Here is a 113295-nt window from a genome sequence, read left to right as displayed (position 1 = left end):
CGCGCCCTTGAGGCCGATCTCAACACCATCAAGGGTGCCATTGCGGGACACTCCGACAAGCTGCAGGAGGATCGCGCGCAGCTTTCGAAGGCTCTCGACGCCGACCTGCAGACGGTCAGCGGCGCTATCGCCGACCATCAGAACAGGCTCGTTCAGGACCGTTCGGTGCTGTCGAAGTCGCTGGAAGACGACCTCGCCAAGCTGGCGGAGAGCCGCTCCAGCATCGACGGGCTGGTCGCCGGCCAGGTCGAAAAGCTCGCCGAGGGCCGCGACATCCTCAAGCGGGCGCTGGAAGCCGACCTCAACACCATCCAGAGCGCGATCGTCGATCATTCGCAGAAGATCACCGACCAGCGCGCCGAGCTTTCGCGCACCCTTGACGCCGATATGGCCAATGCCAGCGGCCTCATGCAGACCCATGCCGACCAGCTGTCGCAAAACCGTTCGACGCTGTCCAAGGCGCTCGAAGACGACCTCGCCAAGCTCGCCGAGAGCCGTGCCTCGATCGATGGTCTGGTATCCGGCCAGGTCGAGAAGCTCGCCGAAGGCCGTGACATCCTCACGCGCGCTCTTGAAGCCGACCTTGCCAAGCTGGCCGAGGGCCGTGCCTCGATCGATGGCCTGGTGTCCGGCCAGGTCGAGAAGCTCGCCGAAGGCCGCGATATCCTCAAGCGAGCTCTTGAAGCGGACCTTCAGAGATTGAGGGAAAGCCGCTCGGAGATCGACGACGTCATCGCCGGTCATGTTGGCAAGCTGTCCGAAGGCCGCGACATGCTGGCCAGGGCCCTGGAGGACGATCTCGTCAAGCTCGCCGATGCGCGCAAGGACGTCGACCGTTCGGTTTCCGGGCATATCGACCAGATCGCCGCCAGGAGCGGCGACATCTCGGCGGCGATTGCCGCCGACGTCGAGAAGATCGAGCAGGCCTTCAGCCGGCAGACCGGCGTCATCGAGGAGCGCGCCGGCACCATGGAACGCGCGCTGTCGACCGGTGTCGATAATGTGCGCGGCGTGCTGGAGAAGACCGCGGTCTTCGTGGCCGGAGCGCTGCGCGACAAGGTCATGGAAATCACCAGCACCCTGCATGAGCAGGCCGGTGCTGCCTTCAGCGACGCCGATCGCAAGATCGCCGATCGCGCCGAGCAGACGTCCGCCGCGCTGCTTTCCAGAGCCGAGGATATCGCGCAGGCCTTCGAGGCAGCGGACCGCCGCCTGCACGAACGCGCCCAGGATACGTCCAACATGCTGATGGCGCGCGCCGACGATGCGTCGAACTCGCTCATGGCCCGCGCCGAGGAAACCGCAGACAAGCTGGCCAGCCGCGCCGGCGAGATCGCCAACACCTTCGACGCCGCCGACCAGAAGCTGGTTGCCCGCGCCGTCGAAACGGCGCAGTCGCTTGCCGCGCGCGCAGGCGACATCCTGCGCAACTTCGAGGGCGCCGACGAGCGGCTCGCGATGCGTATCAGCGAATCCGCCGAAGCACTGGCCGCTCGCGCCTCCGATCTCGGCCGCATCTTCGACGGCGCCGACCAGCAGCTCATGTCGCGGATTGCCGAAGGCTCGGAAGCGCTTTCCGCCCGCGCCGGCGAAATCGGCCGCATCTTCGACGACGCCGACAACCGCCTGGTGTCGCGCATCGCCTCGAGCAGCTCGACCATCGGCGAGCATGCCGACACGATCGTCGGCGCCTTCGCCGCCACCGAGCAGCGTGTCGCCGACCGCGCCCGCCAGACCGGCCAGGAGCTTGCCGTGCATGCCCGCGAGATCGAGCAGGCGCTGGCCGGCGCCGACGAGCGGCTTGCCGCGAGCGCCGCCGCCGCCGCTGCCCGTGTCGAGGACCAGGTCGCGAGCGTGGAAAACCGTCTCTCCTATAGCGCTGAAACGATGGGCCAGAAGCTCAACGAGCAGGTCTCCAGCGCCGAGGCCCAGCTCATCTCGCGTGCCAATGTCATCGCCGAGACCTTCACGGCGGTCGGCCAGCATATCGGCCAGAGCACCAACGAGGCGGCGCGCACCATCGGCTCGAACACCCGAGAGCTCAACACCATGCTGGCCGCGCGTTCGGCCGAAATGGCGAAGATCCTCGACGAGACGGCCAAGCCGCTGGTCGAGCGCTTTGCCCAGGGCGGCTCGGAGCTGCAACGCAGCATGGAAGAGGTCACCGAGCGGGCGACCGAAAAGCTGCGCAGCGAAAACGCGGCCCTCGTCAACGCGCTGGCCGGCCGCACCGCCGAGACGCTTTCCGCCGTCGAAGGCGCGCGCTCGTCGCTTGCCGACAGCGTGGCCGACCTCATCGGCCGCATGACGACCTCCAGCGCGCAGCTCGGCCAGCTCATCGAGCAGGCCGCCGTCAACCTCGGCCAGGTCGAGGAACGGCTCTCCGGCAGCACGCAGAGCTTCGCCACGACCACGGAGAAGGCCGCGCAGACCTTCGCCAGCTCCGCACGTCTGGTCGATTCCAACACAACGCGGCTCACCGACCTCTCCTCGGCGACGCTGCGCGAGGTGGCCTCGATCGCAACCAAGTTCGACGAACACAGCCGGCTGCTCTCCAGCGCCTCGAATCTGCTCAGCTCCGCGCAGAGCAATCTGGAGCACACGCTGGAGCGTCAGACCTCGCTGGAGGACCTCGCCGTCGGCCTGGTCAAGAAGTCGGAAGACCTCGAGAAGGTGATGCGCTCCTTCGAGAATCTCGTCGGGCAGACGATGCAGACCGCGGAGGGCCGCACGATGGAGTCGGCGGAAAAGATCCGCACCGCCATCGCCGATGTCGTCGATTCGGCAACGCGCCGCTTTGCCGACGCGACCGAAGAAATGCGCCGCACCGCCAGTTCCATCAAGAGCGAGCTCGACCTCACCCGCGCCGAACTGAAGAAGGGCGTCATCGAGATGCCGGAGGAGGCCAAGGAATCGACTTCGGCCATCCGCCGCGCCGTCTCCGAACAGATCAATGCGCTCAAGGAACTGTCGGATATCGTTGCGAAATCCGGTCGCAGCGGCAGCAGCGAGCAGGGTGAGCCCCGCGGCCTGCGCCCTGCTCCGCAGGCGCCGGCCCGTGCCGCCGAACCGCCGCTGCGCCGGCCGCCGGCCCCGCAGCCGCAGTCGCAGCCGCAACCAACGGCTCGCGCTCCGCAGGCGCCGCTCGCCGAGACCACGTTGCGCGGCACGCTCGATCTGGAACGTCCCGCCGAGGCGCCGCGCCGCGAACCGAACGGCAAGACGCAGCAGGGCGGCTGGGTGCGCGACCTGCTGACCAACGCCTCGCGTGAGGAAGAGCTGCGGCCGGCGGCGCCGGTGGAAGCGCCGCGGGCGACGCCTGCCCAGCGCTCGCCGCTGCATGTCATGGAGTCGCTCAACTCGCTCTCCGTCGACATCGCCCGCGCCATCGACCATGACGCCTCGATCGAGCTCTGGAATCGCTACCGGCGCGGCGAGCGCGACGTGTTCACGCGTCGCCTCTACACGCTGAAGGGCCAGCAGACTTTCGACGAGATCCGTCGCAAGTATCAGGCCGAGGCGGAATTCCGCGCCGCGGTCGACCGTTACTGCGACGACTTCGAGAAGCTGCTCAAGGATGTCTCGCGCAACGACCGCGAGAACATCATGGCGCAGACCTACCTGACGTCGGATACCGGCAAGGTCTACACCATGCTGGCCCACGCCAGCGGCCGGTTGCAGTAACGCACAGCGGATCGAGGACACGAAAAAGGCGGGCCGAAAGCCCGCCTTTTTCGTGTCCGTGATTTGTCGGCATAATGCATGTCGCCCAGAAGTGTGCTGCGGTTCTGGGACAACGACATGCATTGAAACAAAGACTTAAAAGCGCGTCGCCTGAATCCGTTTCAGCGCAACGCGCTTTAGCCGAGTTCGCTCAGATCGTTGAATCCGTCCAGCGGACGATGTCCCTGGCCGCCTCGCCGAAGGCGTCGTCCAGCGCACTGACATAGGCGGGATTGCCGTTGCCGGAAACCGGCGCGCTCGCTGTGAAGTTCTTGGAGGCGCGCACCTCGCCGTTGCGGTCGTTGAGGATGCGCACGAACAGGTCGACATCGGCATGCTCGCCGCCATTGACGCGCACCTCGAAGGAGCGCACCTCGACGATGATCTGGTAGTCGATCGCCAGCCCCTCGCCCGGCTTGCCGACGCCGGCAAAGCTGCCGGAGCGCTGGAACGTCTCGGCCAGTCTCGCCTGCACGATCAGCGGCAGCCGGTCCGCCCATTGCGCGCCCTTCAGGAACTGGATGGACTGGTCCGACGGCCTGATGACGATGTTCTGGCTGTCCAGCGCCTTGAGCGCCGCCGGCTGGGCGATCAGGATCTGGCGACGGCTGTGCGCACGCACGTCGACCGACGGCGCGGACAATTCAAACGTGTCGAGCGGCGCCGGCTTGCCGCCCAGGGCCGCGCAACCGGCAACCGTAAGCACCAGCAGCACCGCCGCGGACGATCTCAAACTACCCGCCACCACCCTGACCGACTTCACGCGTGATCCCCGTTGTCCCCGGATCTTACGATCAACCCGCATTTGCGGTTCATTTTCTTGACGGTCGCGGCGGCCGAAGTCAACGCCGCGCCCTTCCGTCGAACTGTCTGACCTCGCCTTCGCCGCCCGAGAGAATGCGCTGCGGATTGCGGCTGAGGTCGGTCACCGCCTCCTCGATGCGGTTGATCGAGCGCCGGCTATCCTGCACCAGCGCTTCCACATTCTGCAGCCCCGAGCCGGAGAAGCGCGACAGATTGTCGACGATGGTGCCGAGGCGAGAGTTCAGCGTGTCGGCGACCTGCTTGAAGGATTTCAGCGTCGCCCTGGCATCGGCCATCACGCCGTTGGCCTCGCCGGAACCGAGCAGCTTGTCGACCTTGGCCAGGATGCCGTCGACGCGCACCGAGGCATCGTTCAGGCGTTGCGCGAGCTGATGGGCGTCCTTGATGGTCTCATTGATGTCGTCGGAACGGTTGGCGATCTTGTCGGTGACCTTGGCGATGTCCGAGGCTGCCTTGTCGGCATTGGCGCTCGCCTTCTGGATGTTGGCCAAAGCGGCCTTGACATCGGCCGGATCGATGCCGTCGAGCACGCCGTTGACCTTTGCCAATGTCCCTTGCGTCTGCTTGGCGAAATCGTTGATCGAGCCGACCGCGGTGTTGACGTTGTCGATGACGGTATCGAACTGCTTGCTGGTCTCTTTGAGGTTCGTCGTCACCGTGTCGACATTGGCCACGATGCTCTTGATCTGGTCCTTGTCGACGGAATTGAGCAGGCCTTCGGCGGCCTTCAGCGTGCTGTCGAGCCGGCCCGAGACGTTCTTCAGCTGGTCCGAAAGCGAGCTTACCGCCGACAGGAACTTGTCGATGCCATCGGAATTCTTGGCCAGCGCGTCCGAGAAGGTCTCGACGTTCTTGACCGTATTCGTCAGCGGACCGCGAACGTCCTTGGTGAAACCTTCGAGATCGCTGAGCACCTTGTCGGCGCGGGTAAAGATATTCTGGGCCGTCTGCAGAAGGTTGGTGACCGCGGACGGATTGGCGACGATTTCGGCGACCTTGCCTTCCTTCTCCGCTTCGTCGAGGAGCCGGGTTTCCTTCGGGTCGGCGCCCTTGAGCTCGATATTGGCCTGGCCGCTGAGGCCGGTTAGTCCGATATCGGCCTGCGTCGACTTGGTGATCGGCGTCCAGCGGGCGATCTCGGTGTCGGCGATGGCGACGGTCGGATCGTCGCCGTCGATATAGACGTTTTTCACGTCACCCACCCTGACGCCGTTGAACAGCACCAGGCTGCCGCGGCTGAGCCCGGAAGCCGAACCTGGAATGCGCACGCGCAGCATCGCGGTTTCGCCCCTGTCGCCGATCGCGGCCGTCCAATAGACAAAGGCGAAGGCCGCCAGGATCGCGCCCAGCGTGAAGATGCCGACAATTACGTAGTTGGCTCTTGTTTCCATCGCCCCACTTATGGCTATGCGCGCGCCGCAAGATCAAGTTGCCGGGCGCGTTTTCCGCGGAAATACGATTTCACCCACGGCTCATCGCTCTTCAGCATGTCGTCGATCGTGCCTTCGACCAGCACCTTCTTCTTGCCGAGCACCGCCACGTGGTCGCAGGCGGTGAACAGCGTGTCGAGATCGTGCGTGACCATGTAGACGGTCAGGTCCATCGTGTCGCGCAGCTTGACGACCAGCTCGTCGAATTCGGCGGCGCTGATCGGATCGAGCCCGGAAGTCGGCTCGTCGAGAAAGACGATGTCGGGATCGAGTGCCAAGGCGCGCGCCAGCGCCGCCCGCTTGATCATGCCGCCGGAAAGCTCGGAGGGAAATTTCTGCGCCGCGTCGGGCGGCAGCCCGACCAGCTCGATCTTGAGCATGGCAAGCTCGTCCATCAGCGCCTTGGGCAGGTCGAGATATTCGCGCATCGGCACCTGCACATTCTCCAGCACCGTCAGCGCCGAAAACAGCGCGCCATGCTGGAAAAGCACGCCAAGCCGCATATCGATGCGCAGGCGATCGGCGTCGCTTGCCTTGTCGACGTCGACGCCGAACAGGCTGATCGTACCCGATTGCTTCGGCATCAGCCCCAGTATGGTGCGCAACAGCACCGATTTGCCGGCGCCCGAGGCGCCGACGAAGCCAAGGATTTCTCCGCGCTTGATGTCGAGCGAAAGCTTGTCGAGGATCAGCTTGTCGTCGATTGCCACGGTGACATTGCGAACCGAAAGCACTATCTCGTCGTCATTCGCATGCTCCGCTGCCGCCACGCCGTTGCCGTTCGCCATCTCAGAACCCGATCGCTGCGTAGAACATGGCGAAAAGCCCGTCGAGGATGATGACGACGAAGATCGACTTCACCACCGAAGCGGTGACGTGCAGGCCGAGCGATTCGGCGCTGCCGCCAACTTTCATGCCCTCGACGGACGCGATGATGCCGATGATCAAGGCCATGAACGGCGCCTTGATCAGCCCGGCAAAGATGGTGCTGAGATCGATGGCGACGCGCAGCCTGTCGATAAACGCTGCCGGAGGGATGTCGGAATAGAGCCAGGCGGCGACGATGCCGCCGCCAAGCGCGGCAAAATTGGCGATGATGGTGAGGCAGGGCAGCCCGATCACCAGGGCGACGAGCCGCGGAAAGACCAGCACGCCGATCGGATTGAGGCCGATCACCTTCAGCGCGTCGACTTCCTCGCGCATTTTCATCGAGCCGATCTCGGCCGTGATCGCGCTGCCGGAGCGTCCGGCGAGCATGATCGCCGTCATCAGCACGCCGAGCTCGCGCAGGATCAGCACGCCGACGAGGTCGACGACGAAAATGTTGGCCCCGAAATAGCTGAGCTGATAGGCGCCCTGCTGGGCAACGATGGCGCCGACGATGGCCGACATCAGCACCACCACCGGTATCGCGCCGACGCCCATGCGATCGATCTGGTTGAAGATCGCGGCCGGGTTGACCGCGTGCCCACGGCCGAGCTTCATCTGCGCGCCGCGGATCGTGGCGCCGAGGATGTTCATCGAGGCGAAGAAATCGTCGCGCATCTCGTAGACCTGCCGGCCGACCAGCTCCAGCGCGCGCAGGATGATGTTGGGCGGCCCGGACGGGCCCGGTTCAGGCTCGCGGCGGACCGCGTCGCCGACGGCGCCGAGCAGGATCGAAGCGATCTCGCTCTGCCCCTGCAAATGGACCTCGACGCCTTTCTTCTCGAAGGCGCTGGCCAGCCGGTCGATCAGCCAGGCACCGGCGGTGTCCATCTTCTCGACATGGGAAAGGTCGAGCATCAGCTGTTTTGCGCCGCTTCTCTGCTCGATCTTGCGCATGTCGGCATCGACCAGCGCGACGGTGCGCGTCGTCCACACGCCGGAAAAGGCGCAGCCCAGCACACCGCCTTCCTCGCCCACCGCAATGCGTGGCCGGTGCTCGGCGTCCCTGGCGGCCCCGCCGCTTGCGTCGCGTTTGCGGATGGTCAACATGGCGTCCTGTTTAGCCTGACGCGACTGGCGTGTCGATTTGCCGGCAGACCTGTGTCGCACAGCCGGAGAAGAAAATTATGGCGCGTGTCATTTCGGTCGAAATGGAGCGATTCCCGATCGCCGGCACCTTCACCATCTCACGCGGATCCAAAACCGAGGCCGAAGTCATCACCGTAACGATCGCTGACGGCGGACGTTCCGGGCGCGGCGAGTGCGTGCCCTACAAGCGCTACGGCGAAACCATGGCGGGCGTGTATGCGGCGATCGAAGCGATGCGAGGGCAGATAGCCGGCGGCATAAACAGGATCGCGCTGCTTCAAGCCATGCCTGCGGGCGCAGCGCGCAACGCCATCGACTGCGCCCTGTGGGACCTTGAGGCCAAGCTGACCGGCACGCCGGTGGCGGCAGCGATCGGCGTCCTTCCGACCAAGCCACTGGAAACCGCCTACACCCTGTCGCTCGCCGAGCCGGAGGCCATGGCAGCACAGGCGCGCGCCAATGCCACGCGGCCCTTGCTCAAGGTCAAGATCGGTGGCGACAACGACATGGCGAGGATTCGCGCCGTGACGGAGGCCGCTCCCGAAAGCCGCATCATCCTCGATGCCAATGAGGGCTGGACCGATGGCAATATCGAAGCCAACCTCGCTTTCGCCGCCGAGCACCGCATTGCGTTGATCGAGCAGCCATTGCCGGCAGGCAAGGACGCCGTATTGGGCCGGATTCCGCATCCAGTGCCGATCTGCGCCGACGAAAGCGTGCACGAAGCAAGCGGACTCGGTTCCCTGGTCGGCCTCTACGACGCCGTCAACATCAAGCTCGACAAGGCGGGCGGCCTGACCGGGGCCCTGAAATTGCGCGAACGGGCGCGCGAACTGGGCTTCGGCATCATGGTGGGTTGCATGGTCGGCACCTCGCTCGCCATGGCGCCGGCGGTGCTGCTGGCGCAGGATGCCGACTTCGTCGACCTCGATGGCCCGCTGCTTCTGGCGCGCGATCGCGAGCCCGGCCTTGTCTACCAGGGATCGCTCGTTTCACCGCCCGAGCCGGCGCTGTGGGGCTGAGCGCGCGGCAAGGCCGATCAGCACTATGCCGATGATCGCGATCGGGATCATCGCCAGGAAACCGTCGACGCCCAAGCGCTCATAGAGCGGACCGGAAGCAAGCGTCACAGCGGCCATGAAGAAGCCGTTGAAGAAATAGGCAATGCCTTGCGCGGCGCCCGTGCGCTCTTCGGAGACCGTCTCGCCGATCATCTTCTGCAGGCCGATCAGCACCATGGCGACGGACACCGAGTGCAGCGACTGGACGACGAAGAAGCCGGCGACGCCCAGACCCAGCGGCCAGACCAGGGGAAAGGCGATCCAGCGCACGACCGAGCCGACGCCGGCCATCAACATCACTCTAACGACCGAGATGGATCCGAAAATACGGTTGAAAAACAGGAACATGCAGACTTCGGATACCACGCCCCAGGCCCATAGCAGGCCAACGACGGAATCGCCGATGCCGATTGATTTCCAGTAGATCGACACGAAACCATAGAGGAAGGCGTGGCTGGCCGTGATGATACCGACGCCAAGCGTGAAATAGAGGAAATAGGCGTTGAACAGGCTGGGCGCCTGGTGCTGGATTTCGGTCGCTGACAGCGGCGAGGGCTTTCGCGGCCGCCCAAGGCGCGGCGCCAGCAATGCTGCCGCGAGAGCACCGCCAAGTGACACCAGGATGATGACCGGAACCGCCTGCGGGCCGGTGGCGGCGAGAATGAATCCGCCCGCGAGATTGGCGCAGAGATACGAGATGGAGCCCCATTTGCGCATCGCGGTGTAGTTCGAGCCGAAGCGCCGCACGCCCGACAGCGCCAGCGAATCGGCCATCGGCGAATGCGGCGTCCAGACGATCGTAAAAAGCAACGATACGGCAAGCACGATCGCGTAGGTGGCCGGCAGGAAGTAGCCGGCCGAGACGATCATCGAGCCAGCGACCAGCGCGATATAGACATTGGCGCGGTCCTTGGCCCGGTCCGCAAGCGCGGTCAGCATCGGCGTCGTCACCACGCGTAGGAACATCGGCGCCGCCAGGATGACGGCGATCTGCTCGGCATGAAAACCTTTCGCCTGCAGCCAGAGCGGGAAATAGGGCAGATGCGTGCCTTGTGACACGAACAAGGTCGCGAAGATCAGGCTCATGCGCAGTTCGAAATGGCTGGGCTTGACGAGTTGCTCAGGCGACAAAGGCGGCAGCGACATGAATCGATCCAATTGCGCTGCATTCGACGGACCGCAACGCGTCTCGATCCCTAACATGCGGCAAAGCGCGACGGAACTGTCTGGACCAATCGATCAGGCTAAAGCTTATGGAACGGCACACGGGCGCCGCCCCGCCCCTTCTCCAAGCGCCCCTGTAGAGCCTGGCGGCATCGAGTTGATGCACGGGGCGGGCTCGGGCTCGAAGCGGAAGTGAGCTGCTAGTTGCGGCCGGTCAGGCGTCTAGAAAGAGGCGCTCCTCCGACGCCAGCCAGCGGACTGCTCTTTGTTCAGTTCGCCTGTTGCTTCGGGAGCGGACTCGATTATGTCGCCGGCCACAACGGCGCGCGTCCGCTCCAGCATTGCGGGGACGTCCCGGGCAGGTAGCGGCCGGCTGAGCAGGAAGCCCTGCGCCTCGCTGCACCCTTCTCTTCTTACCCTCTCGAGTTGCTCCGCTGTCTCAACCCCTTCGGCAGTGGTTTGTATCCCGAGGCTGTTGCCAAGGCTCGTGACGGCTCGGATGATGGCGACGGAGCTGTCGATGTCATCGGCATCCTTCACGAAGGACTGGTCGATCTTGATCTTGTCGAAGGGGAACGAGCGCAGATAGCTCAAGCTTGAATATCCGGTTCCGAAGTCATCCATGGCGATATGCACGCCTAGCATGTGGATCTGCTGCAGCATCGCGAGGGTCGCCTCCGTGTTAGCCAGCAGCACCGTCTCGGTGATCTCAAGCTCGAGCCGGCTAGCGGGCAGTCTCGAGGCATCCAATGCTCCGGCAATCGTCGAGAGCAGGAGCGAATTGCGAAACTGCGTCGGCGACAGATTGACGGCGACCTTGATGCTTTGAGGCCAGGCTGCCGCATCAAGGCAGGCTTGCTTGATCACCCATTCACCAATCGGGACGATAAGGCCAATCTCCTCGGCCAACGGAATGAACTCCGCAGGGGACACGATGCCGCGCGTTGGATGATGCCAGCGTAGCAGCGCCTCGAAGCAGCTGACTTCGCCTCGGTCGAGATTGAGGAGCGGTTGATAGTAGATCTCGAACTGCTCCCGTGCCACCGCTTCGCGCAGATCGAGTTCGAGAAATCGTCGCGCCTGCATGCGGGCATCCATTTCCGGCTCGAAGAACCTATACGTCCTGCGCCCCTCCGCCTTTGCTCGATAAAGCGCCATGTCGCCATTCTTGAGCAATTGGTCTGCGTTCCTGCCGTCGCTCGGCGCAATCGAAATGCCGACGCTGGCGCTGATCATGATCCCATGTCCATCGACGACATAGGGCGCGCTAAGTGCATCAATGACCCGTTGTGCGACGGCTGTGGCCTCGAGCGGCTGATCAACTCCCCTCTGAATGATCACAAACTCGTCGCCGCCTAGCCTGGCCACCGTATCGCCTTCACGGATGACCTGCTTCAGCCTGGAGGCGACCTCTCTCAGCAAGGCGTCGCCAACCGGATGCCCCAGCGTGTCGTTGACTGTCTTGAAATGATCGAGATCGAGACAGAGGAAAGCAACTTTGCCATCCTCACGGCCCATGTCGATCAAAGCCTCCTCGGCTCGTTCGCGAAACAATATGCGGTTTGGAAGATCGGTAAGTCCGTCGTGGCGCGCCATGTGCGAGATCTGGACCTCGCTGCGCCGCAAGTCGGTCACATCGTGGTGCGTCGCAAGCCACCCGCCGCCTGGCAGCGGCTGATGTATGAGATCTATGGTGCGCCCGTCCCTGAGCTCCACCAAGCTCACCACGCGCTCGGCGCGATCAATGGTCGCCGAGAGCTGCTGCAAATACTTTTTTGGGTCATGGCCGACATAGAGGCCCGCCGCGATCCGGAACTCCATCAAATCGGTCCATGGCGTGCCTGGACGGGTAAGAATCTCCGGCAGGTGGTAGAGGTCGGCGTAGCTTTGGTTGCAAAGAACCAACCGTCGCTCTGCATCAAACATGCACAGCCCCACGGGCATGTTCGATGCAGCCGCGGCCAAATGCTGCCGCTCCAGCTCGGCCTCGCGGGCGAGGGCGTCGCTACGCTCCAAGCTTGCCTGGTAGCCGGCAAAGGCCGAGAATAGCGCGCCAACCTCGTCCTGCCGATCCCTTTTCAGCGCAACGAGGATTGAGCGACGCTCACCCTGTGTCAACCGACGCATCGCCTCGCTCACGGCGAGGATAGGTTTGCTGACATTGTGGCGAATCCAAGCGACAAGCCCGCTAAGGCATGCGGCGGCAAAAAGAACTGCTACCCAAGTCAGGCGCTGTGCAGCGGCATAGGTATGATCGGCCATAGCTGCGACGGCGGTGCTGCGCTGATTGGTGAGGGCCACCAGGTTGTCCAGCCGCAGGGCCGCCTCGGCAACGGTCGGGAGCGATACCGTCTCGAACTCTTTGATGGCCTTCGTTCGCTCTCCTGTCTCCAAGAGCGGGAAAATCGACGTCAGGGAGTCTTCATAAGCCGTCCACAGATAGACGAACTGATCGAACAAGTCCTGCTCGGCTGGCGATCCGGCACTCCTCCGGTAGGCGCGCCGCCCCCCGAGTATTTCTTCCCTCCCCCTCGCCATCTCCTTGTCGATGCCAGCTATCTGCTGGGTATCGGTAGTGCGCATACGCAGTGTCGCGTATAGCTGATGTTCCGCGAGATTTCGCTTCATCTCGCCGACGATCTGGATCTGCGGCAGCCAAACGCCGGTGATCTCGCTCGTGACCTCGTTGAGCGACCGCAGTTGCGCGACCCCAAATACCCCGACCGCCACAATGCACAGCAACGCCAGTCCAAAGCCCAGCGAGAGCTTGGTCCTGACGCTAACGTCCTTTAACCGTTTCATATAACAACTGATCTGATGAGATCAGTCCTGCTCGCGAGCGCCAACTGCGCGAGAGGTTTAAGGCGCATACTTCAGTGTCACGCCTAAGACCTTAATGCTGACTTAAGACGGCGCTCAGGCCGCCTGCGCCGCCCTGCCCTTGAGGTCGACGATGTCGACCGGCACCAGCACATCCTCGTCGGCCGAAGATTCGGGCAGCACATGCGCCCAGGTCAGGATCTCCATGCGGCCGTCGAAATGCTCGACCACCGCGGTGCAGCTTTCCACCCAGTCGCCGGTGTTGATGTACTGTATCTCGCCATAGTTCTCGATTGCCGCATGATGGATGTGGCCGCAGATCACCCCGTCGACATGCGAACGCCGCGCTTCCTCGGAAAGCACGGTCTGGAACGAGCCGATGAAATTCACCGCCTTTTTCACCTTGACCTTGGCCCAGGACGAGAACGACCAGTAAGGCAGGCCGAGCAGGTGGCGCAGTTTTGTCACCACCCGGTTGACTGTCATCGCCGCGTCATAGGCATAGTCGCCGAGATAGGCGAGCCAGCGCTGGTTGTGCACCACCGTGTCGAACTGGTCGCCATGGATGACCAGCAGGCGGCGGCCGTCGGCAGTTTCATGGATGGCGCGGTCGGCGACGACGATGCCGCCGAAATGCACGCCCTGGAACTGGCGGGCGAACTCGTCGTGGTTGCCGGCGATATAGGTGATCGAGGCGCCCTTGCGCGCCTTGCGCAGCAGCTTCTGTATGACATCGTTGTGGCTCTGCGGCCAATGCCAGCTGCGCCGCAGCCGCCAGCCGTCGACGATATCGCCGACCAGATAGATGATTTCGGCGTCGTGATGGCGCAGGAAGTCGATCAGGAAATCGGCCTTGGCCGCCTTGGAGCCGAGGTGTACGTCCGAGATGAACAGGGCGCGGAAAGTGCGGGGCTCTGGGTCTGACATCACGATTTACCCGTTGCTTTCGCGTGCCTATGCCCCGATTCATGCAACAACCGTATGACGGTTGCGGTTGGTCCAGCTCAAGCGCTAGCTTGCGCCGCAAATCATCAGGAGAAATCACCATGGATCTTGGCATTCGCGGCAAGAAGGCCATCGTCTGCGCCTCGAGCAAGGGATTGGGGCGCGGTTGCGCTATTGCGCTGGCCGAAGCCGGCGCCGATCTCGTCGTCAACGGCCGCAACGCCGAGCTTCTGGCGAAGACCGCAAAGGACATCCGCGACGGGTTCGGCGTGAAAGTGATCGAAGTTGCCGGCGACGTGTCGAGGCCTGACGTGCAGAAGGCGATCCTCGCCGCCTGCCCCGATCCGGACATCCTGGTCAACAACAATGGCGGCCCACCGCTGCGCGATTTCCGCGAGCTCGATCGCGCAAAGATCCTTGATGGCGTGACGCAGAACATGGTGACGCCGATCGAGCTCATCCAGGCGGTGATCGACGGCATGGCCAAGCGCGGCTTCGGCCGTATCGTCAACATCACCTCGCTATCGGTCTATGTGCCGATCCCCGGGCTCGATCTGTCGTCCGGCGCGCGCGCCGGCCTGACCTCGTTCCTCGCCGGCGTGGCGCGTACCGTGATCGACCGCAACGTCACCATCAATAGCCTGCTGCCCGGCAAGCTCGACACCGACCGGCTGCGCGGCCCGCATGAGGCCGGCACGCAGGAAGACCCGGCCGCTGCCGCCGCGCGCAAGGCCCGCATCAGCGCCGACGTGCCGGCGAAGCGTCTCGGCACGCCAGAGGAATTCGGCCAGATCTGCGCCTTCCTCTGCTCGGTCCATGCCGGCTACCTCACCGGCCAGAACATCCCGGTCGATGGCGGTCTCTACGTCAGCGCGTTCTGACCACCGCCAATCCAAAAGGCTTGAGGCTCGCAGGCCAACCGGCTGGAATCGATTGATTATTTTCGCTCCGACATTGTGAAGGCCGGAGCCCGCGATTTGCCGTCGCGAACACTCGCCGTCGCGTGTATCTAGCCTGACGCAATTCCGGACGGAAAACCGTTTCACACTTTTCCTGGAATTGCTCTAGAACGCATGAAAGCAGACAGCAGAGGGAGGGGCCGGAATGGACGGCGAGAGCAAGAAAACGGCCCGGTCGGACCTCGACGAGGCCGCCCTCTTCTTCCACAAGCACCCGACACCGGGAAAGCTCGAAATCCAGGCGACGAAGCCGCTCGGCAACCAGCGCGACCTGGCGCTTGCCTATTCGCCGGGCGTGGCGGCGCCCTGCCTCGAAATCCGCGACGATCCCGCAACCGCGGCCGACTACACGGCGCGCGCCAATCTTGTCGGCGTCGTCTCCAACGGCTCCGCCGTGCTTGGCCTGGGCAATATCGGTCCGCTCGCCTCCAAGCCGGTGATGGAAGGCAAGGCCGTGCTGTTCAAGAAATTCGCCGGCATCGACGTCTTCGACATCGAGATCGACGCGCCCGAGATCGAGCGCATGGTCGAGACAATCGCCGCGCTGGAGCCGACCTTCGGCGGCATCAACCTCGAGGACATCAAGGCTCCGGAATGCTTCGAGGTCGAGGAGCGGCTGAAGGCCCGCATGGGCATCCCGGTCTTCCATGACGACCAGCATGGCACCGCGATCATCGTCGCCGCCGCCGTGCTCAACGGACTGGAACTGGCCGGCAAGGCGATTGCCGACATCAAGATCGTCACGTCCGGCGCGGGTGCCGCGGCACTTGCCTGCCTCAACCTGCTGGTCTCGCTCGGCGCCAGGGTGGAAAACATCTGGGTCACCGACCGTTTTGGCGTCGCCCATAAGGGCCGCGTCGAAGAGATGGACCGTTGGAAAGACCCTTATGTGAAGGACACCGAGGCGCGCACGCTGGCCGATGTCATTCCCGGCGCCGACGTCTTCCTCGGCCTTTCCGCCGCCGGCGTGCTGAAGCCGGAACTCCTGCAGAACATGGCGCCGAAACCGCTGATCCTGGCTTTGGCCAACCCCAATCCCGAGATCATGCCCGAGTTGGCAAGGGCCGCGCGCCCGGATGCCATGATCTGCACGGGGCGTTCCGATTTTCCCAATCAAGTCAACAACGTGTTGTGCTTTCCTTACATCTTCCGCGGCGCGCTCGATTGCGGCGCCAGCGCCATCAACGAGGAGATGAAGATGGCGGCGGTACGCGCGATCGCCGCCCTTGCCCGCGAGGAGCCTTCGGACGTCGCGGCGCGCGCCTATTCCGGCGAGACGCCGATGTTCGGTCCCGATTTCCTGATCCCCTCGCCCTTCGATCCGCGCCTTATCCTGCGCATCGCGCCGGCGGTGGCGAAGGCTGCCTGCGATAGCGGTGTGGCGACCCGGCCGATTGCCGACTTCGCCGCCTATATCGACAAGCTCAACCGCTTCGTCTTCCGCTCCGGCCTGGTGATGAAGCCGGTGTTCTCCTCGGCCAAGACGTCAAGCACCAAGCGCGTCATCTATGCCGACGGCGAGGACGAGCGCGTGCTGCGCGCGGCCCAGGTCGTGCTGGAGGAAGGCATTGCCGAGCCGACCCTGATCGGCCGCCCGCATGTGGTGGAGGTCAGGCTGAAGCGTTACGGTCTGCGCATCCGGCCGGGTGTCGATTTCGCCTTGATCAACCCGGAAGACGATCCGCGCTACCGCCACTATGTCGACCTGTTGATCGAACTCGCCGGCCGGCGCGGCGTGACGACGGAAGCCGCCCGCACCATGGTGCGCACCGACAACACGGTGATCGCGGCCCTGGCGCTGAAACGCGGCGACGCCGACGCCATGGTCTGCGGCCTCGAAGGCCGCTTCGAGCGGCATCTGCGCAACGTCACGCTGATCATAGGGCCACGCGCCGGCATCAAGGATATGGACCTGTCGACGCTTTCGATGCTGATCTCGCAGCGCGGCATCATCTTCCTCACCGACACCCACGTCTCGGTCGACCCGACGGCGGAGGAGATCGCCGAAATGACCGTGCTGGCGGCGGAGGAAATCCAGCGCTTCGGCATCGAGCCGAAGGCAGCGCTGCTGTCGCACTCGGATTTCGGCTCGCGCGATTCGCCGAGCGCGCTGAAGATGCGCCGCGCGGCGGAAATCCTCGGCCGCATCGCGCCCGGCTTGCAGTGCGACGGCGAGATGCATGCTGATACCGCACTGTCGGAGCATCTGCGCCAGCGCGTCTATCCGCATTCGCGACTGAAGGGCGAGGCCAATCTGCTGGTCTTCCCGAACCTCGACTCGGCCAACATCACGCTGACGGCTTTGCGCGCCATGATGGATGCGCTGCATGTCGGGCCGATCCTGCTCGGCACCGACAAGCCCGCGCACATATTGACGCCGTCGGTGACCTCGCGCGGCGTCGTCAACATGACCGCGCTCGCCGTCGTCGAGGCAGCGCATAAGGCGCAGGCGCTCGTCGATCTGGGTTAGGGTCTCGGCGGTTGAACTGCTCAGGCGGGCGCGAAGCGGAAATGCCCCGTCTGCCTAAGACATATTGTGCTTCCGGTTGAAAACGCTTCGCGCCGAATTGCCTTAAGCTTGCTAGTGCCGACTCTGGCATAGTCAGTTAACCACGGGCCGGGTAGCTTTGGATAAAAGGCGATTTGGGGTTTCGGATGAAAGGCGCCGGGTTGAAGCTGACCCACCTTGCGGTGCTGCTTGCAGCACTCGCCGCGTCGGCTGGCGCGGTGACCCAATCCCAGGCGGCCTCGCGCCTTTGCAGGCAACTCGAGGCCGAACTCGCGGCCGCACGCGGTGGTGGCGGCGGGCCCGGTATCGTCCGGAAATATGATGATGCCATCCAGCGCCAGCGCGAGCAGTTGGCGAAAGCCCGGAGCCGGGCGGGCGACGCCAATTGCGGCTTCACGCTGTTCTCGCGCAATGTCAGCCAATGCGCGGCGATCAATGCCTCGATAGAGCGAATGAACGCCAATCTCGATACTTTGCAGGCCAAGCGCGATCGGCTGGCCGCCGGCGGCACGCGCCGCGACCGCGGCCGCATCCTGGCGGCACTCGATGCCAATGGCTGCCGCGATGACGAGATCGCGCCGCGCCATGCGCCGCTTCAGGAAGCGGCTCGCGACAATGGCGGCGGCAATCTTTTCGAGCAGCTGTTCGGCCGCCAGGATCGGCAACTCGAAACGCCCGATGCATCCGATATACCGGACTCGGCGGACGTACCGCCCGATGATCCGAGCGAGCGCAACATCCGCCGCGTCATCAACCAGCCGGACGGCATGGACCTGCCGCGGTTGGGCGGCGAGTTCCGCACGATGTGCGTGCGCACCTGCGACGGCTACTTCTTTCCGATGTCCAACGCCGCCTCTGTCGGCGACTTCGAGCGCGACCAGAAGAACTGCGAATCGAGCTGCCCGGGCACCGAGATGCAGGTCTTCTATACGCGTGGAATGGATGACGATTCGGGCTCGATGACCTCCTCGGTGACCGGCCAACCCTACAGCGAATTGCCGACCGCCTATCTCTACAAGCAGGCCAATTTCTCGCGGCCGCCGACCTGCGGCTGCAACGCCCAGGCCGGCAATGGCAACTTCACGATCATCGGCGGCAATCCGCCCAATCCTGAACAGTCGCAACCTGACGGCGGTGCGGCAATATTCGCCCCGGCGCCGGCGACCAAGCCCGATCCCGGCGCGGATCCGGAAACACTCGCTAACATTGAAGGCGGGCTCGACCGGGACGCGATCAGGCGGCTGACCACCAAGGTGCCGGTGTCGCCGGTCTCGGCGCTGCCGCCGGATCAGCGCAAGGTCAGGGTCGTCGGGCCAGCGTTCCTTCCCGACCCATCAGCGGCAATAGATCTGAAAGCTCCGGCCCCGAAGTCCGCCCGGTGAGCGCCAGTCTCAGCGGCATGAACAGCGGCTTGCCTTTGCGCCCCGTTGCTTGCTTGATCCTGCCGGTCCAGTCCTTCCAGACGGTCCCGTTCCAGGGCTCCTCCGGGAGAACGTCAAAAGCCTGATTGAGAAAGTCGCGGTCCTCGCCGGAAAATTCGGCCGATTTCTGCGGGCCGTCGCTCAGGATCCGCCACCAGGCGACCGCGTCCGGCAGCCGGTCGAGATTGCCACGAACCGCCATCCAGAACGGCTCGGCCTTGTCGCCGGAAATGCCCAGCACAATCAGCCGGTCGCGCGCTTCCTCGAACGACATGTGGTGCATCAGCGTACGGTTGAGCACGAAGAGCTCGTCCGGGTCGAACTTGGAGGCGGACTTCGACGTCGCCGCCGGGTCGAAATGGCCGGCAAGCTCGTTGAGGTCGTGCGCTGCGGTAACATTTTCCGACGTGCCGACGAGCACGGCCAGCGAGGCGACCGCCATCGGCTCGATGCCGTCCTCGCGCAGGCTTTGGATCGACAGCGCTCCCGCGCGCTTCGACAACCCCTCTCCCGACACCGTGGTGAGCAGATTGTGGTGGCCGAAGACCGGCGGCTCGGCGCCGAGCGCCTTGAAGATGGCGATCTGCACGCCGGTGTTGGTGACATGGTCGTCGCCGCGAATGACATGGCTGACGCCCATCTCGATGTCGTCGACCACCGAAGGCAGCGTGTAGAGATAGGTGCCGTCCTCGCGCACCAGGATGGGATCCGACAGCGAGGCAAGATCGACCGTCTCCTCGCCGCGCACCAGGTCGTTCCAATGCACTTCGGTGCGCTCCGGCTGCAGCGGATCGCTGGTGAAATTGGGCAGCAGGAAACGCCAGTGCGGGCGCCGACCATCGGACTGGTATTCCGCCACCTGCTCCGGCGTCAGCGTCAGCGCCTCGCGGCCATAGACCGGCGGCAGGCCGCGCGTGCGGCGCACCTTGCGGCGCAGATCGAGTTCTTCCGGCGTTTCATAGCAGGCATAGAGCACGCGCGCCGCCTTCAGCCGCTCGACCGCCGCGTCGTAGATCTCGAAGCGGCGCGACTGGTACGCGGTGACATCCGGGAAGATGCCCAGCCAATGCAGGTCGTAAAGGATGGAATCGGCATATTCCTGCGTCGAGCGGGCAATGTCGGTGTCGTCGAAGCGCTGGATGAAGCGACCCTTGTTGTTCATGGCGAAAAGCCAGTTGAACAGCGCTGTGCGCGCGTTGCCGATATGGATGCGGCCGGTCGGCGATGGTGCAAAACGTACGGTAACTGTCATGAGCGGGGCGTAACGGATGCTTTTGGTGTTGACAAGGCGCGCCGCCGCGCGAACGCAACAGATAGTGCAAGCCAGCTAAAATGAAAAGCCGCCGGCCCGACACGCTTTCGCGGCAACCCGATAAACCTCGTCAAGTGCCTGCAAAGCCGGGCTTCGCATGTCCCCGTTATCCACATATGTGACACACAAGATGTTGGGGTCACAAAAGCTACGCAAACGAATCCTTGACGGGTCAGACCGAGTCGCTTTTTATAGGCCATGCGCTCCTGTTGCGGGCGCGACCGGAGAGTTTTGAGGCCGGTCTTTTTTCCCGGATTTTGTGCGTTTTGCCTGGATTTCCGCCTGTTCACGAGGCTGGCGGAAGCGTTGGGATCGTTAGGGCTTGGTGGGCGAAAAGGGAGAATTGTCGGCCTGGAAAAAATGATCTGTTAACACTATATTTAGTGTTTGCAGGCAGGATCGACGCTAGATAGTGTGAACCTCCCTCTACGGAGGGAATCGACAAAAGTTTCATTTTGAGGGACCCGCGGGTCGACCTGCAACCTGGGTAAGCGCCTGGAAAGGCGTTTGCTTGTCTGCATGGCTGCGCCCGCGACGAGAGAGTGTCGGCGTCGCCTGCGATGCCGGCAAACGGCGGACTGCGCTTTTCGCTAAACAGGGCAGAAATCCCTGGGGAAAAGCGCTATATATAGACACAAAGGGACCGGACCAATGCGCATCGAGCGTCGCTTCACCAAGCCAGACCAGTCAGCCTATGCGGAGATCGAATTCCGCAAGGCCCTGTCGGAGATCAAGAATCCCGACGGCTCGGTGGTGTTCCGCTTGGACAACATCGATGTGCCGGCTCAGTTCAGCCAGGTCGCGGCCGACATCCTGGCGCAGAAATATTTCCGCAAGGCCGGCGTGCCGGCGCGGCTGAAGAAGGTCGAGGAGAACGACGTTCCCTCCTTCCTGTGGCGTTCGGTTGCCGACGAGGCCGAGCTCGCCAAGCTGCCCGAAGCCGAGCGCTACGGTTCGGAAACCGATGCCCGCCAGGTCTTCGATCGGTTGGCCGGCACCTGGACTTACTGGGGTTACAAGGGCGGCTACTTCAAGTCGGAGGATGACGCGCGCGCCTTCCGCGACGAGCTCGCCTATATGCTGGCCACCCAGCGCGTCGCGCCGAACTCGCCGCAATGGTTCAACACCGGCCTGCACTGGGCCTATGGCATCGACGGCCCGAGCCAGGGCCATTTCTATGTCGATCCCTTCACCGGCAAGCTGACCAAATCGAAATCCTCCTACGAGCACCCGCAGCCGCATGCCTGCTTCATCCAGGGCGTGCAGGACGACCTCGTCAACGAGGGCGGCATCATGGATTTGTGGGTGCGCGAGGCGCGCCTGTTCAAATACGGTTCCGGCACCGGCTCGAACTTCTCCATGCTGCGCGGCGAAGGCGAAAAGCTGTCCGGCGGCGGCCGTTCGTCCGGCCTGATGAGCTTCCTCAAGATCGGCGACCGCGCGGCGGGCGCCATCAAGTCGGGCGGCACGACGCGCCGCGCGGCAAAGATGGTCATCGTCGACGCCGACCACCCCGATATCGAGGACTTCATCGACTGGAAGGTCAATGAAGAGCAGAAGGTCGCCTCGCTGGTGACCGGCTCCAAGATCGTCAAGAAGCACCTCGAAGCGATCATGAAGGCCTGCGTCAATTGCGAAGGCCATGGCGACGACTGCTTCGACCCGGCTTTGAACACCGCGCTGAAGCGCGAGATCAAGGCGGCCAAGAAGGATGCCGTGCCGGAGAACTACATCTACCGGGTCATCCAGTTCGCCAAGCAAGGCTACACCTCGATGTCGTTCAAGACCTACGACACCGACTGGGATTCGGACGCCTACCTCACCGTCTCCGGCCAGAACTCCAACAACTCGGTGTCGCTGAAGGACAATTTCCTGCGCGCCGTCGAGGCCGATGGCGACTGGCAGCTCACCGCCCGCAAGGACGGCAAGGTGCTGAAGACGCTGAAGGCGCGCGACCTGTGGGAAAAGATCGGCTATGCCGCCTGGGCGTCGGCCGACCCCGGCCTGCACTTCAACACGACGATGAACGACTGGCACACCTGCGCTTCCGCCGGTGCGATCCGGGCCTCCAACCCGTGCTCGGAATACATGTTCCTCGACGACACGGCCTGCAACCTCGCCTCGATCAACCTACTGCCCTACCGCAACGCAGACGGCACGATCGACATCGCCGCTTACGAGCACACCGTTCGGCTGTGGACCGTCGTGCTCGAAATCTCGGTGATGATGGCGCAGTTCCCGTCGAAGGAAATCGCCAAGCTCTCCTACGACTACCGCACGCTCGGCCTCGGCTACGCCAATATCGGCGGCCTGCTGATGACATCGGGCATTCCTTACGACTCCGACGAGGGCCGCGCCATCTGCGCCGCGCTCACCGCGATCATGACCGGCGTCGCCTACTCGACCTCGGCCGAAATGGCCTCCGAGCTCGGCGCCTTCCCGGACTATGACCGCAACGCCCAGAACATGCTGCGCGTCATGCGCAACCACCGCCGCGCTGCTTACGGCGACAAGGACGGCTACGAGAAGCTCGCCGTCAATCCGGTGCCGCTGGTCGCCTCCGACCTCAAGCAGCAGGCGCTGGCCGAGCATGCCCGCTCCGCCTGGGACCGCGCCATCGAGCTCGGCGAGGAGCACGGCTACCGCAACGCGCAGGCGACCGTGATCGCGCCGACCGGTACGATCGGCCTCGTCATGGATTGCGACACCACCGGCATCGAGCCCGACTTCGCCCTGGTGAAGTTCAAGAAGCTCGCCGGCGGCGGCTACTTCAAGATCATCAACCGCGCCGTGCCGGAAGCGCTGCGCACTCTGGGCTATTCCGAAAGCCAGATCGCCGAGATCGAGGCTTACGCGGTCGGCCACGGCAACCTCAACCAGGCGCCGGGCATCAACCCGCCCGCGCTGAAGGCCAAGGGTTTCACCGACGAGAAGATCGCGGCGCTCAACGCAGCCCTGAAGTCGGCCTTCGACATCAAGTTCGTCTTCAACCAGTGGACGCTGGGCGCCGACTGGGTGAAGGAGACGCTCGGCTTCACCGACGAGCAGCTCGGCGACATCTCCTTCGAGATGCTGCCGGCTCTGGGCTTCTCCAAGAAGGACATCGACGCCGCCAACATCCATGTCTGCGGCGCCATGACCCTGGAAGGCGCACCCTTCCTGAAGGCCGAGCACCTGCCGGTGTTCGACTGCGCCAGCCCCTGCGGCAAGATCGGCAAGCGCTCGCTGTCCATCAACAGCCACATCCTGATGATGGCGGCGGCGCAGCCCTTCATCTCGGGCGCCATCTCCAAGACCATCAACATGCCGAACGACGCGACGGTCGAAGACGCCAAGGGCGCCTACATGCTGTCCTGGAAGCTGGCGCTGAAGGCCAACGCGCTCTATCGCGACGGCTCGAAACTGTCGCAGCCGCTCAATGCCTCGCTGCTCGCCGATGGCGAGGAGGATGAGGACGAGGCGGTCGAGCAGCTGATCGCCGCGCCCGCCGCGCAGCGCGCCGTGCAGGTGACCGAAAAGATCGTCGAGCGCGTCATCGAGCGGCTCTACCGCGACCGCGAAAAGCTGCCGAACCGCCGCAAGGGCTACACCCAGAAGGCCGTCGTCGGCGGCCACAAGGTGTACCTGCGCACCGGCGAGTTCGACGACGGCCGCCTGGGCGAGATCTTCATCGACATGCACAAGGAAGGTGCTGCCTTCCGTGCGATGATGAACAACTTCGCCATCGCGATTTCGCTCGGCCTGCAATATGGCGTGCCGCTCGACGAATATGTCGAGGCCTTCACCTTCACCAAGTTCGAGCCGGCCGGCATGGTGCAGGGCAATGACGCGATCAAGAACGCGACGTCGATCCTCGACTACGTGTTCCGCGAGCTCGCCGTGTCGTACCTCGCCCGCCACGACCTCGCCCATGTCGACCAGTCGGACTTCGACAAGACCGCACTTGGCCGCGGCATCACCGAAGGCAAGGCGACGCCCTTCTCCAAGGGCCTGACGCGCGGCGTTTCGCCGGTGAAGCTGGTGTCGGGCGTGGGTTCCGATCCGAAGGGTTTTGGCGGTTCGGCCCCGACGACCGCCCCTGCCCGCGCCGCACCCACCGCCTTCGCCGGTTCCAACGTGCTGGCGCTGAAGCCGGCCAGCGACGAGGCGCTTGCCTACAAGCGCGACTATGAGGAGCGCGCCAGGGAACTGACCGAGGAGATCGTCGAACAGGAAGCCGAGGCCGCCGGCGGCGTGGAAGCGCTGTTCACCGACGCCGCCGCCAACGAGGCCGCCGACGCCAAGAAGCTCGCCGCGACCAGGCGCCAGCAGTCGCTGCTCCAGGGCTACACCGGCAACGAATGCTCCGAGTGCCACAACTTCACCATGGTGCGGAACGGGACGTGTGAGAAGTGCGACACGTGTGGATCGACGAGCGGGTGCAGCTGAGAGCCTAGATGCCGCCTCGGCGGCTTACGGTCCGCGAAGTTATTCGCATGCTGGAGGCCGATGGCTGGTATCTGGTTGCAACCAAAGGCAGCTATCGCCAATATAAGCATAAAATCAAAGCCGGCCGCGTCACCGTGGCCGGCAAGCCGTCTGAAGAGGTTGCGCCAGGGACGTTGAACAGCATCCTCAAGCAGTCCGGTCTAAAGGAGTGATGGCATGCGCTACGCCGTGGTGATCGAAAAAGCCGGAAACAATTTTTCCGCATATGTGCCTGACCTGCCAGGCTGCATCGCTACCGGAGCGACGGTAGCTGAAGTGGAAACCGAAATCCGTGATGCGATCCGCTTCCACATCGAAGGTCTGCGTGCTGACGGGCTGGATGTACCGAAAGGCGTTAGTCTGGCGGAATATGTAGAGGCATAGCGTCTGGCACCACAACGTGTGGTAGAGGCATAACATGCCACCGGTCAGGCATAATTAGCCCTTCGGAAATCGGGACCTTACTCGCTTACCCTTAAGGTCGACCTTAGGTTTGGATTACTCATATACCCCAAGAGACTTTCTCTATGTCCCTCATGATGTTTGGCGCGCATATGAGGAGGCCTGCAAGATTCTCCCTGTCAGCCCAACTGGGTCGGCTGTCATTTCAAGGCGCTGTCTCGAACACCTTTTGCTGTCGCTTGGCCACAATCAAAGAAGCCTAGCCAAACAGATTAGCTCAGCTAGCAGAACCGACTCCCCGTGGGGAATGGCGGGACCTCATACGGCCTATGCCGATATGATACGGCGCATTGGCAATCTTGCAGCACACCCATTCGCGATGAGTAGCGAGCTTCGTTCCTTCGAAATCGAATATGAAGACGCTCACTGGTGTCTAGAAATGATCGAGGAATTATTCGACTTTTTCTACGAGCAACATGAGGCGTTTGAGACACGCGCAATGGAGCTACAAGGCAGATTGATGAGGCTGCACCGTTCTTGACAAGCCACGAAACAGACCGCCCGCTACTATGGCCGCCGAGTGCTCAGCGACGTGTTCTGGGCCTTCGATGTCGGCAATGGCTGCCTGTTCGAGATCCAGCGCACTGGCGAGAAGCCGCCGCTCACTCATCTGCATGTTGCTTTCCAGGTGAAGAGCAGGGCGGAGGTCGATGCGTTCTATCGGGCGGCGCTCGAAGCGGGCGCAGCCGACAACGGCGCACCCGGGCCGCGCCCGAATTATGCGGAGCATTACTACGCCTGCTTCGTACTCGATCCCGACAGCTATAATATCGAGGCGATGGTCAACGAGGCGTAGTGCGGCAACGCGCTTCTGCTTCGTCATTCTAGGGCGGAGCAAGGAGCGAAGCGACGCGCGCAGACCCTAGAATCCATGCCGTTACATCAACGCGTTGCAACGGTTCAGAATTCTGCGCCGTTGCGCCCTACGATAAGGGTCACGGAATGGATCCTCGGGTCTGCGCGCGTCGCTTCGCTCCTTGCTCCGCCCGTGGATGACGAAGGCGCGGGGCGAGGCGTGAGCGCCCTCTCCTTCTCCCCTTGTGGGAGAAGGTGGATCGGCGCGCCAGCGCCGAGACGGATGAGGGGTGTTCCAGCGGAGTGTGACGCTGGCGATTGCTGCAGCGCCCCAAGCTGGCGAAGGTCTACGCCAAGCTGGAGCACCCCTCATCCGGCCGCTTCGCGGCCACCACCCGGCCCTTCGCAGGCTCAGGGCGTTCGAAGCTCGAAAAGCCAAGCAATTGGCTTTTCGTCCGCTGCGCGGACCGCTTCTCACCCCACAGGGGGAGAAGGGAGAAGCGCTCAATCCGCGTCGGCCACCATCTGCCCGCCGCCGCCGAGCCAGGCGCGCCATTGCCGCTCGTCGCCGTGGAACACGTTGAGGTCGATACGCCCCCTCACGCCATGCGACAGGCCTGAGCCGGAATACTGCCAGAACAGCCACCTGCGACCGGGGTAGACCTTTGCCGGATGCGCGGCCACGGCGCGCAGCCAGAACGGGTAGTCGAGAAAAGCGCCGCGCAGATTGTCGCGATAGAAATCGGGGCTGGTGTAGATGACGGGACGTTGGCCGTAATGGCGCTCCAGTCTGTCCATGAACACCTGCATCTTCTCCAGCACCTTTTCGCGCGAAGGCTTGCGCCTGCAGGAAGAGTCGCCGTTCCATTCGACGTCGATGACCGGCGGCAGCGCGCCGTCGACCTTCGGCACGTTGCGGATGAACCAGTCGGCCTGCTCGCCGGCGGTGCGGCACCAGTAGAAGAAATGATAGGCGCCGCGCTTCAGCCCGGCGGCATCGGCGTTGCGCCAGTTCTTCATGAACATCGGATCGAGGTGGTCGCCGCCGTCGGTCGCCTTGATGTAGGCGAAGTTGGCGCCCTGGGCGCGCAGCTTCCCCCAGTTGATGTCGCCCTGCCAGCGCGAGACGTCGACGCCGTGAACGGCAAGATGGCGCGGCGAAGAGCGGCCGAAATTGATCGGCTTGGCGTCGCGGAACGCATAGCGGGTGACTGGACCGGCAAGCATGGCGGGTGCGGCGCGCGACAGCCGGTTCGGCGCCGAGACGAGCGCTGCTTCCTGCACCGGCGGCTCGGCGCTGTCCGGGAGATCGGACGCCGGAAAATTCGCCGTCTCCTCCTCAGCCAGGCCAAAGGGGCGCGAATTCTCGTCGTCGGCGCGAGCGTTCTCGTCATCAAGGGGCGCATTTTCATCGCCAAGCAGCGGCGCCGGCGGCTTGATACGCGCCGCGCCCGACATCGAAGCGGTCTCGACCGTTGTCTCGGTCCTGGCCGTCCTCACGCCCTTCGTCACAGGCGCGCTCGGCCGCACGACCGAACTCGTTGTCTCGCTGGACGGCATTTGCAAGGCATCGACGCCCGACGTGGACGAGCAGCCGGCAAGGCAAAGCGCTGCGAGCACGAAACTGACGACGCCAAAAATCCGCATCTTGACCTGTACGCAAAACAAAACAGACCGAAGGCAGGAACAGCGCCGCCGGAACCCCCATTCCTAATGAGAAATTACCAACAAAGTTTGAATCAAAATTTACTTTTGATCCGACCGGCCGATTCGCCGGCTAGGTCAGCCAAGTTTTTGGCTATCGCCTGAACACGCCGATCATCGGTCCGAGATTCCAGAAATCGTCGTTGCGGCCGATCCCAGGCGCGTAGAGGCTCGAAATGGAACCGTCGAGGAAGAGCGCGTTAGAGCAGCCGAGTTGGTCGCGGAACAGCCGCGCGAATTCGTGAAAGGTCACGGCATCGTCCGAGATCGCGAAGACGGCGACCCCGTCGGCGCGCACGCCCACGCCATCGCGGATCTTTCGCGAGGTGCCGTCGTAACGGAATTTCGGATGCAGCTTGCCGTCGATGACCAGCATCGGCCCGGACTGGGTGGCGTAATCCACACGCGGCGGGCGCTTCAGGTAATCCCTGGTCGCGCGAACGCCGGCCTTGCCGGCGCTGAGGTAGAAGATGCCGTTGGGCTGCATGGAGAAATTGCCGGTTCCCGATCCGGTCTTCGCCGCCGTGACCTGTTCGCCGCGTTCGACATAGAGCCCGACCGGCGCGAGATCGGGGTGATACATGCCGGCATTGATGCCGAACAGCATCGTTCGCCCCGCCGCCTGCTGCGCGCTGCGCAGATTGTGCAGCGACCGGTAGAGCTCGCCATCCTTGTTCTTCCAGAACAGCTCGATGGAAAAATGCTTCGGATCGGTTTCGCAGACCAGGTAGGCCGCATTCTCGAAAGTCTGGCTGCGGCACGGCGGCAGCGCCGCCAGCCATTGGCCAAGACCCATGCCTGCGCCAAGAGCCGCGGGCGCCGCCGATTTCACCAGCGTCGCCAGCAAAGGCACGGATTGCAGCAGCGTCACAAGATCCATCAGCGCATCCGAGGGGTCGGCGTCGATATAGCGGATTCGGTCGAGATTAATGCATGTCGCCCAGAAGTGTGCAGTGGTTCTGGGACAACGACATGCATAAAAACAAAGACTTAGGTGAGCCAGCCGGCAGCGACGCCGATCAGCAGCACCACGCCAAGCAGGCCGCGATAGATGACGAACGGCCAGGCGGAGAAGCGTTCGAGCACCCGCATCAACCCCCATATGGCGAAGAAAGCCGAGATCGATGCAACGATGAGGCCGACGCCCAGGATCGACCAGCCATGCGCATCGAGATGCACCTTGTGTAGTTCATAGAGCTCCTTAAGGCCGGCCAGCGCGATGGCAGGCAAGCCAAGCAAGAACGACAAGCGCGCCGCTTCGGGGCGGGCAAAGCCCAGCCCCATCGCCGCCGTCAGCGTCGAGCCCGAGCGCGAGACGCCGGGAATGAGCGCGCCGACCTGGGCGACGCCCACCAGCAGCGCGTCGAGGATCGATGCCTGGCGCAGCATGAGCTTGTGGCTGGCGAAAATTTCGGCCAGCGCCAAGAGGATCGCCATGGCGATACAGGCCCAGCCGATGACCGCCAGGCCGCGCAGTGGCGAATTGCAGGTGTTGAGCAGGCCGGAAAGCGCAACGCCGACAATGACGATCGGCACGGTGGCCAGCACGATGCTGATCGCGAGGCGGAAATTGCGGTCGCCGAAATCGCGGCGCGAAATCGCCGAAAGCGAGCCGAACACCACGTCCCTGACGTCGCTCCAGAAATAGCTGATCACCGCCGCCAACGCCGCCAGCTGCATGGCGGCCGAGAAGGCCGAGCCAGGGTCCTGCCAGCCGAGCACGGCCGGCACGATGCGCATATGCGCCGTAGACGAGATCGGCAGCAATTCGGTGATGCCCTGCACGATGCCCAGAAATGCCACCTTGGCATAACCCAGGCCGACAAAGCCGGTATCCAACCCTTGAGTGCAGACGTCGGTCATCCCAGTCCTTTTCCCAGCGAAAAGTGAATCGTCATTCGAAAAGCCCTTAAGGACAGGCTTAGCCTCACGATAGCGTGATTCCAACTCACGGATTTGTAAGGTGTCGCTAATCCCGCTTGACAATAGACGTCACCATATTATCCTTCGCTAACCTTACACTGTAAGGCAAATGGAGGAGCATCACCATGTCGACCGCCGCCCTCTCGGAACTGCAGCCAGTCGTGCCGCCGCAAACGCATGCGCCGGAAATCGCGATCGAGGAGGTGTCGCGCGATACCAGCCGTGCCATCGAGCGCGCCGACGTCGCTGCCTGGCTCGACCTTTACGAAGCGGCGCCCGCGGATTTCGCGGCACGGCAAGGGCTGTCGATCGCCAGCGACGGCGACCTCGTCTGGACCACCTGCACGACAATCCCGTTCATCCATTTCAACTGCGTGAAGAATATCGGTGTCGACAGCCCGGCCTCGGAGGCTCAGGTCGACGCGCTGCTCGCGCATTATCGCGATGCCGGCGTCATGCGGCCGTGGTTCTACACCAACCCGCATACCGAGCCGTCGCGGCTGAGATGCTGGCTGGAAGCGCGCGGGCTGCAGCATCAAGGCGGCTGGGAGCGCATCTATCGCGACGCGACGCCGCCGGCCGACGAACCGATCTTCCCGACCGACCCGCTTATCCCCGTTGACGATCTGGTGGTCGAGGAGGTCACGCCCAACACAGCTTCGGATTGGGCTTCTTTCATCGATGCCAAATACCGGCTCCCCACCTCGCCCTGGCTCACGGCGCTTGTCGGCCGCAAGGGTTGGCGACATTACATGCTGAAACGCAAGGGGGCGGTCGTCGCGGTGCGCTCGCTCTTCATATCGGACGGCGCCGCCTGGAGCGGCATCGACGCGCCAGTGCCCGGGATCATGGCGCCGAGCTTCGATCTTGATGCCATGCTTGGGGAGAGGCTGGTTCGCGACGGCATCGCCGCCGGCGCGAAACTATTTGTCGCCGACATCGAGGCACCGCGCCCCGATCGCGACGGGCCGGCCTATCGCAACTACGACCGGCTCGGCTTCAAGCTCGCTTATTCACGCGCTCACTACAGTTATCTGCCGGCGCATTCGAGCTGACCCGCGGTTGTTGTCTTTGCGCAATTCCGGACGGAAAACCGCCATGCATTTTTCCCGGGTTTGCCTCAGCGGTACAGCCACTGCTTGAGGCAGCTTCTTGCCACCACATGCGCGGGTGGCACCGAAGCCTGGTCGATGCGAGAATCGTCGCCGGCCCTGTCGCGAGCCTTTTCCAAAAGCAGGCGAAGCTCGGCCGGCCGCACCCGGTCGCGCGCCATCACGAGCTGGATCATCGGGTCGTTCAAAAGCTCGTCCAGGGTGTTGATGCTCTCGCTCATCCGTTGCCTCCTCGATACCTGCCCGCATGGCGCTTAGATAGGCAGCCAATGATGGCCCGCCAATGACGCTTTGCCGGCTATCTCGTGAATCGAAGATGAAATTTTTGTGCAGTTTTTTCCTTCTCCCCTTGTGGGAGAAGGTGGATCGGCGCGATAGCGCCGAGACGGATGAGGGGTGTTCCAGGGAACGCCAGCGTCTCACTCCGCTGGAACACCCCTCATCCGGCCGCTTCGCGGCCACCTTCTCCCACAAGGGGAGAAGGTTAGGCTCTAAGCCGGCGGCAAGCCTTCATATTGCGGCAGGCCATCGTCAAGCATCACCCAGGGCTGCTTCGAGGCAGTCCAGAAATGCATGTCGGGCTTGAACAGGGCCGGGTCGTCGAGCGAGCCGGAGGTGACGCCGAGAATGCCCCTGGAATCGCGCCGCGAAAACAAGGTCGTGCCGCAGGCCGGGCAAAAGCCGCGCTTGAGATCGGGCGTGGAATTGATCGTCGCCACCGGTCCCTCGACAGTCACGTCGTCGATGCGGAACAGGAGCCGCGCGTTGAAGGCCGCGCCGATCGCCTTCTGGCAGATCCGGCAATGGCAGACGCGCGCATTAATCGGCTCCGCCTCGGCGCTATAGCGCACCGCGCCGCACAGGCATCCGCCCTGGTATTTGGTCATCGCAAGCACTCGGTTCGTGCCGGCACTAGTAGCGGCCGGCATCGCAGCGTCAATCGAAAAGCATTGATGGGACATGATCGCTTGCGGTGATGCCGCTGGCCGTCTGCAAGCCGGCCAGCGGCCAAGGTTCATTCGCTGACGATCTCGTCCCAGGTCTTCACCTTGGTCACGCCATCGAGGAAGGGCAGCGTGGTTGTGGCGAGTTCAGGCGCGAAAAAGACGTCGTAGTGGGTGCGGTTGGGGATGATTGCCAACCTGTTCTGCGACAGGTTTTCGCGCATCCAGCCGGCATCCTTCAGGCCGCCGCCGAGCAGTTGGAAGAACTTGATCTCATGCTCCGGCTTGTACATGTCGCTGTCGCCATAGACGAGCATCACCGGCATCTTCAGCTTCGGAACTTCGGCCGAGAAGTCATAGTCGTTGCGCATGAAGTTGCCGAGCGCGTCGAGCAATTTCGGGAAATCTTCCGGATGCGGCGCCACGGCGACGTAGGACTTGTACATCGGCGTATCCTTCATGAACGGGGCGGCCGCCGCGCTCACTTGCGCCTGCTGCGGGCGCATCTCGTCATAGAAGCCGTTGGCGGCGTAACCGGTCGATACCAGGACCAGCCGACCTACCGTTTCGGGATGCTGAACGGCCATGCGGAAGGCGACTCCACCGCCCAGCGAATAGCCCATGACGTCGACCTGATCGTAGCCGAGCGCCCTGACGATCGCCGCCATGTCATTGCCCATCGCTTCGAGGCTGAAGGGCCGTTCGCCAAGCGCAGTGCGGCCATGACCCTGCAAATCCACCGCGATCACCGTGCGGTGCTCCGCGAATTTCGGCAGGATCGGCGCGAACATGTCGGTCGAGCCCAGGCCGCCATGCAGCAGGAGCAGCGGCTCGCCCTTGCCATAGATGGCGTAGTAGTAGGTCAGGCCGTCGATCGGCAGCAGGCCGGATTTTTCCGGCTTCAAAGGGACTTTAGGTTCGGTGGTCATGGCAGGCTTGGACTCCTCGGACTGAGCGCCTGGCGCGGCAACGAAGGCCACGGCCGAAGCAAGAATGGCGAAAAGCAGGGTCTTGGACACGTTTGATCTCCTCCGTTGTGCCCCAAGGACGCAACGACGGAGCCCAAGCCGACATGGCTTGCCAAAAAATGTAAACGGGCTGCGTCTCGGGGCCCAAGCGGAGAGAGGTTAATGGCGCTTGGCCTGGACGAGATAGGCGTCGATCTCGGTCTCGCCGAGCCATTTCGCGGCTTCGAGCCTGTGCAGCCCTTCGACCAGAATGTGGCGCTTGCCGTCGTGCCGAACCTGGATCGGCGTCTTCATGCCGTTTTCGAGGATATCCTCGGCGAGATGGCGCACCGTCTCGGGATGCAGCGTCTTGCGACGCGCCGTCGGCACATAGATGTCGTCGAGCTTGACCTTTTGTACGCGCAGCATGTCGGCTCCCAGTGCGCACTCTTGCGCCAGGGTCTGTCGAATATCGGTAGACCCGACGATGGAATAATCCGTTTGCCTGGTATCGCCAAGCGCAAGCCTGCTGGCCCGATGCTTTCCATTTGACGCTCGGCCGGCCAACGGTCTCAATGACGACCTCGTGACCCCCAGGTGTTCCTTGACGCAACTGTCCACCGAATTCCCCGATTTCGGGCTGACGCCCGAGCAGCGCCGCGAAGCGGTGCGCGGCCATTACTATGAATGGCCGGGAATGGATGGTTCAAGCGGCGAGATCTGGTGCTACAGCGACCGGTTTTCCTATCGGCCGGGCGAGACGGTAACGCTTTTTGTCAGCGCGTCGGCGCCGCAATTCAGCCTTGCCGTCATCCGCGACGGCGGCAGCGAGACCAGGGTCTTCGAAGGTGCGGGCCTGTCGGCGCGTTGGCAGGACACGCCCGACCAATGCTCGGTCGGAGGCTGCCGTTGGGAAGCCTCATTCGAATTCAGAATCGGCGACGACTGGCCTTCGGGCGCTTATCGCATCACGCTTTTGGCCGACGGCCGCGACGGCAAGCCGATCCGAAGCCATCATCTCTTCATCGTCGCGCCCCTGCCCGGCCGCAAGCCCGGCCGCCTGCTGCAGGTCGCCGCGACCGGCACCTGGCTCGCCTACAACACCTGGGGCGGCTCGAACCACTATCAGGGCATCACTGGTCCGAACCGCGACCAATACGCCACGACAGTGTCGACGCAGCGCCCCTGGTGCCGCGGCTTCGTGGTGCTGCCCAAGGACGCGCCGCGCGTGCCGCTGGAAGTCGCGGTGCCGCCCAAAACCGTGCCGCGCTATCCGCATATGGAATGGGCCTTCGCCACTGGGCATTCGAAGAAATACGCCTCTTCCGGCTGGGCGAGCTATGACAGTCATTTCTTCCGTTTCGCCGAGCGCGCCGGCTACGCAATCGATCTCACCAGCCAGCACGAGCTGCATTTCTCGCCCGAAATCCTCGACGATTACGACTGCGTCGTCTTCGTAGGGCACGATGAATACTGGACCTGGGAGATGCGCGACGCCGTCGACAATTACCTCGAGCGCGGCGGACACGCGGCGCGCTTCGCCGGCAATTTCATGTGGCAGACCAGGCTGGAGGACGAAGGCCGCCGCCAGGTCTGCTACAAATACAAGGCGCGCGCCGAAGACCCTGCCTATCGCGTCGGCGATGTCAGGCGCGCCACCAATTCCTGGGAAGCGCCGGAGATCGGTCGTCCGGGCAGCGCTACCTTCGGCCTCAACGCCACCAGGGGCGTCTATGCAGGCTGGGGCGGCTGCGCACCGCGCGGCGTGCGCGGCTTTCCGGTCTACCGGCCGGAGCACTGGGCCTTCGCCGGCACCGGCATCTATTATGGCGACCTGCTCGGCGCCGACAGTCATGTCTATGGCTACGAGGTCGATGGGCTGGATTTCGAAATCCGTGGCGGCCTGCCCTACCCGACCGCGACGAGCGGCGCGCCGGACGGCTTGCAGGTGCTTGCCGTCGGCATGGCGAGCCAGGTCGAGGAGAGCGCCGATATCCCGATCGAGGACCAGTTTCTCACCGACGAGGACGGCCGCTTCACCGCCGAGACTTTGTTCGGCGAGGCGAGCGACGCCAATCTCGACAAGGTCAAGCGCGGCAACGGCATGATCGTCAATTTCCCGAGCGGCAAGGGCGAGGTGTTCCACGCCGGAAGCTGCGAATGGGTCGCCGGCCTGCTAAGGCAGGACGCGATGGTCGAACGCGTGACGAAAAATGTTCTCGACCGCTATCTCGGTCGAGACAAGAAGGGTGAATGAGCGCCGTGCAGTCCATCGAAACCGACAGCCGACAGAATCTTTTCCACTTCACGCGGCGGCCCCAGCCCATGGTGGACCGCGCCGAAGGCATCTACTTGTGGGATAAGACCGGCCGCCGCTACATCGACGGATCGAGCGGCGCTGTTAACGTCAATGTCGGTCACGGCAATCGCAGCATTATCGATGCGATGAAGCGGCAGTTAGACCGAGTCAGCTTCGCCTACATCTTCCAATTCGAGAACGAACAGGCCGTCTTGCTGGCGCACCGCCTGGCCGAGCGGCTTCCGAACGGACTCGACCGCATTTATTTCGTATCTGGCGGTTCCGAGGCGGTCGAGGCCTGCCTCAAGCTCGCGCGACAATGGGCGGTGGCGACAGGTCAGGACAAACGCAGGAAAATCATCGGACGTATGCCCTCCTATCATGGCGTCACGCTCGGCACGCTTGCGGTCACCGGCGATGATATCCTGACCAAGACATTCGACCCGATTGGCCGGCCCATGCCATTGGTGCCGGCCCCGTTTGTTCATCGCGACCACGACAATCTATCGATGGAACAGCGAGGCGTCCGCTACGCGAATATGCTGGAGGAAAAGATCGTAGAGGAAGGGCCGGAAAGCGTCCTCGCCTTCATTGTGGAGCCGATTGGCGGCGCTGCGACCGCGGCGCTGGTCCCGCCCGACAGCTATTTCCCCAGGATCCGCGAAATCTGCGATCGCTACGGCATATTGCTCATCCACGACGAGGTAATGACCGGTATTGGACGCACCGGCAAATTCCTCGGCGGTGACCACTGGTCCTGTCGGCCGGATATCGTCGCGCTGTCGAAAGGGCTGAGTTCAGGCTACGCGCCGCTCGGCGCGCTCGCCGCGACACAGCGGATAGTCGGGCCGGTTATCGAGAAGGGCGGATTCCTGCATGGCCATACTTATGGCGGCAACCCCATCGCTTGCGCGGCGGGCGTTGCCGTTCTCAGCGAAGTCGACCGCCTCGGCCTGGTCGAGAATTCCGCCGCCATGGGTGAGGTGCTGAGGGGCGAGATCGAAGCCCTGACCGGCCGCTTTCCGTTCGTAGCCGACGTGCGAGGCAAGGGCCTTTTCATGGGCGCCGAACTCTATGCCGACCCCGTGGCCAAGACGCCGCTGCCGCAAAGCCTCAACGCCAATTTGCGGCTCATCGACCTGGCCTTCGAACGTGGACTGATCATCTATTCGCGGCGCGTGCGTGGCGGGCCGGTGAGCGACAATTTCATGGTTTGTCCGCCATTGATCACGACCCGCGAGCAGATCGGCGAGATGATCGCGGTCCTTGGCGACTCCCTGGAAGCGCTGGCGGCCGAACTCGACCTGCCGGTGGAGGGGTGAGGGGCTGGCTCGAAATGATAGCGTTCCTTCGCGCCCCCCTCTGTCCTGCCGGACATCTCCCCCACGAAGGGGGAGATTGGCAGTTCAGCTGCCGGCCCTCTCTTTCAACCACTGGAGATTGGCGAAAGCCAACGCGACATCTGATCTCCCCCCTCGTGGGGGAGATGTCCGGTAGGACAGAGGGGGGCGCCTGGACGCCACGCTCTCAATGAGCAAACTCTCGCAAACGGTCACCCTCCGTTCCGGCACGATCGACGACGTCGAAACCATCCACGCCGCCCTGCTGCGTCTCGGCAACCACATCGGCGCGCATCAGGAAATCACCTCGACGCCTGGCGATCTCCGCCGCTACGGCTTCGGCGAAAAGCCGGCCTTCTCGACCTTGATCGCCGAGGTCGGTGGCGAATTCGCCGGGCTTTGCCTGCATTTCCCGATCTTCTCGACCTGGATGGGCCGCCCAGGCGTCTATGTGCAGGATCTTTATGTCGAGGATCGCTTCCGCGGCCGCCGGATCGGCGAAAAACTCCTGCGGCGTGTCGCGAAAGAATGCCGCGCGGCCGGCGGCGTCTATCTCAGGCTCTCCGTCGATACCGACAACGAAACAGCCAAGGCCTTCTATGAGAGACTGGGCATCGGCTGGTCGAGCTACGAGCAGGTGCAGAAGATCGTCGGCGACGCCTTTTTCGCCTTTGCCGACACGCTGGAGGAATGACGATGAAAGCCTTCTATGCCGAAGAGCAGAAACGCCATGATCCCAAGGCTTTCCTCTCCAGCGGCGCGCCGCAGCCCAACCCGGAAAAGCCGGAGCGAGTCGAAATATTGTTAGCCGGCGCAGGATCGGCCGGTCTGACGATCGAACGTCCGAGGAATCATGGCCTTGGCCCGATCGCGGCGGTGCATACGCCCGAATATCTCGACTTCCTCGAGTACATCTTCGCGCGCTGGCAGCGTATCGAAGGCGCCTCGGCGGAAGTCATCCCGAACATCCACCCGATCGCCCGCAACGGCGCCTATCCCGCCTCGGCGGTCGGCCAGGCCGGCTACCACATGGCCGATACCGCCTGCCCGATCTCGGCCGAGACCTGGGATAGCGCGCTGTGGAGCGCCTGGAGCGCAGTGGAAGCGGCCGAAGACGTGATGGCGGGTGCGCTTTCGGCCTACGCTCTCTGCCGCCCGCCCGGCCACCACGCCTTCGCCGACGTCGCCGGCGGCTTCTGTTTCATCAACAATTCGGCGGTCGCGGCGCACGTGCTGCGAAAGAACGCCGCCCGCGTCGCCATCCTCGATGTCGACCTGCACCACGGCAACGGCACGCAAGGCATATTCTACGCCCGTTCCGACGTGCTGACCGTCTCGCTGCACGCCGATCCGGTGCGCTTCTATCCGTTCTTCTGGGGCCATGCCGACGAGCGCGGCGAAGGCGCGGGCCTCGGCTACAATCTCAACCTGCCGCTGCCGCGCAAGTCCGGCGACGCGGCCTTTCTTGAAGCGCTGGAGACGGCCTTCCGACGCGTCCGCGCCTTCGCGCCCGAAGCGCTGGTCGTGGCGCTCGGCCTCGACGCCTTCGAAGGCGATCCGTTCGGCGGTCTGTCGGTGACGACGCCAGGCTTCTCGCGCATCGGTGAGGCGATTGCCGGGCTCGGCCTGCCGACGGTCATCGTCCAGGAAGGCGGCTATCTCTGCGATGCGCTCGGCGACAACCTTACCGCGTTCCTGAACGGCTTCGGCGGCAAGCAGGGTTAGCCGGTTCTAAGAGCGCTGCTGCCTCAGCATCGCGATCACGCGATGCACGCTTTCCAGCGTCTCCTCGATCTCGGCTGCCGTGTTGTAATGGGCAATGCCGATGCGCACGACGCCTTGCTCGGCCGGTATGGCGAGCTGGTGGACGATCTCCCACGCATAATTGTGGCCTGACCACAGGAAGATGTTTTCGGCATTCATCTGCCGCACGATCGTTTCCGGCGCGATGCCTTCGACGGTGAAGGAAACGGTTGGTACCCGCTCGGCAAGGCGTTCCGGATCGGTGATGCCGCGGATGACCAGGCCCTCGATATCGGACAGGCCTTCGATCAGTTGCCGGGCCAGCGCGTTCTCGTACGCGATCGACACCTCGAACGCCTTTGCGATCCGCTGCCGCCGCGACCCGGTCTCGCCAACGGCTGCGCCGAGATCGGCGAAATGGTCGATTGCCGCCGTCAGCCCGGCCATCAGCTCGATCTGCGGCGTGCCAAGCTCGAACCGCTCCGGCAGCCTGTTCGACGAGCAGCGGCATTTGTAAGGCTTCAGCGCGTCGATGACGTCGCGGCGGCCCCACAATATGCCCATATGCGGCCCGAAGAATTTATAGGCCGAGCAGACCAGGAAATCGCAGCCGAGCGCCTGCACGTCGATCAACCCATGCGGCGCGAACTGCACGGCATCGACATAGACCAGCGCGCCGGCTTGCCTGGCGATCGCCGTCAGCGCTTGCACGCGATTGATCGAGCCGGTGAGGTTCGAGGCATAATTCAGCGCGACGAGCCGCGTCTTCTCCGAAAGCAGCGCCTCGAGCGCCGCCTCCTCCACCTGCCAGCTCTGTTCGTCGAACGGCAGGAAGCGCACGACGAGACCGAGATCGTCGGCAAGCTGCAGCCAGGGCGAGACATTGCCTTCATGGTCCATGCGCGTGACGATGATCTCGTCGCCCGGCTTCATCGTGCGGCCGAGCGTGCGCGACATGTGGTAGGTCAGCGTCGTCATGTTGGCGCCGATGACGATCTCCTCGACACTCGCGGCGTTGAGGAAATCGGCCATCGCGGCATGCGCCTCGTCAACCACTTGCTGCGCCGCGACCGTCGTTTCGAAGAAGCCGCCCAGATTGGCGTTGGCGTTGATCAGGCAGCGCGATACCGCGTCCGCCACCGCCTGCGGCACCTGCGTGCCGGCTGGATTGTCGAGATAGATGCGCCGGCGCCCTTTGTCGGTCAGCGAAAGCGCCGGAAATCTGCCGCGCACGGTCTCGATCGGAAATTCCGACATCGTCTCCATCCCTTTGTTTTTTAAACGATCCCCGGTCACGGACACGGATTGCCGACACGCTGGTGGATGGCATCGACTGCCTTTTGCATCTCTTGCGTCCAAGTGACACCGGCTGAGGACAACGCCATATCGAGCTGCGCGACGCTGGTCGCGCCGACGATGTTCGCGGTCACGAAGGACCGGCTTGATACATAGGCGTTGGCGAAGAGCGCCGGCTCCATGCCGAAGGAGCGTGCCAGCTCATTGTATTCGAGCTGAACCTCGGCCGCATTCGGCGTCTCATAACGCTGGCCGCGGTTGAAGAGCTGCGAGCGTGAACCCTGCGGCCGCGCGCCGTGATCGTATTTGCCGGTGAGATAGCCTTGCGCCAACGGCGAATAGGGAAGAAACGCGATCTCTTCGCGCTCGCAGACTTCGGCAAGGTTCACCTCGAAGGTGCGGTTGACGAGGTTGTAGGCATTCTGCAGCGAGGCGACGCGCGGACCGGCGCCTTTGTCGGACTCCGTGAGGAAGCGCATGACCCCCCAGGAGCTTTCGTTCGACAGCCCGAGATGGCGGATTTTCCCAGCCTTCACCAGTTCCCCGAAGACGGCGAGCGTTTCGGCGATCGGCGTTTCGCCGGCGGGCGCGGTCGCGGCGTCGGCCCGGCGCCCCACCGCTCCGACGCGCGTCGGGTTCGAGCCCCACGGAATGTCACGGTCCGGCCAGTGGATCTGATAGAGGTCGATATAATCGGTGCCGAGCTTCGCCAGCGACTTCTCGACCGCGTCGAAAATGTCGGCGCGCACCAGCTTCGACGGACGATCGCCGCGGAACCAGATGTTGGCCGTGCGGCCGACCACTTTCGAGGCAAGGATGACCTTGTCGCGGTTGGCGTTGGCCTTGATCCAGCTGCCGATGATCTTCTCGGTTCGCCCTTGCGTCTCCGCTTTGGGCGGGATCGGGTAAAGCTCCGCCGTGTCGATGAAATTCACCCCGCGCGAAAACGCCAGATCCATCTGCGCATGGCCTTCGGCTTCGGTGTTCTGCTGACCCCAGGTCATCGAACCGAGACAGATTTGCGAAACAAGGAGATCGGTCCGACCAAGGCGGCGTTTGTGCATGGAATGTCTCCGGCGGGAGGTCTTGCGCGGCTGCGCGGGGAGGAAGTTCAAGCATAAAGCAAAGGCCGGAGTTTCTCCAAGCCCAGTAACCTCAGACTTTTAAGTGAATTCCGCGCGGCTAGCGACGGGTGGCCGCCAGCGCCCGCCGCTTCGCCTCGTCGATCAGCATGTTGGCCACCTGCATGCGGATCATGGCGCGCTGGCGCAGATGCGGGGCGACCCGGTCCGGATGGTTGGCGAAGGCGAAATTGCGGCGGATGCGGCCGAGATCGGCATTCTTGGTCGGACGGTCGAGGCCAAGCTCGCCGGCAATCGCTTCGGGATCGATCGGCGGCAGCATTTCCTCCGGCCGATGCTCTTCGCCGGCAAGCGCCAGTTTTGCCTGGTCGAGAAGCGCGGCGAACTCAGCGGCAAGGTCGGCGCCTGACTCGCGATACTCGGCGGCGACGCTCTCCCCGGCGACCTGGATACGGCCGGAATGCAATTCGTCGGCCACCGACAGATAGTCGAACGGGATCGATGGCCGGGCGCTCTCTTCCTCGCCTTTCTCCGAGGCGACGATCAGGTCGTCGAGCAACGAAGCGAAATCGAGCTTGTTCCCGGTGCCGATCTCAGCCTCCCTGTGGTGACGGCATGCGTTGATACCGCTGACCATAGGGCGCTCTCGTTAAAAATGAATTCTGGCGACGTTAACCATTGCCGGCTTTTACCCGTACCGGAGACATCGAATAAAAAGCCGGACTGCATTTTTCGTGCAGTCCGGCAAGGTCGCCAGGAGTGGCGAGGAAAAAGCCAGCCATGTGCCGGCACCGTGCCTACGGTCGAGCCTGCCGAAAAGTTTCACGGAAAACCGAAAAAATTCGTGCGGCATGGCAGCTATGCAATTGCTGCACTGCACAATTTTTACAAATCACGTATACTGTGGTCTCGGGAGGACCAACGGGGCAACTTAGTCATGGGGTTCTTCACTGAAATGTTCGCTCGTCCGAGGCCGCAGGAACACCAGCGTTACCGTACGGCGCTCGCGCTTCTGAATGCGATGAGCAATAGAGACCGCGCCGATATCGGCATCAAGCCGGCGGATTTTCCGCGCATTGCGCGCGAAATGTCGATCCGCTGATACATGTCGCCCGAAAGCGTGCCGCAGTTTCGGGACAACGACATGCATCAAACAAGGTTCGGCCGGCAAAGCGGTTTCCCGGCGGCGCCGGGAAACCTAAATCATTGTCCTGTCAACGATTTCCCAGAAAAATCTGCTTGCTGAGCGGCACGCCGTTGTGGCGCAGGATGTCGTAGGCCGTTGTGACATGGAAATAGAAGTTCGGCATCGCCAGGTGCAGCAGGTATTGCAGACCGGGCAGCGTGGTTTCGCGTCCGCCGAGCCTCACTTCGACCGTCCTGTCCTCCGATCCCTCCAGATCGGCCGCGGCGAACGACGCCAGATGATCGAGCGTCTTGGCGATTCGAGCCTGTAGTTCGGCAAAGCTCGCTTCATTGTCCTCGTATTTCGGCACCTCGCGGCCGGCGAGCCGCGACGGAGCGCCCTTGGCATGGTCGGTGGCGATCTGGACCTGCCTCGCCAAAGCGAACATGTCAGGCGCCAGCCGCGCCGTAAGGAACACCTGCGGATCGATCTTGCGCTCGTCGGCATTCTGCTCCGCCGTCGCCAAGACGCTGGCCAGCGCCTTCAGCCGAGCGGAAAAGACGCCCACCGATATATCGTACATGGAAATGGTCACGGCTAATCTCCCAGGCGGCCCCAGCGCCGCGGGCCGTGACCTAGCGCCTCCGGCCACGATTCTTCAAGCAGTCATGTCTCGGCGTCACCGCGTCGCCGCAATCGCGATGGTAGTATTTTCGTTATCGAGGGGAGGATTCGATGAAAAGCGCCACTTTCGCAGCGACTGTTTTCTTTTCCCTGGCTGGCCTGACACAGTCTGCCTGGACGGCTGACGCCCCTTACATTGACGACAGGTCCAGCGCCGATGCGGTCGTCCGCTCGCTTTACAGCGCCATTAACCGCCACGAATTCGCCCGCGCCTGGGGTTATTTCGGCGATACAAAGCCGGCAAAGGATTTTGCTGCTTTCGTCAAAGGTTATGACGGCACCGACACGGTGGACGTGAAGACTGGCGCCGTATCGGACGAAGGGGCGGCCGGCAGCATCTATTACAATGTCCCGGTCGCCATCCAGGCGACCGACAAGAAGGGCGAGGCTAAGGTTTTCGCCGGCTGCTACACGGTCCGCCAGGTCAATGCGCAGATCCAGGAGCCGCCGTTCCAGCCGATATTCATCGACAAGGGCGCGCTAAAACCGTCGACCGAGGATTTCGACAGCGCCGTGCCGGCAAGCTGCGGCGACGGCCCGCCGCCGCCGAAGAAGGACGAGGCACTGGAACAGGCCAGGAAAGCCTTCCTCGCCACCTACGGCGGCCAGTGCGACAAGGAGGATCCCGAGGGCAAGCCCGTCGGCGAACCGACAGCCCATTCCATCCGCTACAAGGACAAGGACGCTCAGCCCAACGATCCGGAGCGCGAGACGCGGCTGTTCCGCTTCTTCTGCTCGATGGCCGCCTACAACGAGACGGCGGTCTACTACATCGCTGATGACGTCAACGGCGTGACCCAGTTGCAGTTCACCGAGCCGGAGCTCGATATCCGCTACGAGAACAACAACAGCGAAGGCAAGGTCGAGTCGATCCACATCATTGGTTTCAAGACCAGCGGCTGGGCGACCAACTCAGACTATGACGACACCACGAAAACCATCACCACATCCGATAAATGGCGTGGCGTGGGGGATGCCTGGTCATCGGGAACCTACCTGTTCCGCAACGGCAATTTCTCGCTCGTCCAGTATGATGTCGATGCGTCCTATGACGGCGAGCAAAATCCGCAGACGGTCATCGACTACAACAGCGCGCCGTAACACCGGAAAGTCACGGCGCTTTCGTCAGCATCCAGTTCAGCGTGCCGCGCCAGTCGACCATGCGGATCGGCGTGCCGTGGGTGCCGGTCTCGAAGCGCACGAAGCGGGTCGGATAGGACTTCTTGGCCAGGATGGAGCGGAAGAAGGCTTCTTGCTTCTCCACTGGGAAGACCACGTCATGGCTGCCTTGGCCGAAGAACACCGGCACGCGGCGCTTGAAGGCGGGACTGGTCAGAAAGCTGTCGTCCCATAGCGAGCCGAGCAGCAGCAGGCCGTCGATGCGGCCGCCCGTATCCTTGCGCGCGGCGAGCTTCCAGCAGATTATGCCGCCCATCGAGCCGCAGGCGACGAAGATTTTCGCGCCCGGCGATGCTTGGGCATAGTGATCGATCAACGCAGCCACCTGCGCCGCGCCATTGTCGCCGAAATCGGGGAAATCCGGCGAAAGATAGAGCCCGCCATTGACGGCCATCAGGTTCTTGATGCGATTGAAATTGCCGCCGAAGGTGAAGTCGTCGACACCTTGCTTGCGGCTGCCGCCCTGCCCGTGCAGGTAAAGCACGATGATGGAAGCGCCTTCCGTCCTGCCCACCGCGACATGCCGGATGTCGCCGACATCGGTCTTCAGCATCAGGTCCTGCTGGACCTTGCGCACGCCGGGATCGGTATACTGGGCACGAACGCGTCTTTCCGGCACCTCATCGCGTTGGTTGATGTCGCGCATCTCGTGATAGTCGAGGACGGTGTAGGCGCCATTGTCGCTGGTGGACAGCGCAGCCGGATAGGCGAAGAGGTCGTCCTTGAAGGGTTTTAGCGAAAGCGCCTGCCCCTCGGCGGCCGAGAGGGAAAATGCTGTTGCCAGGGCGAAGAAAAGTCGGAAACGGAAAGACATGCCGAGAGCCATGCGGAATTCGGCTTCGGTTTGTCAATCCTGCAGGACGCCGCCCGCCCCTTCCAGCGCCTCGCGCGTGTCGACGTCGATCGAGGCGGCCTGTCCGATCTCGACATCGATGACGTCGAGCCCCTCGGCTTCGACCAGATGGCGCGCACCGGTATCGCCTTCGAGTTGCGCGACGGCCGCGAAAAGCGATCGCGGCAGGAGCACCGGATTGCCGCGTTTGCCCTGGTGCGAGGCGCGCACCACGGCGTGACCGCCGGAACGGCGGAACGCGTCGATCAGGCTGTCGAGATCCTTCGACGAGACGCCGGGCATGTCGCCGAGCACGATCATGGCGCCGGCCGCGTCGGGCGCAACCCGTGCGATGCCCGCCTTCAGCGACGAAGCCAGGCCATCGGCGAAATCCGGATTGTCGGCGAGTTTCACCTCAAGGCCGCCAAGCGCCGAACGCACGCGCTCGCGCTGGTGCCCCGTGACGACGATGGTATTTGCCGCCTTCGAGCCCAGCGCGCGCGCCGCGGCGCGGCGCACCAGCGGCTCGCCGTCGAAAAGCGCCAGGAGCTTGTTCGGCCCGCCCATGCGGCTCGAACGGCCGGCGGCCAGAAGCACGATATCGACTTTCAGCGCAGCCCTTGCCGGCTGCGGCGCAGGCTCGCGCGGCTGCGGCCTGGTCGGTATTTCCATCAAGAGCCCGCCGACGCCCATGCCGGCGATATCGCCAGCCGTCACCTCGAGCCCGGCAATCAGGCGGTCCAACACCCAGTCGAAGCCATTCTCCTTCGGACTGCGCGCACATCCAGGTGCGCCGACGACGCGCTTGCCATCGAGCGTTCCCAGCACCAGCAGATTGCCGGGATCGACGGGCATGCCCGCGCGGATAACGGTACCCCCAGCGCGTTCGATCGCAGCCGGCACGACATCGGCGAAATCGCTCATCGCCGAGGCGCCGAAGATCACCACCATGTCATTGTCGCGCGCCAGCGCTGTCGCGGCCGCCGCGACGGGCGCAACCTCATGCGGCGTGCGCCGCTCGGCCGTCAGCCGTCCGCCGGAGCGCACCAGCCGCGCCTCGGTGACGCGCAGCGTCTTGTCGAGCACGCTCGGCTTGACGCCTGGAAGCACCGTCTGGATGACGCCGACATTGATGGGGCGATAGGCGTTGACGGCAAAGATCTCGCCGCCGGCACAAATCTCCACCACTCTGTCCACCAGGCTCGCGGCGACGGCAAAGGGGATGATCTTCACCGTCGCCACCATCTGGCCTTTCTCGACCGGCGCGTGCTGCGCCAGCGTCGCGATGGTGATGGCCGGATCGACGGCATTGATGGCATCGATCATCCTGGCGTCGACAGTAAAGACGCCTGCGGCCCCTGCATGCAGGTTCACCCGTCCGGTCGCCGCCGGCTTGACCTCGATATTGCGGTGGCTCATGCCGGCCGCGATCTTGGCGGCAGCGGCATCCTCGCCGAGATCGTCCCGGCCAAGAACCGCCGCGACGACTTCGCCGACGCCCGCCGCCTTGAGCGCCGCGACATCCTCGCCGCTCAGCCGATGCGCCTTGCGGAACCGCTTTTCACCGGCGGCCGTCGCATGCGCCAGCACCGCCCCTTCCGCCTCGTCGATCGGAACCGGCCCGAATTTCACGCCACGGCGCCTTTTGCTTCGAGACCGCGCGAGCGGAAGGCGTGGATGGTTTGCGCAAGCACCGCGACAGCGATCTCGGCTGGGCTGGCCGCGCCGATATCGAGACCGATCGGCGCGTGGATGCGGGCGATCTGGTCGGCGCCGGCGCCGAGCGCCAGCAGGCGTTCGATGCGCTTGGCGTGGGTCTTGCGGCTGCCAAGCGCCCCGACATAGAAGCATCGGGCGTCGAGCGCAGCCTTCAGCGCGAAATCGTCGATCTTCGGATCGTGGGTGACGGCCGCAAGCGCGGTGTAGCTGTCGAGCGGCGCGCGCGTCAGCACATCCTGCGGCCATTCGGCATGCAGCGCGACGTCGGGAAAGCGTTCCGGGGTGGCGAAGGCGGTGCGCGGGTCGATGATCTCGACGGGATAGCCGGCGATCCTGGCCATCGGCGCCAGCGCCTGGCTGATGTGGACCGCGCCGATCACCACGAGGCGCGGGCGCGGCAGATGCGCATTGAGAAAGAAGGTCCGTCCTTCCGCCTCCACCGACCGCGAATTGCCGGTGCGGAACGCGCTGGCGATCGCCGCTCCCAGATCGCCAACCACCGCATCGCCCTCGCGCACGATGCGGTCGCGACCATCGCCGAGGTCAGTGACCAGCACCGCGGCGTGGCGGGCGCGGCGTTCTTCGTTCAGTGTCTTGAGAACATATGGATCCATCAATGATCAGCCCAGCCGCTCGACATAGACCTTGATGCGGCCGCCGCAGGACAGCCCCACCTGCCAGGCGGTTTCGTCGGCAACGCCGAACTCCAGCATCCTGGCCTTGCCCGAGCCGATGACGTCCATCGCCTCCGTCACCACGGCGCCCTCGACGCAGCCGCCGGAAACCGAGCCATGGAAATTCCCCTCGGCGTCGATGACCAGATGGCTGCCGACCGGACGCGGTGCCGAACCCCAGGTCTCGACCACGGTCGCGATGGCGACATCCTTGCCGTCCTTCATCCAGCCTTCCGCGATGATCAGAGGATCGCGGGCCTCATCGAGATAAATGCTCTCATCCATCGTAGCTTCTCACAAAGTCTGTTTTTCATGGGAAACTTTAGTTTTCCCAAGCGGAATTTTAGTTCTCCCTAAGGGAAACTTTAGTTTCCCCTACGAGGGAACATATGGCTACGCGGCGCGCCTCCCGCCAGTTTGCAGCCAGCGGCGCGGATCGACCGCGGCCGCCGGGCGCCGGTCGAGCGAGGCGCAAAGATCGGCCAGCGCGTCGAGATTGTGCACCGCCCGGAACTCGTCGACATGCGGCAGCATCGCCTTGACGCCGCGGGCGCGCGCCTCGAAGCCGTCGAAGCGCAAAAGCGGATTGAGCCAGATCAGCCGCCGGCAGGATTTGCGCAGCCGCTCCATCTCCTCCGACAGGCCGCTGACATCGTCGCGCTCCAGCCCGTCGGTGATCAGAAGCACCACGGCGCCCTGCCCCAGCACACGCCGCGACCACAGCCGGTTGAATTCGGCAAGCGTATCGCCGATGCGGGTGCCGCCCGACCAGTCCTTCACCGCCGCCGAGCATTCGGCAAGCGCCTCGTCCGGATCGCGATGGCGCATCTGGCGGGTCAGGTTGGTCAGCCGCGTGCCGAAGACGAAGGCATGCACGCGGCGGCGCTTTTCCGTCAGGGCATGCAGGAAGTGGAGGAAGATGCGGGTATACTGGCTCATCGAGCCCGAAATGTCGGCCAGCACCACCAGCGGCGGATGCACTTCGCGCGGCGACCGGAATTTCGGCAGGATAAGCTGGCCGCCGGTGCGTGCGGCCGAGCGCATCATGGCGCGCGGATCGATTCGGCGTCCCTGCGCGTCGGCTCTGAAGCGCCGCGTGCGGACAAGATCGAACGGAAGCCGCAAGGCCATGATCGCCTTTTTGGCTTCGGCCATTTCGCCGGCGTCCATCTGGGCAAAGTCCTTGCCGCGCAGCACCTCGTTGCCGGAAAAGGTGAGGCGCGCATCGACGTCTATCTCCGGCACTTCCCGCGCCGGCTGGTTTTTGTGATGACCTTCGAACATCGCCTGGCTGACACGGTTCTCGGCCGCCCGCGGCTTTTGCTTTTCGCGATCGTCGGGCGCCACCGGCGAAAACATCGCCAGCAGCTTCTCGATCAGCTCGCGCGACTTCCAGAACAGGCGGAAGGCCTCGTCGAAGACCGGATGATCCTCATGCCGCGAGACGAGCACCGCATGCAGCGTCCAGTAGAAATCGTCGCGCGAGCCGATGCCGGCGGCAAGCACCGCCTCGATGGTGTCCTTCACCGAGGCGGGGCCGACGCGCATGCCGGCCTTGCGCAAGGCGCGGGCGAAATAGACGATGTTGTCGGCGATGCGCCCGTCGGCAAGCGCCTCCCTGGGTTCCGGACGCGGCATGGGCATGGCGCCTACTCCGCCGCCGAAAGCTCGGCCTTCACCTCATTGAGGATCCGCCGGCCCTCGCCCTCGCCGATGCGGGCGATATCGTCCTGATATTTCAAAAGCACGCCGATCGTGTCCGACACGGTTTCCGGATCGAGCGCCACCTTGTCGAGCTCGGTCAGCGCGCCGGCCCAGTCGATCGTCTCGGCGACGCCGGGCGCCTTGAACAGCTCGACCTGGCGCAGCTTCTGGATGAAGGACACGACCTCCGCCGACAGCCGGCGGTTCGCCTGCGGCACCTTGCGCCGCACGATCTCCAGTTCCCGCTCGGCGTTCGGGTAGTCGACCCAGTGATAAAGGCAGCGCCGCTTCAGCGCATCGTGGATCTCGCGCGTGCGGTTGGTGGTGATGATGACGATCGGCGGCTCTTCGGCCTTGATCGTGCCAAGCTCGGGAACCGTAACCTGGAAGTCCGACAGGATCTCGAGCAGGAACGCCTCGAACGCGTCGTCCGTGCGGTCGAGTTCGTCGATCAGGAACACCGGCGCGGCGCCAACCTTGCCGGTCAGCGCGTCGAGCACCGGGCGGCGGATCAGGTATTTTTCGGAAAAGACGTTGCGCTCCATATCGGAACGCACGACCTTGCCCGCCGCCTCCTCCATGCGGATCTCGATCATCTGGGCGGCATAATTCCATTCATAGACGGCCGAGGAGACGTCGAGCCCTTCATAGCATTGCAGGCGGATCAGCCGGCGGCCGAGCGCCTCGGCCAATACCTTGGCGATCTCGGTCTTGCCGACGCCCGCCTCGCCTTCGAGGAACAAGGGCCGCTTCATGCGCAGCGAAAGAAACAGCACCGTTGCCAGCGAACGGTCAGCGACATAGTCCGCGCCGGTCAAAAGATCGAGGGTTTCGTCGATCGATTTCGGCGCGGGGCGCGGCGCGGTCATCTTGTCTCCGTGGATCCCGCCGCCCGTTTCAAAGAACGTGATAGCCGCGGTTGTGATAGATCAGCGGCCGCAAATTATCGCCGATGCGCAGGCCTGTCACCTTGCCAAAAAGCACACGATGGGTGGCCAAATCCTTGCTGTCGATAATCTCGCAGTCGAACACGGCCAGCGCGCCTTTCAACGTCGGCGCGCCGGTGGAGATCACATCCCATTCGGCAAGCGCGAAGCGCTCGTCGGCCGGCAAACCGGTGATGCCGGAAAAGCCGACCGAAACGGCTTCCTGGTCCGCTGCCAAAGTGTTGAGCGCGAACTTGCCGTTTTTGATGAAGGCTTCGTTCTTGGCGTTCTCGCGGTTGAGGCAGACCAGCACCGTCGGCGGCGTGTCGGAGACCGAACAGGCGGCAATCACCGTCGCGCCTCGTTTGCCGGCGGGCCCATCCGTCGTCACCACATGCACGTGGCCGGCAAAATGCGCCATCGCATCGCGATAGTGCTGCGGCCCGATGTCGTTGATCTTCAGCACCCGATGATCCACCTGTCAGAACAAGCTCGTTATATATGGCGGCATATTGCACGTCACAAGTTGCATAGCACGGGCGAAGTGCTTGACCGCAATCCGCAAATTCGCGTGTTGCGCGGCGCTTAGCCAGCCTTTAGGTCTTTGCTGCAATAGTGTCGGGACTATACGCCCGGCACGGAGGACCTCTTCGCCCGAATGCGCCTTTTGACGACGACAATAGCCGCGCTGACGACGGCGACAGCCGCGTTGTTTTGGCTGGCCGCGAGCGCCGACGCCGAGACGCTGGTCGGCGTTGCCGCACCGCTTTCCGGCCCGTCGGCGATCCTAGGCAAGCAGGTCGAGGCCGGCGCCGGGCTGGCGGCGGAGGCCAACGGCATCGCGATCAAGGCCGTCGACGACGCCTGCACCGCCGATGGCGGCGCCGCGGCGGCAAAGGAATTCGTCGACGCCAAGGTCAATGTGGTGGTAGGCTTTCTCTGCACCGATGCGATCGAGGCCGCGCTGCCGATCCTGAAGGACGCCAACATTCCGGTGATCACCGTCGGCGTGCGCACCGAAAGCTTGACCGACCGGCGCGCCAAGACCGGCTGGGAGGTCTACCGGCTCGGCCCGCGCGGCGACGACGAGCGCAATGCGGTCGCCGCTAAGCTCACCCAGCTCTGGCGCGACGACCTGTTCGCCATCATCGATGACGGCACCATCTATGGCCGCGAGATGGCAGAGACTTTTCGCGCCGTGGCCGAGCAGGCTGCCTTGAAGCCGGTCTTCACTGACACGTTCAGGCCGCAGCTCGACAACCAGATCGGGCTGATCGGCCGTTTGAAGAAGGCCGGCGCGACCAAGGTGTTTGCCGGCGGCGACGGAGACGACGTCGCCATCATGGGCCGCGACGCCGCCCAGCTCAACGCCGGCATCACCTTTGCCGGTGGCGAAAACCTGCGCACGCCGCCGGGCGACGTGCCCTATACCGTCGGCACGCTGATGATCGCGCCACCGGAATGGTCGGAGGTCGCCGACCCCAAGATCGTGCAGGCCTTCGGCGCAAGGAACATTGCGCCGGACGGCTACACGCTGCCGTCCTATGCGGCGGTGGAGATCGCCAAGGCCGCGCTGGCCGGCGCAGAAAGCTCCGGCCAGCCGCTCAATGAAGCGCTGGCCGGCCACGATTTCACCACCGCGATCGGCACAATCCGCTTCGACGACAAGGGCGACCTCAGCCAGAACCCGTTTCGCGTCTTCAGCTTCGACGGGACGCATTTCGTGCCGCTGGAGGACAAGTGATGTTCCGCACCGGTCCGCGCAACCTGATCACCGACGTTGCGGGTTTGAGCGTCGGCAATGCCGCCGACGCCAGGCTGAAATCCGGCGTCACGGTGGTGCTGTGCGACGAGCCTGCCGTGGCCGGCGTGCAGGTGCTGGGAGGCGCGCCGGGCACGCGCGAAACCGACCTGCTCGAGCCGCAGAACTCTATCGCGACGATCCATGCCGTCGTTCTGTCCGGCGGCTCCGCCTTCGGCCTCGACGCGGCGTCGGGCGTGCAAGCGGCGCTGCGCGAGAAAAACATCGGCGTCGAGGTCGGTGGCTTCCACGTGCCGATCGTGCCGGCCGCGATCCTGTTCGACCTGCGCAATGGCGGCGACAAGGATTGGGGCCGCTATCCGCCCTATCGCGAGCTCGGCTATGAGGCTGTGCAGGCGGCAACGGTGGATTTCGCCGTCGGCACGGCGGGTGCCGGTACCGGCGCGCTGACTTCCGGACTGAAAGGCGGACTGGGCTCCGCCTCGACCGTGCTCGACAGCGGCGTCACGGTCGGTGCGCTTGCCGCCGTCAACCCGACCGGCTCGGTGACGGTCGGCCGCGGCCGCCACTTCTGGGCGGCGCCCTTCGAGATCGGCGACGAGTTCGGCGGCCTGGGCTATCCCGCACCACTGCCCGAGGACGCCAGGAAGATCCTTTTGAAATACCGCGACATGCACGTCGGCGGCGAGGCCGAGGGCGCCAGCACCACCATCGCCGTCATCGCCACGGACGCCGTCCTGACCAAGGCGGCGGCCAAGCGGCTGGCGATTTCGGCGCATGACGGTTTCGCCCGCGCCATTTGGCCGACCCATACGCCGGCGGACGGCGATCTCGTCTTCGCACTGGCGACAGGCAGAAGCGGCATCGAGCTCGACGCCGATGCCGCGATCGACTTGTTCGCGGCGGCCGGCGCGACCATGGCGCGCGCGATCAGCCGCGGCGTCCACGCTGCGACGCCCGCCGACGGCGATCTGTTTCCGGTCTGGTCGTCGCGTTGACGGCCAATCAAGTCGGATCGGATTTTTCTTCCTCGAAGGTGACGGCGACATCCGAATTCGCCGACAGCCATACCTTCTGTCCCTCGATCTCGGCGACCAGGGCGAGCGAAATGTAATGGTTATGGTCCTTGTGCGAGCCCATGCCGCTGTCGGCCTTGGTCAGCTTGATCCGCTCACCCTCGACCTTGTCGACTGTGCCGATATGGACGCCATCGGCGCCGATCACTTCCATATGTCCGCGTATCTTGCTGATTTCGGTGCTCATGCTGGTCCTCCGCTGGATGGCGATTTGCCCTTTCGGATGCGAGACGGCCGACAATAACAAATGAACGCCGGATTGGATGCATTGCGCGGCACGTCTCGTTCACCATGGCGTGATAGGCATGACGCGCATGAGACAGACGTCAAACCAATGAAGCCCGGTCACGCGGCGCGCGATATGGCTTGCCGCCTATGACGCCTCTGCAGCAAGCCCCCTTGCGCAACGGCGTCAAGGATCTGTTGCGCGTTGCTGTTCCGTCGGCAAGCGAGGCTGCTGCTGGAAGCTTGCTGTGGGGCATCGCCATGGGCGCCAGCGCGCTGACAAATCTGCTGGCCGCCTGGGAAACATCCGACCGGATCCGTTTCGTTGCGCTGCTTTATGTCCTTGGCGGCATGCTCGCCTTCCCGGCTGGGCTGACGCTCGCCAGGCTGGTTTCTCACGGCCGTCATTGGGAAACAGCCTTTGCCGCGGCATTCGTATCGCTTCTGGCGACGACACTGGCCTTCACCGGCGGCCTGTTCGCGCTGCAATACCGTTCCTATTACGCCGAGTGGCATGCGCCGGCGCTCACGCTGACCTGGGCATTCGAATTCGCCTTCACCATGCTGACCGCGCTCTACCAGTTCGTCGTGCTTGGCGTGCGGCTCTATTTTCCGCTGGGTTTTGCAGCGCTTGTCGCGGCAAGCATCTGGTTTGCGCGGCAGCGGCGTTGAGCATCGGGCCTGCCTCTGTTAGGACGCGGCCAACACTTTTCCCAGCAGGACTCGAAAAACGGATGATCCCTCGCTATTCCCGGCCGGAAATGGTCGCCATCTGGTCGCCCGAAACCCGCTTCCGCATCTGGTTCGAGATCGAGGCGCATGCCTGCGATGCGCTGGCGGAGCTGGGTGTCATCCCGAAAGAAGCGGCAAGGACGATCTGGGAAAAAGGCGGCGCCGCCAAATTCGATGTCGCAAAGATCGACGAGATCGAACGCGTCACCAAGCATGACGTGATCGCTTTCCTGACCCATCTTGCCGAATTCGTCGGGCCGGATGCCCGCTTCATCCACCAGGGCATGACCTCGTCGGACGTGCTCGACACCTGCCTTGCAGTCCAGTTGACGCGGGCCAGCGACATCCTGCTCGCCGATATCGACGCCCTGCTTGCGGCGCTAAGGCGCCGCGCCTTCGAGCACAAGGACACCGTCACCATCGGCCGCAGTCACGGCATCCATGCCGAGCCCACCACCTTCGGCGTCAAGCTGGCGCAGGCCTATGCCGAATTCTCGCGCTGCCGCGAGCGGCTGGTGCACGCGCGGGAAGACATCGCCACCTGCGCCATTTCCGGCGCCGTCGGCACCTTCGCCAACATCGAGCCTTATGTCGAAGAGCATGTGGCGGCAAAACTCGGGCTGAAGCCGGAGCCGGTGTCGACCCAGGTGATCCCGCGCGACCGGCACGCCATGTTCTTTGCCACGCTCGGTGTCATCGCTTCGTCGGTCGAACGCCTCGCCACCGAAATCCGCCATTTGCAGCGCACCGAAGTGCTGGAGGCGGAAGAGTATTTCTCGCCGGGGCAGAAGGGCTCGTCGGCGATGCCGCACAAGCGCAATCCGGTGCTGACGGAGAACCTCACCGGCCTTGCCCGCATGGTGCGCGCCTATGCGATGCCCGCCATGGAAGACGTGGCGCTCTGGCATGAGCGCGACATCTCGCATTCCTCGGTCGAGCGCATGATCGGGCCGGACGCGACGGTGACGCTGGATTTCGCCCTGACACGCCTCACCGGCGTCGTCGACAAGCTGCTCGTCTACCCCGAAAATATGGAGAAGAACCTCAACAAGTTCCGCGGGCTGGTGCATTCGCAGCGCGTGCTTCTGGCGCTGACCCAGGCCGGCCTGTCACGCGAGGACGCCTACCGGCTGGTGCAGCGCAACGCCATGAAAGTGTGGGAACACGGCGCCGATTTCCTCGAGGAACTGCTGGCCGACAAGGACGTCACGGCCGCGCTGCCCGAAGCCGAGATCCGCGAGAAATTCGACCTCGGCTATCATACGAAGCACGTCGACACGATCTTCAAGCGGGTATTCGGAGAAGCTTGACCTTTCCTTCTCCCCGTTCACGGGGAGAAGGAAGTTGCCGTCAACGCCCCCGCTCACGCCTTGCCCGGCACGGTCTTGATCACCGTGCCCCACGGATCCTCACGGCTCGTCTCGGCCTTCACATTGTCCGAGCGCATCTCCACCCAGGCGAGACCCGAGCGAGATGGATCGCGGCGGCCGGCGCCGGCGCTCTGCCAGGCATTGGCGCCGATATGGTGGTGGTAATGGCCGGACGACAGGAACACGGCCTGGCCGCCATATTTGGCGACGGTGTCGAAGCCGAATTCGTCATGCCACCAGGCTTCCGCATCTTCCGGCCGGCCGACGCGCAGGTGCACATGGCCGACAATGGTGTTTTCCGGCGCGCCCTGCCAGCCGGCATCGCCCGCCGGTACGCTGCCGACCACCGCCGGCAGGTTCAGCCGCTCGGTCGCCATGGCGATACGGTCGCCGTTCCATTTCCAGTCCTGCGGGCGGCGGTCGGCATAGATCTCGATGCCGTTGCCCTCCGGGTCGGTCAGATAAAGCGCCTCGCTGACCAGATGGTCCGAGGCGCCTTCGATGCCGATGTGGCTGGCGGCGGCGTGGCTGATCCAACGGCCAAGATCGGCGCGCGACGGCAAAAGGAAAGCGGTATGGAAAAGGCCGGCACTGCGCGGATCGTCCGGCTTGGCCGAAGAATCCGGCTCGAGCACAAGCAATGGACGGTTGGCGGCGCCAAGCGTGATCGCCCCGTCGGCGCGGCTCAGTTCCTGCAGGCCGACAACGGCGCGGTAATAGGCGGCAAGGCTCTCGGCATCGCGCGCCTTCAACCCGACGCGCGACACGCTGACCGGGGTTGTCGCGGCAAAAGGCAGTTCGCTCATCAAATTCTCCGTTCAGGCGGCACTTGTTTCCGGTAGGGGATTTTCGAGGCCGCCAGCTATTATTCCTTGTTCCCTCTCCAAATCGTCGATCGCGATCGTTCACACAAGACAGCAAGAACCGAACAAGGTGTTCACAATTGTGATCGCACCTGATGTTACCACAGGGTTGCAGGCGGAAAGACTGCTCGCTACATCCGCGCCATGAAAGTCAAAGACACTGATATCTTGATCGTGCCGGGCTACACCAATTCCGGCCCCGAGCATTGGCAGACCCGTTGGCAGTCGAAACTGTCGACGGCGCGCCGGGTCGAGCAGGCGGAATGGACGAAGCCGGTGCGCGAGGACTGGACCGCGAGCGTGGCGAACGCCGTCAACGAAGCCGAGCGGCCGGTGGTGCTCGTTGCGCACTCGCTTGGCGTCGCAGCGGCAGTGCAGGCCATCCCGCAATTCAAGAAGCCGGTCGCCGGCGCCTTCTTCGTGGCGCCGCCGGATGTCTCCAATCCGGAAATCAGGCCGAGGCATCTGATGACCTTTGGCCCCTATTCGCGCGATCCCCTGCCCTTTCCATCCGTCGTGATCGCCAGCCGCAACGACCCGTTCTGCGCCTTCGAGATCGCAGAGGACATTGCCGCCGCCTGGGGATCGCTTTTCATCGACGCCGGCGAGGCCGGCCATCTCAACCAGGACGCCGGTTTCGGCCCATGGCCGGAAGGTTCGATGACTTTCGCCAAGTTCCTGACGGAGCTGAAGCAACCCTGAGCTCGGCGCCGCGTCAGGCGCCGATCGAATCCCGCATGCTCTTCAAAAGCGTCTTGGCGCCGAGCGAGATCAGCGCGTGGTCCGAGCCCATGGCGAGCAGCCGGTAGCCCATCGACACGACGCGGCCGGCAACCGCCGGCTCGACGACGTAGATCGCCGCATGCTTTCCGGCCTTGCGCGTCCGCTCGGCGATCGACGCGACCGTCTCCATCATGCTTTCCAGCGTCGAATTGACGGTGGTGCCGTTCGACCAGGCGATCGAGAAATCCGACGGGCCGACGAAGATGCCGTCGATGCCGGGCGTATCCAAAATGCCGTCCAGCGCCTCGAATGCCGCCCGCGTCTCGACCATCGCGAAAGCCATGGTGCGCTGGTTCGAATCGCGCAGCCATTCGGCATGGTCGCCCTTGCCGTGGCGCGGAAAGGCATAGGTCGGACCCCAGGAGCGTTCGCCCAGCGGCGGATATTTCATCGCCGCGGCGAACTGCCTGGCATCGGCGACCGAATTCACCATCGGCGCGATCACCGCCTCGGCACCGAAATCGAGCGCGCGGCTCGCCATGTCGAAGCGACCGACCGGAATGCGCACCAGCGCCGGCTTGTTGGCTGCCAGCACCGGCACAAGGCCGCGCAGCACGCTGTCCTCATGGTGGCCGCCATGCTGCATGTCGAGGGTGACCGCATCAAAACCCTGCTTGGCGATGATCTCGACGGTCAGCGCGTCCGGCACGCCCGACCAGGCGGTGAACAGCGTTTCGTCGGCGGCCAGGCGGGATTTGAGCGACATCGGAACTTTCCTTGTTAACAATCCGCAGTTTCAGCCGGAAACGGCGGCAAAGGCAAAGAAAAACCGCCCGGTTTGGCCGGGCGGTCGATTGGTCCAGCTAGTGCATGGTACCGAAAAGCGTGAAACGGTTTTCGCACGGCATCATGCTCATCTCTCAAGCAATTCCAGGAAAAGCGTGCAACGGCTTTCCGTCCGGAATTGCCTAAAACAAAAAGATAGAGCGTTCGGCGTTTCTGTGAAGCGCTGAAACGCTCTAACCTCAGGTGTTCTTGATCTGCTCGATCGCCTGCGCCATCAACTCGTCCATGGTGCGGCGGATTTGGTGATCGGACTGGTCGACGCCGGCCGCGTCGAAATCCTTGCGGATCTTGCGGAAGACATCATGGTCGCCCGCTTCCTCGATATCGGAAACCACCACTTCCTTGGCATAGGCTTCGGCATCGGCGCCGGATTTGCCCAGTTTCTCGGCGGCCCACAGGCCAAGCGCCTTGTTGCGGCGCGCCGAAGCCTTGAAGCGCAATTCCTCGTCGAAGGCGAATTTGCGCTCGAAGCCCTCTTCGCGGTCTTTCATGCTGCTCATGACGTCCCTCCGATCAAATCCGATTCGCTTGGCGGTGAATATGTGTGATGGGCATGCACAAATCAAAAGGCCGCCGGCCGGTCAATATGCTTCGTCGCATGCTGCGCTGCGTCATTTCAGTCCCGAAAGCGGTTGATTCGCGGGATTTGGCGATTGAGCAAACAGGGCGATTACGATAACACCGGCATTGAACGCCACCGTCGCCATACTAATTTAGGCAGACGGACAGGAACTGGTCACTTGCCGCCTGCCCGCAGATCCAGAGAAAAATCAAATGAAAAATCGCCGCCGCATTTATGAAGGCAAGGCCAAGATCCTCTATGAGGGACCTGAGCCGGGCACGCTGATCCAGTTCTTCAAGGACGACGCCACCGCCTTCAACAAGAAGAAACACGAAGTGGTCGATGGCAAGGGCGTGCTCAACAACCGCATTTCCGAGCACATCTTCAACCATTTGAATCGCATGGGCATCCCGACCCATTTCATCCGCCGGCTCAACATGCGCGAGCAGCTGATCAAGGAAGTCGAGATCATCCCGCTCGAGGTCGTCGTGCGCAATGTCGCCGCCGGCTCGTTGTCCAAGCGCCTCGGCATCGAGGAAGGCACTGTGCTGCCGCGCTCGATCATCGAATTCTACTACAAGGCCGATGCGCTCGACGACCCGATGGTGTCGGAGGAGCACATCACCGCCTTCGGCTGGGCCAGCCCGCAGGAAATCGACGACATCATGGCCTTGGCCATCCGCGTCAACGACTTCCTTTCCGGCCTGTTCCTCGGCGTCGGCATCCAGCTCGTCGACTTCAAGATCGAATGCGGCCGCCTGTTCGAGGGCGATATGATGCGTATCGTCGTCGCCGACGAGATCTCGCCGGATTCCTGCCGGCTGTGGGATGTCGCGACCCAGGACAAGCTCGACAAGGACCGTTTCCGCCGCGACATGGGCGGACTGGTCGAGGCCTATCAGGAGGTTGCCCGCCGCCTCGGCATCATCAACGAGAACGAGCCGCCGCGCCCGATGGGTCCGGTGCTCGTCGCCTCCTCCGGGCCGCCCAAGGGTCTGAAGCACTGATTACCAGGAGGCCTGCCGGCAACGGCAGGTCCGCCGCCCGCACGATCACCAGTCAGGCATGACTATCACTCAGGAGTGTCGATGAAAGCCCGTATCACCGTGACCCTCAAGAACGGCGTCCTCGACCCGCAGGGCAAGGCGATCGAGCACGCGCTTTCCGGGCTGGGCTTCGACGGCGTCGGCCAGGTGCGCCAGGGCAAGGTGTTCGATATCGAACTCACTGGAACCGACAAGGCCAAGGCCGAGGCCGATCTCAAGGCCATGTGCGACAGGCTTCTGGCGAACACGGTGATTGAGAACTATAGTGTGACGCTTACCTAAGGTTGTGCCGGAGGCACGAATGCCTGAAGTCACGAACGAACTCATGTACGAACTTCTCACGAAAATTCATTCACGAATGGATCGACTTGAGAGCAGTCTCGGTGAGGTCAAGCACGAGATTGTTGCGATCAGATTGCAGGCATTGGGTACACAAACGGACATCAGCAACATTTACGCGATGACAGGCCGTATCGATCAGCGTCTTGAACGAATTGAGCAGCGCCTTGAATTGCGCGAACTCGCCGAAAACCAGAGGTCTTACGAACCGAAATGAAATCAGCCGTCGTCCTCCTGCCCGGCCTCAACCGCGACCGCGACATGATTGCGGCGCTGACCAAGATTTCCGGCCAGGCGCCGGCGACCGTGTGGCAGACCGACACCGAAATCCCCGATGTCGACCTGATCGCCATCCCCGGCGGCTTTTCCTTCGGCGACTATCTGCGCTGCGGTGCGATCGCGGCGCGCATGCCGGTGATGCGGGCGGTCGCGGAGAAAGCCGTCAAAGGCGTCACCGTCATCGGCGTCTGCAACGGCTTCCAGATCCTGGTCGAGGCGGGGCTGCTGCCCGGCGCCTTGATGCGCAATTCGTCGCTGAAATTCGTCTGCCGGCAGGTGAAGCTCCAGATCGCCAACGCCAACACCATGTTCACCCGCGGCTACCAGCCCGGACAGGTCATCCGTTCGCCGGTGGCGCATCACGATGGCAACTATTTTGCCGATGCCGAGACGCTTGCCCGGCTCGAAGGCGAAGGCCAGGTGGTGTTCCGCTATGCCGAAGGCACCAATCCCAACGGCTCGATCAACGACATCGCCGGCATCGTCAACGACAAGGGCAACGTGCTTGGCCTGATGCCGCATCCGGAGAACCTGATCGAGGCGGCGCATGGCGGCAATGACGGCCGGGCGCTGTTCGAAAGCGCGCTCGGCATCGCTGCTTGATCCTTAAAAATTCCCAGAACGCGGGGGCGGACTGACCATGAGACTGACGATTGCTCGCCTTGCTCTCCTGGCCGCCGCCGGGCTTGCCTTGGCTTCCTGCCAATCCAGCCCCAAGGCCACGCCGGTGCCGTCGGGCAAGAGCGCCTCGTTGCTCGCCATGGAACAGGTCGCCATCTCGGCGCATAAATGCTGGATCGCCAGCAAGGACCCGGCGTTCAAGGCCTACCAGATGGCCAATGAGCTCAATTCCTACAGCGGCACGCCGCGCTTCCTGCTGGTGCCCGCCAAGCATTATGGCGGCAAGCCGCTGCTGGTCGTGCAGGCGCAGGGCAATTCCAGCCGCGTCGATGCTTTCGGACCGCTGATGAATGAGCCGCTCGGCGCGCGCGTCAGCTCCGATATCGCCCGCTGGCAGGCCGGCAATCCGTCCTGCGCTGCTGCCGCGTGAAATTGCCATGGGCCGGTTTCTGCAGATCGCGGGACTGGTTGTCGGGCTGATTGCGCTCGTCCTGCAATTCGCCATCACCATGCCGGCGTCGATGGCGGCGGGCCGCGGCCTGCTCGGCTCGATCGTCTTCTATTTCAGCTTTTTCACCATCCTGACCAATATCGCGGCCGTGATGGTGCATGCCGCGCTGGTCTCGCCGGCCGGCTATGCCTGGTTCCCGGCCTTCGCCGGACCGCGCATGCGGGCTGGGGTCGCGGTCGCCATCACGCTGGTCTTCATCGTCTATGCGACCGTGCTGGCGGGGCTTTGGCAACCGCAGGGCCTGTTCCTGCTTTGCGATGTCCTGCTCCACTACATCACACCGCTGATCTTCGTGCTGTGGTGGCTCATTGCCGGCGCGGATGGCACGACGCGCTGGCGCGATATCTCCTGGTGGACGATCTATCCGATCGCCTATCTCGCTTATGCACTGATACGCGCGCCATTCGCCAGCGAAGTGCCCTACCCGTTCCTCGACATAACCAAGAACGGCGCGGCCAGCGTCGCCGTTTCGGCTTTGGCCATCACCGCCCTGTTCATCGGATTGAGCGCGCTCGCCGTGCTTGTCGATCACGGCATCGGCCGGTTACGGGGAAAGCCCGCGATCCGGATTGCATCGAGCCGACGATAGCTCGTACTCGACGAGTGATCCTCACTCCCAGAATGCCCGGATGCCTTCGCGATGGGCATCGCAGCGCGAGATGCCGATATCCTTGAGCTGGTCGTCCGTCATCTCCATGAGTGCAAGGCGGCCGCGCCGACGCTCCAGCATTCGGCCGATCTGCTTGGCGATGGAACGGAGCACAAGCACCAGGCGGCGGACGAAGCTACGGCGGCCCTGATGATTAGTCCGCGCAGGAAATGCCGGTTCGACGTAGCGAATTGTCTCGATTGTATCCATTATCGCTCTGCCTTGTTTGAATTGTACCTCTCCAACCGCGGAATCGATATGGATTGACTCATCGCGCGGTACAATATAGAAAATTGTCACCATGACAAATTGGCTCCCTGATCTCTCCACTGGCTCCGGTCCGCTCTATCAGCGCCTTGCTGACAGCATTGAGTCAGATATCGACAGGGGCGTCATCGATGCCGGTGCGAAACTGCCGCCGCAGCGCGACCTCGCCTATGACATCGGTACCACCGTCGGCACCGTCGGCAGGGCCTATCAGCTGCTGCGCGAACGCGGCCTGGTGAGCGGCGAGGTCGGTCGCGGCACCTATGTGCTCGTGCAACACTCGGAAACGCCAAAAACGGATCTCGAGCCCGCCATCCAAGGCACGCGCGCTATCGACGCGCCGGCGGGCAAGCTGCGCTTCGACAGCACCGCGGCACCCGATGTCGGTCAGGGTGCCATCATCGCCGAAATTCTGGCGCGAACGGCGCAGGAACATCCGCACGAGATTTCGAGCTACACCAGGGACTTTCCCGAACGCTGGTATGAGGCCGGCAGCCGCTGGCTTAGACGCAATTCCTTCAGCCCCTCGCCGGATTCCATCGTGCCGACGCTTGGCACCCATGCGGCGGTGATGGCGGCGATCGCCGCTCTCACCACACCCGGTGACGCGATCGTCTTCGAGCATCTCACCTATTCGCAGATCTCGCGCAGCACCGGGCTGATCGGACGTCGAACCGCGCTTGTTTCGGCTGACGATGACGGCATCGATCCCGACGATTTCGAGCGGGTCTGCGCGCAGAAACACCCGAAGATGATGTTCCTGATGCCGACGGTGAAGAACCCGACGCTGGTCACGCTGTCGGCGGAGCGGCGCCAAGCCATCGCGCGCATCGCGCGTAAATACAATGTCGTGCTGATAGAGGACGATCTCTACGGCAAACTGAGCGACGATCCGACGCCGCTGCTTGCCGAATATGCGCCCGAGCGCACCGTTGTCGCCGGCGGCCTGTCGAAATCGGTCGCGGCGGGCGTGCGCGGCGGCTGGCTTTCCTGTCCGCCCGCCTATCGCCACCGCATCCGCGTGGCGCACAAGATGATGACCGGCGGCCTGCCCTTCCTGCTGGCGGAGGTCGGAACGAGGCTGGTGATGTCCGGCCATGCCGGCGAGATCCGCAAGCGCTGCATTTCCGAGTTCCAGGCGCGTCTGCATTTGGTACGCGAGACTCTGGCCGGGTTTGACTTCAGGATAAGGGACAATGTGCCCTTCGTCTGGCTCACCTTGCCGGATCCCTGGCTGTCGGGCACCTTCAAGAATGCCTGCCTGGCGCAAGGCGTGCTCATCGACGACGAGGATGAGTTCAAGGCCGGCCGTTCCGAGCAGGTTTTCCACGGCGTCCGCTTCGGCGTCTCACAGCCGCGCCGGCAGAAAGATGTCGCCGACGGCGTCGCGGTCATCCGCCGCCTGCTCGACGAAGGCCGCGCCGGCTACGACAGTTTTTCCTGATCAGTCGGCAAGCCCCAGACCCTAAGCATTGACGGCAGGGGCAGTTTTCCGGCGTTTTTCGTCATGCGATGGGGTGTATCGGTCGCAAAGCTTGCGATAAGAGGAGGACTCAAACTCCCGCTCCCACGGACAAAAATCGCCGCCCATGACCATTTCCAATTCCGTGCCGATCACCCCGGAACTCGTCGCCGCGCATGGGCTGAAGCCCGACGAATACCAGCGCATCCTCGACCTGGTCGGGCGCGAGCCGAGCTTCACCGAGCTCGGCATCTTCTCGGCGATGTGGAACGAGCACTGTTCCTACAAATCTTCCAAGAAATGGCTGCGCACGTTGCCGACGAGCGGCCCGCAGGTGATCCAGGGCCCCGGCGAGAATGCCGGCGTGGTCGACATCGGCGACGGCGACTGCGTCGTCTTCAAGATGGAGAGCCACAACCACCCGTCCTACATCGAACCCTATCAGGGCGCGGCGACCGGCGTCGGCGGTATCCTGCGCGACGTCTTCACCATGGGTGCCAGGCCGGTTGCGGCCATGAACGCGCTGCGCTTCGGCGCGCCTGACCATCCGAAAACCCGGCATCTCGTTGCCGGCGTGGTTTCCGGCGTCGGCGGCTACGGCAATTCCTTCGGCGTTCCGACCGTCGGCGGCGAGGTCAATTTCGACCCGCGCTACAACGGCAACATCCTGGTCAACGCGTTCGCGGCGGGTCTTGCCAAGACCGACGCCATCTTCCTGTCTGAAGCTAAGGGCGTCGGCCTGCCGGTCGTCTATCTCGGCGCCAAGACCGGGCGCGACGGCGTCGGCGGCGCCACGATGGCCTCGGCCGAATTCGACGACAAGATCGAGGAAAAGCGGCCGACCGTGCAGGTCGGCGACCCCTTCACTGAAAAATGCCTGCTGGAAGCCTGCCTCGAGCTGATGGCCTCGGGCGCCGTCATCGCCATCCAGGACATGGGCGCCGCCGGCCTCACCTGCTCGGCCGTCGAGATGGGCGCCAAGGGCGACCTCGGCATCGAGCTCGACCTCGACAAGGTGCCGGTGCGCGAGGAGCGCATGAGCGCCTACGAGATGATGCTGTCGGAAAGCCAGGAGCGCATGCTGATGGTGCTGCGCCCCGAAAAGGAAGAGGAAGCCGAGGCTATCTTCCGCAAATGGGGGCTCGACTTTGCCATCGTCGGCAAGACCACCGACGATCTGCGCTTCCGCGTCATCCATCAGGGCGACGAGGTCGCCAACCTGCCGATCAAGGAACTGGGCGACCAGGCGCCGGAATATGATCGTCCCTGGGTCGAGGCAAAGAAGCCCGCACCGCTCGCGGCGAACGATGCGCCCCAGGCCGATATCGCCGACGCGCTGCTCAAGCTGCTCGGCGGACCGGACCTCTCCTCGCGCCGCTGGGTGTGGGAGCAGTATGACACGCTGATCCAGGGCAATTCGCTGCAGCTTCCCGGCGGCGACGCCGGCGTCGTGCGCGTCGAAGGCCATCCGACCAAGGCGCTGGCCTTCTCCTCCGACGTCACGCCGCGCTACTGCGAGGCCGATCCTTACGAAGGCGGCAAGCAGGCCGTGGCCGAATGCTGGCGCAACCTGACTGCCACCGGCGCCTTGCCGCTCGCCGCCACCGACAACCTCAATTTCGGCAATCCGGAACGACCCGAAATCATGGGCCAGTTGGTCGGCGCCATTAAGGGCATCGGCGATGCCTGCCGCGCGCTCGCCTTTCCGATCGTCTCCGGCAATGTCTCGCTCTACAACGAAACCAATGGCCGCGGCATCCTGCCGACGCCGACCATCGGCGGCGTCGGGCTCATCTCCGACTGGTCGAAGATGGTGCGCATCGGCTTTGCCGCCGAGGGCCAGATGATCGTGCTGGTCGGCGCGCCGCCGAGCTGGGGCAGCCATCTCGGCCAGTCCGTCTATATGCGCGACATCCATGGCCGTGCCGACGGCCCGCCGCCGACCGTCGACCTCGAACACGAGAAGCGGGTCGGCGACCATGTGCGCTCGCTGATCGCTTCCGGCATCGTGACCGCCGCCCACGACGTCTCCGACGGCGGCCTGGCCATAGCGCTGGCCGAAATGGCGATGGCCTCCGGCATCGGCGCCACCATTCCCGGCCTCACCGGCACCGACCCGATCCCGGTCTGGTTCGGCGAGGACCAGGGTCGCTATCTGCTGACGCTCTCGATCGACCCGCAAAGCGGCGAATGGGACAGGATCCGCGAAGAGCAGGGCATGCTCGGTATCTTCGCGCCCTGGATCGGCACCACCGGCGGACATGAATTGAAGCTCGGCGAGGCACGGTCGATCCCGGTCAGCGAGTTGACCGCCGCCCATGAGGGCTGGTTTCCGCGCTTCATGGATCAGGCCAGTTGACGAGACTGGAAGCATGTCTCCCGAAAGTGTGCAGCGGTTTTCGGGAAAAAGACACGCTCAAAATAAAAGACCTAAAGCATGTCGCATAAATCCCTTTTTATGCGACATGCCTTGACCGCCAAGGCGCTGGTTGCAGTCGTCTTCTGGCCGTCCCTGTTCTTCTTCTGGTTTCTCGGACCGTTCGTCCTGTTCCTGCTGTCGACGACCTCGAGCGAGGTCTGCCCACGGCTGGAAACTCGCGCGGAATTCCTTGCCGCGGCCAACGCCACGCTGCCGATGCTCATCGTGCAGAACCTGATCTATGCGGTTCCGATCGTCTGCCTGGCGCTGTGGAACCGGCTTTCTCCGGAGCCCTTGCGGGCAAGGCGCATCGCGACCTGCATCAAGCTCTTCGCTGTCGCCGCGGTGATCGGGGCGATCTGGGAATACGGCTCGTCTTTGACCTGCGACGGCTACGGTCAGGCCTTCTTCTCGACCGTATGGCAGATAACGAGCTATCTTCCCATCGTCAGCCTGCTGATCAACATTCCGCTCTACGTGCTGGTCTTCAGCCTCGGCCGCGCCTATTCAACGCGCGATGACATCACCGAAGACGGCATGGTTCATTCCAGGCGGGACAGCCCTTAGATCTCCATCGCCGACGGAACGGCTTCAATCCGGGCTGGAAAGGCTCTAGGCTCAGCCGAGTCACATACTACATGCCCGCTTGAAACAGGATTTTGCTATGGCAATGGATGCCCACGACATCGAAAAACTGATCAAGGAAGGCATTCCGGACGCCAGGGTGACGATCCGGGACCTGGCCGGCGACGGCGACCATTACGCGGCCGAAGTGATAGCGGAAAGTTTCCGGGGCAAGAGCCGTGTCCAGCAGCACCAGATGGTCTATGACGCGTTGAAGGGTAATATGGGCGGCGTGCTGCATGCGCTGGCGCTTCAGACCGGCGTCCCGGACTGAGGCCTGCCGCCACCCAGGCTTGGCCCAACTCGGCCCATCCCTTGCGCCATTCCGAAGCCGGCGCGGCTAACGTCTTGTTTCAGCCAACCTATGGGTTTATTTGAAGGACATGCTTCGAGCCTGACTCCCACAGGCGTGAAAGGACCGTCCATGACTGGCATCAACGACTACATCGACAATGAAGTGAAGGGCAACGACGTCGTGCTTTTCATGAAGGGCACGCCCGGCTTCCCGCAATGCGGGTTCTCCGGCCAGGTGGTGCAGATCCTCGATTATATCGGGGCCGACTACAAAGGCGTGAACGTGCTCGACTCGGCCGAACTGCGCCAGGGCATCAAGGACTATTCCAACTGGCCGACGATCCCGCAGCTCTATGTGAAGGGCGAATTCGTCGGCGGTTGCGACATCGTGCGCGAAATGTTCCAGGCTGGCGAATTGCAGGCCTTCCTGGTTGAAAAGGGCGTGAGCGTCAAAGGCGCCGCCTGATTTCAATTTTTGCTCGTCGGCGCGGAGGCAAACCCTCCGGCCGGCAAGCATCGCCCGGGGCTGCCCCCACCTCGGCAATTTATGAACCCGACTCGGGGATGAAACGAACCAGCGCGCCGGTCAGCCGGCGCTTGTTCGTTTGAAAGATCGGACTTTGCCGTGGACAAGCAGGTAGACGCGTCGCAACGGGCAAGCAGCTTGCCTATTCCGCGCTGGGAATTCATCGCGCTGTGCGCGGCGCTCATGGCGCTCAATTCGCTGGCCATCGACATCATGCTGCCGGCGCTGCAGCAGATCGGCGCTTCGCTCGGCGTCGAAAACGAAAACCACCGCCAATATGTCATCACCGCCTATATTCTAGGCTTTGGCGCCGGGCAGCTTTTCTTCGGCCCGATCTCCGACCGCTTTGGCCGCCGCGCGCCGCTGGTCGCGGGCCTGATCATCTATGTCGCGGCGGTTGCCGCCGCCGCCGTCGCACCCACCTTTGCCATCCTGCTCGCCTGCCGTGTCGTGCAAGGCATCGGCGCCGCCGCGACGCGCGTCATCGCCGTCTCGATCGTGCGCGACACGTTCGATGGTCGCCGCATGGCCGAGGTGATGTCGCTGATCTTCATGGTGTTCATGGCGATCCCGGTCGTCGCGCCCGGCATCGGCCAGTTCATCATGCTGTTCGCCACCTGGCACTGGATCTTCGTCACCATGGCCGTCGGCGCGCTGATCGTGTCGGCATGGTCGCTGCTGCGCTTGCCGGAAACGCTGCATCCGGAGTACCGCCGGCAACTGACCGTAAACGCGATCGTCGGCGGCTTCCGCATCGTGCTCACCAATCGCGTCGCGGTTTGCTATGCCTTTGCCAGCACCTTCATCTTCGGCGCGATGTTCGGCTTCATCAATTCGGCGCAGCAGATTTATCTCGATGTCTTCCATGTCGGCGAGCTGTTCCCGCTGATCTTCGCCGGCGTCGCCGGCGTGCTCGCCTTCTCGAACTTCCTCAACGCCAGGCTTGTCGGGCGGATCGGCATGCGCCGCCTGTCGCAAAGCGCGCTGCTGCTGTTCCTCGCCATCAGCCTGATATGGCTCGTCGTCTCGCTGGAGACGCAAATGCCGCTCTGGCTGTTCATTACCTTCTTTGCCGGGGCGATGGTGCCGTTCGGCTGCCTCGGCGCGAATTTCAACGCGCTTGCGATGGAGCCGCTCGGCGCGCTTGCCGGCACCGCGTCATCCATCCTCGGCTTCATGCAGACCTTTCTCGGCGGCATCCTCGGCACGCTGATCGGCCAAGCCTATAATGGCACGGTGACACCCTTGGCCGCCGGCTTCTGCAGCGTCTCGGTCGCGGCGCTGCTGATGATCCTGGTCGCCGAAAGCGGGCGGCTGTTCCAGCCCCACAACCCACCGGTCTAAAACAGGGGCAATATCCAAGCGGTCAGGATTTGCGTTCCTGCGACGCGGTGAAGAGTGGGGAGAGTATGCGCCCCGCGATCGCTTCACCCATGCTGTCCGTGAAAGGCACGGGCAGAGCCTTTTCAAGGGCTTCAAGCACGGAGGCGACGAAAGCTCTGTTCAAACTGTCGTCTGGTCCCAGCTTGGAAAAGGTAGCGCGGGGCTTGCCGATAAGCGTACCGTTCCGGCGAAGCGAGAAGCGCAATGTCAGGGACATGCCGCCGGTCCCGCGCGGCGGCTGCCAGCAGGCGTAAATAGCGGCCGACATCTCCGCTATGGAGTTGACCGGATCGCGGCTGCCGCAGGCGCGCTCCTGCGCCCAGGCCTGCCCGCAACCTGCGATGACGGCGGCAGCAAAAATGGCCACTGTACGCCGGATGGTCATGCGCATTCCCTGACGTTTGCTCGAAGCCATACGCATCCGGCCAGCCTTCCACCCCTGCGAGTAGGTCGATCCTAATGCGTGTCGCGCAAAAGTGCGCAGCGGTTTTGCGGCAACGACATGCATCAAAACAAAGACTAGAGCGCGTCGCCTGAATCCGTTTCGGCGCGACGCGCTTTAGTCGGCCCACAGCTCGCGGCGCAACACGTCCTAGCTTTGCTTGTCCGATGCCACAAGAAGACCGCCATCGACATGCGACGGCAGATAGGCGCTTCCGTCGACCCGCGCGACATGCCCGCCTGCCTCCTGATGGATCAGCGCACCGGCCAGATGATCCCAGGGCATCAGCTTGTTGTAGAGCACGAAATGCGCATGGCCGCTGGCCAGCAGCCGGTATTCATGCGCCGCGCAACGATAGGCGAATTGCGACAGCGTCTTGGTCTGGTTGCGGGCAAGCCGCGACCGCTCAGGCTCCTTGAGAAATTGCCAGGAAACGGAGCCGGTCATCTGCGACACGGGCACCGGCGCCGCAACGCGAACCTTCTCCAGCGCGCCATGCACGTGGCGGATATGGCCGCCGGCGCCCTTGGCGCCAATCAGCCAGTCCTTGCCGACCGGATCGTGGATGATGCCGGCGACGGTCTCGCCGTTGACGACAACGGCCGCCATGACGCCGAACAGCGGCACGCCGGAGGCAAAATTGAAGGTGCCGTCGACCGGATCGATGACGAAGGCAAGCGCGGCATCGCCGAGGCCCGATAGCAGCGCCGGGTTGTCGGAGCAGGCTTCCTCGCCGACCACCATCGCATCGGGATAGCGCTCGCGCAGCCGGGCGGTGATCAGCCTTTCGGCATTGACGTCCGCTTCGGTCACGAGATCGGCGGCGGAGGTCTTCTGGCGGACGTCGCCCTCGCCCAGCCGGCGGAAGCGCGGCATGATTTCGGCCCTTGCCGCTTCGGCGAGAAGCTCGGCCAGCCAGTCGATTGCCTGATCGTCAAATCTCATCGGAAATGCCTCGCCCCGGGTTTGCATCGAGCCCCGCGAAGTCGAACAGCTTCCTGTCGAGGAGATGCGAGGGCCGCACATTGGCCATGGCGCGGATCATCGTGTCCTTGCGGCCCGGCATGCGGTTCTCGATATCGTCGAGCATCGCCTTCATAGCGTTGCGCTGCAGCCCTTCCTGGCTGCCGCAGAGGTCGCACGGAATGATCGGGAATTTCATAGCGTTGGCGAATTTCTCGAGATCAGCCTCGGCGTTATAGGCGAGCGGCCGCAGCACCATGACGTCGCCTTCGTCGTTGAGCAGCTTCGGCGGCATGGCGGCGAGGCGCCCGCCATGGAACAGGTTCATGAAGAAGGTCTCGAGGATGTCCTCGCGGTGATGGCCAAGCACCAGGGCCGAGCACCCCTCCTCCCGCGCGATGCGGTAAAGGTGGCCGCGCCGCAGCCGCGAGCAGAGCGAGCAATAGGTGCTGCCCTCCGGCAATTTGTCGGTCACCACCGAATAAGTGTCCTGGTATTCGATGCGGTGCGCGATGCCGTTGGCGTTGAGATAGTCGGGCAGGATGTGTTTCGGGAAATTCGGCTGGCCCTGGTCGAGATTGCAGGCAAGCAGCTCGACCGGCAGCAGCCCACGCCATTTGAGGTCGAGCAGCAGCGCCAGCAGGCCGTAGGAGTCCTTGCCGCCGGAAAGCGCCACCAGCCAGCGCTCGCCTGGTTTGATCATGGCGAAGTCCTCGATCGCCTGGCGCGTCAGCCGCAAGAGCCGCTTGCGCAGCTTGTTGAACTCGACCGAGGACGGCACGTCGGCAAACAGCGGGTGGAAGCCGCCTTCGGCGTCGCCGATCGGCTCAAGGGATTTGGCGTCGAGCAGTTTGGTGTCTGGCAGCATGTTCATGGCGCTTATGCCCCACGGGTCCGGTTGCCGCCCGGATTAGCGGACATGGCGGGCAAAGAAAAGGCCGCCTCGATGGGCGGCCTTGGTATTGCAGCTGATGATGTCGATCAGCGCGAGTAGAATTCGACGACCAGGTTCGGTTCCATCTGCACGGCGAACGGAACGTCCGCCAGGCCGGGAACGCGACCGAAGGTAGCGGTCATCTTGTTGTGGTCGGCTTCGATGTAGTCCGGCACGTCGCGCTCGGCCAGACCGACCGATTCCAGCACGATGACGAGCTGCTTCGACTTCTCGCGCACCTCGATGACGTCGCCCGGCTTGCAGCGGTACGAACCGATGTTGACACGCGTGCCGTTGACGTTGACATGGCCGTGGTTGACGAACTGACGGGCGGCGAAAATGGTCGGCACGAACTTGGCGCGGTAGACGACCGCGTCGAGACGCGACTCGAGCAGGCCGATCAGGTTCTCGGAGGTGTCGCCCTTGCGGCGGTTGGCCTCTTCATAGACCTTGCGGAACTGCTTTTCCGAAACGTCGCCATAGTGACCCTTCAGCTTCTGCTTGGCGCGCAGCTGCAGGCCGAAGTCGGAAAGCTTGCCCTTGCGGCGCTGGCCGTGCTGGCCGGGGCCGTATTCACGCTTGTTGACCGGGGACTTCGGGCGGCCCCAGATATTTTCGCCGAGACGGCGGTCGATCTTGTATTTCGCGGATTCGCGCTTGCTCATCGCATTCCCTTTCAAAACAATATACCCGGAACCCCATGGCTCCGGGTGAAGGAAACGCGCCCTCCTCTGGCCTCCGTTTTCGAGACCTGACAGGGTTTTCCACGCAAAGCGACGGAAAACCCACGGGACACGTCAAAAGAAACCACCGGGCGTCGCCACCCGGTGTTGGTGGGCCTGTTAAACAGAGATTTAACCGGTGTCAAGCTTCCGGCTGGCGGCGCAGACTGCAACCCTATACCATTTCAGCGTTGCATGCGGTGCCGAACATATGGCGGCAGTTGTACGCCGGCGGCATCAGAGCGGTAGGCGGTCAGCTTCGGCGCGTGGGCCTGCTCTGGCACTTTGACGAAGGGACTGGAGCAGAGGAGCCCGAATTCCCATGAAGAAGTTCTTCCTTACCCTCACCGGGGCCGCTGTGTTGGCCGGGTCGATGGCGGTCATGACGCCTGAACCGGCTATGGCCAGGCATTGGTACGGCCACAAGCAGGTGTGCCGAGTCGTGGTGAAGAAAAGAGTGGTCTGGCGCCATGGCCATCGCCATGTCGTCCGCTACAGGACACGGCACTGCTGGTGGCGCCGTTAGTTCGGCTTCGCAGCCAGGATTGAAAAGGCCCGCGGTTCGTCCCGCGGGCTTTTTTGTTCCCGACGTCGTGATTGGGGCTAACGCAAATCGCTTGGTCAAGCGCTGCTTAGGCCACCACCGCCATTAATCGGCAGCCTACGTCTTCTTGCCGGGCAGGCCCTTGCGCTTGGTCTCGGCGAATTCCTCAAGCTGCTTCTCGCTCATCGAGTCGTACATTTCGCGCGAGGCGCCTTTGAGTTCGCTTTTCTTGATCTCGCCGCGCTTGGCGGAAAGCGCTGCGCCGGCGGCCTTTTGCTGGGCTTGCGATGTAGCGGGCATGGCGGTTTCTCCTTTGCTGTCAGGAGAAACGCCGCGCTTCGGCAGCAGTTCCAACGCTGGCAGTTCGGTACCGAGGTCCGCTCGGGCCCGCCAAGCGGCCGATTTGGGGATTTTCGTCGGCAGCCTTCCCGTGTTCGAGACCCCGGTGTAGGACGGCGGCATGAAATCGCTGACCGATCCCTCGCAGGCACTCTCCACCGGCCTCGCGAAAATCCGCACCGAATTCCACATACCGGATGGATTTCCACCTGAGGTAGTGGCCGCGGCGCAGGCAGCGGCCAGGCGGACGCCTGACCAGCATGCCGATCGCACCGCGATGCCCTTCGTCACGCTCGATCCGGCGGCCTCGACCGATCTTGACCAGGCCTTCTCGATCGAGGCCAGTGGCGACGATCTTTTGCTGCATTATGCCATTGCCGACGTGGGCTGGTTCGTCGAAGACGGCGACGCGGTGGACCTTGAAGCCTGGAACCGGGGCGAGACGCTTTACCTCCCGAACGGCAAGGCCGGACTCTACCCGCCGGTGCTTGCCGAGGCTGCAGCGAGCCTGTTGCCCGATGGACCGCGTCCGGCGGTCGTCTTCACGGTTCGGGTAGCTGGTGACGGTGCGGTGAAGCTGGACGGCGCGGGGCGGGCAATCATTCAAAGCCGCGCGAAGCTCGCCTATGACAGCGTGCAGGCTTCCGACGTTCCGGCCGGCTTCGCGGAAATGGCGCGGCGCATGGCGATGAACGAAGAACGCCGTGGCGCTTCGCGCGTCGATCCGCCCGAGCAGGAGGTTGAACGGCTCGCCGACGGCACATTCGGGCTTTCGTTCAGGCCGCTGCTGCAATCCGAGCAGGACAATGCCGCGCTTTCGCTGGCCGCCAATATGGCGATTGCGGACGCCATGCTGGCACACCGGACGGGCTTGTTCCGGGTGATGTCGGGGCCGGACGCCTCCAAGGTGCAACGGCTGCGCAACGCGGCGCAGGCGCTCGGCCTGTCCTGGCCGGCCTCCACCAGCCTGCGCGACTATCAGCGCACGCTTGATCCGGCCGATCCGAAACAGGCGGCGCTGATGCTGGAAATCCGCCGCGCAGGCAACGGCGCGTCCTACCAGCCCTATCAGGAAGGCGTCGTCCCCTGGCACGAGGCGATGGCCGCGACCTATGCGCACGCCACCGCGCCGCTCAGGCGCCTGGCCGACCGCTACGTGGTGCGCTGCGCGCTGGCAATCGCCAACGGCCAGCCCGTGCCGCAGGCCGTCACCGACGCATTCGCCAGACTGCCAAGGGTGATGGGGCGTGCGGATGCCCGCGCCTCGCAGATCAGCCACGCGGCCATCGACCTTGCCGAGGCGGTCATGCTGAAAGGACGCGAAGGCGAGACGTTCAAGGCCGTGGTCACCGATTTCGTCGATCATGGCGTGCGCGTGCAGCTTGCCGACATGCCTGTCGTCGCCAGCGTGAAGGCCTCCGGGCTGAGGCAGGGCGACGGTCTCGACCTGAAGCTGGTCTCGGCCGACCCGGATCAGCGCAGCATCGTCTTCGAACCTGTTGCGCCTTAGCGCGCGGTCAGTCCGAAACCCTGGATCAGTCGCTTCGTGGCGAAATCCACCTTGCCCGAGGTGAAGACGGCAAGATCCGGCTCGCTCTCGCCCGATGTCTCCCCGACAGGTTCAAGCAGCGACATGGCGCGCCGCGCGATCGCCTCGGCCGGATCGATCCAGTCGACCGGCCAGGGCGCCGTCTTGCGCATGCGGTTGGCGAGGAACGGGTAATGCGTGCAGGCGAGCACGACGATGTCGGTGCGGTTGCCGTCGCGCTCGATGAAGCAGGGCGTGATTTCCGCGCGCACGGCTTCCTCATCGACGAAGCCCTGGCGCATGTAGATCTCGGCCAGCCCCGCCAGCCGGTCGCTGCCGACCAGGCGCACATGGCATTTCTGCGCCCATTTGCTGATCAGGTCGCGCGTGTATTGGCGCTTCACTGTGCCGGGCGTCGCCAGCACCGATACCAGGCCTGAGCGGGTGCGCTCGGCGGCTGGCTTGATCGCCGGCACGGTGCCCACAAAGAGATGGCCGGGGAATTTTTCGCGCAGCGCATCGATCACCAGCGTCGAGGCGGTGTTGCAGGCGATGACGGAAATCGCGGGCTGGAGGCGGTCGAGCAATTTGCCGAACAGCGCGAGTATATGATCCTTGAGTGCCGGCTCCTCCCAGGCGCCGTAAGGAAAAGCCGCGTCGTCGGCGACATAAACGAATCGGCGGTCGGGCATGAGCACGCGCGCCTCGCGCAATACGGTCAGGCCGCCAACGCCGGAATCGAACATCAGGATCGGGCGCTGGCTTGATCGATCGCTCATTGTCATCCGGTCATCAGAGCAATTCCAGGAAAGGTGTGAAACGGTTAGGTTCGGCGCCTTCGCCGTGGCCTTCCGTCCGGAATTGCGTCAAAAATAGCGGCCGGTCCGTGATTGGACCGACGGGCGCTTCTATCGCGAATGATCGTGGTCTTGAAGAGGCGAATGCGAGCAGCTTTTGCGCAGTCGCCAACGCTCTGTCATATCCCGCGCGCTCATATCCCGCGCTTGCCGAAGCCGGCTTGACGCGGCCTGCCGAAAGGCTGCGGCGCGGCAGGAACGCGGGCGGCTGAAGTGACGGCAGCGGCCGGTGCGGCGGTGCGTCCAGCACGCGCCGATGCCGGCAGCGGGCCATCGAAATCGAACATATCCGTCAGTTCATCGATATTGCTGCCCGCGACAGGCTTTGCCCACAGGATCGTGCACCAAAGGCCGAATACCGAAAGGCCAAGCAGGTTCAGCCCGCCGGGAATGCTCTCGTGATCGCCGAATTTGACGACCAGCAGCACGCCTGCTTGAAGAAGGGCGTAGACGGCGGAAAGGGCGATGTAGGCCCACAGGATCCAGCGGCGCCCGTTGGCGTCGCGGGTGCGGCGCGAGGCGATGTTGCCGCGCAGCGCGACAAAGATGAGCGAGGCGATGAGGACCGCACCCGCCATGCCCTGCCGCGACGGACCAGGCGCCGAATTGATCAGCCCTTCGAAACCGATCGTGCCGACAATGCAGATAACGATCACAACGGTTTCGGCTACGACGAGGCCGAGAGAATAAAGGAAAAAGCGCAAACGACCAATATTGGACGCAAACATGTGCCACCCCCACTATTGCAGCAAGGATGAGGCACAACCGAATAAAATTCGGTTACTTCAAATGCTCATAGCTTATCGATTTTAACTTTCTTTGTCTTTGGCGCGACTTCGCGCGGCGGCCGGCAGCCGTCTCGGATCGTCCCCTGGTGAGCCATCGCCGCGCGGCATGGCCGGAGAGAACCGGTCGAGCGACGAGATGATGCCGCGCAGAACCTTGAGCTCGGCCTCGGCGAAGCCCGCGCGCGTCAGCACGGCGCGCAGATTGTCGACCATCTTCGGTTTCTTTTCTTCGGGGCGGAAGTAACCGCGCGCTTCCAGCGCATTTTCCAGATAGGCGAAAAGGCTGTGCAACTGCTCCTTGGTCGCCGGCGCCAGCTCCGGCCCGGAGAAGTTGGTCTGGGTCTCGTCGGCGAGGCCGGACTTCATCCATTCATAGGACATGAGCAGCACCGCCTGGGCGATGTTGAGCGAGGAAAAGCCGGGATCGACCGGGAAGGTGACGATCTCGTCGGCGAGGCCGACCTCGTCATTATAGAGGCCGAAGCGCTCACGGCCGAACAGGATGCCGGTGCGCTCGCCCGCCCCGACGCGCGCCCTGAGCGCCCTGCCCGCTTCCACCGGCCCGCGCACCGGCTTGAAGCCGTCGCGCTCACGCGCGGTCGTGGCGAAGACGAAGTTGAGATCGGCGACCGCCGAGGCGAGATCGTCGAAAACCCTGGTGGCGTCGATGACATGGTCGGCCCGGCTTGCGGCCGCGCGCGCCTTTTCGCTCGGCCAGCCATCGCGCGGGTTCACGAGCCTGAGCTCGGACAAGCCGAAATTCGCCATGGCCCGCGCGACCATGCCGATGTTCTCGCCGAGCTGCGGCTCGACCAGGATGATCGCCGGTCCGGCGGCGGCGGGTTTGGCTGTGTCTTCGATGTCTGGCATGGCTATGGGTAACCGGGGTTTGCGGCGTTTCGGCGTCCCCTGCCACATCCGGCCCTGAAAATGAAGCATTCACAACGGCGGCACCCATCCGCCCAGGCACGGATCGCGGTTTGCGCGCTGAAAAAGCCTTTGATATACGCTCCGCATCCCCGGCCGAAACCATGCGGGCAAGGCCGTTCCAGATCCCCCAGCAACGAGGCATTCTTTCCATGGCGAAGATCAAGGTGGCGAACCCGGTCGTCGAGCTCGACGGCGACGAGATGACCCGCATCATCTGGCAGTTCATCAAGGACAAGCTGATCCACCCCTATCTTGACCTGAAGCTGGAATATTACGACCTCGGCATCGAGAACCGCGACGCCACCAACGACCAGGTGACCATCGATTCGGCCAACGCCATCAAGAAATACGGCGTCGGCGTGAAATGCGCGACGATCACGCCCGACGAGCAGCGCGTCGAGGAATTCAAGCTGAAGAAGATGTGGAAGTCGCCGAACGGCACCATCCGCAACATCCTCGGCGGCACCATCTTCCGCGAGCCGATCATCATGAAGAACGTGCCGCGCCTGGTGCCCGGCTGGACCAAGCCGATCATCGTCGGCCGTCATGCCTTCGGCGACCAGTATCGCGCCACCGACTTCCGCTTCCCCGGCAAGGGTAAGCTCTCGATCAAGTTCGTCGGCGAGGACGGCCAAGTGATCGAGCATGACGTCTATGACGCGCCGGGCGCCGGCGTCGCCATGGCCATGTACAATCTCGACGAGTCGATCCGCGAGTTCGCCCGCGCCTCGCTGAATTACGGTTTGCTGCGCAATTATCCGGTCTATCTGTCGACCAAGAACACCATCCTCAAAGCCTATGACGGCCGCTTCAAGGATATCTTCCAGGAGGTCTACGAGAAGGAGTTCGAGGCCGAGTTCAAGGCAAGAAAACTCTGGTACGAGCACCGCCTGATCGACGACATGGTCGCCTCCAGCCTGAAATGGTCGGGCGGCTATGTCTGGGCCTGCAAGAATTATGACGGCGACGTGCAGTCCGACACGGTGGCTCAAGGCTTTGGCTCGCTCGGCCTGATGACCTCGGTGCTGATGACGCCGGACGGCAAGACGGTGGAAGCGGAAGCCGCGCACGGCACCGTCACCCGCCACTATCGCCAGCACCAGAAGGGCGAGGAAACCTCGACCAATTCGATCGCCTCGATCTTCGCCTGGACGCGGGGGCTGGCCCACCGCGCCAAGCTCGACGACAATGCCGAACTGAAGCGCTTCGCCGAGACCCTGGAGAAAGTCTGCATCCAGACCGTCGAGAGCGGCTTGATGACCAAGGACCTGTCGCTGCTGATCGGCCCCGACCAGCCATGGCTTTCGACCGCCGGCTTCCTCGACAAGATCGACGAGAATTTGCAGAAGGCGATGGGGTGAGGAGCGGTGCGCGAAGCGCATGAAAAGCCCCGAAATGGGCTTTTCAAGCGACGAACGCCCGGAGCCGTAGCGGAGGGCCGGGTTTGATGACCAAGCCAATCCTCTACGGCGCGGACTACAGCGTCTACGTTCGCATCGCGCGCATGGCTCTCGAGGAAAAAGCCATCGGCTACGAACTGGTGCCACTCGACATCTTCGCCGCCGAGGGCATTCCGGCCTGGTATCTTGAGCACCAACCGTTCGGCCGCATCCCGGCCTTCGAGCATGACGGTTTTCGTCTCTTCGAGACCGGTGCTATCGCGCGCTATGTCGATGAAGCGTTCGATGGACCGGCCCTGCAGCCCAAGGATGCGCGCGGCCGCGCCAGGATGAACCAGATCATCGGCATGCTCGACGCCTATGGCTACCGCGCAATGGTCTGGGACGTTGCCGTGGAGCGGCTGGAAAAGGCGACGCCGGACGAGAATCTGATCGCCGGCGGGCTGAGCCAGGCGCAAACGGTGCTCAAAATGCTGACGTCGCTGAAAGCGAAAGGACCTTGGCTGCTCGGCGATCAACTGACGCTGGCCGACCTGCATACAGCACCCATCATCGCCTATTTCGTCAAGGTCGCCGAGGGCCGCAATCTGCTGGAGCGGTTTGCGGATATCCAGGAATGGTATGCGCGGGTGGCTGGACGGCCGAGCTTTGCGCGGACTGAAAAGATCGCCTAGGTCGAGTGAGTTTGCCTGAGGTCAGCGCCGCCCCTCATTGCCCTGCCGGGCATTTCTCCCCGTGAACGGGGCGAAAGAAGCCGGCCGCAACGCCGGCGCATTTCCGCAGCTCACGCCGCCTCCAGCACCGCCCTCACCGCCGCGATCGCGTCATTGGCCTTGGAGGCGTCGGGGCCGCCGGCCTGCGCCATGTCGGGGCGGCCGCCGCCGCCCTGTCCGCCAAGCGCGGCTGATGCGACCCGCACGAGATCCACCGCGCTGAAGCGGCTGGTCAGGTCGTCGGTGACGCCGACGACCACGCTTGCCTTGTTGTCCTCGCCCGCGCCGACAAATACGACGACGCCGGACCCAAGCGTCTTCTTGCCGGCATCGGCCAGCGGCTTCAGGTCCTTGGGCGATACGCCCGAGACCGCCTTGCCGAGGAAGCCGACGCCGGCGATGGTCTCGTTCTCGGCCGGCGCGCCGGCAGGCGAGCGGTCGCCGAGCGCCAGTTTCTTGCGCGCTTCGGTAAGCTCCTTTTCGAGCTTCTTGCGCTCCTCGAGCAGTGTTTCGACGCGAGCCGGCACATCGGCCGGCGCAATTTTCAGGGTCGCGGCCGCGGCCTTCAGCCGCCTGTCCTGCTCGTCAAGATGCTTGCGCGCCGCCTCGCCGGTCAGCGCCTCGATGCGGCGCACGCCCGCCGCCACCGCGCTGTCCGACAGGATGCGCACTAGGCCGATATCGCCGGTCGACCTCACATGCGTGCCGCCGCAAAGCTCGACCGAATAAGGACGATTGGCCTTGGCGCCATGCAGGCCGGTGCCCATCGACACGACGCGGACCTCGTCGCCATATTTTTCGCCGAACAGCGCCATCGCGCCCTCGGCGATGGCATCGTCGACCGACATCAGGCGCGTCGTCACCGGGCTGTTCTGCACGACGATCTCGTTGGCCATGCGCTCGACCTCCTCGAGATCGTCCGCCGAGATCGGCTTGTTGTGCGAGATGTCGAAGCGCAGGCGGTCGGGCGCGACCAGCGAGCCCTTCTGCGCGACATGGGTGCCCAGCACCTCGCGCAGCGCCTCGTGGATGAGGTGCGTCGCGGAGTGGTTGGCGCGCAGCTTCGAGCGGCGTGCATGATCGACCTTGAGCTCGACGGCAGCGCCCGTCTTCACCGTGCCTTTAGCCACCTTGCCCAGATGCACGAACAAGCCGTCGGCCTTCTTCTGCGTGTCGGAAACCTCGATCGAGAAGCCGTCGCCGGAGATCACGCCGGTATCGCCCATCTGGCCGCCGGATTCGCCGTAGAACGGCGTCTGGTTGACGACCACGGCGACAGCTTCGCCGAGGTTCGCGCTTTCGACGGTCTTGCCGTCCTTGACCAGTGCCTGGACGATGCCTTCCGCCTGCTCGGTCTCGTAGCCGAGGAACTCGGTCGCGCCGGTCTTTTCGCGCACCGAGAACCATACGGTCTCGGTCGCCGCCTCGCCGGAACCCGCCCAATGCGCGCGCGCCTCGGTCTTCTGCCGCTCCATCGCGTCGGTGAAGCCGGCGATATCGACCGAGATATTGCGCTGGCGCAGCGCATCCTGCGTCAAGTCGAGCGGGAAGCCATAGGTGTCGTAGAGCTTGAAGGCCGTCTCGCCGTCCAGCATGTCCCCGGCATGCAGCGTCTCCGTGGCGTCCGAAAGCAGCCCAAGGCCACGCACCAGCGTCTTGCGGAAGCGGGTTTCCTCGAGCTTCAGCGTCTCGGTGATCAGCGCCTCGCCGCGCACCAGCTCGGGATAGGCCTGGCCCATCTCGCGCACCAGCGCCGGCACCAGTTGCCACATCAGCGGCTCCTTGGCGCCAAGCAGCTGCGCATGGCGCATCGCGCGGCGCATGATGCGGCGCAGCACGTAGCCACGGCCTTCGTTGGAGGGCAGCACGCCGTCGGCGACCAGGAAGGAAGACGAGCGCAGGTGATCCGCGATCACGCGATACGATCCCACATTCTCCTGGCTTGGACCTTGGCCGAGCGCGGAGGACGCAGCGTCGATCAGATGGCGGAACAAATCTGTCTCGAAGACGCTCTCCACCCCTTGTAGGATGGACGCCATGCGCTCCAGGCCCATGCCGGTGTCGATCGACGGGCGCGGCAGGTCGATGCGCTCGTCCTTGGTCACCTGCTCATACTGCATGAACACCAGGTTCCAGAATTCGAGAAACCGGTCGCCGTCCTCTTCCGGGCTGCCGGGCGGACCGCCCCAGATATGCTCGCCGCGGTCGATGAAGATTTCCGAGCACGGGCCGCACGGACCGGTATCGCCCATTGCCCAGAAATTGTCGGAGGTCGGGATGCGGATGATGCGGTCGTCGGAGAAGCCGGCGATCTTCTTCCAGTAAGCCGCCGCCTCGTCGTCCGTGTGATAGACGGTGACCAGCAACTTGTCCTTCGGCAAGCCGAATTCCTTGGTGATCAGGTTCCAGGCAAGCTCGATCGCGCGTTCCTTGAAGTAGTCGCCGAACGAGAAATTTCCGAGCATCTCGAAGAAGGTCAGGTGGCGCGCGGTGTAGCCGACATTGTCGAGGTCGTTGTGCTTGCCGCCGGCGCGCACGCTCTTCTGCGCAGTCGAGGCACGCGAATAGGGACGCTTCTCCAGGCCGGTGAAGACGTTCTTGAACTGCACCATGCCGGCGTTGGTGAACATCAGCGTCGGATCGTTACGCGGCACCAGCGGGCTGGAGGCGACGATCTCGTGGCCCTCCTTGCGGAAGTAGTCGAGGAATGTCGACCGGATGTCGTTCACGCCACTCATTGCACACTGCCTTTTCGCGAGAACCGCCGGCGCTGCCGGCGGCTGATGGGCTTTCATGTTTCAGAAGATAGATGGGCCTTTTAGCCGTAGCTCTTCACCCTGTCCAGAAAGACGGAGTTGGACCAATCCGCGGGCCGGACAGGTCTATCCTCGCCCCCAAAACGCAAACCGCCGGCACGAAGGCCGGCGGCTCGGAACGCAGTACTAAAGAACTCGGTTACATAAGCATAACTTAATATACCTGAATTGTGGCCAAACTCCGGCCAACCACCGCAATTCCGGGCGGAAAACCGCTCAACACTTTCCTGGAATTGCTCGGTCCTACATGGCGCCGGCTTCGTCCTCGAAACCGTCGTCACCGCCTTCGGAACCGCCGTTCTCGAGGAATTTCTCGGCGATCAGTCCGGCATTCTGCCTGAGCGCCAGCTCGATCTCGCGTGCCGTGTCGGGATTGTCGCGCAGGAACAGTTTTGCGTTCTCGCGACCCTGGCCGAGGCGCTGCGAATTGTAGGAGAACCAGGCGCCCGACTTCTCGACCACTCCGGCCTTGACCCCGAGATCGACGAGCTCGCCGGTCTTCGACACGCCCTCGCCATACATGATGTCGAACTCGACCACCTTGAAGGGCGGGGCCAGCTTGTTCTTGACCACCTTGACGCGGGTCTGGTTGCCGACGACCTCGTCGCGGTCCTTGACCGAACCGATGCGGCGGATATCGAGGCGCACCGAGGCGTAGAATTTCAGCGCATTGCCGCCGGTGGTCGTCTCGGGCGAGCCGAACATGACGCCGATCTTCATGCGGATCTGGTTGATGAAGATGACCATGGTGTTGGAGCGCGAGATCGAGGCGGTCAGCTTGCGCAGCGCCTGGCTCATCAAACGAGCTTGAAGACCGGGCAGCGAATCGCCCATCTCGCCTTCGATTTCGGCGCGCGGCGTCAGCGCCGCGACGGAGTCGACGACCAGAACGTCGATGGCGCCGGAGCGCACCAGCGTGTCGCAGATTTCCAGCGCCTGCTCGCCGGTGTCGGGTTGCGAGATCAGCAGGTTCTCGAGGTCGACGCCGAGCTTGCGGGCATAGACCGGATCGAGCGCGTGCTCGGCATCGACGAAGGCGCAGATGCCGCCCTTCTTCTGGGCTTCCGCAACCGTGTGCAGCGCCAGCGTCGTCTTGCCCGAACTTTCCGGCCCGTAGATTTCGATGATGCGGCCGCGCGGCAGGCCGCCGACGCCGAGCGCGATGTCGAGGCCGAGCGATCCCGTCGGCACGGTTTCGATCTCGACAACCTGCTCGTTGGCGCCGAGCCGCATGATCGAGCCCTTGCCGAAGGCGCGCTCGATTTGCGACAGCGCCGCATCCAGAGCCTTTGATTTGTCCACTGCCTTATCCTCTACAAGCCGCAAAGTATTCTGAGCCATGATACATCACCCCTTGGTCGTCAATGAAGGCCGGACAATCCGTGATCCCTGTTGTTTTGTACCTTTTTTGTTCTCATTTGGCAAGGGGCTACAACCAACTGAAAAACAATCAATATCTGGATTTGTTCTATTTTTGTCTCACCAGGGCTAGGGTGGAGCAGGGCCACTGGTCCTGAAAAGATTTCGATATCAGCCCGCCCGAATCGCGGCTGCGATTGCCGAGCGATGCACGGAAACCTAGTGTGCGCAGCCGCACAATCAACGAAAGTCACTGATCCCACATGCCGAGATCCCCGAATATCCTGGCGCTGGGCGGCGCCCATATCGACCGGCGCGGCCAGGTCTCGAGCGCCTATGTGCCCGCGGCTTCCAACCCGGGCATCATGCGCGAGGATGTCGGCGGCGTCGTGTTCAACGCGCTGCGCAGCGTGGTCAGGCGCGGCGTGTCGGCCTCGCTGATCTCGGTGCGCGGCGGCGACGCTGCGGCGGACACGGTCGCCTCGGCGATCGACAGCGCCGGAATAGTGGACCTCTCGGTCGTCTTTCTCGATCGTACGACGCCAAGCTACACGGCGCTGATCGACGCAGACGGCGAATTGATCGTCGGGCTGGCCGACATGGCGCTCTACGATCTTGCCTTCCCCAAGCAGATCCGCCGCGCCAAGGTGCGCGAGGCAATCGCCGCCGCCGACGCGATCCTGTGCGACGCCAACCTGCCGACGGCGGCGCTGGAACGCCTGCTGGCGCTCGCCGGCGGCCGGCCGGTCTTCGCCATCGCCGTGTCGCCGGCCAAGGTCGTTCGGCTGGCGCCGCTGCTTAACGATCTGTCGCTGCTTTTCATGAACCGCCGCGAAGCTGCCGCGCTGGTCGGCGCCGAGCCATCCGGCGAAACCCTTGTCCATCGGCTCAGGCAGGCCGGCCTGAACGCCGGCGTCGTGACGGCCGGCAGCGCTGTGGTGCTGGGCTTCGACGACACCGGCATGTTCGAAATCGATCCGCCGGCGCCACGCAAGGTCGCCGACGTGACCGGCGCCGGCGACGCGCTGACCGGCGCAACGGTCGCTGCCTTGCTGCGCGGCCTGCCGCTGCGCGCCGCGCTGCGTGAAGGCGTTGCGGCGGCAATGCTCGCCATCGAGAGCCCCGAGGCCGTGCCATCCTTCACGACGGGCAATTTTACGCAGGCGCTTGCCCTTGTGCCGGAGCCGCGGGAAGTGGCATAGGGCACCAATAAGCCGAAGCAAACTTTTCGCTCGGAGACAGCCATGACGCCGCAGACCGCCCGCCCCTTCGTCGACATCCATCCGCCCGTGGCGGAAGCGCTTGCCGCCGGCCGGCCCTTGGTGGCGCTGGAAAGCACCATCATCACCCACGGCATGCCCTACCCCGACAATGGCGCGATGGCCGCCAAGGTCGAGCAGATCATCATCGACGGCGGCGCGGTGCCGGCGACGATCGCCGTGGTCGATGGCCGCATCAAGATCGGCCTGTCCGATGGCGAGCGCGAATCGCTCGCCATGACCGGCGATGCCATGAAGCTGTCGCGCGCCGATATCGGCTTTGCCGTCGCGCAGGGCCGGACCGGCGGCACCACGGTGGCGGCGACCATGATCGCGGCGCATATGGCCGGCATAAGAGTGTTCGCCACCGGCGGCATCGGCGGCGTCCACAAGGGCGCCGAAAAAAGCTTCGACATCTCGGCCGACCTCGACGAACTGGCGCGCACGCCGGTCATCGTCGTCTCGGCCGGCGCCAAGGCGATCCTCGATATCGAAAAGACGCTGGAAGTGCTGGAAACGCGCGGTGTGCCGGTGATCGGCCATGGCTGCGAGACGATGCCCGCCTTCTGGTCCAGGCAGTCGCCCTTCCGCGCGCCATTGACGTTGCATGCGCCTGAGGACATCGCGCATTTCTACCGCACGCGCCAGGCGCTGGGCTTGGGCGGCGGCATTCTGGTCGCCAACCCGGTGCCGCAGAATGACGAAATTCCGGCCGCGGAGATGGACGGTTACATCAAGGCGGCGCAGAAGGCCGCCGAGGCGCAGAACGTCAGCGGCAAGGCGGTTACGCCGTTCCTGCTGTCGAAGATTTTGGAGCTGACCGGCGGCCGCAGCCTGAAGACCAACATCGCGCTGGTCGAGAACAATGCCCGGCTGGCGGCGGAGATTGCGAAGGCGCTGTAGATTCGTGCGGCGGCAGGAGGCTGAACACCAGAAGGGGGGTGCGGGAACTCGGCGTTTGTAAAAACCGCCTGAACCCAAACGTTAGTTACTTCCCTGCCCGCCGCCCTGCTTCATAAGCCCGGCGCGCCCATACCGCCATTTCGTCGGGATCATCGAAGGCATCGTCGGGAATGCTCCAATAGGGCATCGCGACCTGTTTGCCGTGGCGCGAGCCGGTATAGGTCCACTGGCTGCAGCCGGCGGCCTCGAAGTCGGGCGCGCTTTGCTCGTCGGCCTTGAGCATCAGTTCGCCGCGCACGACAATCGCGACGATGACGCCGTCGCAATAGATGCCCTTGCCGCCGAACAGCTTTCGGATGCTGATCGGGCCTAGGCTTTCGAACAGTTCCTCAAGGCGGGCATTGTCCATGTCGCAATCATCTCACCCGGCATGGGCCTTGTCATCGCTGCAACCAAAAGCATGCTGACAGGTTGAGACCTGCAAACGGAGTTCCCGCCATGCCTGTCCTGCTCAAAGGCTCCTGCCGCTGCGGCGCCGTCCGCTTCGAGGTGGAAAGCCGCACGCCGGTGCCATTCATGCTCTGCTACTGCTCGATCTGCCGCAAGCAGCAGGGCGGCGGCGGCTTTGCCATCAATCTCGGCGCCGACTACGAGACCATGAACATCAGGGGCAAGCGCAGCCTCGGCATCTATCGTGCCGAGATCGAGGATGACGAGCATCCGCATTGCGAAGTCTCGACCGGCGAGCGCAATTTCTGCAAGAAATGCGGCTCGGCGCTTTGGCTCTACGACCCGACCTGGCCGGACCTTGTCCACCCTTTCGCCTCGGCCATCGACAGCGATCTGCCGAAGCCGCCGGAGAAGGTGCATCTGATGCTGAAATACAAGGCGAACTGGGTCGACCCGGTGATCGGCAAGAACGACAAGGTGTTCGACGTCTATCCCGAGGAATCGATCGCCGACTGGCACAAGCGCACGGGCATGTGGGTGGAGTGATTGTCTTCGCCCCGTTTACGGGGAGAAGATGCCGGCAGGCAGATAAGGGGCGGCGCGAACCTAAGAGAGGCTGGCGCTGCCCCTCATCCGTCACTTCGTGACACCTTCTCCCCGTGAACGGGGCGAAGGAAAGGTTAGGCGGACGTGCGCGCCTCGGCCAGGGCCTTCAAATCGGCCGGCTTCAGCTCGACAGATTCGCCGCAGCCGCAGGCCGAGCTCTGGTTCGGGTTCTTGAAGGTGAAGCCGGTGCGCAGCTTCGTCTGCTCGAAATCCATCTCGGTGCCGAACAGGAAAAGTGCCGCTTCAGGCGCGACATAGACATGCGCACCGTCGCGCTCGATATGATCGTCCTTGGGGTTGGGTTCGGTGACCAGGTCAACCGTGTATTCCATGCCGGCGCAGCCGCCCTTCTTGATGCCGAGCCTGATGCCATGCGCGCTGTCGCGCGTGGCGACGATCTCGCGCACGCGGTCGGCGGCCTTGTCGGTCATCGTGATGACGGCGAAGCGTCCCATGTCATTCTCCAATTTCGCGCGGGTTCAAGGCCCGCGGATCATTCTCACCTAACATGGTGAACATTTCCAAATGCTGCAACCCCGCACCGCATCCGGGCCATCACGCAGGTCGGCCGCTCTCGACCAAGAGTCGAGTGGCTTCCTGCTGAAGCGCCTCGTTCATGCCTGTCGGATGGCGGTCTTCGGCCAGATGGAATTGATCCGTGACCGCATCGAATGCTATCTCCGGCAACTCGTCGATCCGATCCATCCTCCGCAGGCGATCGCGCGGAAAATCAGGGCCAAATACGGCCAGAGCAGCTTTCGCGACATTCGCATGCTCGCGCAAATCAAACCTTAGCATTGCAACGACGGCCCGATCGATCGTTATTCCGAACGAATTGTGGAAGTACTGATCAAAGCCGCCATTCATAACATCGGTAAGCAGCAGATCCGCACAAAGCACATCGGCGACGTCCGGCCGCATCTTGCTCAGCACGGCATCAAACGCATCCGGTTTGTCCAAGCTGTTGAGAAAGCGGTCGCCGCCCCAAAGCTCCATAAGCTTCACGGTCGAGGGTGGAACAAATTCGGGAAGATCGATCTCCCAGTCTTCCACCTTGGACCTCAATACCACCCAACCGCGACCTGCGCCTCTTCCGACATGCGGTCGGGTGTCCAAGGCGGATCGAAGGTCATGTTGACCTCGACACCGGAAACGCCCTCGACGGCGCCAACGGCGTTCTCGACCCAGCCCGGCATTTCGCCGGCCACCGGGCAGCCTGGCGCTGTCAGCGTCATGTCGATCTTGACCGAGCGGTTGTCCTCGATGTCGATCTTGTAGACGAGGCCGAGCTCATAGATATCGGCCGGGATTTCCGGGTCGTAGACCGTCTTCAGCGCCGAGACGATGTCGTCGGTCAGCCGCGCCAGCTCATCGGCGGGGATCGCCGAGGCCGAGACGATGCCGTTGCCAGCCGTTTCCGGGCCAGCGGTTTCTGGAGCAGTCTCTGCGGTGGTGCTCACATCATCCATAATCATCACCCGAAGAACTTTCGCGCCTTTTCCAGCGCGTCGGCCAAAGCGTCGACTTCGGCCCTGGTATTATACATGCCGAACGATGCCCTGCATGTGGAGGTGACGCCGAAGCGTTTCAACAGCGGCTGGGCGCAATGCGTGCCCGCGCGGACCGCGACACCTTGCCGGTCGATCACCATCGACACGTCATGGGCATGAATACCCTGCAATTCGAACGAGATGATGGCGCCCTTGCCGGGTGCGTCACCGAAGATGCGCAGCGAGTTGATAGCGCGCAGCCGTTCATGCGCGTAAGCCTTCAGGTCCGCCTCATGCGCGGCGATCCGGTCGCGGCCGACCTTCTCCATATAGTCGAGCGCGGCGCCCAGCCCGATCGCCTGCACGATCGGCGGCGTGCCGGCCTCGAAACGGTGCGGCGGCTCGTTATAGGTGACGATGTCTTCCGTCACCTCCTCGATCATCTCGCCGCCGCCCATGAAGGGCCGCATCTCTTCCAGCATGTGCTTCTTGCCGTAGAGCACGCCGATGCCCGACGGGCCGTAGACCTTGTGGCCGGTGAAGACGAAGAAGTCGCAGTCGAGATCCTGCACGTCGATCGGCATGTGCACGGCGCTTTGGCTGCCGTCGACCAGCACCGGAATGCCGCGCGCATGAGCAATGCGCACGATCTCCTTGATCGGCGTCACCGTGCCTAGTGCGTTCGACATCTGGGTGATGGCGACAAGCTTGGTGCGGCTGGTCAGGCGCTTCTCGAATTCCTCGATATGGAAGGCGCCGAGATCATCGACCGGCACCCAGACCAGCTTGGCGCCCTGCCGCTCGCGGATGAAATGCCACGGCACGATGTTGGAGTGGTGCTCCATGATCGACAGCACGATCTCGTCGCCCTCGCCGATCCGCGGCATGCCCCAGCCATAGGCGACCGTATTGATCGCCGACGTGGTGTTGGAGGTGAAGACGATATTGTCGGTGCTGGGCGCATTGAGAAAGCGCCGCACCGACTTCCGCGCGCTCTCATAGGCATCGGTCGCGGCATTCGACAGGAAGTGCAGGCCGCGATGGACGTTGGCGTATTCCTGGGAATAGGCGTGCTGGATCGTGTCGAGCACCACCTGCGGCTTCTGCGCCGAGGCGCCATTGTCGAGATAGACCAGCGGCTTGCCATAGACCTGGCGCGACAGGATCGGGAAATCGCGGCGGATCGCCTCGACGTCATAAGGTGTGGTTTCGATCTTCTGGTCCATTTCGAAGTCCTTGCCGGCCAAAGCCGCGATCCTTCCAACACCCCGCTCGGCGCTGCGCGCCGATCCACCTTCTCCCACAAGGGGAAGGAAGGCGCCTACCCGTGCGCCAAGAACCAGCCGTCGAGCCGCGCTTCAAGCGCTTCGACCAGCGCCTCGTCATCCAGTTCCTCGATCACTTCGGCAACGAAAGCCTTCACCAGAAGGCCGCGCGCGGTCTTCTCGTCGATACCGCGCGCCATCAGGTAGAACAGATGGTTGTGGTCGATCTCGGTGACCGTCGCGCCGTGGCCGCAGACGACATCGTCGGCGAAGATTTCCAGCTCAGGCTTGGTCGAGAACTCGCCATCGTCCGACAGAAGCAGCGTGTTGCAGGCCATCTTGGCGTTGGTCTTCTGCGCGTATTGATGCACGTTGATGCGGCCCTGGAAGACGCCGCGCGCCTTGCCGGTCACAACATTGCGCATCACTTCGGTGGAAGTCGTGTGCGGCACGGCATGGTCAAGCACCATGGTGGTGTCGGTATGCGTATCGCCAGCCAGAAGGTTGATGCCGCGCAATTTGAAGTCGGCGCCCTCGCCCGTCGTCCTGACCACGACCTCCTGGCGAACCAGCCTGCCGCCGGCATTCATGACGAACAGCGTGAGCTTCGCATCCTTGCCGATATGCGCCTTGAACTGGGCGAGATGCGTGGCCGTGTCCGGCTGCTCCTGAACGATCAGCCAGGTCACCTCGGCGCCTTCGTCGAGGACCAGTTGGCTGACCGAGCTGACGAGCGCCTCGCCGTCTTCGCTTGCCTCGCCCGCCTGCCGCTCGACGATGATCGCCCTGGCGCCGGCGCCGACACGGGTCAGCAGCCGCACATGCGCCTGGCCGCCGGCCTGCAGGTTCTGCAATTCGACCGGCTTTTCCAGTTGAGTGCCCTCGGCAATGTCGACGAAATACCCGTCGGCGACAAACGCGGTGTTGAGCGCGCCGATCGCGTCGTCGCTGCCATAGGGATCGAGCCCGGGCGCCACGCTGCCGTCGGTAAGCTTTTCCGACAGGCGCTGCACCGTCACGCCTTCGATCTCCGGCACCTTGGCGTTGGAGACGCCGTTGAGCACCGGCAGCACGGCCGATCCTTCAAGAACCGGCGCAAGCGCTTTCACGACCGCACCGGCCTCGAAAGCCGGCACCTTGGTCAAAAGCCGGCGCAGGTCGGTATAGTGCCAGGACTCGACGCGGCGCGTCGGCAGGCCGTGCTTGATCGCCTCGATCGCGTCGTCGCGCTTGACCATCACCGCGCCGTCGCCCGGCAGCAGCGACAACCGCTCGCCGAAGGCATCGATCAGCGCCGTCTCGGCCAGTGTCCGCTGGGGCTGTGCATGCATGTTCATGGCTCTTGCCTCGACTGCTCCCATCTCACGCGGCTTGCCCGATCACGCCGGCATAGCCGTTGGCCTCGAGATCGAGGGCCAGCGACTTGTCGCCCGACTTGATGACCTGGCCTTTGTAGAGCACGTGCACCGAGTCCGGCACGATGTGCTGGAGCAGGCGCTGGTAGTGGGTGATGAGGACGATGGCGCGGTCCGGCGAGCGCAGCGCGTTGACGCCGTCCGAGACGATCTTAAGCGCGTCGATGTCGAGGCCGGAATCGGTCTCGTCCAGCACGCAGAGCTTCGGCTCCAAAAGCTTCATCTGCAGGATTTCGGCGCGCTTCTTCTCGCCGCCCGAGAAGCCGACATTGAGCGGCCGCTTCAGCATCGCCATGTCCATGTTGAGCGAGGCGGCGGCGTCCTTCACCCGCTTCAAAAATTCCGGGATCTTGAGCGGCTCCTCGCCGCGCGCCTTGCGCTGCTCGTTCATCGCCACCTTCAGGAATTCCATGGTGGCCACGCCCGGTATTTCCATCGGATACTGGAAGGCGAGGAAAATGCCGGCGGTGGCGCGCTCGGCCGGATCCATTTCGAGGATCGACTGGCCGTTATAGAGGATATCGCCTTCGGTCACCTCATAGTCCTCGCGGCCGGCCAGGATGTAGGACAGCGTCGACTTGCCCGAGCCGTTCGGACCCATGATGGCCGCGACCTCGCCGGCTTTCACCGTCAGGTCCAGGCCGCGGATGATCTCGGTGCCGTCATCGACGATGCGGGCGTGCAGGTTTCTGATTTCAAGCATTTTCGTTCCGTTCCAAAATTTGTCCGTTCAAATTCAATGCCAGCGCCAGCGCCAGTCGCTGTCGGTCTTGGCTTTGATGAGCGGGATGATTGCGCCGGTCAGGGCAACGACAACAAGCACTACCAGCCACGCGGGCGCGCCAAGGCCGAGCAGACCCACCGAAAGGGCGACCTCGATCAATATCCAGACGACCATGAAAGCCCAGCCTTTCCAGTTGTCCGGTGTGGCGCCATAGCCGACGCGCTTCGGCCTGAACCATTTATCTCCGGTCATCCAACGCTTCCTTCGAGGCTGATGCCGATCAGCTTCTGCGCCTCGACCGCGAACTCCATCGGCAATTGCTGGATGACATCCTTGACGAAGCCGTTGACGATCAGTGCGATCGCCTCTTCCTCGGGGATGCCGCGCTGCATGACGTAGAACTTCTGGTCCTCGGAGATCTTCGACGTCGTCGCCTCGTGCTCGAACTGCGCGGTCGAGTTCTTGGCTTCCATGTAGGGCACGGTGTGCGCGCCGCACTGATCGCCGATCAGCAGCGAATCGCAATTGGTGAAGTTGCGCGCATTGGCCGCCTTGCGATGCGCCGAGACCTGGCCGCGATAGGTGTTCTGCGAGAAGCCGGCGGCGATGCCCTTGGAGATGATGCGGCTCGACGTGTTCTTGCCGAGATGGATCATCTTGGTGCCGCTATCGACCTGCTGGTAGCCGTTCGACACCGCGATCGAATAGAACTCGCCGCTGGAATCGTCGCCGCGCAGGATGCAGCTCGGATACTTCCAGGTGATGGCCGAGCCGGTCTCGACCTGCGTCCACGAAATCTTCGAGCGATCGCCACGGCAATCGCCGCGCTTGGTGACGAAATTGTAGATGCCGCCCTTGCCCTGGGCGTCGCCTGGATACCAGTTCTGTACCGTCGAATACTTGATCTCGGCATCGTCGAGCGCAATCAGCTCGACCACCGCCGCATGCAGCTGGTTCTCGTCGCGCTGCGGCGCCGTGCAGCCTTCGAGATAGGAGACATACGCCCCCTCCTCGGCGATGATCAGCGTGCGTTCGAACTGGCCGGTGTTCTTCTCGTTGATGCGGAAATAGGTCGACAGCTCCATCGGGCAGCGCACGCCCTTCGGCACGAAGACGAACGAGCCGTCGGTGAACACGGCCGAATTCAGCGTCGCGTAGAAATTGTCCGAGGTCGGCACGACCGAGCCCAGATATTTCTTCACCAGTTCGGGATGCTCGCGGATCGCTTCCGAGATCGAGCAGAAAATGACGCCGGCCTGCGCCAATTCCTTCTTGAAGGTGGTGACCACCGAGACGGAATCGAACACCGCGTCGACCGCGACGCGGCCGGACTTGTAAACGTTGTCGCCGACCTCTTCGTCATCCGCTGCCTCGGTCTTCTGCACGCCGGCCAGGATTTCCTGCTCCTTGAGCGGGATGCCGAGCTTTTCATAGACCTTGAGCAATTCGGGGTCGACTTCGCTCAGCGACTTCGGGCCCGGCGTGCTCTTCGGCGCGGCGTAGTAGTGGATGTCCTGGAAGTTGATCTTCGGATAATGGACGCGCGCCCAGGTCGGCTCTTCCAGCGTCAGCCAGCGCCGATAGGCGCCCAGACGCCATTCCAGCATCCAGTCCGGCTCATCCTTCTTGGCCGAGATGAAGCGAATAATGTCTTCGCTCAGGCCCTTGGGGGCCTTGTCCATCTCGATCTCTGTCTGGAATCCGTATTTATACTGGTCGACGTCGATCTTTCGGACTCGATCGATCGTCTCCTGCACAGCAGGCATAAGCGTTCTCCATCCACGCCGGGGTCAAGGCCCGGCAGTTTTCAAACTATGGCACCGCTGTAATCGCCCTTGGCAGGGCTCGCAACGGAGTAAGTTCCATATAGTGCGTGTCCGCCGGAAATTCACCCGGCCAGGACAAAACGCACGGCTCTACCAGGCCCAGGGCCTGAATTCATCTTCGAGCAACGGAAATCCGAGAGCCGTAAGGCGTCCCGCTCCGATGCTCCGCCGCCGTCAGGCGGCTTCTTCCTTGCCCGCGCGGCGGGCGACGATACCCGCCAGCGCTGCCCGGAACGCCTCGATATCCTCGGCGCCGGTCGCGCAACCGATCGAAACGCGCAAGGCGCCAAGGCTGTCGCCATGGCCCATCGCCTTCAGCACATGGCTTGGCCCGACTTTTCCCGACGAGCAGGCCGAGCCCGCCGACAAGGCGACGCCGGCAAGATCGAAAGCGATCTGCGCCGTCTCGGCCTTGACGCCGGGAATAGCGAAGAATGTCGTGTTGGCAAGCCTTGGCGAGGCCGCTCCAAAGATTTCCGCGTCGGGCGCGAGGTCGCGCACGATCGCCTCAACCTCGTCGCGTCGGCGTGCCATGGCGTCCATGCCGTCGAGACCGGTCAGCGCGAAACGCGCGGCGGCGCCGAAACCGGCGATCCCGGCAACGTTTTCCGTGCCGGCGCGGTGGCTCTTCTCCTGGCCCCCGCCATTGACCAGCGGTCGCGGCATCATTAGGTCGGACGCGGCAATGATCGCGCCGACGCCTTTCGGCCCGCCGATCTTGTGCGAGGACAGGATCAGATAATCGGCATAAGGAACTGACATATCGAGCGGAATCCGCCCGGCAGCCTGCACGGCGTCGACAACCAGCACCCCGCCGGCGGCCTTGACGATTTCGGCGATGCGCGCGACCGGCTGGACAACGCCAGTCTCGTTGTTGGCGGCGTGTATCGCCACCAGCGGCAGGCCGGCGGCCTTGTCATGCGCGGCAAGCGCGGCGGAAAGCGCGTCGAGACCGGCGATGCCGTTCCGGTCGACGCCGAGCTTCGTCACCTGCGCCGCCGCAAACCGCCCGCCATTCAGGATGCACGGATGGTCGGCCGCCGAGACATAGAGGTGGCTCATGCGGATGGAGCCGCGCCCCATCTGCCAGTCAGGCCCAAGCAGCGTCGAGGCCGCCTCGGTGGCGCCGGAGGTGAAGACGACATGCTCGGGCCTGCCGTTGACCAGCCGCGCCACGTCGCGGCGCGCGTCCTCGACCAGCCGGCGCGACGCGCGCCCCTCGGTGTGGACCGATGACGGGTTGGCGGCATCGAGCGCAGCGACCATCGCCGCCCGCGCTTCCGCAATAAGCGGCGCGCTGGCGTTGTAGTCGAGATAGGCGCGGGTTGCGGCCATTTTCGCTCAGTTCGTCCTTCCGCCGACTATCCCGCGAGGATAGCGCGTTATTTCCTTGAAATTGCAAGGCAAGCCGTCCTATTTACCCGGCTTGCGGCGCGGGCGGCCGGACCATCGGGTTCCGGCCTCCCAGTTTTGAACAATTCTAAACTAGCTTCTAGGAAGACGCTCGCCCGACGTCAAGGCCGCAGAGGTGTGGGGCCGCAGGAGAGTTGGGGCCAGAACAGTTCCGGGCTAGCGCATTCACATGCCACGTGGAGTATTTTATGCCTGAGGTCATTTTCGCCGGTCCGGCCGGTCGCCTGGAGGGACGTTATCAGCCCTCGAAGGAAAAGAGCGCCCCGATCGCCATCGTGCTGCATCCGCACCCGCAATTCGGCGGCACGATGAACAACAAGATCGTCTACGACCTCTTCTACATGTTTCAGAAGCGCGATTTCACCGTCCTGCGCTTCAATTTCCGCGGCATCGGCCGCAGCCAGGGCGAGTTCGACCACGGCACCGGCGAATTGTCGGATGCGGCCGCCGCGCTCGACTGGGTGCAGTCGCTGCATCCGGATTCCAAGAGCTGCTGGGTGGCCGGCTATTCGTTCGGCTCGTGGATCGGTATGCAGCTTCTGATGCGCCGTCCCGAGATCGAGGGCTTCATCTCGGTCGCGCCGCAGCCCAACACCTATGATTTTTCGTTCCTGGCGCCCTGCCCGTCATCCGGTCTGATCATCCATGGCGATGCCGACAAGGTGGCGCCGCCCAAGGACGTGCAGGGCCTGGTCGACAAGCTGCACACGCAAAAGGGCATCACCATCACCCAGAAGACATTGCCCGGCGCCAACCACTTCTTCTCCAACGATTCCGAGTTGCTCATCCAGGAATGCGCCGATTATCTCGACCGGCGCCTGGCGGGTGAGTTGGCCGATCCGCGACCGAAGCGGCTGCGCTAGCAAAGGATCGCCTATCTCGGGCCGGCTTTTAGCGGGTCGACTCAGGCGACTATCGAAGCCCTGCTTCTCGACGCGTGGGACAATCCCAGCCGGAATGTCCGCTTGCGCACCGGCAGCCTGGAACTCGTCTGGCCGAAGATGAAACCAAGCCGGGCGAACACCAGCCCCGAAAGCATTGCAAACGCCAGCCCGAGGCCGAAGCCTGCAACCGTGTCGCTTGGATAGTGCGCGCCGACGAAGACGCGTGTCGAAGCGACGCAGGCCGTGACCGCCAGCGCGATATACCAGCGCCGGGGGAACAGCAGCAGCAGGATGCCGAAGACCGCACCCATCGTCGTGGCATGGCCGGATGGAAAGCCGGCAAAACGCGCATCCATGGCGAAAGGATGCAGCGACAAGACGCCGAAACTGTCGAAATAAAGCGGACGGGCCCGGCCGATGCCGTATTTCAGCAGGTTGACCGCCAGGCCGGACAGGCCGACGGCGCACAGCACCAGGAACGCGAAACACGTCCAGTTGTAGACGACCATCCGGCCACGCCGGGACAGGCCGCGCCAATCCGTCAGATTGGCGGCGACGAGGCAGAGTGCTGCCGGGATGAGGTACCAGCCGCCAAGTCCGAATTGCGTGAAGAAATCGGTGAAGCGCACGAAGCCAGGGGACCATTCGCCCCGCATCTCGCCAGCGCCGGCATCGAGGCCCAGGAAGACCGCCACGGTAAGCAGCAACCAGGCCGGCAGCCAGGCGCTCCATAAAATTCTCGGATAGCGCGCCGGGCGCACGGCAAAGCGCCGCATCACGATCGTCATCGTGTCGCGGAAATTGCCGAGCGAGCGGCGATAAAGGGCAAGGGGCGCGGCGGACATGGCTCTGGCGCGAGTCTATAGGGACATTCGATGTCCGACGCTATTCTTCACGGCGCCACCCGGTAGAGGCCGAGCGAAAGCTTGTCTCCTGACGAATAGTTGATGCCGTCGATCTCGGTCAATCGTTTCGCCGACTTGCCCTGGGCGGCCAGAACATCGGTGAGCTTCTGCTCGTCCTTGATCGGCGCCAGGCCAAGCGCGCAGGACGGATCGGCCAGCAGATGCCGCGCGACACCGTCGACGTCGGTGAGCACGGTGTTGGTGCCGACCAGGAACACCAGGCTCGGCTCCTGGAATTTCGCCGAGGCAAGCACGGTGGTATCGCACAGACGATTGGCGTCGACAGCGGCTCTGACCGCGGGGCTCAGCCAGATCGGTTTCAGCGACGGCGCGATGACGCCGAACAGCAGGCTGAAGGTGATGCCGGCGCTGACGGCGATCGCAGCGATGCGCCCGAGCGGCACCTGCAATTGCCGCGGGAAGGCAAGATAGCCGGTAACCAGAGCGGCGATCGCCGCCGGTATGCTCCACCAGGAGAAGGTCTTTGTGAGATAAAGCGGCGCACCGACGCAGACCACGGCAAGGCCGATCGCCACCACGGCAAGGCCGAAGGCCGTCGCCCACCACAACCATGTCTGCCAGCGCTTGAGCGGCGCGTTAGCCTGCTCCGCCGGCAAGGTGAGCAGCCAGCCGATCAGGAGCGCCATGCCCGGATAGGCCGGCATGACATAATGCGGCAGCTTGGTCGGGATCGCCTCGAAGACCAGCCAGAACGGGATGTACCAGGCCAGGCAGAAGCGCAGGCGCGGATCGTCCCAGAAACGGTTGATCGCCTGCAGGCCGGCGCCGACCGCGATCAGGCCGAACGGCCACATGAACAGCGAATAGGTCAGCATGTAGAAGCCGGGCGGCAGGCCGTGCGATTCCTCGCCTTGCGCCACCTTGTTCAACATGTCCTTGCCGACCGCCTCCTGGAAGAAGGCGCCGCCGCTCTTCCATGTGATGAGGGCGAGCCACGGCAGGACGATCACGAGCACGATCAGGACGCCGCGCGCCAGCTTCATCTTGGTGAGCCAGCGCCAGTCGCGGTCGAAGGCAACGAGTGCCGCGGCCGTAAGCAGCGATAATAGCGGCGAAACGGGACCCTTGATGAGGATGCCGAGCCCCTGGGCGATCCAGAAGGTCCAGGGCAGATGCCCTGGAACCGGCTCTTTGCGCTTTGCCGCCACATAGACCTGCGCCAGCGCGCCTTGCGCGATCACGCAGCAGGCCAGAAGCATGGCGTCGGTCTTGGCGTCACGCCCCTCGAATGCGGTGGCGAATATCGCCGCCATCATCAGGCCGGCGGCCAGCCCGGCATTGGCGCCGAAGAGTTTCGTGCCCGTCCAGCCGATGCCGACGACGGCGAGCGCGATGCCCAGCATGGAGACCAGGCGATAGACCCAGATCGGCGCTGCCGCCCCCTCGCCGCTCAGCGCCACGGCCGCGGACTGAAGCCAGTAGATGCCGATCGGCTTCTTGTAGCGCGTGACGTCCTGCAGGCGGATGTCGACATAGTCGCCCGTCTCGACCATCTGCTTGGTCGCCTGGACGAAGCGGGATTCATCGCGGTCCACCGGCGGCAGGCTTGCCAGCCCGCTGACGGTCATGACGATGCTGAACAGAAAGAGGAAAAGGTAGTTCCTGTTCATCGCGGGAGCTCGTCCGATCTGAAACTGCGGGATGGCCCCGTCGCGGCGCTTGTCTTTGCGCGGCGCTTCATTACGCCAGCAAAAAGGGTGAAGCAAGGACGGCGGCCTCGCGCGCGACCGGACGCAAAACCGGATTCCACTTTTGCTATCCGCGCATTTGAGTGGCGAGCGATCGAACGCAAAACCGGATTCCACTTTTGCTGATCGCGCATTTTGAGCGGCGGGCGATCGAACGCAAAACCGGATTCCACTTTTGCTGATCGCCCGCTGATGCTAAACGCGCGCCTTCATATCAAGCTTGGCTGAATGCCCAGCGATCTCCGGGAAGAAAAAATGTCCGCCTTCAAATCCGATTTCCTGCGCATTATGAGCGAGCGCGGCTTCATCCACCAGATTTCGGACGAATCCGCCCTCGACCAGCTTTTCGCCAAGGAAACGGTGAGCGCCTATATCGGCTTCGACGCCACCGCCAAGAGCCTGCATGCCGGATCGCTGATCCAGATCATGATGCTGCACTGGCTGCAGCAGACCGGCCACCGGCCGATCGCGCTGATGGGCGGCGGCACCTCGATGATCGGCGACCCCTCCTTCAAGGACGAGGCGCGCAAGCTGCTGACCCCTAAGGATATCGACGACAATCTCGTCGGCATCCGCCGCAATTTCGCGCCTTATTTGAAGTTCGGCAGCGGCCCGGGCGACGCGGTCATGGTCAACAATGCGGACTGGTTGATGGAGATCAACTATGTCAACTTCCTGCGCGATGTCGGCCGGCATTTCTCCGTCAACCGCATGCTCGCTTTCGATTCCGTAAAACTCAGGCTCGACCGCGAGCAGTCGCTGTCGTTTCTCGAATTCAACTACATGATCCTGCAGGCCTACGACTTCGTCGAGCTCTACAAGCGCGTCGGCTGCCGGCTGCAGATGGGTGGCTCGGACCAGTGGGGCAACATCGTCAACGGCATCGACCTCGGCCACCGCATGGAGGGCGTGCAGCTCTTCGCCATGACCACGCCGCTGCTCACCACCTCGTCGGGCGCCAAGATGGGCAAGTCGGCCTCGGGCGCGGTCTGGCTCGATAGCGACATGCTCAGCCCCTACGAGTTCTGGCAGTATTGGCGCAACACCGAGGACGCCGATGTCGGCCGCTTCCTGAAGCTTTACACGACCCTGCCCCTGGACGAAGTCGCGCGGCTCGCAAAGCTCGGCGGCTCGGAGATCAATGAGGCGAAGAAGATCCTCGCCACCGAGATCACCGCCATGCTGCACGGCCGCGAGGCGGCCGAGACCGCGAGCGAAACGGCGCGCAAGACCTTCGAGGAAGGTGCGCTCGCCGACACGCTGCCCAGCGTCGAGGTGGCCAGATCCGACCTGGAGGCCGGGATCGGCATCCTGGCGCTGTTCGTCACCGCCGGGCTGGCCGGCTCGAACGGCGAAGCGCGCCGGCATATCCAGGGCGGCGCCGTGCGCATCAACGACCAGCCGGTCACGGACGACCGGCGCATGGTGACGCTTGACGACCTGGCGGAAGGCGTCGTGAAGCTTTCGCTTGGCAAGAAGAAGCACGTGCTGGTGCGGCCGGCCTGACCATCTGGCAGGCGCGCGGCATTCGGATCACTCGCAATCGCGACAGCTTTCAGGGGTTCGCGAACCAGGCCTGGCACACTTTACTTTGAAAACGGCGGCCGCACGTTGTGCGACCGATCATCCGGCCGGGATATTCCTGGAGCGGTTCATCGTTTCACGGAAACGGTGAACCGCTCTATCTCTTCGTTTTGACGCAATTCCAGGCGGAAGGCCACGGCGAAGGCGCCGAACCTAGCCGTTTCACACTTTTCCTTGAATTGCTCTAGGCAGGTATCAGGATGGCGATGCGATGCACGCCGACCTCCTTGCTTGTATTCGTCGCCTCATCGGTCTTGCCCTTGGAGCAGGTGTACACGTCACCCACCTTGAGCTTGAATTCCTTGTCTGCTTTCTTGATGGTGAATGCGCCGGAAGTAATGGTGCATACCATGTCGTTGTCCATCATCATTTGAGGTGCGTGTGCGCCGGGCTGAAAGACCGCGTCGACAATCGCAATGCTCTTGTAGGCGGCAATGTCGGAATTGCCGGTGCCGACCTCAACTATTCTGACACCGGGCGCAATCTCCTTGCCTTCCTTCGGACCGTATTTCTTGGTCTTTGCAGATGCCGCCAGGGTGAACAAAGGCGATACCGCGGCGGCTGTCACACCGAGAGCTATTGCAGACCTGCGATTCATGGTTTTCATCGCACCCTCCTAGATGCTGGTCGCGCACGAAAGTGCATGACCCGCATATATTAGCACAATCGCAGATAAACCGCAGAGGATTCCGCAAGCGCAGGGCTGGCGCCGCGCTAACTTCGCCGGAGGATGTCTGCGAGCCTCAGATCGTGGTAGGGCATCATCTGCCGGCGAGGCTCGCAACAGGCCCATGTTTTGGCCACACGCAACCGGCTTCAACGGTACTCGAAGATCGAGCGGAATATCCCGGGCGCCACGACGGACAGCGGATTGATGTTGAGCGTCGGTTTGTTGGCATTGCCGCGCAGGCGGTAGGTGACGCCGATCAGGCCGCGGTCGCGGCCGTTGCCGAGCAGCGGCCCGAACAGCGGCAGTTCGCCGAAGATGCGGTTCAGCCCGTAGACCGGCATGAAAGTGCCGGTCATGTCCATGTTGTTGTCCGGATCGTAGAGCGTGCCCTGGAAGGTCGTGCCGATGCGCGGGCCGCGCAGCAGGCCGTTCGCCAGTTTCAGGTAGCCGGAGCCCTTGTCGATCTCGGCGAAGCCGCGCTCGAACTGCACGCGGGACGTATCGATCTTGCCTTTGACGGCTTCGTTCAGGCTGCGTGTATCGCCGGCCGGCGTGGTCGACACGATCGAGGCCAGCTTGGGCTCGTTGACCACGTAGAAATTGCTGGCATCCACCTGCCCCTTCATCGGACCGTCGGCGGCGCCGGACAGCGACAGCGTGATCGCACCGCCTTCCATATGCTCATAGACGTTGAGGAAACGCAGGATCGCGCCGGCATCGGCCGACTTTACCCTGAGCACGCGGCCGCCTTCGCTGGTGGTGTTGCTGATCGCAATCGCGGCGCCAGAGCTCGCCGCGGCGGTGACGTTGAGCCCGTTCACGCGCGATCCGGCGGCGCTGTACTCGAGCTTGAGATTGGACAGCGCCTCGTCGTGGAAACCGGTCAACGACGCCACATCGGCGCTCACCGAGATCGCGCCGCTGCCGGCGCCCTTCGTGGCGGTGTCGACATCGGAGGTGAACTGCTTGATCAGCGAGCGGGCGTCGAGCGACGCGCCGCTGACATCGACGGCGTAGCTCTTGCCGGAACGCTTGACCGAAACGGCGACGTCATCGCCTCTGTTCAGCGAAACTTTGCTGAAGCGGGCCGTGGACAGTGAGCCGTTGACCAGCGTCACATTGCCTTCGATCGAAAAGCTTTTTCCATCGAGATCGAAATCCGTCAATGTGGTGGTGCTGCCGGACTTCGCCATATCGAAGTTGACCTTGGCGGGAATGCCGGCGCCCTTGCTCCACCCTGCCCAGGGAATGTCGAGCCTGGCGTTGGTCAGGTCCGCGGAGACCTGCTGGGCGCCCTCGCCGCTCTTGTCGATCGCCACCTTGATGGTGCCCGAGAGCAGGTCCGACAGGCCGGGCATGCTGGCGTTGCGCGTCTTGTCGTCGAGAACCAGCTCAATCTTGCGGCTTCGCGCCGGCCCGTCGTCGGCGAGCGGCTCGATCAGGTCGAGCTCTGCCGGAATGCCGTTGAGCTTGGCCTCGGCGGAAATCACCGCCTGCTTTGGCCCGACGGTGATCGAGCCATTGGCCCCGGTCACCGTCTGGTCCTCGAAAGGCTTCGCCAGCGACAGGTCCTGATAGTCGAGCGAGACCAGCCAATCGAGCCTCGATGTATCCATGCCCCTTGTCAGCGGAATGTCCGCCCTGACGTGGCCGGTGACGGTGCCCGACAGGTCTTCCGGCGCCAACCCGACATGGCGCATGGCATTGATCGGCTCGTAGGAGGCAAGCTCGGCTATCGCCGGGGCCTCCCCGGCGACATCGATCTCAAGCCCGCCGATCACGATCGGCCGGTTCGCGTTCTTGATCGCCAGCGTGCCGCCGCTTGCCGCAACGGTGCGGCCACTCGGCATATAGACGCTGCCCGAGGAGAGCGCGATGTCGACATCGTTGCCGTGGAACGCAACGACGCCGACAGCGTCGCGGATCGGCGGGATGCGTCCGGCGGTATCGAAGCGCGATCCTTCGATCTGGAAGCGGCCGAACACTTCGTCGCCGGCAAGCGGCACGCCGTTGCCCAGGCGGCCTGGCGCCACCTGGAACTGCAGATTGGCGTCGGTCACGGTGCCGCCGAACAGATTGCGCAGCACCCAAAGCCGCGCATTGCGGGCCGAGAACCATGGCCACAATTGCTTGACATGCGTGACCGGCATGTCGTGGACGTTGAGCGACAGCGATATGCCGGGTGGGCCGTTGTCGATGAAGGCGACCGTGGCCGCGCCCAGCACCTCGCCCGATCCGCCGGACCGGACGCCGATCTGTTCGGCGACGAGCTTGCGGCTTTTCGGCTGGTAGACCCCGGCGATGCGGGCCACGAACTGAAGCGCCGGTTCCGGCGATTCCGAAGGCGCCAGCGTCGAACCGTCGCTGGTGAGATCATAGCGGTAGGCAGCCTCCTCCCCCGAAGCTGCCGGCTTCGGTCCGATCGATCCGGCAAAGTCGAAGCTCGAACGGCCGCTCTTGATCAGCAGCCGGCCGACCGAGATCTTGTTCGAGCCGGCCACCAGCGTGGCATCGGCATCGACATCGGCCGGCAACAGGCCGCGCTCGTTCAGGTCGAGCACCGAACCGGTGAGCGACAGCGAGACCGCCAGGCGCGACGGGTTGTCGCCCGACGCTTCCGAGCCCGAAAGCTTCAGCGCGATCGAACCCAGTTTGCCGCCTTCTGCCGACGGGGCAGTCTCGGTCGAACCGCTCTCGCTGGAATTGCCGGCGCCGGCGATCTCGAGGTTGGCGTCCAGCGACGCGATCCGCCTTGCCGTGGCATCGCGGGTCGCCGAAGCGGTCAAGGTCGCGTGCCGGCCGTCGACATCTGCATCGTAGGAGAACTGCATGCGCCCAGTGCCGGTCTGAGCGACGGTTGCCGAGGTGACGGTCACACGCTTGACCAGCCCGGTGTCCGGCAATTCGAACTCGACGTTGCGCAGGTCGATCTGGCGCATCGAATCCTCGCGCACGGCATCCAGCGCGTCGTTGACGCTGGCGAACACCGCCGCCGACACTTTCTCCGGATCGACAAGGCCATCCTTGTTGCGCAGCGCCGCCGTCCAGTCACCACCGCCGGAGGGCATCGCGGCCACCACGATGTGGGCATCGGAAAATCTGGCGCTGGTCAGCCGGACGTCACCCGAAAGCAGCGGCAGCAGGCGCATGCCGAAACGCACGCGCCCGATATCGGCCATCGGCTTGCCGTCGGCCGTCCTGAGGCTGACGTCGCTCACCTGCAGGGCGACGAAGCTCGATCCGTCGAGCGTCAGCCGCGCCGCGCCGACGGCGACCTTGACATCGACGCCGGCCAGCTTCTCGATGGCTGTCTCCGCCTCGGTCCTGAGCCGTTCCGTGCCGATGCCCGAGGCGCCAAGGACATAGACGCCTGCCGCGGCCAGAAGCATGAGCGCGCAAAGCCCGGCAAACACGCGACCGAGAATGCGGAAACGCCGCCGCACGGCTGCCCGCCCGAGCGGCGGCACGCTGCACGCGGATGGAAGCGTCGCCAGGTCGGTGATCTCGTCACGCCTGAACCTTATCTTCTCGTGCTGCGGGTCTTCCTGATCCAAGCAATCTTCCGTTGTGACGAACTCGTCGTGGACGAATCCCCGCCTCACGTTATATCGATGATTTCCCGCGCGTAACCGCTAACAAGGGCATCGATATGGCTGATCTCGACGTCGGCGACGTTGCGCCGCAATTCGACCTTCCGCGCGACGGCGGCGGCTCCCTTAGCCTTGCCGCATTCCGGGGCAAGCCTGTTGTACTCTACTTCTATCCGCAGGACGACACCACGAGTTGCACCAACGAGGCGATCGGCTTCTCGCAGTTGAAGCGGGAATTCGAAAAGGCCGGCGCCGTGGTGATCGGGCTGTCGCCGGATAGCGTGAAGAAACACGACAAATTCAAGGCAAAGTACGATCTTACCGTCGATCTCGTCGCCGACGAGGAGCGCAAGGTGATCGACGCCTATCATTTGTGGATCGAGAAAACGATGTACGGGCGCAAATATATGGGTGTCGAGCGCGCCACCTTCCTGATCGGAAAGGACGGCCGCATCGCCCGCATCTGGCGCCAGGTACGAGTCAAGGGCCACGCCGAAGAGGTGCTTGAGGCCGTGCGCGTGCTCTGACGCACCGAAGCCGCCTCGCCGCAACCCGCTGCCCGTAATACGGGAATAGGTTGCGCCGGGATTGCGGCCGGCAAAACTTTGTTAACCCTAATAATGTGTAATCAGGCTCGTCGTTGGTCCCGTAACGAAAGCTTGGTCCCCGTGAAACCAACCGGTCAGTCAGCTGTCTTCGGCAGGCGCAAGGAACCGCATACGGTCATCATCGCCCGGGGCAACGAGATAAGGCATTTCACCATCCGCCCCTGGCTGGCCGCCTTCATCGGCTCGGCCCTGGCGGCGATCGCCATCGGCTACCTGCTCGCCACGTCCTACCTTGTGCTGCGCGACGACCTGATCGGCGCCACAACGGCCAGGCAGGCGCGCATGCAGCAAGCCTACGAGGACCGCATCTCGGGGTTGCGCGCCCAGGTCGACCGCATCACCAGCCGCCAGCTTCTCGACCAGCAGCTGATGGAGACCAAGGTCAGCGAGTTGCTGGCAAGACAGACCCAGCTCAGCGAGCGCCACGGACGGCTTGGCCCGATCCTCGAGCGCGCCGAAATCGAGGTCGGCGACGCACCCGCGACAAGCGCGGCGACGCCCAAGCCCGACGAAAATCCGGAGATCACCGGCAGCCTTTCGCAGGCGCCGACCTATTCCGTCGCATCCTTGGGCGCCGGCGACACAAGGCCATTCTCGCTCTGGTCGACAAGGTCCGATCCGCTTGACGGCGAAACGGCCGCCGATCGCGCCGACAAGCTGTTCGTCTCGATCAATGCGGCGCTGAAGGCAATCGAGAGCCAGCAGCTCTCGCGCATCACAACGCTTGCCGACAACGCCTACAAGAATGCCGATGCCATCGCGCAGGCGCTGCAAGCGGCGGGCCTCCCGGTCGACAGCGAACTCGGCAAGAGCGATGTCGGCGGCCCGCTGGTTCCGCTCGATCCCTCGATGGTCTTCGACAGCAAGGTCAAGGAACTGGACGAAGCGCTCGATGCGCTCGACGGGGTCAAGAAGGAAGCGCGCAAGCTGCCGCTCGCCAACCCCGCCCCTGGTCATGCCGTGACCAGCCCATTCGGCGTGCGCACCGACCCGATCCTGGGCAGCGCCGCCTTGCACACGGGAATGGATTTCAGGGCACCGATCGGCATGCCCGCCAAGGTCACGGCCGCCGGCACCGTCACCAGGGCCGGCTGGGCAGGTGGCTACGGCCGCATGATCGAAGTCGACCATGGCAACGGCTTTGCCACACGCTACGGACATTTGAGCGAGATCGATGTGAGCGTCGGCCAGAAGCTGGCCGCCGGCGACGTCATCGGCAAAACCGGCAGCAGCGGCCGCTCGACTGGTCCGCACCTTCACTACGAAGTGCGCCACGATGGCGAGGCGATCGACCCGCTCCGCTTCCTGACCGTCGGCAAGAAGGTCGCGCAGTACCTTTAACTGGTTGGCGACCCGGGACACCGGTGTTCGCGATCTCGCTAAGCGCCAGGATCTTCCTGCCCTGACATAACCTGGTTGCCGCCGAAACCAAAGCGGCGGATCACGATCATCCGATCGAGAAATTCGCTATCGATGTCGGGCGGTATCGCTCGCCGGAGACGGCAGGTCAGAATTTGACATGGATATCCCGCGGGAACTTCGTCAGCGTCTCGTTGCCGGCGTCGGTCACCAGGATGGTCTCGCTGATCTCGATGCCCCAGCCATCCATCCACATGCCCAGGATGGAATGTACGACATTGCCGGATTGAAGCACCGTCTTGTCGCCAGGTCTCAGGCTGATCGTGTGCTCGCCCCAATCGGGCGGATAGGCAACGCCGATGGAATAGCCGATACGCGATTCCTTCTTAAGCCCGTGGCGCTGGATGACCTTGCGCCAGGCGGCTTCGACCGCTTCAGCGGCCATGCCCGGCCGGACCGTATCGAGCACCGCATCCATGCCTTCGATCACCGCCTTCGCCGTGTCCGCGACACGCGTCGGCGTCTTGCCGAGCTGCATCGTCCTGGCGAGCCCGGCCGCGTAGCGGCGGCAGACGCCGGCAAGCTCGAGCGCAATCGTTTCGTCCTTTCCGAACCGCCGGTCGCTCCACATGATGTGCGGCGCGGAAGCGTTTTCGCCGCCGAGGATCGTCGGCGGCAGCGCCGTTATGTCGCCGGCGAAATCGGGGCTGCCGGCAATCTGCGCCGCCTGGATGGCGGCGATCGCATCGCATTCGCGCACGCCCGGGGCGATCACTTCGAACGCCCGCGCGACCGCCGCCTCGGCCAGCCTCGATGCCTTGCGCAGATAGGCGATTTCGGGCACCGACTTGACCGCGCGGATCCAGTTCACAAGAAGATCGGCGTCTTGCCATTTCGCGTTCGGCAACCCGGCGACAAGCCGCGCATGCGCCTTCGGCGAAAAATAATAGGCTTCGAGCTCGATACCGATATGGCGGGCGCCCCAGCCCTTGGTGACGATCCAGGCCGCGATCCAGTCCATCGGATGCCGATCGGCGCGCTGGACATGGTCCTCCGGGAAGCCGACCACGTTTTCCGGCTTCATCCATGCCGTCAGCAAGCCGCCGGCCGCGTCCATGGCGCGGCCTAGCCAGACAGGCTCGGCATCCTCGATCGGGACAAGCACCACCTGCGGCGTGTAGAACGACCAGCCGTCATAGCCGGTGATGTAATGCTGGTTGGCGACGTCGTTGACGACCAGGAGCTCGATGCCGCGCTTGGCCATCTCGGCACGGATTTTTCCGAGCCGCTGCCGGTACTCTTCGCGACCAAAGGGCAGTTCGATCATCTTTTCTCCTCGCCGGATCGATCTGGTCGGGGACAAGCCGCGGCTTCCCCTGCCGCCTCACCATTGCGGTGGTTTTGACGGCCGGCAATCGGCCAGGACATCGCATAGGCAGGGCCTAATACATGTCGCCCAGAAGTGTGCAGCGGTTCTGGGACAACGACATGCATAAAAATAAAATTCCCGGCCCTCTCCACCGACATGGCCAACTCCCTACCTGGAACGAGCCGGCGATCTGTCCGCCGCATATGGAAAGCGATTGGCTCGTTCGTTGAGCGGCGCATAAAATCGCTGCCGGCCCAGACCGCATTGGCTGGCGTCACTTCTTTGGCCTCTCGACAACCGCAAATAGCGAGCGATAATCGGGCGTACGACCGACGTTCAGGGCATTCATCGCGCGTTTAACAGCTTCGCTTTAAGGTGTTGATTGAAATCAAAACGGGAGACGTATCGTGTCAAAGACCTCAATTTTCTTGATCCGAATGGCGTTGGCAGTCAGTTGCGTCATCGGCTTGGCTGCGACCGCCACTGCCCTTTTCCCCACCGCCGCCTCGGCCCAGCAACTGCGGCGATGCGCGAATGAGGGCGGCATATGCCGCTTGCCCTACCCTACGCAAGTGATCTACGGCGCCCGGGGCCGGACCACCGCACGGTTTTTCGACCGTCGGGCCGTGCCCTGCTCGAATCGCCTTTTTGGCGACCCCGCCCCCGGCCGTGAAAAGGCCTGCTACTTCGTCGCGCGCGGTGGCGGCGACTATGGCGACGACGACAACTACGGGGACGACGATTACGGCTCACGCCCGGACCGCGGCGGATGGGCGGTCTGCGCCAGGGAGGGTGAATTCTGCGATTTCCGCGGCCGCGCGATGGTCAGATACGGCGCACGTGGCCAGTACGCGCAGGATGTTTTCAGGAACGGTGTCAGATGCGGCAACGACGCCTTTGGCGATGACCCTGCTCCGGGCGCTCGCAAACGCTGCTACGTCAGGCAGTAGCCGCGCCTGAACCCGGCGCTTGATAAGGTGGCGGCCCCGGCAAGGGCCGCTGCCGCATTCTGCTTCGGCTTGTCCGGCAGGCTGGTGGGCGATGACGGGCTCGAACCGCCGACATCTTCGGTGTAAACGAAGCGCTCTACCAACTGAGCTAATCGCCCGCTTGAGCGCGGACCTTTAAGCAGTTAGGGCCGCATTCGCAAGGCCAAATGAGCGCCCGGCGCATGCGCGACCAAGCGGATTTCCGCAACCTCGCCGCCGCTGTCAAAAAACCTTCTCCTGATTGCTGTAATGCTTGAATGCCGCGCTTGACACCCGCAGGCGAACCCCTTATCCACCGCCCAACGACGAACACGCCTGACACGTGCTCGTCTGTGCGCGGGTGTAGCTCAGTCGGTTAGAGTGCCGGCCTGTCACGCCGGAGGTCGCGGGTTCGAGCCCCGTCACTCGCGCCATCTTTTCAAGGGCTTAGGCCCTTTCCCTCTAAAGAGTTTCAACTTTCATTCTTCGGAAAGTTTCAACTTTTGTATTCGTTTGCGTTCTTGGCCGAGCAATTTGCGGCCTTTTGCGCCGGTAATCGTCGGCGGCTGGTCCCGCGACCAATGAACGTAGTCGCTGCTAGGCCTTGATCCCGGAACCATTCCAATCTTGTCCCGTTCAGCCCACGGGCGAAAAAGACGGGAGATCAAGATGGCTGTGAGATGCCGCATTTCGATCGATGACGCCAGGGATGTCGACGAGCTCGCCTTCCAGGAATTGCCGCGGGTTGGCGAAAGCGTGTCGATGCCGGTCGACGGGTCGAGCAAGGACCTTCGGGTTCTGCGCGTCGTGCATACGCCCGGCAGCGAGCAGGGCGCAACGACCATGCTGGAGCTGACCAGCAGGATACTTTAGCGCGACCCCAGGCTCGATCTCGGAAATCACTCGCCCAGTATGACGCCGGACGCGACAATCTGGGCCGTCCGTTGGGTGAGCTTCTCACGCTTTACAAGAGTTGGCTTTTGATAGGGCTTTTTCATCCCACCGTTCCGGCAGACTGCCTTGTCTCGGACAAGACAATGAAACGCGCGCGCACTCGTTGCGTTCCGAAGAGCAGGTCGATGGCTGAATTTCGACTAGCGCGGACGCGCTCGATGGACCGGTGGCGTGGAATTTGCCGATACCAGGTCTGCCTCAGTGCCTTGCCGTTTGTAGATCAGCCGGACCACCAGTCCGACATATCCAACCTGAAGGATGATCATCGCAAGGATGGACCAGCCGATCGCCTTCCAGACCGAGCCGGTTTCCAGCTCTGCCCAGATCGCCGTGATGAACGACGTCGCGAACATGCCCACCAGAAATTGAGGAAAATACATCGGCATTAGCACCCAAGGCTTTGGCGTTTAGGCGGCCCTTAACTCAACTGGGAAAAGAGCCCGCCGCTCCATTCGCGGAGCGGCGGGGCCCCCAAATTTGCCCCCCGGCTACCGGGGCACAGTCCGCCCCGGCATCGCTGACAGTGCAATTGCGGTGCCAGACACAGTGATCCATTACGGGACACCTATGCGGTCGACGCAAGAGGTCGGCGCCGAATAACATTAACCGTTGCTAATATGCCACCGTGTGGTCGCAAGAGACCAAATTGTAATGGGTTGCGGCAGGCGCTGTCGGGCGCGATGCTGGGAACGCGATGAGACTGCGCGCGAGGCTGGCGACTTCAAGCCTGCGCCAGCAGCGCCTCGACTTCCTCGAGGGTCGGCATTGACGGCGCGGTGCCGGGGCGGGTCACCGAAATGCCGGCGACCGCGCAGGCAAAGCGCACCGCCTCAAGCGGTTCGACGCCCTTTGCCAAGGCGGCGGCGAGGCCGCCGTTGAAGGCATCGCCCGCCCCCGTGGTCTCGACCACCGGGCCGGCATTGACCGCGCCGACATGCTCGGAACAGCTCTTGGTATGCAGCAGCGCGCCGTTCTCGCCGAGCGTCACGATGACGGCGCCAGCGCCCTTGGCCAGCAGGCTGTCGGCGGCGCGGCGGGCATCGTCAATCGACGACACCTTTATGCCGGTCAGCCCTTCGGCCTCGGTCTCGTTGGGCGTGACATAGTCGCAAAGCGCGTAGATGCTGTCCGGCAGCGTGGCGGCCGGCGCCGGGTTGAGGATGGTCGTCACCCCTGCCCGGCGTGCGATCTCCAGGGCTTTCAGGGCTGCGTCAATCGGCTGTTCGAGCTGGGTGACGAACACGCCGGCGGATCGGATCAGGCCAGCATGCGCCTCGATGTCGGCGGACGAGATCAGCATCGCGGCGCCCGGGCTGACGATGATGGCGTTGTTGCCGCTGCCTTCCTCGATGAAGATATAGGCCGCGCCGGTATAGCTGTCGGGCGTATCGATCACGGCGCTTTTCACGCCTGCGTCCTTCCAGGTCTGCTTTGCCATGTCGGCGAAGGCATCGACGCCGAGCCTGGTCAGGAAAGTGACATCGGCGCCGAGCTTGCCGGCGGCCACGGCCTGGTTCGAGCCCTTGCCACCCGGGCCGAGCTTGAAGGAATTGCCGAGGATCGTCTCGCCCAGGCGCGGCTGGCGATCGGCGCGGTAAGCGGTGTCGGCGACGAACACGCCCAAAATCACGACAGGCTTGCCGTTGGCCATTGTTTCACTCCGCATCCGGCGGCACCACGCCCTTGCGGAAGGCAAAGCAGCCATAGAAGCGGCGCTCGCCGGTCTGGATCACGCAATAGGCCTTCTTGGATCGCTCATAGAAGGCGTAGCGCTCGATCGAGATCATCGGCCAGGGCTTGCCTTCGGCAGCGTCGACCTCCTTCTGCACCTCCTTCTGCACCGGCGGAATCTCGTTCGGCTTGCCGACGATCTCCATGCGCGCCGCCGCATCGTTGACGAAAGTATCCAGCGGGTAGAGCGACAAGACTGCCTTCACCACGTCCGCCGCCGATGCGTCGATACGCAAAAGCTTGCCGAGCACGGTCTCCCGCGCCACGGAGTCGGACGGGAAATTGGTGTCGGCGATGATCAGGTCGTCGCCATGGCCCATCGCCCGCAGCGCCTGGAGCACATCGGCATTGAGCAGCGGATTGATCCCTTTGAGCATGGTTTCCTCTTGGAAGTCTGTGTGCGGTCTGGAGCAATTCCAGGAAAAGTGTGAGCGGTTTTCCGTCCGGAATTGCGCAAACTCTAAAGACGCTTGCCGGTCCCGGCGTCGAAAAGGTGGACTTGGTCGAGACGGGGCTTGAGCTTCAGCGTGTCACCCGGCTTGAAGTCGTGGCGCTCGCGAAACAGCGCCACCATCTCGCCCTCGCCGAAGCGCACGAAAGCCAGGGTCTCGGAGCCGGTCGGCTCGACCACCGAGATCTTGGACTCGACGCCGTCCGGATGGATCTCCAGATGTTCCGGCCGCACGCCATAGACAACGGCCTGGCCTTCCTCGGCAACGGCGCTCGATGGCATCGGGAACGCCGTGCCGGCGATCTCGACCACCGGCTTCTCGGCCTTCTTCACAGTGCCCTTTAGCAGGTTCATCGAGGGCGAGCCGATGAAACCGGCGACGAAAAGGTTCGCCGGCCGATCGAACAGCTCCAGCGGCGCGCCGACCTGCTCGATGCGGCCGTCGCGCATCACGACGATCTTGTCGGCCATGGTCATGGCCTCGATCTGGTCGTGGGTGACGTAGATGGTGGTGGTCTTCAGCCGCTGGTGCAGTTCCTTGATCTCGGTGCGCATCTGCACGCGCAGCTTGGCGTCGAGGTTGGAAAGCGGCTCGTCGAACAGGAACACCTGCGGGTTGCGCACGATGGCGCGGCCCATGGCGACGCGCTGACGCTGACCGCCCGAAAGCTGGCGCGGATAGCGCTTGAGATAGGGGGCGAGGTCGAGGATGTCGGCGGCGCGCTTGACCCGCTCGGCCACCACGGCAGGATCGGTGCCGCGCAGCTTCAGCGCAAAAGCCATGTTCTGCTCCACCGTCTTGTGCGGATAGAGCGCGTAATTCTGGAACACCATGGCGATGTCGCGCTTTGCCGGCGGCAGATTGTTGACGACGCGGTCGCCGATCGAGATCGTGCCGCCGGAAACGGTCTCCAGCCCGGCCACCATCCTCAGCAGCGTGGACTTGCCGCATCCCGACGGGCCGACCAGCACGACGAACTGTCCGTCGGCAATGTCGACGCTGACCTCATGCAGGACCTTGACGGTTCCGAACGCCTTGGCCACACTGCTGATCGCGACTTGAGCCATTGTCTCCCCTTTATCTTTGCGGTGAAGCTAGCCACTGCCAAGGGCAACGGCAAGTCGGTATCTTATAGGTAAAAAGCCTATCTTGTTGACAAGGTAATCGATTACGCGAATAGTGGCGAGTGCCAATCCGACAGCCGTATCTTACCGGGAAATCGGAGCTTCGGCGACGCAGGGTGGGGTCCCACGTCCCCGTATGGTCGAGGAGAACCGTCAGACGTTTCGACGTCCGAGAGATTGGCACTTCAATTCAATAGCTGTTGTTCTGGGAGGAACCTGTAGATGAGAGTCGATCTATATGAAAAACTGATGCGCGCCGGCGCGAGCCGCCGCGATCTGCTGAAGGGTGCTGCCAGCATGGCGGCGCTCGCGGCTGCGTCCGGCACCGGGCTCGGCGTGCTGACGAAGCCGGCGGCGGCGGCCGACGACCTGCGCTCGAAAATCCTGCAGATCCCGGGCGTTGGCAAAGGCCAGCCGACCGATGCCGACTTCCAGAAGGTCGGCGAGCTCTGCCTCGAGGCGACCAAGGCCAATGTCAAGGAAGGCGAGTTCGCCGGCGTCGAGCTCACCTTCATGGGCCTCAACAACCAGAACCTGCACAACGTGCTGTTCCGCGGCTTCCTGAAGCCGTGGGAGGCTTATACGGGCGCCAAGATCAGCTGGATCGACCTCGCCCAGGCCGACTACAACGCCCGCCTGCAGCAGTCGATCGCCACCAAGACCGTCGACTTCGACATCATCGAGATGGGCGCGCCTTTCGAAGGCGATGTCTGCGGCAAGGGCCTTACCTCCGAGATGCCGGATTGGGTCAAGAAGCAGATCGACTTCGACGATCTCGTCAACTACCTGAAGCCGCCGGTCGGCACCTGGGACGGCAAGCAGTATCGCGTGACCATCGATGGCGACGCGCATAACTTCAACTACCGCACCGACGTGTTCGCCGATGCCGATCTCGCCAAGCAGTGGAAGGACAGCGGCGCAACCACCGAATGGGGTGTGCCGAAGACCTGGCAGGAAGTGCAGGCTGTCACCAAGTTCCTCAAGGGCAAGCAGTTCAAGGGCCAGGACGTCTATGGCTACCTCGACGCGCCCAAGCCTTGGGGCGGTTTCGGCTTCTACTTCCTTGGCAGCCGCGCCACCGCCTATGCCAAGCATCCCGACGACAAGGCCTGGCTGTTCGATGCCGACACGATGAAGCCGCGCATCAACAATCCCGCCTGGGTGCGCGCCATCCAGGACGTGATCGACGCCCTGCCGTCCGAACCAGCCGACCAGATCAACGCCGATCCGAACACCACCGCCTTCCAGCAGTTCCTGGCCGGCACCGGCTCGATGATCCCCTGGTGGGGCGATGTCGGCTCGAACGTGAAGACCAACGACTCCTCGGTCATCGGCGACGTCACCGGCTTCTCGATCCTGCCGGGCTCCGACGACGTCTACAATTCCAAGACCGGCAAGTGGGAAAAGCTCGCCAGCGGCCCGAACTATGCGCCGAACTGCGCTTATCTCGGCTGGGGCGTCTATGTCATGGCCCGCGTCGATAGCGACGAAAAGAAGAAGAAGGCCGCATGGTCCGCCGCCGCCCATCTCGGCGGCAAGGACCTGTCGATCTGGACGGCGATGTATCCGTCGGGCTTCCAGCCCTACCGCAACTCCCATTTCAACGTTCCGGAATGGGTAGCGGCCGGCTATGACGAGGCCTTCATCACCTCCTACCTCAAGTCGGAAGGCGATAGCTACAACCATCCGAACGCCGCGATCGAGCCGCGTATCCCCGGCATCTTCCAGTACTATTCCGCCGCCGAGGACATCCTGGCCAACACCTTCGCCGGCAAGATGAAGGCGCAGGAAGGCGCCGACGCCATCGCCGCCGCCTGGGAAAAGCTGACCGACCAGATCGGCCGCGAAAACCAGGTCAAGCTCTACAAAGCCTCGCTCGGCATGTAGACTGTCCCAACCAAGTCGCGGGGGGGGGGGGGGGGGGGGGGGGGGGGGGGGGGGGGGGGGGGGGGGGGGGGGGGGGGGGGGGGGGGGGGGGGG

106 protein-coding genes, 2 tRNA genes and 3 pseudogenes (1 of these 111 only partly in view) are annotated in these 113295 nt (G+C 63.5%); 49 read left to right on the top strand and 62 right to left on the bottom strand.

Going from position 1 to position 113295, the window contains the following annotated elements; translation table 11 throughout:
• Positions 1 to 3684, top strand: the 3' portion of a protein-coding gene (locus AC0L2L_RS05750; RefSeq protein ID WP_473576796.1) for a kinesin. It extends 2409 nt beyond the left edge of the window; 3684 of the gene's 6093 nt are visible here — the last part of the coding sequence; the start codon falls outside the window, past its left edge; it ends in the stop codon at positions 3682 to 3684.
• Positions 3685 to 3874: 190 nt separating this feature from the next.
• Here AC0L2L_RS05750 and AC0L2L_RS05745 read toward each other — a convergent pair whose 3' ends face one another.
• Genes AC0L2L_RS05745 through AC0L2L_RS05730 form a run of 4 tightly spaced genes read right to left on the bottom strand, consistent with a single transcriptional unit; the run spans position 3875 to position 7955 of the window.
• Positions 3875 to 4528, bottom strand: coding sequence for an ABC-type transport auxiliary lipoprotein family protein (locus tag AC0L2L_RS05745; RefSeq protein WP_473576795.1), 654 nt, complete (start codon positions 4526 to 4528; stop codon positions 3875 to 3877).
• A gap of 37 nt (positions 4529 to 4565) precedes the next feature.
• Positions 4566 to 5939, bottom strand: coding sequence for an MlaD family protein (locus tag AC0L2L_RS05740; RefSeq protein WP_473576794.1), 1374 nt, complete (start codon positions 5937 to 5939; stop codon positions 4566 to 4568).
• A gap of 14 nt (positions 5940 to 5953) precedes the next feature.
• Positions 5954 to 6766 carry an ABC transporter ATP-binding protein gene (locus AC0L2L_RS05735; protein ID WP_473576793.1) on the bottom strand — a complete coding sequence of 271 codons (813 nt, stop codon included), beginning with the start codon at positions 6764 to 6766 and terminating at the stop codon, positions 5954 to 5956.
• A gap of 1 nt (position 6767) precedes the next feature.
• The gene (locus AC0L2L_RS05730) at positions 6768 to 7955 is read right to left on the bottom strand and encodes an ABC transporter permease (protein ID WP_027166348.1); all 1188 of its coding nucleotides are present in this window, start codon (positions 7953 to 7955) and stop codon (positions 6768 to 6770) included.
• 77 nt (positions 7956 to 8032) lie between these two features.
• Here AC0L2L_RS05730 and dgcA point away from each other — a divergent pair, with 77 nt between their 5' ends.
• A complete protein-coding gene (gene dgcA, locus AC0L2L_RS05725) occupies positions 8033 to 9016 on the top strand; it encodes an N-acetyl-D-Glu racemase DgcA (protein ID WP_473576792.1) in 984 nt (327 codons plus the stop codon).
• Here dgcA and AC0L2L_RS05720 read toward each other — a convergent pair.
• The 3 genes from AC0L2L_RS05720 to AC0L2L_RS05710 all read right to left on the bottom strand — a co-directional run bounded on the left by AC0L2L_RS05720 (position 8987) and on the right by AC0L2L_RS05710 (position 13966).
• Complete coding sequence (locus AC0L2L_RS05720) at positions 8987 to 10201, bottom strand: MFS transporter (protein WP_473576790.1); 1215 nt, start codon at positions 10199 to 10201, stop codon at positions 8987 to 8989. The genes dgcA and AC0L2L_RS05720 overlap by 30 nt on opposite strands.
• A gap of 240 nt (positions 10202 to 10441) precedes the next feature.
• The gene (locus AC0L2L_RS05715; RefSeq protein WP_473576788.1) at positions 10442 to 13021 is read right to left on the bottom strand and encodes an EAL domain-containing protein; all 2580 of its coding nucleotides are present in this window, start codon (positions 13019 to 13021) and stop codon (positions 10442 to 10444) included.
• 114 nt (positions 13022 to 13135) lie between these two features.
• Entirely contained in the window at positions 13136 to 13966 is an 831-nt protein-coding gene (locus AC0L2L_RS05710; RefSeq protein ID WP_473576787.1) for a UDP-2,3-diacylglucosamine diphosphatase, read from the bottom strand.
• 119 nt (positions 13967 to 14085) lie between these two features.
• On the opposite strand from AC0L2L_RS05710, the gene AC0L2L_RS05705 reads away from it, so the two are divergent.
• The 3 genes from AC0L2L_RS05705 to AC0L2L_RS05695 all read left to right on the top strand — a co-directional run bounded on the left by AC0L2L_RS05705 (position 14086) and on the right by AC0L2L_RS05695 (position 18834).
• Complete coding sequence (locus AC0L2L_RS05705; RefSeq protein WP_473576786.1) at positions 14086 to 14865, top strand: SDR family oxidoreductase; 780 nt, start codon at positions 14086 to 14088, stop codon at positions 14863 to 14865.
• A gap of 223 nt (positions 14866 to 15088) precedes the next feature.
• Complete coding sequence (locus tag AC0L2L_RS05700; RefSeq protein WP_473576785.1) at positions 15089 to 17413, top strand: NADP-dependent malic enzyme; 2325 nt, start codon at positions 15089 to 15091, stop codon at positions 17411 to 17413.
• A 185-nt stretch (positions 17414 to 17598) separates the two neighbouring features.
• Complete coding sequence (locus tag AC0L2L_RS05695; RefSeq protein WP_473576784.1) at positions 17599 to 18834, top strand: DUF2865 domain-containing protein; 1236 nt, start codon at positions 17599 to 17601, stop codon at positions 18832 to 18834.
• Here AC0L2L_RS05695 and gltX read toward each other — a convergent pair.
• Positions 18752 to 20125: a glutamate--tRNA ligase gene (gene gltX, locus AC0L2L_RS05690; protein WP_473576783.1), complete on the bottom strand. Its 1374-nt coding sequence runs from the start codon at positions 20123 to 20125 to the stop codon at positions 18752 to 18754. The two genes, AC0L2L_RS05695 and gltX, sit on opposite strands and share 83 nt — an antisense overlap.
• Positions 20126 to 20836: 711 nt before the next feature.
• Between gltX and AC0L2L_RS05685 the strand changes: the two genes are divergently transcribed.
• The 5 genes and pseudogenes from AC0L2L_RS05685 to AC0L2L_RS05665 all read left to right on the top strand — a co-directional run.
• On the top strand, positions 20837 to 24613 hold the full coding sequence (locus AC0L2L_RS05685) for a vitamin B12-dependent ribonucleotide reductase (protein WP_473576782.1): 3777 nt from the start codon (positions 20837 to 20839) through the stop codon (positions 24611 to 24613).
• Positions 24614 to 24621: 8 nt separating this feature from the next.
• Positions 24622 to 24825, top strand: coding sequence for a type II toxin-antitoxin system HicA family toxin (locus tag AC0L2L_RS05680; RefSeq protein ID WP_473576781.1), 204 nt, complete (start codon positions 24622 to 24624; stop codon positions 24823 to 24825).
• A gap of 4 nt (positions 24826 to 24829) precedes the next feature.
• The gene (locus AC0L2L_RS05675; protein ID WP_013532022.1) at positions 24830 to 25036 is read left to right on the top strand and encodes a type II toxin-antitoxin system HicB family antitoxin; all 207 of its coding nucleotides are present in this window, start codon (positions 24830 to 24832) and stop codon (positions 25034 to 25036) included.
• A 109-nt stretch (positions 25037 to 25145) separates the two neighbouring features.
• Positions 25146 to 25595: a DUF4145 domain-containing protein gene (locus tag AC0L2L_RS05670; RefSeq protein WP_473576780.1), complete on the top strand. Its 450-nt coding sequence runs from the start codon at positions 25146 to 25148 to the stop codon at positions 25593 to 25595.
• A gap of 51 nt (positions 25596 to 25646) precedes the next feature.
• Positions 25647 to 25910 (top strand): annotated as a pseudogene (locus tag AC0L2L_RS05665) (VOC family protein); the annotation flags it as partial.
• Positions 25911 to 26413: 503 nt separating this feature from the next.
• Here AC0L2L_RS05665 and AC0L2L_RS05660 read toward each other — a convergent pair.
• The 4 genes and pseudogenes from AC0L2L_RS05660 to AC0L2L_RS05645 all read right to left on the bottom strand — a co-directional run.
• Positions 26414 to 27277, bottom strand: a pseudogene (locus AC0L2L_RS05660) (glycoside hydrolase family 25 protein); the annotation flags it as partial.
• 141 nt (positions 27278 to 27418) lie between these two features.
• Positions 27419 to 27556 (bottom strand): annotated as a pseudogene (locus tag AC0L2L_RS05655) (glycoside hydrolase family 25 protein); the annotation flags it as partial.
• Between the two features lie 151 nt (positions 27557 to 27707).
• On the bottom strand, positions 27708 to 28493 hold the full coding sequence (locus AC0L2L_RS05650; protein WP_473576779.1) for a phosphodiester glycosidase family protein: 786 nt from the start codon (positions 28491 to 28493) through the stop codon (positions 27708 to 27710).
• A 110-nt stretch (positions 28494 to 28603) separates the two neighbouring features.
• Complete coding sequence (locus tag AC0L2L_RS05645) at positions 28604 to 29476, bottom strand: undecaprenyl-diphosphate phosphatase (protein WP_473576778.1); 873 nt, start codon at positions 29474 to 29476, stop codon at positions 28604 to 28606.
• 185 nt (positions 29477 to 29661) lie between these two features.
• On the opposite strand from AC0L2L_RS05645, the gene AC0L2L_RS05640 reads away from it, so the two are divergent.
• A complete protein-coding gene (locus AC0L2L_RS05640) occupies positions 29662 to 30591 on the top strand; it encodes a hypothetical protein (RefSeq protein ID WP_473576777.1) in 930 nt (309 codons plus the stop codon).
• Between the two features lie 65 nt (positions 30592 to 30656).
• Here AC0L2L_RS05640 and AC0L2L_RS05635 read toward each other — a convergent pair whose 3' ends face one another.
• From AC0L2L_RS05635 to AC0L2L_RS05620, 4 genes are all read right to left on the bottom strand, one after another.
• Positions 30657 to 30869: a hypothetical protein gene (locus tag AC0L2L_RS05635; protein ID WP_320213539.1), complete on the bottom strand. Its 213-nt coding sequence runs from the start codon at positions 30867 to 30869 to the stop codon at positions 30657 to 30659.
• A gap of 270 nt (positions 30870 to 31139) precedes the next feature.
• On the bottom strand, positions 31140 to 31535 hold the full coding sequence (locus tag AC0L2L_RS05630; protein ID WP_473576776.1) for a GFA family protein: 396 nt from the start codon (positions 31533 to 31535) through the stop codon (positions 31140 to 31142).
• A 128-nt stretch (positions 31536 to 31663) separates the two neighbouring features.
• Positions 31664 to 32611, bottom strand: coding sequence for an alpha/beta fold hydrolase (locus AC0L2L_RS05625; protein ID WP_473576775.1), 948 nt, complete (start codon positions 32609 to 32611; stop codon positions 31664 to 31666).
• Between the two features lie 108 nt (positions 32612 to 32719).
• A complete protein-coding gene (locus AC0L2L_RS05620; protein WP_473576774.1) occupies positions 32720 to 32968 on the bottom strand; it encodes a ParB N-terminal domain-containing protein in 249 nt (82 codons plus the stop codon).
• 175 nt (positions 32969 to 33143) lie between these two features.
• Between AC0L2L_RS05620 and AC0L2L_RS05615 the strand changes: the two genes are divergently transcribed.
• The 4 genes from AC0L2L_RS05615 (at position 33144) to AC0L2L_RS05600 (ending at position 37903) form a co-directional block, all read left to right on the top strand.
• Complete coding sequence (locus tag AC0L2L_RS05615; RefSeq protein WP_473576772.1) at positions 33144 to 34796, top strand: N,N-dimethylformamidase beta subunit family domain-containing protein; 1653 nt, start codon at positions 33144 to 33146, stop codon at positions 34794 to 34796.
• A complete protein-coding gene (locus AC0L2L_RS05610; protein ID WP_473576771.1) occupies positions 34793 to 36160 on the top strand; it encodes an aminotransferase family protein in 1368 nt (455 codons plus the stop codon). The genes AC0L2L_RS05615 and AC0L2L_RS05610 overlap by 4 nt, the downstream gene beginning before the upstream one ends.
• 208 nt (positions 36161 to 36368) lie before the next feature.
• Entirely contained in the window at positions 36369 to 36872 is a 504-nt protein-coding gene (locus AC0L2L_RS05605; RefSeq protein ID WP_473576769.1) for a GNAT family N-acetyltransferase, read from the top strand.
• A gap of 2 nt (positions 36873 to 36874) precedes the next feature.
• Entirely contained in the window at positions 36875 to 37903 is a 1029-nt protein-coding gene (locus tag AC0L2L_RS05600; protein ID WP_473576768.1) for a histone deacetylase family protein, read from the top strand.
• A gap of 6 nt (positions 37904 to 37909) precedes the next feature.
• On the opposite strand, the gene AC0L2L_RS05595 is transcribed toward AC0L2L_RS05600, so the two are convergent.
• From AC0L2L_RS05595 to AC0L2L_RS05585, 3 genes are all read right to left on the bottom strand, one after another.
• Complete coding sequence (locus tag AC0L2L_RS05595) at positions 37910 to 39178, bottom strand: cysteine desulfurase-like protein (protein WP_473576767.1); 1269 nt, start codon at positions 39176 to 39178, stop codon at positions 37910 to 37912.
• Positions 39179 to 39213: 35 nt separating this feature from the next.
• Complete coding sequence (locus tag AC0L2L_RS05590) at positions 39214 to 40281, bottom strand: aldo/keto reductase (RefSeq protein ID WP_473576765.1); 1068 nt, start codon at positions 40279 to 40281, stop codon at positions 39214 to 39216.
• Positions 40282 to 40399: 118 nt separating this feature from the next.
• A complete protein-coding gene (locus AC0L2L_RS05585; RefSeq protein ID WP_473576764.1) occupies positions 40400 to 40936 on the bottom strand; it encodes a hypothetical protein in 537 nt (178 codons plus the stop codon).
• A 300-nt stretch (positions 40937 to 41236) separates the two neighbouring features.
• On the opposite strand from AC0L2L_RS05585, the gene AC0L2L_RS05580 reads away from it, so the two are divergent.
• On the top strand, positions 41237 to 41401 hold the full coding sequence (locus AC0L2L_RS05580; RefSeq protein WP_084508044.1) for a YjiS-like domain-containing protein: 165 nt from the start codon (positions 41237 to 41239) through the stop codon (positions 41399 to 41401).
• Positions 41402 to 41513: 112 nt separating this feature from the next.
• Here the strand turns inward: AC0L2L_RS05580 and AC0L2L_RS05575 are convergent, their stop codons facing one another.
• Positions 41514 to 42020 carry a DUF1993 domain-containing protein gene (locus AC0L2L_RS05575; RefSeq protein WP_027166375.1) on the bottom strand — a complete coding sequence of 169 codons (507 nt, stop codon included), beginning with the start codon at positions 42018 to 42020 and terminating at the stop codon, positions 41514 to 41516.
• Between the two features lie 140 nt (positions 42021 to 42160).
• Between AC0L2L_RS05575 and AC0L2L_RS05570 the strand changes: the two genes are divergently transcribed.
• Positions 42161 to 43210 (top strand): DUF1176 domain-containing protein, encoded by a 1050-nt coding sequence (locus tag AC0L2L_RS05570; protein WP_473576763.1) that lies wholly within the window; start codon positions 42161 to 42163, stop codon positions 43208 to 43210.
• Between the two features lie 10 nt (positions 43211 to 43220).
• On the opposite strand, the gene AC0L2L_RS05565 is transcribed toward AC0L2L_RS05570, so the two are convergent.
• From AC0L2L_RS05565 to AC0L2L_RS05535, 7 genes are all read right to left on the bottom strand, one after another.
• Positions 43221 to 44102 (bottom strand): alpha/beta hydrolase, encoded by an 882-nt coding sequence (locus tag AC0L2L_RS05565; protein ID WP_473576761.1) that lies wholly within the window; start codon positions 44100 to 44102, stop codon positions 43221 to 43223.
• 33 nt (positions 44103 to 44135) lie between these two features.
• Entirely contained in the window at positions 44136 to 45752 is a 1617-nt protein-coding gene (locus AC0L2L_RS05560) for an NTP transferase domain-containing protein (RefSeq protein ID WP_473576760.1), read from the bottom strand.
• Positions 45749 to 46453 (bottom strand): XdhC family protein, encoded by a 705-nt coding sequence (locus AC0L2L_RS05555; RefSeq protein WP_473576758.1) that lies wholly within the window; start codon positions 46451 to 46453, stop codon positions 45749 to 45751. The genes AC0L2L_RS05560 and AC0L2L_RS05555 overlap by 4 nt, the downstream gene beginning before the upstream one ends.
• Before the next feature lie 6 nt (positions 46454 to 46459).
• Positions 46460 to 46798 (bottom strand): XdhC family protein, encoded by a 339-nt coding sequence (locus AC0L2L_RS05550; protein WP_140722749.1) that lies wholly within the window; start codon positions 46796 to 46798, stop codon positions 46460 to 46462.
• Between the two features lie 108 nt (positions 46799 to 46906).
• Entirely contained in the window at positions 46907 to 48157 is a 1251-nt protein-coding gene (locus AC0L2L_RS05545; protein WP_473576757.1) for a vWA domain-containing protein, read from the bottom strand.
• Positions 48158 to 48162: 5 nt separating this feature from the next.
• Entirely contained in the window at positions 48163 to 49086 is a 924-nt protein-coding gene (locus AC0L2L_RS05540) for an AAA family ATPase (protein WP_473576756.1), read from the bottom strand.
• Between the two features lie 28 nt (positions 49087 to 49114).
• The gene (locus AC0L2L_RS05535) at positions 49115 to 49609 is read right to left on the bottom strand and encodes a flavin reductase (RefSeq protein ID WP_473576755.1); all 495 of its coding nucleotides are present in this window, start codon (positions 49607 to 49609) and stop codon (positions 49115 to 49117) included.
• Between the two features lie 192 nt (positions 49610 to 49801).
• Between AC0L2L_RS05535 and AC0L2L_RS05530 the strand changes: the two genes are divergently transcribed.
• Complete coding sequence (locus AC0L2L_RS05530; protein ID WP_473576753.1) at positions 49802 to 50887, top strand: branched-chain amino acid ABC transporter substrate-binding protein; 1086 nt, start codon at positions 49802 to 49804, stop codon at positions 50885 to 50887.
• The gene (locus AC0L2L_RS05525; protein ID WP_473576752.1) at positions 50887 to 51903 is read left to right on the top strand and encodes a P1 family peptidase; all 1017 of its coding nucleotides are present in this window, start codon (positions 50887 to 50889) and stop codon (positions 51901 to 51903) included. Before AC0L2L_RS05530 ends, AC0L2L_RS05525 begins: the two co-directional genes overlap by 1 nt.
• Positions 51904 to 51910: 7 nt before the next feature.
• Here AC0L2L_RS05525 and AC0L2L_RS05520 read toward each other — a convergent pair whose 3' ends face one another.
• The gene (locus AC0L2L_RS05520; protein ID WP_473576750.1) at positions 51911 to 52168 is read right to left on the bottom strand and encodes a DUF2171 domain-containing protein; all 258 of its coding nucleotides are present in this window, start codon (positions 52166 to 52168) and stop codon (positions 51911 to 51913) included.
• A 188-nt stretch (positions 52169 to 52356) separates the two neighbouring features.
• On the opposite strand from AC0L2L_RS05520, the gene AC0L2L_RS05515 reads away from it, so the two are divergent.
• Both AC0L2L_RS05515 and purB read left to right on the top strand, forming a co-directional pair.
• Positions 52357 to 52878 carry a hypothetical protein gene (locus AC0L2L_RS05515; protein WP_473576749.1) on the top strand — a complete coding sequence of 174 codons (522 nt, stop codon included), beginning with the start codon at positions 52357 to 52359 and terminating at the stop codon, positions 52876 to 52878.
• 62 nt (positions 52879 to 52940) lie between these two features.
• Entirely contained in the window at positions 52941 to 54248 is a 1308-nt protein-coding gene (purB, locus tag AC0L2L_RS05510) for an adenylosuccinate lyase (RefSeq protein ID WP_473576748.1), read from the top strand.
• A 53-nt stretch (positions 54249 to 54301) separates the two neighbouring features.
• Here the strand turns inward: purB and AC0L2L_RS05505 are convergent, their stop codons facing one another.
• Complete coding sequence (locus tag AC0L2L_RS05505) at positions 54302 to 55114, bottom strand: VOC family protein (RefSeq protein WP_473576747.1); 813 nt, start codon at positions 55112 to 55114, stop codon at positions 54302 to 54304.
• Positions 55115 to 55315: 201 nt separating this feature from the next.
• Here AC0L2L_RS05505 and AC0L2L_RS05500 point away from each other — a divergent pair, with 201 nt between their 5' ends.
• Complete coding sequence (locus AC0L2L_RS05500) at positions 55316 to 55873, top strand: RBBP9/YdeN family alpha/beta hydrolase (protein ID WP_027166390.1); 558 nt, start codon at positions 55316 to 55318, stop codon at positions 55871 to 55873.
• 13 nt (positions 55874 to 55886) lie between these two features.
• Here AC0L2L_RS05500 and AC0L2L_RS05495 read toward each other — a convergent pair whose 3' ends face one another.
• Both AC0L2L_RS05495 and AC0L2L_RS05490 read right to left on the bottom strand, forming a co-directional pair.
• Complete coding sequence (locus AC0L2L_RS05495; RefSeq protein WP_473576746.1) at positions 55887 to 56660, bottom strand: HpcH/HpaI aldolase family protein; 774 nt, start codon at positions 56658 to 56660, stop codon at positions 55887 to 55889.
• A 259-nt stretch (positions 56661 to 56919) separates the two neighbouring features.
• Positions 56920 to 57240 (bottom strand): DUF1476 domain-containing protein, encoded by a 321-nt coding sequence (locus tag AC0L2L_RS05490; RefSeq protein WP_473576745.1) that lies wholly within the window; start codon positions 57238 to 57240, stop codon positions 56920 to 56922.
• A 274-nt stretch (positions 57241 to 57514) separates the two neighbouring features.
• Here AC0L2L_RS05490 and purC point away from each other — a divergent pair, with 274 nt between their 5' ends.
• From purC to AC0L2L_RS05460, 6 genes are all read left to right on the top strand, one after another.
• On the top strand, positions 57515 to 58309 hold the full coding sequence (gene purC / locus AC0L2L_RS05485) for a phosphoribosylaminoimidazolesuccinocarboxamide synthase (RefSeq protein ID WP_473576744.1): 795 nt from the start codon (positions 57515 to 57517) through the stop codon (positions 58307 to 58309).
• 81 nt (positions 58310 to 58390) lie between these two features.
• Complete coding sequence (gene purS, locus AC0L2L_RS05480; protein ID WP_473576743.1) at positions 58391 to 58630, top strand: phosphoribosylformylglycinamidine synthase subunit PurS; 240 nt, start codon at positions 58391 to 58393, stop codon at positions 58628 to 58630.
• Between the two features lie 19 nt (positions 58631 to 58649).
• On the top strand, positions 58650 to 58904 hold the full coding sequence (locus tag AC0L2L_RS05475) for a hypothetical protein (protein ID WP_473576742.1): 255 nt from the start codon (positions 58650 to 58652) through the stop codon (positions 58902 to 58904).
• Positions 58901 to 59569 (top strand): phosphoribosylformylglycinamidine synthase subunit PurQ, encoded by a 669-nt coding sequence (gene purQ / locus AC0L2L_RS05470; protein WP_473576741.1) that lies wholly within the window; start codon positions 58901 to 58903, stop codon positions 59567 to 59569. Before AC0L2L_RS05475 ends, purQ begins: the two co-directional genes overlap by 4 nt.
• A gap of 37 nt (positions 59570 to 59606) precedes the next feature.
• Positions 59607 to 60017: a hypothetical protein gene (locus AC0L2L_RS05465; protein ID WP_473576740.1), complete on the top strand. Its 411-nt coding sequence runs from the start codon at positions 59607 to 59609 to the stop codon at positions 60015 to 60017.
• A 7-nt stretch (positions 60018 to 60024) separates the two neighbouring features.
• Positions 60025 to 60687 (top strand): Pr6Pr family membrane protein, encoded by a 663-nt coding sequence (locus tag AC0L2L_RS05460; RefSeq protein ID WP_473576738.1) that lies wholly within the window; start codon positions 60025 to 60027, stop codon positions 60685 to 60687.
• A gap of 21 nt (positions 60688 to 60708) precedes the next feature.
• Here the strand turns inward: AC0L2L_RS05460 and AC0L2L_RS05455 are convergent, their stop codons facing one another.
• The gene (locus AC0L2L_RS05455; RefSeq protein ID WP_473576737.1) at positions 60709 to 61050 is read right to left on the bottom strand and encodes a DUF1127 domain-containing protein; all 342 of its coding nucleotides are present in this window, start codon (positions 61048 to 61050) and stop codon (positions 60709 to 60711) included.
• Between AC0L2L_RS05455 and AC0L2L_RS05450 the strand changes: the two genes are divergently transcribed.
• The 6 genes from AC0L2L_RS05450 to AC0L2L_RS05425 all read left to right on the top strand — a co-directional run bounded on the left by AC0L2L_RS05450 (position 61049) and on the right by AC0L2L_RS05425 (position 67683).
• Positions 61049 to 62458 (top strand): aminotransferase-like domain-containing protein, encoded by a 1410-nt coding sequence (locus tag AC0L2L_RS05450; protein ID WP_473576736.1) that lies wholly within the window; start codon positions 61049 to 61051, stop codon positions 62456 to 62458. The genes AC0L2L_RS05455 and AC0L2L_RS05450 overlap by 2 nt on opposite strands.
• A gap of 145 nt (positions 62459 to 62603) precedes the next feature.
• Complete coding sequence (gene purL, locus AC0L2L_RS05445; protein WP_473576735.1) at positions 62604 to 64835, top strand: phosphoribosylformylglycinamidine synthase subunit PurL; 2232 nt, start codon at positions 62604 to 62606, stop codon at positions 64833 to 64835.
• Positions 64836 to 64946: 111 nt separating this feature from the next.
• Positions 64947 to 65462, top strand: coding sequence for a hypothetical protein (locus AC0L2L_RS05440; protein ID WP_473576734.1), 516 nt, complete (start codon positions 64947 to 64949; stop codon positions 65460 to 65462).
• A gap of 97 nt (positions 65463 to 65559) precedes the next feature.
• Positions 65560 to 65793 carry a BolA/IbaG family iron-sulfur metabolism protein gene (locus AC0L2L_RS05435; protein ID WP_473576732.1) on the top strand — a complete coding sequence of 78 codons (234 nt, stop codon included), beginning with the start codon at positions 65560 to 65562 and terminating at the stop codon, positions 65791 to 65793.
• A gap of 150 nt (positions 65794 to 65943) precedes the next feature.
• Positions 65944 to 66279: a Grx4 family monothiol glutaredoxin gene (gene grxD, locus AC0L2L_RS05430; protein WP_473576730.1), complete on the top strand. Its 336-nt coding sequence runs from the start codon at positions 65944 to 65946 to the stop codon at positions 66277 to 66279.
• 159 nt (positions 66280 to 66438) lie between these two features.
• Positions 66439 to 67683, top strand: a complete 1245-nt coding sequence (locus tag AC0L2L_RS05425) for a multidrug effflux MFS transporter (RefSeq protein WP_473576728.1) — start codon at positions 66439 to 66441, stop codon at positions 67681 to 67683.
• Positions 67684 to 67705: 22 nt separating this feature from the next.
• On the opposite strand, the gene AC0L2L_RS05420 is transcribed toward AC0L2L_RS05425, so the two are convergent.
• From AC0L2L_RS05420 to rpsD, 4 genes are all read right to left on the bottom strand, one after another.
• The gene (locus AC0L2L_RS05420) at positions 67706 to 68107 is read right to left on the bottom strand and encodes a hypothetical protein (RefSeq protein ID WP_473576727.1); all 402 of its coding nucleotides are present in this window, start codon (positions 68105 to 68107) and stop codon (positions 67706 to 67708) included.
• Between the two features lie 207 nt (positions 68108 to 68314).
• Positions 68315 to 69109, bottom strand: a complete 795-nt coding sequence (locus tag AC0L2L_RS05415; protein WP_473576725.1) for an inositol monophosphatase family protein — start codon at positions 69107 to 69109, stop codon at positions 68315 to 68317.
• Positions 69099 to 70001: a tRNA 2-thiocytidine(32) synthetase TtcA gene (ttcA, locus tag AC0L2L_RS05410; RefSeq protein ID WP_473576724.1), complete on the bottom strand. Its 903-nt coding sequence runs from the start codon at positions 69999 to 70001 to the stop codon at positions 69099 to 69101. The genes AC0L2L_RS05415 and ttcA overlap by 11 nt, the downstream gene beginning before the upstream one ends.
• A 107-nt stretch (positions 70002 to 70108) precedes the next feature.
• Entirely contained in the window at positions 70109 to 70726 is a 618-nt protein-coding gene (rpsD, locus tag AC0L2L_RS05405; RefSeq protein ID WP_027166407.1) for a 30S ribosomal protein S4, read from the bottom strand.
• Between the two features lie 379 nt (positions 70727 to 71105).
• Between rpsD and AC0L2L_RS05400 the strand changes: the two genes are divergently transcribed.
• Positions 71106 to 71309 carry a hypothetical protein gene (locus AC0L2L_RS05400; RefSeq protein WP_473576723.1) on the top strand — a complete coding sequence of 68 codons (204 nt, stop codon included), beginning with the start codon at positions 71106 to 71108 and terminating at the stop codon, positions 71307 to 71309.
• Positions 71310 to 71444: 135 nt separating this feature from the next.
• Here AC0L2L_RS05400 and AC0L2L_RS05395 read toward each other — a convergent pair whose 3' ends face one another.
• Positions 71445 to 71627: a DUF3008 family protein gene (locus AC0L2L_RS05395; protein WP_473576721.1), complete on the bottom strand. Its 183-nt coding sequence runs from the start codon at positions 71625 to 71627 to the stop codon at positions 71445 to 71447.
• A 160-nt stretch (positions 71628 to 71787) separates the two neighbouring features.
• Here AC0L2L_RS05395 and AC0L2L_RS05390 point away from each other — a divergent pair, with 160 nt between their 5' ends.
• A complete protein-coding gene (locus tag AC0L2L_RS05390) occupies positions 71788 to 73176 on the top strand; it encodes an RNB domain-containing ribonuclease (protein ID WP_473576719.1) in 1389 nt (462 codons plus the stop codon).
• Here the strand turns inward: AC0L2L_RS05390 and murI are convergent.
• From murI to AC0L2L_RS05375, 3 genes are all read right to left on the bottom strand, one after another.
• A complete protein-coding gene (murI, locus tag AC0L2L_RS05385; protein WP_473576718.1) occupies positions 73173 to 73973 on the bottom strand; it encodes a glutamate racemase in 801 nt (266 codons plus the stop codon). The genes AC0L2L_RS05390 and murI overlap by 4 nt on opposite strands.
• Positions 73974 to 74185: 212 nt before the next feature.
• Positions 74186 to 74707: a hypothetical protein gene (locus AC0L2L_RS05380; RefSeq protein WP_473576716.1), complete on the bottom strand. Its 522-nt coding sequence runs from the start codon at positions 74705 to 74707 to the stop codon at positions 74186 to 74188.
• Between the two features lie 153 nt (positions 74708 to 74860).
• A complete protein-coding gene (locus tag AC0L2L_RS05375) occupies positions 74861 to 75709 on the bottom strand; it encodes an RNA methyltransferase (protein WP_473576715.1) in 849 nt (282 codons plus the stop codon).
• A 209-nt stretch (positions 75710 to 75918) separates the two neighbouring features.
• On the opposite strand from AC0L2L_RS05375, the gene AC0L2L_RS05370 reads away from it, so the two are divergent.
• Positions 75919 to 77130, top strand: coding sequence for an NADP-dependent isocitrate dehydrogenase (locus AC0L2L_RS05370; RefSeq protein ID WP_473576714.1), 1212 nt, complete (start codon positions 75919 to 75921; stop codon positions 77128 to 77130).
• 86 nt (positions 77131 to 77216) lie between these two features.
• Positions 77217 to 77843, top strand: coding sequence for a glutathione S-transferase family protein (locus tag AC0L2L_RS05365; protein WP_473576712.1), 627 nt, complete (start codon positions 77217 to 77219; stop codon positions 77841 to 77843).
• Positions 77844 to 77953: 110 nt separating this feature from the next.
• Here AC0L2L_RS05365 and alaS read toward each other — a convergent pair whose 3' ends face one another.
• The gene (alaS, locus tag AC0L2L_RS05360) at positions 77954 to 80620 is read right to left on the bottom strand and encodes an alanine--tRNA ligase (protein WP_473576710.1); all 2667 of its coding nucleotides are present in this window, start codon (positions 80618 to 80620) and stop codon (positions 77954 to 77956) included.
• 321 nt (positions 80621 to 80941) lie between these two features.
• Positions 80942 to 82039: a recombinase RecA gene (gene recA, locus AC0L2L_RS05355; RefSeq protein WP_027028105.1), complete on the bottom strand. Its 1098-nt coding sequence runs from the start codon at positions 82037 to 82039 to the stop codon at positions 80942 to 80944.
• Between the two features lie 281 nt (positions 82040 to 82320).
• Between recA and AC0L2L_RS05350 the strand changes: the two genes are divergently transcribed.
• Both AC0L2L_RS05350 and AC0L2L_RS05345 read left to right on the top strand, forming a co-directional pair.
• On the top strand, positions 82321 to 83259 hold the full coding sequence (locus AC0L2L_RS05350; RefSeq protein ID WP_473576709.1) for a carbohydrate kinase family protein: 939 nt from the start codon (positions 82321 to 82323) through the stop codon (positions 83257 to 83259).
• 42 nt (positions 83260 to 83301) lie between these two features.
• On the top strand, positions 83302 to 84219 hold the full coding sequence (locus tag AC0L2L_RS05345) for a pseudouridine-5'-phosphate glycosidase (RefSeq protein ID WP_473576708.1): 918 nt from the start codon (positions 83302 to 83304) through the stop codon (positions 84217 to 84219).
• Between the two features lie 85 nt (positions 84220 to 84304).
• Here AC0L2L_RS05345 and AC0L2L_RS05340 read toward each other — a convergent pair whose 3' ends face one another.
• Complete coding sequence (locus AC0L2L_RS05340) at positions 84305 to 84628, bottom strand: TfoX/Sxy family protein (protein ID WP_473576707.1); 324 nt, start codon at positions 84626 to 84628, stop codon at positions 84305 to 84307.
• An 89-nt stretch (positions 84629 to 84717) separates the two neighbouring features.
• Between AC0L2L_RS05340 and AC0L2L_RS05335 the strand changes: the two genes are divergently transcribed.
• On the top strand, positions 84718 to 85215 hold the full coding sequence (locus AC0L2L_RS05335; protein ID WP_473576705.1) for a GFA family protein: 498 nt from the start codon (positions 84718 to 84720) through the stop codon (positions 85213 to 85215).
• Positions 85216 to 85349: 134 nt separating this feature from the next.
• On the opposite strand, the gene sufA is transcribed toward AC0L2L_RS05335, so the two are convergent.
• The 9 genes from sufA to AC0L2L_RS05290 form a co-directional block, all read right to left on the bottom strand.
• On the bottom strand, positions 85350 to 85730 hold the full coding sequence (gene sufA, locus AC0L2L_RS05330) for a Fe-S cluster assembly scaffold SufA (protein WP_027166422.1): 381 nt from the start codon (positions 85728 to 85730) through the stop codon (positions 85350 to 85352).
• A 100-nt stretch (positions 85731 to 85830) separates the two neighbouring features.
• Positions 85831 to 86328 carry a DMP19 family protein gene (locus tag AC0L2L_RS05325; RefSeq protein ID WP_473576703.1) on the bottom strand — a complete coding sequence of 166 codons (498 nt, stop codon included), beginning with the start codon at positions 86326 to 86328 and terminating at the stop codon, positions 85831 to 85833.
• Positions 86329 to 86336: 8 nt separating this feature from the next.
• Positions 86337 to 86744, bottom strand: coding sequence for an SUF system Fe-S cluster assembly protein (locus tag AC0L2L_RS05320; RefSeq protein ID WP_473576702.1), 408 nt, complete (start codon positions 86742 to 86744; stop codon positions 86337 to 86339).
• 5 nt (positions 86745 to 86749) lie between these two features.
• Complete coding sequence (locus AC0L2L_RS05315; RefSeq protein ID WP_473576700.1) at positions 86750 to 87991, bottom strand: cysteine desulfurase; 1242 nt, start codon at positions 87989 to 87991, stop codon at positions 86750 to 86752.
• 95 nt (positions 87992 to 88086) lie between these two features.
• Positions 88087 to 89367: a Fe-S cluster assembly protein SufD gene (gene sufD, locus AC0L2L_RS05310; protein WP_473576698.1), complete on the bottom strand. Its 1281-nt coding sequence runs from the start codon at positions 89365 to 89367 to the stop codon at positions 88087 to 88089.
• 25 nt (positions 89368 to 89392) lie between these two features.
• A complete protein-coding gene (gene sufC, locus AC0L2L_RS05305; RefSeq protein ID WP_473576697.1) occupies positions 89393 to 90148 on the bottom strand; it encodes a Fe-S cluster assembly ATPase SufC in 756 nt (251 codons plus the stop codon).
• 33 nt (positions 90149 to 90181) lie between these two features.
• On the bottom strand, positions 90182 to 90421 hold the full coding sequence (locus tag AC0L2L_RS05300; protein ID WP_473576695.1) for a hypothetical protein: 240 nt from the start codon (positions 90419 to 90421) through the stop codon (positions 90182 to 90184).
• The gene (gene sufB, locus AC0L2L_RS05295) at positions 90418 to 91935 is read right to left on the bottom strand and encodes a Fe-S cluster assembly protein SufB (protein ID WP_473576693.1); all 1518 of its coding nucleotides are present in this window, start codon (positions 91933 to 91935) and stop codon (positions 90418 to 90420) included. The genes AC0L2L_RS05300 and sufB overlap by 4 nt, the downstream gene beginning before the upstream one ends.
• A 234-nt stretch (positions 91936 to 92169) precedes the next feature.
• A complete protein-coding gene (locus AC0L2L_RS05290) occupies positions 92170 to 93330 on the bottom strand; it encodes a cysteine desulfurase family protein (protein ID WP_473576691.1) in 1161 nt (386 codons plus the stop codon).
• Between the two features lie 266 nt (positions 93331 to 93596).
• Here AC0L2L_RS05290 and AC0L2L_RS05285 point away from each other — a divergent pair, with 266 nt between their 5' ends.
• Positions 93597 to 94271: an alpha/beta hydrolase gene (locus AC0L2L_RS05285; RefSeq protein ID WP_473576689.1), complete on the top strand. Its 675-nt coding sequence runs from the start codon at positions 93597 to 93599 to the stop codon at positions 94269 to 94271.
• Between the two features lie 41 nt (positions 94272 to 94312).
• Here AC0L2L_RS05285 and AC0L2L_RS05280 read toward each other — a convergent pair whose 3' ends face one another.
• Positions 94313 to 95137, bottom strand: coding sequence for a phosphatase PAP2 family protein (locus tag AC0L2L_RS05280; RefSeq protein WP_473576687.1), 825 nt, complete (start codon positions 95135 to 95137; stop codon positions 94313 to 94315).
• A gap of 47 nt (positions 95138 to 95184) precedes the next feature.
• Positions 95185 to 96828 (bottom strand): ArnT family glycosyltransferase, encoded by a 1644-nt coding sequence (locus AC0L2L_RS05275; protein ID WP_473576686.1) that lies wholly within the window; start codon positions 96826 to 96828, stop codon positions 95185 to 95187.
• A 333-nt stretch (positions 96829 to 97161) separates the two neighbouring features.
• Here AC0L2L_RS05275 and tyrS point away from each other — a divergent pair, with 333 nt between their 5' ends.
• Positions 97162 to 98412, top strand: coding sequence for a tyrosine--tRNA ligase (tyrS, locus tag AC0L2L_RS05270; RefSeq protein WP_473576685.1), 1251 nt, complete (start codon positions 97162 to 97164; stop codon positions 98410 to 98412).
• A 262-nt stretch (positions 98413 to 98674) separates the two neighbouring features.
• Here tyrS and AC0L2L_RS05265 read toward each other — a convergent pair whose 3' ends face one another.
• Both AC0L2L_RS05265 and AC0L2L_RS05260 read right to left on the bottom strand, forming a co-directional pair.
• Positions 98675 to 99097, bottom strand: coding sequence for a hypothetical protein (locus AC0L2L_RS05265; protein ID WP_473576683.1), 423 nt, complete (start codon positions 99095 to 99097; stop codon positions 98675 to 98677).
• A gap of 209 nt (positions 99098 to 99306) precedes the next feature.
• Positions 99307 to 102714 (bottom strand): hypothetical protein, encoded by a 3408-nt coding sequence (locus AC0L2L_RS05260; protein ID WP_473576682.1) that lies wholly within the window; start codon positions 102712 to 102714, stop codon positions 99307 to 99309.
• A 95-nt stretch (positions 102715 to 102809) separates the two neighbouring features.
• Between AC0L2L_RS05260 and AC0L2L_RS05255 the strand changes: the two genes are divergently transcribed.
• Both AC0L2L_RS05255 and AC0L2L_RS05250 read left to right on the top strand, forming a co-directional pair.
• The gene (locus tag AC0L2L_RS05255) at positions 102810 to 103277 is read left to right on the top strand and encodes a peroxiredoxin (RefSeq protein ID WP_473576681.1); all 468 of its coding nucleotides are present in this window, start codon (positions 102810 to 102812) and stop codon (positions 103275 to 103277) included.
• 141 nt (positions 103278 to 103418) lie between these two features.
• Complete coding sequence (locus AC0L2L_RS05250) at positions 103419 to 104699, top strand: M23 family metallopeptidase (protein WP_473576680.1); 1281 nt, start codon at positions 103419 to 103421, stop codon at positions 104697 to 104699.
• Between the two features lie 166 nt (positions 104700 to 104865).
• Here the strand turns inward: AC0L2L_RS05250 and AC0L2L_RS05245 are convergent, their stop codons facing one another.
• Positions 104866 to 106044 carry a M24 family metallopeptidase gene (locus AC0L2L_RS05245; RefSeq protein ID WP_473576678.1) on the bottom strand — a complete coding sequence of 393 codons (1179 nt, stop codon included), beginning with the start codon at positions 106042 to 106044 and terminating at the stop codon, positions 104866 to 104868.
• A 449-nt stretch (positions 106045 to 106493) separates the two neighbouring features.
• On the opposite strand from AC0L2L_RS05245, the gene AC0L2L_RS05240 reads away from it, so the two are divergent.
• Positions 106494 to 107036, top strand: a complete 543-nt coding sequence (locus tag AC0L2L_RS05240) for a hypothetical protein (RefSeq protein WP_473576676.1) — start codon at positions 106494 to 106496, stop codon at positions 107034 to 107036.
• 82 nt (positions 107037 to 107118) lie between these two features.
• On the opposite strand, the gene AC0L2L_RS05235 is transcribed toward AC0L2L_RS05240, so the two are convergent.
• Positions 107119 to 107194: transfer RNA gene (locus AC0L2L_RS05235), tRNA-Val, on the bottom strand.
• Between the two features lie 217 nt (positions 107195 to 107411).
• Here AC0L2L_RS05235 and AC0L2L_RS05230 point away from each other — a divergent pair.
• Positions 107412 to 107488: transfer RNA gene (locus AC0L2L_RS05230), tRNA-Asp, on the top strand.
• A gap of 235 nt (positions 107489 to 107723) precedes the next feature.
• Complete coding sequence (locus AC0L2L_RS05225; RefSeq protein ID WP_473576675.1) at positions 107724 to 107927, top strand: hypothetical protein; 204 nt, start codon at positions 107724 to 107726, stop codon at positions 107925 to 107927.
• Between the two features lie 221 nt (positions 107928 to 108148).
• On the opposite strand, the gene AC0L2L_RS05220 is transcribed toward AC0L2L_RS05225, so the two are convergent.
• From AC0L2L_RS05220 to AC0L2L_RS05205, 4 genes are all read right to left on the bottom strand, one after another.
• The gene (locus AC0L2L_RS05220) at positions 108149 to 108394 is read right to left on the bottom strand and encodes a hypothetical protein (RefSeq protein WP_473576673.1); all 246 of its coding nucleotides are present in this window, start codon (positions 108392 to 108394) and stop codon (positions 108149 to 108151) included.
• Positions 108395 to 108729: 335 nt separating this feature from the next.
• Complete coding sequence (gene rbsK / locus AC0L2L_RS05215) at positions 108730 to 109659, bottom strand: ribokinase (RefSeq protein WP_473576670.1); 930 nt, start codon at positions 109657 to 109659, stop codon at positions 108730 to 108732.
• 4 nt (positions 109660 to 109663) lie between these two features.
• The gene (locus tag AC0L2L_RS05210; RefSeq protein ID WP_027166444.1) at positions 109664 to 110116 is read right to left on the bottom strand and encodes an RbsD/FucU family protein; all 453 of its coding nucleotides are present in this window, start codon (positions 110114 to 110116) and stop codon (positions 109664 to 109666) included.
• An 83-nt stretch (positions 110117 to 110199) separates the two neighbouring features.
• The gene (locus tag AC0L2L_RS05205; RefSeq protein ID WP_473576668.1) at positions 110200 to 111258 is read right to left on the bottom strand and encodes an ABC transporter ATP-binding protein; all 1059 of its coding nucleotides are present in this window, start codon (positions 111256 to 111258) and stop codon (positions 110200 to 110202) included.
• Positions 111259 to 111537: 279 nt separating this feature from the next.
• Between AC0L2L_RS05205 and AC0L2L_RS05200 the strand changes: the two genes are divergently transcribed.
• On the top strand, positions 111538 to 113202 hold the full coding sequence (locus AC0L2L_RS05200) for an ABC transporter substrate-binding protein (RefSeq protein WP_473576666.1): 1665 nt from the start codon (positions 111538 to 111540) through the stop codon (positions 113200 to 113202).
• Positions 113203 to 113295 lie beyond the last annotated feature (93 nt).

Source organism: Mesorhizobium sp. WSM4832 (genome assembly GCF_055811115.1).
The sequence above is the reverse complement of the archived record's forward strand: the minus strand, read 5'-3'. Positions and strand labels throughout refer to the sequence as shown.

Coding starts and splice junctions, on each gene's coding strand:
- AC0L2L_RS05745 (WP_473576795.1), bottom strand. CDS start 4,528: ATGCGGGTTGATCGTAAGATCCGGGGACAACGGGGATCACGCGTGAAG.
- AC0L2L_RS05740 (WP_473576794.1), bottom strand. CDS start 5,939: ATGGAAACAAGAGCCAACTACGTAATTGTCGGCATCTTCACGCTGGGC.
- AC0L2L_RS05735 (WP_473576793.1), bottom strand. CDS start 6,766: ATGGCGAACGGCAACGGCGTGGCGGCAGCGGAGCATGCGAATGACGAC.
- AC0L2L_RS05730 (WP_027166348.1), bottom strand. CDS start 7,955: ATGTTGACCATCCGCAAACGCGACGCAAGCGGCGGGGCCGCCAGGGAC.
- dgcA (WP_473576792.1), top strand. CDS start 8,033: ATGGCGCGTGTCATTTCGGTCGAAATGGAGCGATTCCCGATCGCCGGC.
- AC0L2L_RS05720 (WP_473576790.1), bottom strand. CDS start 10,201: ATGTCGCTGCCGCCTTTGTCGCCTGAGCAACTCGTCAAGCCCAGCCAT.
- AC0L2L_RS05715 (WP_473576788.1), bottom strand. CDS start 13,021: ATGAAACGGTTAAAGGACGTTAGCGTCAGGACCAAGCTCTCGCTGGGC.
- AC0L2L_RS05710 (WP_473576787.1), bottom strand. CDS start 13,966: ATGTCAGACCCAGAGCCCCGCACTTTCCGCGCCCTGTTCATCTCGGAC.
- AC0L2L_RS05705 (WP_473576786.1), top strand. CDS start 14,086: ATGGATCTTGGCATTCGCGGCAAGAAGGCCATCGTCTGCGCCTCGAGC.
- AC0L2L_RS05700 (WP_473576785.1), top strand. CDS start 15,089: ATGGACGGCGAGAGCAAGAAAACGGCCCGGTCGGACCTCGACGAGGCC.
- AC0L2L_RS05695 (WP_473576784.1), top strand. CDS start 17,599: ATGAAAGGCGCCGGGTTGAAGCTGACCCACCTTGCGGTGCTGCTTGCA.
- gltX (WP_473576783.1), bottom strand. CDS start 20,125: ATGACAGTTACCGTACGTTTTGCACCATCGCCGACCGGCCGCATCCAT.
- AC0L2L_RS05685 (WP_473576782.1), top strand. CDS start 20,837: ATGCGCATCGAGCGTCGCTTCACCAAGCCAGACCAGTCAGCCTATGCG.
- AC0L2L_RS05680 (WP_473576781.1), top strand. CDS start 24,622: ATGCCGCCTCGGCGGCTTACGGTCCGCGAAGTTATTCGCATGCTGGAG.
- AC0L2L_RS05675 (WP_013532022.1), top strand. CDS start 24,830: ATGCGCTACGCCGTGGTGATCGAAAAAGCCGGAAACAATTTTTCCGCA.
- AC0L2L_RS05650 (WP_473576779.1), bottom strand. CDS start 28,493: ATGGATCTTGTGACGCTGCTGCAATCCGTGCCTTTGCTGGCGACGCTG.
- AC0L2L_RS05645 (WP_473576778.1), bottom strand. CDS start 29,476: ATGACCGACGTCTGCACTCAAGGGTTGGATACCGGCTTTGTCGGCCTG.
- AC0L2L_RS05640 (WP_473576777.1), top strand. CDS start 29,662: ATGTCGACCGCCGCCCTCTCGGAACTGCAGCCAGTCGTGCCGCCGCAA.
- AC0L2L_RS05635 (WP_320213539.1), bottom strand. CDS start 30,869: ATGAGCGAGAGCATCAACACCCTGGACGAGCTTTTGAACGACCCGATG.
- AC0L2L_RS05630 (WP_473576776.1), bottom strand. CDS start 31,535: ATGACCAAATACCAGGGCGGATGCCTGTGCGGCGCGGTGCGCTATAGC.
- AC0L2L_RS05620 (WP_473576774.1), bottom strand. CDS start 32,968: ATGCTGCGCGTACAAAAGGTCAAGCTCGACGACATCTATGTGCCGACG.
- AC0L2L_RS05610 (WP_473576771.1), top strand. CDS start 34,793: ATGAGCGCCGTGCAGTCCATCGAAACCGACAGCCGACAGAATCTTTTC.
- AC0L2L_RS05605 (WP_473576769.1), top strand. CDS start 36,369: ATGAGCAAACTCTCGCAAACGGTCACCCTCCGTTCCGGCACGATCGAC.
- AC0L2L_RS05600 (WP_473576768.1), top strand. CDS start 36,875: ATGAAAGCCTTCTATGCCGAAGAGCAGAAACGCCATGATCCCAAGGCT.
- AC0L2L_RS05595 (WP_473576767.1), bottom strand. CDS start 39,178: ATGTCGGAATTTCCGATCGAGACCGTGCGCGGCAGATTTCCGGCGCTT.
- AC0L2L_RS05590 (WP_473576765.1), bottom strand. CDS start 40,281: ATGCACAAACGCCGCCTTGGTCGGACCGATCTCCTTGTTTCGCAAATC.
- AC0L2L_RS05585 (WP_473576764.1), bottom strand. CDS start 40,936: ATGGTCAGCGGTATCAACGCATGCCGTCACCACAGGGAGGCTGAGATC.
- AC0L2L_RS05580 (WP_084508044.1), top strand. CDS start 41,237: ATGGGGTTCTTCACTGAAATGTTCGCTCGTCCGAGGCCGCAGGAACAC.
- AC0L2L_RS05570 (WP_473576763.1), top strand. CDS start 42,161: ATGAAAAGCGCCACTTTCGCAGCGACTGTTTTCTTTTCCCTGGCTGGC.
- AC0L2L_RS05565 (WP_473576761.1), bottom strand. CDS start 44,102: ATGTCTTTCCGTTTCCGACTTTTCTTCGCCCTGGCAACAGCATTTTCC.
- AC0L2L_RS05555 (WP_473576758.1), bottom strand. CDS start 46,453: ATGGATCCATATGTTCTCAAGACACTGAACGAAGAACGCCGCGCCCGC.
- AC0L2L_RS05550 (WP_140722749.1), bottom strand. CDS start 46,798: ATGGATGAGAGCATTTATCTCGATGAGGCCCGCGATCCTCTGATCATC.
- AC0L2L_RS05545 (WP_473576757.1), bottom strand. CDS start 48,157: ATGCCCATGCCGCGTCCGGAACCCAGGGAGGCGCTTGCCGACGGGCGC.
- AC0L2L_RS05540 (WP_473576756.1), bottom strand. CDS start 49,086: ATGACCGCGCCGCGCCCCGCGCCGAAATCGATCGACGAAACCCTCGAT.
- AC0L2L_RS05530 (WP_473576753.1), top strand. CDS start 49,802: ATGCGCCTTTTGACGACGACAATAGCCGCGCTGACGACGGCGACAGCC.
- AC0L2L_RS05525 (WP_473576752.1), top strand. CDS start 50,887: ATGTTCCGCACCGGTCCGCGCAACCTGATCACCGACGTTGCGGGTTTG.
- AC0L2L_RS05520 (WP_473576750.1), bottom strand. CDS start 52,168: ATGAGCACCGAAATCAGCAAGATACGCGGACATATGGAAGTGATCGGC.
- AC0L2L_RS05515 (WP_473576749.1), top strand. CDS start 52,357: ATGACGCCTCTGCAGCAAGCCCCCTTGCGCAACGGCGTCAAGGATCTG.
- purB (WP_473576748.1), top strand. CDS start 52,941: ATGATCCCTCGCTATTCCCGGCCGGAAATGGTCGCCATCTGGTCGCCC.
- AC0L2L_RS05505 (WP_473576747.1), bottom strand. CDS start 55,114: ATGAGCGAACTGCCTTTTGCCGCGACAACCCCGGTCAGCGTGTCGCGC.
- AC0L2L_RS05500 (WP_027166390.1), top strand. CDS start 55,316: ATGAAAGTCAAAGACACTGATATCTTGATCGTGCCGGGCTACACCAAT.
- AC0L2L_RS05495 (WP_473576746.1), bottom strand. CDS start 56,660: ATGTCGCTCAAATCCCGCCTGGCCGCCGACGAAACGCTGTTCACCGCC.
- AC0L2L_RS05490 (WP_473576745.1), bottom strand. CDS start 57,240: ATGAGCAGCATGAAAGACCGCGAAGAGGGCTTCGAGCGCAAATTCGCC.
- purC (WP_473576744.1), top strand. CDS start 57,515: ATGAAAAATCGCCGCCGCATTTATGAAGGCAAGGCCAAGATCCTCTAT.
- purS (WP_473576743.1), top strand. CDS start 58,391: ATGAAAGCCCGTATCACCGTGACCCTCAAGAACGGCGTCCTCGACCCG.
- AC0L2L_RS05475 (WP_473576742.1), top strand. CDS start 58,650: ATGCCTGAAGTCACGAACGAACTCATGTACGAACTTCTCACGAAAATT.
- purQ (WP_473576741.1), top strand. CDS start 58,901: ATGAAATCAGCCGTCGTCCTCCTGCCCGGCCTCAACCGCGACCGCGAC.
- AC0L2L_RS05465 (WP_473576740.1), top strand. CDS start 59,607: ATGAGACTGACGATTGCTCGCCTTGCTCTCCTGGCCGCCGCCGGGCTT.
- AC0L2L_RS05460 (WP_473576738.1), top strand. CDS start 60,025: ATGGGCCGGTTTCTGCAGATCGCGGGACTGGTTGTCGGGCTGATTGCG.
- AC0L2L_RS05450 (WP_473576736.1), top strand. CDS start 61,049: ATGACAAATTGGCTCCCTGATCTCTCCACTGGCTCCGGTCCGCTCTAT.
- AC0L2L_RS05455 (WP_473576737.1), bottom strand. CDS start 61,050: ATGGTGACAATTTTCTATATTGTACCGCGCGATGAGTCAATCCATATC.
- purL (WP_473576735.1), top strand. CDS start 62,604: ATGACCATTTCCAATTCCGTGCCGATCACCCCGGAACTCGTCGCCGCG.
- AC0L2L_RS05435 (WP_473576732.1), top strand. CDS start 65,560: ATGGCAATGGATGCCCACGACATCGAAAAACTGATCAAGGAAGGCATT.
- grxD (WP_473576730.1), top strand. CDS start 65,944: ATGACTGGCATCAACGACTACATCGACAATGAAGTGAAGGGCAACGAC.
- AC0L2L_RS05420 (WP_473576727.1), bottom strand. CDS start 68,107: ATGACCATCCGGCGTACAGTGGCCATTTTTGCTGCCGCCGTCATCGCA.
- AC0L2L_RS05415 (WP_473576725.1), bottom strand. CDS start 69,109: ATGAGATTTGACGATCAGGCAATCGACTGGCTGGCCGAGCTTCTCGCC.
- ttcA (WP_473576724.1), bottom strand. CDS start 70,001: ATGAACATGCTGCCAGACACCAAACTGCTCGACGCCAAATCCCTTGAG.
- rpsD (WP_027166407.1), bottom strand. CDS start 70,726: ATGAGCAAGCGCGAATCCGCGAAATACAAGATCGACCGCCGTCTCGGC.
- AC0L2L_RS05400 (WP_473576723.1), top strand. CDS start 71,106: ATGAAGAAGTTCTTCCTTACCCTCACCGGGGCCGCTGTGTTGGCCGGG.
- AC0L2L_RS05395 (WP_473576721.1), bottom strand. CDS start 71,627: ATGCCCGCTACATCGCAAGCCCAGCAAAAGGCCGCCGGCGCAGCGCTT.
- AC0L2L_RS05390 (WP_473576719.1), top strand. CDS start 71,788: ATGAAATCGCTGACCGATCCCTCGCAGGCACTCTCCACCGGCCTCGCG.
- murI (WP_473576718.1), bottom strand. CDS start 73,973: ATGAGCGATCGATCAAGCCAGCGCCCGATCCTGATGTTCGATTCCGGC.
- AC0L2L_RS05375 (WP_473576715.1), bottom strand. CDS start 75,709: ATGCCAGACATCGAAGACACAGCCAAACCCGCCGCCGCCGGACCGGCG.
- AC0L2L_RS05370 (WP_473576714.1), top strand. CDS start 75,919: ATGGCGAAGATCAAGGTGGCGAACCCGGTCGTCGAGCTCGACGGCGAC.
- AC0L2L_RS05365 (WP_473576712.1), top strand. CDS start 77,217: ATGACCAAGCCAATCCTCTACGGCGCGGACTACAGCGTCTACGTTCGC.
- alaS (WP_473576710.1), bottom strand. CDS start 80,620: ATGAGTGGCGTGAACGACATCCGGTCGACATTCCTCGACTACTTCCGC.
- recA (WP_027028105.1), bottom strand. CDS start 82,039: ATGGCTCAGAATACTTTGCGGCTTGTAGAGGATAAGGCAGTGGACAAA.
- AC0L2L_RS05350 (WP_473576709.1), top strand. CDS start 82,321: ATGCCGAGATCCCCGAATATCCTGGCGCTGGGCGGCGCCCATATCGAC.
- AC0L2L_RS05345 (WP_473576708.1), top strand. CDS start 83,302: ATGACGCCGCAGACCGCCCGCCCCTTCGTCGACATCCATCCGCCCGTG.
- AC0L2L_RS05340 (WP_473576707.1), bottom strand. CDS start 84,628: ATGGACAATGCCCGCCTTGAGGAACTGTTCGAAAGCCTAGGCCCGATC.
- AC0L2L_RS05335 (WP_473576705.1), top strand. CDS start 84,718: ATGCCTGTCCTGCTCAAAGGCTCCTGCCGCTGCGGCGCCGTCCGCTTC.
- sufA (WP_027166422.1), bottom strand. CDS start 85,730: ATGGGACGCTTCGCCGTCATCACGATGACCGACAAGGCCGCCGACCGC.
- AC0L2L_RS05320 (WP_473576702.1), bottom strand. CDS start 86,744: ATGGATGATGTGAGCACCACCGCAGAGACTGCTCCAGAAACCGCTGGC.
- AC0L2L_RS05315 (WP_473576700.1), bottom strand. CDS start 87,991: ATGGACCAGAAGATCGAAACCACACCTTATGACGTCGAGGCGATCCGC.
- sufD (WP_473576698.1), bottom strand. CDS start 89,367: ATGAACATGCATGCACAGCCCCAGCGGACACTGGCCGAGACGGCGCTG.
- sufC (WP_473576697.1), bottom strand. CDS start 90,148: ATGCTTGAAATCAGAAACCTGCACGCCCGCATCGTCGATGACGGCACC.
- AC0L2L_RS05300 (WP_473576695.1), bottom strand. CDS start 90,421: ATGACCGGAGATAAATGGTTCAGGCCGAAGCGCGTCGGCTATGGCGCC.
- sufB (WP_473576693.1), bottom strand. CDS start 91,935: ATGCCTGCTGTGCAGGAGACGATCGATCGAGTCCGAAAGATCGACGTC.
- AC0L2L_RS05290 (WP_473576691.1), bottom strand. CDS start 93,330: ATGGCCGCAACCCGCGCCTATCTCGACTACAACGCCAGCGCGCCGCTT.
- AC0L2L_RS05285 (WP_473576689.1), top strand. CDS start 93,597: ATGCCTGAGGTCATTTTCGCCGGTCCGGCCGGTCGCCTGGAGGGACGT.
- AC0L2L_RS05280 (WP_473576687.1), bottom strand. CDS start 95,137: ATGTCCGCCGCGCCCCTTGCCCTTTATCGCCGCTCGCTCGGCAATTTC.
- AC0L2L_RS05275 (WP_473576686.1), bottom strand. CDS start 96,828: ATGAACAGGAACTACCTTTTCCTCTTTCTGTTCAGCATCGTCATGACC.
- tyrS (WP_473576685.1), top strand. CDS start 97,162: ATGTCCGCCTTCAAATCCGATTTCCTGCGCATTATGAGCGAGCGCGGC.
- AC0L2L_RS05265 (WP_473576683.1), bottom strand. CDS start 99,097: ATGAAAACCATGAATCGCAGGTCTGCAATAGCTCTCGGTGTGACAGCC.
- AC0L2L_RS05255 (WP_473576681.1), top strand. CDS start 102,810: ATGGCTGATCTCGACGTCGGCGACGTTGCGCCGCAATTCGACCTTCCG.
- AC0L2L_RS05245 (WP_473576678.1), bottom strand. CDS start 106,044: ATGATCGAACTGCCCTTTGGTCGCGAAGAGTACCGGCAGCGGCTCGGA.
- AC0L2L_RS05225 (WP_473576675.1), top strand. CDS start 107,724: ATGGCTGTGAGATGCCGCATTTCGATCGATGACGCCAGGGATGTCGAC.
- AC0L2L_RS05220 (WP_473576673.1), bottom strand. CDS start 108,394: ATGCCGATGTATTTTCCTCAATTTCTGGTGGGCATGTTCGCGACGTCG.
- rbsK (WP_473576670.1), bottom strand. CDS start 109,659: ATGGCCAACGGCAAGCCTGTCGTGATTTTGGGCGTGTTCGTCGCCGAC.
- AC0L2L_RS05210 (WP_027166444.1), bottom strand. CDS start 110,116: ATGCTCAAAGGGATCAATCCGCTGCTCAATGCCGATGTGCTCCAGGCG.
- AC0L2L_RS05205 (WP_473576668.1), bottom strand. CDS start 111,258: ATGGCTCAAGTCGCGATCAGCAGTGTGGCCAAGGCGTTCGGAACCGTC.
- AC0L2L_RS05200 (WP_473576666.1), top strand. CDS start 111,538: ATGAGAGTCGATCTATATGAAAAACTGATGCGCGCCGGCGCGAGCCGC.